The organism is Micromonospora sp. NBC_00330 (assembly GCF_036136635.1).
Classification (GTDB): domain Bacteria; phylum Actinomycetota; class Actinomycetes; order Mycobacteriales; family Micromonosporaceae; genus Micromonospora; species Micromonospora salmantinae.
Genome location: NZ_CP108012.1, coordinates 5,891,968 through 6,007,310, shown reverse-complemented (window position 1 = coordinate 6,007,310; position 115,343 = coordinate 5,891,968). Strand labels below are relative to the sequence as shown.

Here is a 115,343-nt window from a genome sequence, read left to right as displayed (position 1 = left end):
GATCGACGTGGCTGAGCTGCGCGGGTTCGGTCACGGTCGTGAGCCTATCGGTGCGGTACGACGGCGGTCGGAAGGAGCGGCGTCACGCTGGCCACCGCACCGGGTGCTGACGGCGCAACGGCCCCGACGCCGCTCCTCCCTCACCAGCCCGCCGCCGAGGTCGCTGGGGGACCCGGCAGCGGGCGCGTGTCGACGACCCGGTTCTGCCCACTGGCAGAACCTCCCCCGTTCGTCGATACGGCCGGTAGGTTACCGGGCCTGCCGATAAGAAATCGATAAGCGCCGTTCAGGCTGGTCAGCGCTCTGCGACCACTGTCGCGCCAGTCAACTCGGCGAGACGACGTTCGGCCTCGAAGCGCTCCGGCACGCCCATCCGTCGGAAAATCGCCAACGCGCGCTCCCAGTGCCGCCGCGCCTCGGCCGGGTCGACGCGGGCGAAGTGTTCGGCGAGCCCGGCCAACGCTCGACCCTGCTCGTGGGGGTGCGCGATCCGGGTGGCCAACCGCAACGCCTCCTGGTGCACCTCGGACGCCTCGCCACCCCGCCCCTGCGCCAGCAAGGTACGGCCGAGTTCGTTGAGCGCAGCGGCCTCGACGTGTCGCTCCCCCGAACCGATCGACAGCTTCCGAGCCAACTCGTGCTCCTGCTGGGCCTCCACCAGACGACCCAGACCGCGATAGGCGATCCCGAGGTCGTTGCGCACCTCGGCCTCGGCATACCGGTGGCCGGTGCGATCGCGCAGCGCCAAGGAGGCCAGGAGAATGCGGATCGCCTGCGGAAGGTCGCCCATGCGGACCCGTACGGCGCCGATGTGGCTGAGGGCGTTGAGTGTGTGGAAGACGTCGGAGTTCGTCCGGGCCCAGGCCAGGTGCAGGCGGTGTATCCGCAGCGCCTCCTCGTAGCGACCCAATGAGGTAAGTGCCATGCCGAGGTTCGGCAGCGCCATCGGCACCTTGGTTTTGCCGTATCCCTTGTAGTCACGCAGGCGCTCAAGACCGACCCTCACCGCTTCAGTCAGGTTGCCGCTCCAGTAGTAGACAGCAGCGAGATTGGCGCGGTATCGCGCGGTTCTGAGCACGTCCCGCGAGTCTTCGGAGAGGGCGACAGCGCGGGTCAGATGATGCAGTGCTTCCCGATTGTTGCCAGTCCGGATATATCCGGAAGCAAGGTAGTTGTTCATCAGTGCCGCTGCACCGACGTCCCCGGATGCGTCCGCTGCGGTCAGCGCGTGCCGGTGGGTCGTGATGATGTCCTCGAAATATCCGCGGATGTAACAGAATCGCCAGAGGGCACGGGCCAGCCGCCACGAGTGCTCGTGGAAGCCCTCATCGAGTGCTGCCCTCACCATCGTTACCAGGTCCGTCCGCTCCGCTTCCAACCAGTCAGCGGTGGGCTCCCCGATCGCGTCGACCAACTCAGGTCGCCCGAACGGGAGATGTGTGACGCGAAATTCCAGGTCGTTGGGCTCCAGCGTCTTGGCGACCTTCAACGCCACCGCCAGAGTGAAGTCGAACAGGTGAGCCAACCCAGCCTTTCGGTCACTCGCGGAGTCGGTACGCGAACACAGCTCGATGGAGTACTGCCGCATGAGGTCGTGCAGTCGATATCGCGTCGAGTCCAGGTCCTCGACCAGGTTCCGGTCGACGAGGTCGTCGAGCGCCGCGCGAGCTTCCGCGATCGTCAGACCAGTCAGTGCGGCGACTGCTGGCGGGCCGAATCGGCTGCCGGGATACAGGCCCAGGAATCGGAAGACACGCTTGGTCGAACTCGGAAGCGGCTCATAGGAAGCGGCGAAAGCTCCGGTGACAGTGCTCTCTTCCTGGGCCAGGTGGTGCAGCACCGCAGCGTCGCCAGCCATCTGCTCGGCAAGGTCCGCCAACCGCCAGCCGCGCCGGTGCGCTAGCCGCGCACCGGCCAGCCGGATCGCCAGTGGGAGATACCCGCACCGACGCACCACCTCGGCGGCCGCCTCCGACTCGGCCTCCACCCTGTCCCGACCGATGCTCAGGCTGAGGAGATCCAGGCTCTCCTGCGGGTTCAGGAGCGGCAGCGTCTGCGAGGGCCCGACATCCGGGTGGGACAGACGCTGCCTCGAGGTAACCAGCACGACGGTGGTCGGCTCGGCCGGAAGCAGAGGCATGATCTGCTCGCTGCTCGCCGCGTTGTCGAGCACCACCACTGACCTCCGGCGGGCCAGTTCCTGTCGCCACAACTCCACCCTGTCGTCGAACTCCACCGGTACACGGCCAGCCGGAACGCCCAACTGTCGAAGCAGGGTGACCAGAGCACTCGCCGGCTCCACCCGGCCCTTTTCGCCGTGCCCGCACAGGTCGATGAACAGCGCGGCGTCCGGGTATCGATCGGCCAACCGGCGGGCCAGGTGCACGGCGAGGGTCGTCTTACCGCTACCCGCCATGCCGTCGATGATGTGCACGGCTGGCACCCTCTCCTCGACCCGCCGGGTCTCCGCCAGCAGCCGCGACACCATATCCTCCCTGCCGACGAAGTCGGTGACCGCTCGGGGGAGGTGATCCACCGGATCGTGCCGGGGTGCTGCTCTTTCGGGAACCGGGACACCGCCCGGGGAAGCTGCCTCCGAAACACGGCGGGCGCTCGGGCCAGCCGGGCGGGGTGCGGCGCGCTTCGCCGTTCGCTGGGATGGCACCGCCGAAACGATCGTGCGGTGGAGAGCCTGGAGGTCGGAACCCGGGAGGACGCCGAGTTCGGCCATCAGCTTCGTCCGAACCTCGTCGTACACGACGAGCGCTCCCGCATGGTCACCTCGCTCATGCAGCGCTCGAGTGAGGAGGGCGTACGCCGGTTCCCGAAGAGGATGACGGGCGACGGCCTCCCGCAACAGGGGGATCGCGAGGTCGCTCCGCCCCACTCTGAGCTGCGCGTCGGCGAAGAGTTCCACGGCCAGCAGACGCTCCTCCTCGGCGGCCACCACGCGTGCGCCGAGCACGGGCCCAAGCGACATGCCAGCGAGCATCGGCCCCCGCCAGCGCGCCACGGCCGATGCCAATCGTGCCAAGGCCCGGCCCACGTGGCCGGTTATCAGGGCTTCCCGGCCGGCAGCGAACTCCATCTCGAAGCGAAACACGTCGATAGCTTCCGGCTCCAGGGTGAGCTGGTAGCCGCTTTGCTGTCTGACGATGACGCCCTGACCAGAGTCGAAAGTCTCGAAGGTTCGGCGCAGGTTGGCGGCGTAGGTCCGTACGTTCGCCACCGCGGAGCGCGGCGGGCCGTCTGGCCACAGCTCGTCGACCAGGTCGTTGACGGTCACCAGTTGCCCGGGTTGGACCGCGAGCATCGCGAAGACGGCCTGCTGTTTAGGCGTACCCAGGTGCAGCTTGCGACCGAGCAGGTGCACCGAGAGGCCGCCCAGAAGTTGAATCTCCACCCGTCCCCCTGCCCCAGCGGGGTATTCAGCCGATCACGCCCCGAAGCTTACGGGCACCGGATGTGACGCCCGGTGCCAATCAAGCCGCCGCTGTGAAGGCTCCTGCGACCGGCCAGTGCGACTGGCCCGACGAGTGCAATGCGAACATTGCAAGAACCATCTGTTGCCTCAGCGTTCTCAACTCCTACCGCATCACGGAAAGAAGGAGCGAAAGCCGCAGTCGACGAAGGGGACTCCTGCCAGAAGCTGGCGGGTGGTCGACCGAATCGGCGGATGAGTTGCGGCACCAAACCACCCACACTGAGGGCGCGGTCTAATCAGTCGCCACGGCTCGCGACATTCCGCGACGGACCGGATGCAACAGGCGAGCATCCCAGCGCTCTCCGCACCGGAACGCAAACAGAATGTCACTTATGTGCACAGGATTAACTAATGTTGAGGATAACGACATTTATCATCCCTAACTAGGGCCAACCCCATTTAAGCTCCATTCGTAGAGAGTCGGCTCCAACGGAGTCCGACAAGCTCACGAAGGAGAGGGTGGGTGAAATGCGCGGAAACGAGTGGGGCTGACATCGGTGCAGGACTTCTGCATCGCCCGGCGATATGGTTGCGAGCACGACAGGCGAGGTAATCCAGGAGTTGCGTGGCCTCTTCACAACGACGCGATGACGGGACCGATCGACGGCTACGGCTGATCGTCGGTCTCCTCGTCGTTGCTGCCACGATCGTTGCGCTCGCCTCCCTCAGACTGACCTTCCCTGCCGCCGAGGCTCCGACACCCGACGCAGCAACGCTGGTAACGCTGACCGCGATGATCGCCTTGGGTGCGTTCGTCAAGACGCGCGTACGTGTCCGGTCCACGGTGCACCTGATCAGTTGGAGCGAGGCCGCCATCGTCATTGCGGCTGCCATTGCTCCCGTTCCATGGGTGGTGCTCTGCACCTGCATCGGGATCACCATCGCCTCGGCCCGCCTACCACCGATGAAGCTGGCCTTCGGCGTCGGCAAGAACATCCTCGTCGCGGCCGGAGCAGGCATTGCCTTCGCACTGCTCGGTTGGACCTGGCCCGCCATGCAGGCCCCGCAGTTGGTGGGGATCCTGTCGGTGGCGTACCTCCTCGCCGCCTTCCTCGACGAGGTGCTGGCGATCCCCGTGATCGCGCTCGCCTCCGGCACCAAAATCTCAACTCAGTTCCGCAGCAACCTGGATCTTCGCCTGGCTGGCTACGCGGTCCGGTTCGTCGTGGCGGCTCTGACCCTGCTCACCCTCCAGGCGGACCCCCGGCTCCTGCTCGCCGTCCCACCCCTGGTCCTGAGCCTGCACCTGGCCTACTCCGCACGCATTCGAGGCCGCACCGAGCAGCAGGCGTGGCAGCGGCTCGCCCGCACCACCGACGCGCTCAACGTGGTCGACCTGGACAACGTCCTCACCACCGCCGTAACCCAGGCCGCCGAGTTGTTCTCCGCCGACGAGGTCGAGATCGAGCTGCACGACGGCGGCCGCACCGTACGCGGCGGCACCGGCGGCATCACCTTCGACGGCCCGACCGGCACGCCCACCGACGTGGACGGCACTATCGTCCCCGCGCCGCTGGAAGGCCACGACCGGACGGTCGACGTCGGCATGCTTCGACTGCGCTTCCGCGGCCCGGTGCAGCTCTCCGAACGGGAGCAGTACACCCTGCGGACCTTCGCCTCCGCGCTCTGCACCGCCGTCCGCAACGCCCAGGCGTACGCCGAACTGGCCCGGGTCGCCGACGAGCACGCGTACGCGGCCTCGCACGACGCGCTGACCGGCCTGGCCAACCGCCGGCACCTCCTCGACGAGGGCACCGAACAGTTGAGCACCCGCCATGCCGACGGGGTGACCGCGCTGGTGCTGATCGACCTCAACCATTTCAAGGAGGTCAACGACACGCTCGGGCACGCCGCCGGCGACCAGGTGCTGGTGCAGGTGGCCGACCGCTTGCGGGGTGCGGCCCAGCCGAGCGACCTGGTGGCCCGCCTCGGCGGCGACGAGTTCGCCGTACTCATGCGCGGTCTGCCGGCCCCGGCGGTCGCCGCGCACCGGGCCGAGACCCTGCTCGCCGCCCTGCACGAGCCGTTCGAGTTGGATGGCATGCGAATCAGCGTCGAAGCCAGCGGCGGGATCTCCGGCGCCCCGTCCAACGGCGGCATGGCCGAGTTGCTGCGCTGCGCCGACGTGGCCATGTACCAGGCGAAGCGGGCCGGGCAGCGGATCGCCACGTACGCCCCGACCCGCGACACCGCCGACCTCGGTCGCCTCACCCTCGGCGGTGACCTACCGCGCGCGGTCGCCGACCACGAGTTCGTCGTCAACTTCCAACCGATCGTCGACCTGGGCACCGGCGAGGTGACCAGCGCTGAGGCGCTGGCCCGCTGGCACCACCCCACCCACGGCCTGATCGATCCGCTGCGGTTCCTGGAGGCGGTGGAACGGTCCGGCCTGCTACCGGCCTTCGCCGAAGCGATCCTCGACCAGGCGCTGATCGCGGCGGTGAGCTGGCGCGACGCCGGCTTCGACGTACCGGTCGCGGTCAACGTGTCCCCGCGCAGCCTGCTCGACGCGCGGTTCCCGGGCTCGGTGCTGGCCCGACTCCGCGCTCACGACCTACCACCGGACCGGCTGGTCCTGGAGTTGACCGAGACGCTGACCCTCAGCCAACTCGACGTGGTCGACCGCGTGCTCAGCCGGCTCCGCGACGAGGGGGTCCGGTTGGCGTTGGACGACTTCGGCACCGGCTACTCGTCACTCTCGCTGCTCTCCCGAATCCCGGTTCACGAGCTGAAGATCGACCGGAGCTTCGTGACGACGATGGAGAGTTCGGCGGAGGCCGCCGCCGTCATCCGCTCCACCCTCGACCTGGGTCGCAGCCTCGACCTGGACGTGGTGGCCGAGGGCGTGGAGAGCGAGCCGCAGCGGCGGGCCCTCTGGGAGTTGGGCTGCGTCGCCGGCCAGGGGCATCTGTTCGCCCGGCCGATGCCGTCCGGCACCCTGCTCGCGGCGATGCAGCGCGGCTCGGGCGGCCGACCGGGCGCCCTCGCCGCGCCGCTGCACGACACCGGGGCGGTGATCCGGTTGAGCCAGAACCGCCGCCAGGCGGGCCGCTCCAAGCCCGACCGCCTGCCACACCTGCCCGCCTGAGCAGGCATCGCCCCGCTGCGCGGCAGCCCGGTCTGCCAGACTGTCGCGCGTGATCGTCGACGACCCGACCGCCGACCGCAGTCGCTGGCACTGGCGCACGCTCGACAACGCCGCCGGCGGACTCGCCCTCGACCTGGGCCTCTACGCCGTGTCGGCCACCTTCGCCGCGATCACCGCGGTCACGTCCACCCTGCTGCCGCACCGCGCCTGGGGCGCTGTCGCCGCCGTCGGCTACCTGCTCGCAACGCTGACGGTGATCGTCCAACTTCTGCTGCGTCGACGCTCTCCAACCTCCCGGCTGACCGGTCTGCCAGCCCGCTGGGCGGTCACCGGTCTCGCCTGGGCCACCACCACACTGCTGCCCCTGGCCTGGCAGAGCATCGACCGGGCCGGTGGGCGCACCGACCGGGCCCAGGAGGAGGTGCTGGTCGTGGAGCAGGCCGGCAGCCGCCTCCTGGAACACGGCACGCCCTACCTCGGACCCGACGCCATCGCCGCCCTGCCACCGGGCGAGCAACTGATGGGCTACACCCCGTACCAGCCCGGCATGGCGATGTTCGGCCTGCCCAGGGCACTGCTCGACACCTGGTGGACCGACTCCCGGGTCTGGTTCGCGGTGGGCACCGCGCTGGCGCTCGCCCTGGCCGTGGCCGCCCTGCGCAGAACACCGGCCACCACCGGCGAACCGACCACCGCCGCGACCCACCGACGGGACGCCGCCCTGCTGCGCGGCGTGCAGGCCGCCACCGTACTGCCGATCTGCGCCCTCACCCTCGCCACCGGCGGCGACGACCTACCCGTACTCGCGCTCTGCCTGCTGGCCCTCGCGTTCGCCGCCGCCGACCGACCCGGCCGGGCCGGCCTCGCGGTCGGACTCGCCGGCGCGCTGAAGCTGTTCGCCTGGCCGGTCGCCCTGGTCCTGATCGTCTGGGGCCTTACCCGACGCGCCGGCACCCGAGTCGCCGTCGGCGCGATCGGACTGCCCATCGCCGCACTACTGCCGGCGCTGCTGGTGGACCGCGACGCCCTCACCGAGAACGTGCTGCGCTTCCCCCTCGGCCACGGGCTGGTCACCAGCCCCGCGCAGTCCCCGTTCCCCGGCTACCTGATCGCCAACGCGCTACCCGCCGGCCGGCTGATCGCCGCCGGGCTGCTGGTCGCCGCCGGCGTGGCCATCGCCGTCCGGCTCGCCCGCCGCCCGCCCCGCACCGCCGTCGCCACCGCGCTCATCTGCGGGTACGGGCTGCTCGCCGCCATCGCCCTGATGCCCTCGACCCGCTTCGGCTACCTGCTGTACCCGCTGGCCCTGCTGACCTGGGCTCCCGCCCTGCACCGCCCGGGCGACACACCGACCGCCGCGGTTGCCGATGAGCGGTCCGGTCGGACCACTTCGGCCTAACTTCCGAGCGGAACGGCGCATCAGGGCGTAAACCTGAAGGCATGACGACGTACCGCGACCGGGCCGACGCCGGCCGGGTGCTCTCCGAACGGCTCACCGCACTCATCGGCGAACCGGACGTCGTCGTCCTGGGCCTCGTCCGTGGCGGCGTGCCGGTCGCCCGGGTCGTCGCCGAACGCCTCGGCGCACCACTGGACGTACTGGTCGTCCGCAAGCTCGGCATGCCGTGGGCCCGGGAGGTCGCCTTCGGCGCACTCGGGCCGGGCGGTGTCCAGGTGCTCAACGACGCGGTGGCCAGCCGACTCAGCAGCGACGACATCGCCGAGGTCCGCCATCGGGAGCAGGCCGAACTGGAGCGCCGGGCACGGCTCTACCGGGGCGACCGCCCACAGCTGGACCTCACCGGGCGGACGGCCGTGATCGTCGACGACGGCCTCGCCACCGGCGCAACCGCCCGCGTCGCCGTCGAGGTCGTCCGCCAACTCGGAGCACACCGCGTCGTGGTCGCGGTCCCGGTCGGCGCGCAGGAGGCGTACGAACTGCTCGCCGCCGAGGCCGACCAGGTCATCTGCGCGCAACGCCCGGCCGACTTCGGCGCGGTCAGCGTCTACTACGACGATTTCCACGAAGTGTCCGACGAAGAAGTCACCGAGGCGCTCACAGCAACTGCATAGAAACACCGGGTACCGTCGGGCGATGAGTAGCCTCACCTGTCCCAAGTGTCACGGAGAAATGCGCCAGTACGAGCGCAGCGGCGTCGTCATCGACCAGTGCGGGGAGTGCCGAGGCATCTTCCTGGACCGCGGTGAGCTGGAGAAGCTGTTCGAGGCCGAGGCCAACTGGAGCCGCCAACAGACCGGCGGCGCGCCGGGGCAGCCCGCGCAGCAGCCGGCCGGCTACCCGCCCCCGCCGCCCCCGCCGCACCAGCCCGGTTACGGCGCCGTCCCGCCGCCGCCCCCGCCCGCCCACGGCTACCCGCCGCAGCCGGCCTACGGCCACCAGCAGCAACAGCACCACGGCTACCACGGCCACTACCGGCAGAAGAAGCGCAAGGGCTTCCTCGACGACATGTTCGGCTGATCCCAGGGCCGACCTTCCGCCCGGGTCGATCCACGCGTCGGCCCGGGCACACCACCCGGGCCAATGATCGTTGGCGGGGGCGATGCTTCATGCGAGGCTGAATCGCATGACCGCGATCCGACCGGACGAGGCGCTGGCCCAGGCGTACGACGGCATCACCGCGGTGGTCGCCCGCCTCGACGACGCCGGTCTGCAACGAGCCACCCGCTGCCGGGGCTGGCTCGTCGCCGACCTGCTCCTGCACGTGCTCGGCGACGCCCAGCGGGCACTCGTCGCCCTGGCCAGCCCCGTCGACGGCCCCGCCGACGTCGACGACGTGAGCTACTGGCGTGACTTTCCCGGCGGCGACGACGGGGCCGCCCGGCACGCCTGGTGGGTCCGCCGATCGGCTGCCGCCTTCGACCGCCCGACCGGGATCGTCGAGCTCTGGCGGGACACCGCGCCGGCGGCGGTCCGCGCCGCCACGTCAGCCGACCCCGAGGGGTACGTGACCACCCAGGGACACGTGCTGCGCGTACCGGATTTCCTCTCCACCCTGACCACCGAGGCGGCCGTCCACCACCTGGACCTGACGCTGGAACTGCCCGACGCGCCGCCGCCCGGCCCACTGGCGGTACGCGTCGCGGTAGCCACCATGGACGGCCTGCTCAGCGACGACACCGTTCGACCCAGCGCGTGGGACGACCACGACTTCCTGCTGAAGGCCACCGGACGCGTCCCGCTGACCGACCGGGACCGGCTGGAACTGGGTGAGTCGGCGGGCTGGTTCCCACTGCTCGGCTGACCAACGACGGGTTGCCGCGTCGGTCAGCCGATGGCCATGTCGACGAAGCGGGAAAGGTGGAGTTGCGCCGCGACGGTCACGGTGTCGGTGGGTCCATTCCGATGCTTGGCAACAATAAAATCCGCCTCCCCGGCCCGCGGCGACTCCTTGTCGTAGTAGTCGTCGCGGTGCAGAAGGATGACAACGTCGGCGTCCTGCTCGATTGAGCCAGACTCACGTAGGTCGGACAGCTGGGGTCGCTTGTCGGTGCGCTGCTCGGGGCCACGGTTCAGCTGACTGACCGCGATCACCGGGCACTCGACCTCCTTGGCCAACAGCTTGAGGCCACGGGACAGGTCCGCGACCTCCTGCTGACGACTCTCGGTGCGCTTCGGCGAGGTCATCAGCTGGAGATAGTCGACCACGATCATCTTGAGATCGTGCCGCTGCTTGAGTCGCCGAGCCTTGGCCCGGATCTCCATCAGGTTCATGCTCGGCGTGTCGTCGACGAAGAGCGGCGCCTCGCTGATCTCACCCATGCACCGGGCCAGCTTGGTCCAGTCGTCGTCGGAGAGCTGCCCGCTGCGCAGCACGTGCAGCGGCACCCGCGCCTCGGCGGAGAGCAGCCGCATGACGATCTCGACCTTGCTCATTTCCAGCGAGAAGATGGCTGCCGCCTGGTTGGCGCGAATAGCAGCATTTCGGGCAAAGTCCATGCTGGCCGTGCTGTTGTGGGTAGGGATCATCGCCCGACTGGCCAGGTACAGGTGTTCGTCGTTATCGACTGTCACGCACCGCACCGGAACGCTGGGGACCGGCCGAACGTCGACGATGAACCGCGAGGTCGTCCGAACGTCGGAGGTGGTGCGGCGGCGTTCGGCGTGGGCATCCTGCTTGCGCCCGAGCCGGAAGATGACATCCGGGGTGGAGAAGTTCAGCGTGTACGCGATCGACGAGTCACGGGTGCGGCCGCGCACCGGCTTCGCGTTGACAGTGCAGCGGTAGCCGAGGCTGACGATGAGTTCGCGTACGTCATCAGCCAGCCGCTTCGAGGTCGACGTGTACTGCAAGTTGCCGGAGGGGGCGACGGTCCCATCGGTGTCCATCAGCCCAGCGAGCAACGCCCTGCGCTGAGGCTCCGAGGCGCGCAGGTAGACGGCCGGGATGTGCTTGTTTCCCGCTACCCCGACCTGACGCAAGAGCCCAAGGAATGAACCGTTCCGGTGACGGCAATCGGCACACTTCCTGGTTGCCGGATTCTCACGCAACGCCCTGGTGGAAACGCCACAGTCCACGCAGACACCGTTCCCCGGAGCAGCGGACGCGGGCGGCAGCAAAATCGTGTAGACCATCGGCCCGCTGGGCCTTACGACGAAGCCGTCCGCCTCGACGTGCGCGACCATCTCAGGATCTGCCGTGGTGAAGCGGCTGGCGTCGCTGTGCCCGTCACCGAGCCATGTTCCCAAGGTGTAGGGCGGGACCAGCAGCTCACGGTCCGGGAGTTGGATGGGAGCGCAGTTGCGTACGGCATGGTTGAGCCGCCGCTGGGCGGTGTCAGTGCGTAGCGTGGCCGCGATCTGGGCGGTGGTGACAACGCCGTCGTGGTCGGCCCGGCTGCCGGCATTGACCTCCCGCTCGGCTCGTCGGAGAAGCGTGCCCAGAAGCGGACCGGCCGGATAGCCCGGTGCGGTCCAGTTCTGTGGCTTGCCGTTGCGGACGATGGGACGGCTGATCCGACCAACCGAACCGACCTCACGGGCGACGGTGTGCAGGACATGCCGGAACTCCGGCCCAACCTGCTCGATCGTGTCGAAGAGCGTGATCGGTTGGTTCCCCAGGGAGCTCAGCCGCTCATGTGCCGCACGCACGTTGGCCAGCGACGATTCAGGCCAGTGCCGCCTCTGCCGCGCCGGTTCCTGCCGCCGGATCGCCCGCGTGGTCGTCTTCCACAGGTGCTCAGCGTCCGCCACTATGACGGTGCCGTCCGAGAACTCGACCTCGTAGCAGGGACGGTCGTGCATCACGTCGAAGGCGTGTGTGACAGTGGTCGGAGAGCCGTCCGCAGCCAGTAGCTGATCGCCCGCCTTGACCTCGCCCATCGTGGTCCAGCCATCCGGGGTCGGCAGTGGGGTGTCGAGCGCGAGCGCCTTGCCCAAACCCGGCCTTCCGGCCACGATGATCAACTGTCCGGCGTGCAGGCCGTTGAGCAGTCGGTCCAGGTCGCTGAAGCCGGTCGGCACGCCGGTCATCATGCCGCCGGTCGCCCCCACCGCCTCGATCTCGTCCAGCGTCGGCTGCAACATGTCGGCCAGGATCGCGAAGTCCTCGCTGACCCGCCGTTCGGTGACGTCGTACACGGCCTGCTGGGCGAGGTCGACGACGTCGTCCACGTCGCGGCTGCCGCCGCTGGCGGTGCCGTAGCCCAGCTGCACGATCTTCGTGCCGGCCTCGACCAGTCGGCGTAGCACCGCCCGCTCGCTGACGATGCGGGCGTAGTACGCGGCGTTGGCGGCGGTGGGCACGCTGGCGATGAGTGTGTGCAGGTACGGCGCGCCACCGATGCGTACCAGATCTCCGGAGTCGGCGAGCGCCGCCGCGACGGTGATCGAGTCGGCCGGCTCACCCCGGCCGTAGATGTCGAGGATGATGTCGAAGATGGTGGCGTGCACCGGCCGGTAGAAGTCGTTGGTCTTGAGGATCTCGACGACGTCGGCGATGGCGTCCTTGGAGAGCAGCATGCCGCCGAGGACGCACTGCTCGGCCGCGACGTCCTGCGGGGGGGTCTTGTCGAACTGGCCATCCCGCTGTGCGGGTGACTGGCCTCCGCCGGAGCGTGGCTCTGCCCGCATGTCGTCGGTGACCGACACGGGTCCCCCCTCCACTGCGCCGGATCCAACCCCAGCTCTACCGCTGGGGTACGACAACTTCCGTCCGACCGGGCCGGTCGATCGGGGGCCATCGCCGGCGGTCGAGGGCCAACCATACGGACCCCGAGGTCAGAGACTCAACAACGCCGGTGGACGAGCCTCGGGACAACCTGTGGATCCCGGTGGACAGCATGTGCGCAGCGTGTGCACAGCCTGTGGATAACCATTGGGGAATTCTCGGCCATAAGTCGTTGACCTGCGAAGACATGCTCCCCAGCCTGTGGAGGAGAATATTTCGGTCGGGCCTGTGACACGATCGTCCCGTACTATCTCCAGCGAACGGCTACACCTGGACAGCGGATTCCGCTTTCGGTTCAGAAGGGTCACACTCCGGCCGTGAATTACCGGGACTGGGGACGCGGCGATGGCAGCCCGCGCGAGCGCCAGCCAACCGCCTCGTGGGGTGAGCGCGCGGCGTCGGTTCCGGTTGATCCGTACGACGAGGACGGGCGCTACCGCACCTCCAGTCGGCGGCGTGCGTTGGACCGCGGCCAGGACGAGCCTGTCGACGCCTACCTGCCCCGGTGGGCGCTGGAGTCAGGGGTCCGGCACGCGGACGGCGGTGGTCGCCACGCGGCACCGGACGACGACGAGGACGAGCCCGAGCGACCGATCTCCGGGGCAGGCCGACGGTCCGCCGAGTCGTCGGGTGGGCGGCGGCGGGGCAGTGAGCCGCGTCGACGGGAGCAGGCCGCGATCGGCCCGGCGCCAGACTCGGACCACACCCGAGAGTGGACGCTCGACCGGCCCCAGGACCAGGGGTACGCCGGCCGCCGACGGGCCGACGCCGGGGAGGACGGTCCGGTCTCCGGCGCTGTCTCGGACCGGCGTCCCCGCCGCGCGCCAGTTGGCCGTCCGCAGGTGATCTGGTCGGGCGGGGAGCCGGAGTCCACCCCGAGCGAGCAGGTGCCCGACCAGGAGCCGAGCCGTCCCAGCCGGCGTAGTCGCCGTGCGGCGGAGGAGTCCTGGTCCCGTCCGGCGGCCGACCCATGGGTTCGCGGATCCGAGCGGGCGGCGGAACCCGAACCGTCGTACCCGCCTGCGGTGGACCCGTGGGACGCCTCGGGTGTGCACGCGTGGCCGCCGACGGCCGGCGCGGACAGCGGGGATCTGAGCGGGCAGTGGTCGGCGGTGGAGAGCGTCGGTGGCTGGGAACGATCGGACCGCACCGGCCAGTGGGAGCGGTCCGCGATCGAGGACGACCAGTGGGACCGTACGCTGGCGCCGCGCTCCGATCGCCCGGTGGCGGCCGAGGGGTGGCCGAGCCGGGAAGACGGGTTCTGGTCGGGCACTCGGTTGGCCGATGACGACCCGCGTTGGATGGATCCGACGACGTCGGCGCCCCGGTCTCCGGTGGTGGGATACACCGCCCCACGGCCGCGCAGCGCTCCTGCGCAGCGTGCGGGCGCGGCGCGTGCGGGTACGCCACGGCGTCGGGCGGACCGGCCGGCGGTGGGGACGGCGTCGGTGCGTCGGCGGGTCGAGTCGGCGGCCACTGGTGCCTGGGCGCGGCGCCTGGAGGACGACCTGCTGGACCCGGATCCGGGTGGGTCCGTCCGGCCTCTGCTGTACACGGCGGCCTGTTACCTGGTGCCGGCGATGCTGATCTTCGTTTGGCTGTTGACGTTGGACAGCCAGGCACCGGCTGGTTGTGTGACCGACATCAGCGGGGGTGGGTGTGAGTCAGCCCGGTCCCGCGCGCTGGAGTCACTTCTGGCCGGTTCGCCGCGCTTCGGTTTGGCTTTGGCGAGCAGCCTGGTGGTGGCGGCGCTGCTGCGGCGGGTGGGTACGACGTGGCGCTCGGCGACCATCGCGGTTGCCGCCGCGGTGGTGGGCGGCGGCCTCTCCACGGTGCTGATCAGCGCGGTGACGGGCCAGCCCATCGGGTGACCCGTCGCCGCGGCGGGGCGGGCTCGGGCGGGCGTCGGGTCGGGGCCTGCGCTGGGCGGGGAGGCAGGTCGGGGCTCCCGCTGGGCGACAGGTCGGAGCACACCGGCGGCGACCGTGCAGTGCCGGGTTGGACGACGTACGCACGAGGGCCCGCACCGATCGCTCGGTGCGGGCCCTCGTGGTGGTGTTGCGGACGTCAGCCCTGAACGACGTTCAGGTTGAACGACGCGGTCACCTCAGGGTGCAGCTTGATCTTCACCGGGTAGGCGCCGATCGACTTGATGTGACCGGGCACCTCCAGCCGGCGACGATCGAGGACCGGGCCGCTGGCGGCCTTGACGGCGTCGACGATCTCGGCCGGGGTGACCGAGCCGAAGAGCCGTCCACCGTCGCCGGCGCGGACCTTCAGGTTGACCTTGAGACCCTCGAGCTGAGCCTTGACCTCGTTGGCGTGGTCGAGGTCGCGGATCTCGCGGGCCCCACGGGCCCGCTTGATGACCGTGACCTGCTTTTCCGCGCCCTTGGTCCAGACGATCGCGAAGCCCTGCGGCAGCAGGTAGTTACGGCCGTAGCCGTTCTTGACCTCGACGATGTCGCCCGGGGCACCGAGGCCGGACACTTCCTGAGTCAGGATGATCTTCATATCGGTGCCTCCTCTCAGCGGGTGGTGGCCGTGTATGGCAGGAGCGCCATCTCACGGGCGTTCTTGACCGCACGGGCGATCTGCCGCTGCTGCTGCGAGGTCACGCCGGTCACCCGACGAGCGCGGATCTTGCCGCGATCGGAGATGAACTTGCGCAGCAGCGCGGTGTCCTTGTAATCGATGTAGGCGATCCCGTCCTTGTCGAGCGGGTTCACCTTCTTCTTGGGCTTGCGCAGTGCCGCAGCCTTGGCCGTTGCACGTGCTCCTGGTTTGCGATCGCGAGCGCTAGGCGCCATTAGAACGGTGGCTCCTCGTCAAAATTGGCGCCCGAACCGGCACGCGCGGGAGAAGGAGCAGCCGAAGCCCAGGGGTCGTCGAAGTTGCCTCCGCCGCCACCCTGGTTGCCACCGCCACCGCCGCCACCGAAGCCGCCGCCGCCACCGCCGGAGCGGGACATCTTCTGCACCTTCGCCGTGGCGTAGCGCAGCGACGGGCCGATCTCGTCGACCTCGAGCTCGATGACAGTGCGCTTCTCACCCTCGCGGGTCTCGTACGACCGCTGACGCAGCCGGCCCGACACGATCACCCGAGCGCCACGCTGCAGCGACTCGGCGACGTGCTCGGCGGCCTGGCGCCACACGGTGCATGCGAGGAACAGCGGCTCGCCGTCCTTCCATTCGTTCGACGCCTTGTCCATGAAACGGGGCGTCGAAGCGACTCGGAACTTGGCGACCGCAGCCCCGGAGGGGGTGAACCGCAACTCGGGGTCATCGGTCAGATTGCCGATGACCGTGATGGTGGTGTCTCCTGCCATGACCATCTCCTCGCGCACTCAGCGTCTCGCCGTACAGGCTCGCAGAGCCGTACGACAGAGTCGCGGAGGCTGATCCGGACGAACCGGGGTTGGATGCTCTAGCGCATTTCCGGTCGGATGACCTTGGTGCGCAGCACGGACTCGTTGAGCCGGAGCTGACGGTCCAGCTCGGCCACCGCAGCAGGCGTGGCCTGCAGGTCGATGACGGCGTAGATGCCTTCGGCCTTTTTGTTGATCTCGTACGCGAGGCGCCGACGGCCCCACACGTCGGTCTTCTCAACCGAGCCACCCGCGGTCCGAATCACGTTCAGGTACGTGTCGAGCGACGGTGCGACGGTGCGCTCCTCGAGGCTGGAGTCGAGGATGACCATTAGTTCGTAGTGACGCAAGACGTGCTCACCTCCTGTGGGCTAAGCGGCCACGGTCCTTCCGTGGCAGGAGGTCTTGTGTCGCTGCCCGCACGCGCCGAGGGAACCCGGCCGGACGCGGACAACCTGACCAGGATACCCGGTCCCAACGATCATGCCCGGGGTGGTCGGCTCCGGACCCGGACGAGCCGACGGGGGCCCACCGTCCGACCGTCAATCGGTCGGTGGTGGGCCCCCGTCTACGAGGCCGCGGGGCGTCCGGTCCGCATTCCTTGGGTGGGACCTGGGGAGGAACGACCACACCGATGAGGTTGGACCGAAGACGCCCCGCGGAGCTTTATCGTGTTGTTATCTGACGATACAACAGCACTCGTACCTTGTCGGGGGGAAAAGCACAATTTTCCGAGATTCGTCGCCGGTCGGTACCCGTTGTGCGATGGGGTCGCCCCCGCTGCGCCGGGCCGCGCCGCGGGGGTGACCTCGCTGTGGCCGTCGACCGCCGGTCGCCGTGTGCGACGCTCGCGCCGCTGGCGGCACCGGGATGCTGATCGCCGGTTCAAACCCATCAACGATCGTCGGTCCCTCCGGTGACGCGACACCGCCCCGGCCGTCGCCCCGCCGGTCGGGGGCGCGACGTAGGCTCGCTCGCATGCGTATCGGAGCCCACGTCGACTCGACCGACCCGCTGGCGGAGGCGGCCGCCCGGTCCGCCGAGACCGTGCAGTTCTTCCTCGCCGACCCACAGGGTTGGAAGGCGCCCAAGCCTCGCGAAGATGCCGAGCGGCTGCGCGCCGCCGAGGTCGACCTCTACGTGCACGCGCCCTACGTCATCAACGTGGCCACGCTCAACAACCGCATCCGGATCCCGAGCCGCAAGCTGCTGCTCGGGCACGCCAACGCGGCCGCCGCCATCGGCGCCAAGGGCCTGATCGTTCACGGTGGGCACGTCAACGCGGGCGACGACCTGGCCGTCGGCTTCGACAACTGGCGCAAGACCTTCGCGTACGCGGCGGACTCCGGCGGCTTCGGCGTACCGGTCCTGATCGAGAACACCGCCGGCGGCGACAACGCCTGCGCCCGACGGCTGGACGCGCTCGCCCGACTCTGGGACGCCATCGGTGACTACGAGGTCGGCTTCTGCCTGGACACCTGCCACGCGTACGCGGGCGGCGAGGAGCTGCTCGGCCTGGTCGACAGGGTCAAGGCGATCACCGGGCGGATCGACCTGGTGCACGCCAACAACTCCAAGGGCGCGTTCAACTCCGGCCAGGATCGTCACGACAACCTGGGCGGCGGGACGATCGACCCGGAGTTGGTGGTGGCGGTGATCCGGGCGGCCGGCGCGCCGGTGGTCGTCGAGACACCGGGAGGTGCGACCGGCCAGGCCGCCGACATCGACTTTCTGCGGGAGCAGCTCGGAGCGGAGACCCCGGCGGCATGACGAGCGGACAGCCCGGGACCGGCAACGCCCGGCCCACCCCCACCGGCGCGGCCGCCGAGAGTCGACAGGCCACCACGGCCGCGGCCGGCGCCCCCATCCAGCAGAACGCCGCGGCCAAGCAGGGCACCACGACGAAGCAGGATCCCGTCGAGGGTGGCACCGCAGCCAGCGCCAGCACTGCCAAGGGCATCGATGCATCAAAGAGCAGCGAACCGGCCAAGGCCAGCGACCCGGTGGATGGCACGACCAAGGCCAGCGGCGCGACCAAGGCCAGCACACCGGCCAAAGCCAGCACACCGGCCAAGGCCAGCGAACCGACCAAGGACGGTGAACCGGGCAAGGACGGTGAACCGGGCAAGGACGGCGAACCGGGCAAGGACGGCGAACCGGGCAAGGACGCGAAGGCGGACGGCGCCGACGGTCCGGACAAGGCCGACAGCGAGGCGAAGCCGGTCGGCCCGGAGCGATGGGAGGCGTTCGCCTCCGCGCCGGAGCCACGGCCCTCCATCTTCAGTCGGGCGGGCCGGGCGGTCGGTCGCTTCCTGATCCACGAGTGGACCCTGGCCGCCCTCGGCGCGTTGGCACTGGCCGTGTTGATGACCTGGCCGACGCTGCGCTATCCGCGCTACACCCTTCCGCAGGACTACTGGGACCCGAGCCTGCAAGCCTGGCAGATGGCCTGGTCCGGGCACATCCTGCTGGCCGAGCCGGCGCGGCTGTGGCAGTCCAACACGTTCTTCCCCGAGCTGTGGAGTTTCGCGTTCTCCGACACGCTGCTCGGGTACGCCCCGGCCGGGATGCTCGGCAGCGGTCCCGAGGACGCCGTGCTGCGCTACAACATCATGTTCGTACTGGCGCACGCGCTCGCCACGCTCGGGGCGTACGCGCTGGCCCGGCAGCTCGGGGCCGGCCGGATCGGTGCGGCCGTCGCGGGCGTGAGCTACACCTACGCACCGTGGCTGCTGGCCCAGGCCGGGCACCTGCACGTCCTCTCCAACGGGGGCATTCCGCTGGCGCTGGCGATGTTGGCGCGCGGGCACGGGTGGTCCCTCCGGCACGGCTACCGGCCGGAGCGCCGGCATGACGGTTGGGTCTACGCGGGTTGGCTGGTGGCGGCCTGGCAGCTCAGCCTCGGCTTCGGCATCGGGCTGCCGTTCGCGTACTTCCTGGCCGGTGCGGTGCTGGTCGCTGCCGTCCTGTTCTTCGCGCGGCGACTGCGTACCGGGCAGGCGGTTCCGTTCGGTCGCCGGTTGTTCGCCGCCGACGTGCTCGGCGGGGTGTTGTTCGCCGGTGTCGGTCTGCTGATGGCGTTCCCGTTCTTCAAGGTGACCGAGTTGCACCCGTACGCCGAGCGCACCATCGGCGACATCAGCCTCTTCTCGCCGCCGGCGTCGGGCTTCGTGACGGCGCCCGGGGAGTCGCGGATCTGGGGTGGGCTGCACGAAGGTGCCCGGGCAGCGCTGCCGTGGCACCCGGAGATGACCCTGCTGCCGGGCTTCGTGCTCTACGCGCTCGCCGCGGGCGGGTTGTTCTTCTCGGTGTGGCGGCTGCGGCACCGACTGCTGCTGCTCGCCGGGGTGCTGGTGACGATGGCCTTCGCCATGGGCACCCGTTTCTTCGACGGCACCTTCACCTACGTGCCGCTCTTCGAGCACCTGCCGGGCTGGAGCGGGCTGCGTACCCCCGGGCGGTTGATGCTCTGGACCACGTTGTTGCTCGGCGTGCTCGCGGCGGGCGCGGTCACCGCCCTCACCGACCGGGTCCGCGAGTTGACCGCGCAGCGGATCCCGTCGTGGCCGGGGCCGTGGCTGCGGATGGCCACCCTGCTGCCGTTGCTGCTGGTCACCGTCGAGGGCCTGAACACCACCCCACACCCGGTGGTGCCGACCCAACCGGCGGCGATGCGTTCGGCGGAGGGTCCGATGCTGGTGCTGCCCAGCAATCAGAGCCTGGATCAGCACGTGATGCTCTGGTCGACCAGCGGGTTCCCCGACGTGGTCAACGGCGGTAGCGGCTTCACGCCGCGCCAGCTCGACGACGTCCGTCGGGTGAGCCAGTCGTTCCCGGACCAGACGAGCATCGACTACCTGCGCACGCTCGGTGTCCGCACTGTGGTGCTGCTGCGCGGTCAGGTGGCCGGCACCCCGTGGGAGATCAACATCGACGCGCCGGTCGAGTCGCTCGGCATCAGCCGGCAGGAGGTCGGCGACGCTGTCGTCTATCGCCTCTGAAGCTTTCGGGCGGGCTTTCGGGGGAGCCCGCCCGGCTCCGGGCGGTCAGGCTTGATCCCTGCGCCGGGCGGGCTCCCCCGAAAACCCTGACCTGGTCCGGGCCGCGTTCGGCCTACGGGTCAGGTGGTGATGGGTTCCACGGAGGGTTCGCTTCTCGCGGGGCGGCGCCAGCGGTCTATCCAGGGGGCGTCTGGTGCGCCGTCGAGAACGCCGCCGTCCGGGTCGTCCGGGTAGGTGGCCCGCACCGCGTCCTGCTCGGGGTGCAGGATCTCCTTGACGACGAAGACGCAGAGCACCACCACAGTGGCCAGTCGCAGTGTCGAGGCCAGCACGAACACCCCCTCCGGGAAGACCGGACGGCTGGTTGCCGCGCCGAGTAGTTCCCCGTAGAAGGCGACGAAGTAGCAGACCTCGGCGATCTGCCAGGCCAGGAACGCACCCCACTTCGGTCGGGCCAGCACCACCAGCGGGAGCAGCCAGAGGACGAACTGCTGCGACCAGACCTTGCTGAAGATGAGGAACGCGGCGACCACCAGGAAGGCGAGCTGACCCAGCCGCGGTCGGCGCGGCGCCCGCAGCGCCAGCACGGCGACGCCGAGGCAGGCCAGCCCGAACAGCGCGTACGAGACGGTGTTGAGGGTCGGGATGTTGGCGTTGAGCCACTCGAACGGGCCGAGGTTGGCGGGGTCGTTGCCGACCTTGCCGTCCAGGTAGCGCCCGATGTACCAGAGCGTGCCCCAGTCGATCGGTCGGGTGGTGTTCAGTTCGAAGAACCGGTCCCAGTTCTCCGGGTACGCGCGGGCGGCCGGCAGGTTGACCAGCACCACTGCCGCGATCGCCGTCCCGATGGCGACGAGCGCGGCACGAACCCGGTCGGCCCGTAGAGCCAGGATGAGGATCGGCCCAAGCAGGAAGAGTGGCCAGAGTTTCGCCGCGCCGGCCAACCCGAGCAGCACTCCGGCCACCGCCGGTCGTTTTCGGGCCCAGGCCAGCAGGCCGAAGGCGGCCAGCCCGATGGCGAGCAGGTCCCAGTTGACGGTGGCGGTGAGCACCAGCGCCGGGGCGAGTGCGAACATCGCCGCGTCCCAGGGGCGTCGGCGGCGCAAGGCCAGGATCACCGCCACCGTGGCCACCGCGAGCGCGCCAAGCACCAGCGCGTTGAGGTTGTAGAACCACTGGCCCTGGTTGATGCTCGGGTCGCCGTCACCGATGGCGTGCACCGGCAGACCCAGCGCCCCCATGAAGTAGCCGGTCAGCACCGGGTACTCGACCGGGTGGTCGCGGTAGGGCACCTTGCCCTCGTTGAGTCCTTCGGCGTAGTAGAGGGCGAGGACGTCGGTGTAGCAGAACCGGGTGTACTGGACGTTGTTCTGCCAGGCGCCGTCCTGGCAGGGCGATTTCTGCACCCAGTGCAGCGCGAGCGTGAGGCACACCATCGCCAGCACGATCCGCACGGCGGTCCAGAAGCGACGCTCCCGACCGGCCGGCCGGTCCACCGCTGTCGCGTGGTCGCCGAGCGGTCCGCCGATGACGCTGGAGATGCCGCGGACGAACCCGTCGGATCGTGACGGGTGATCGGTGGTTCCGGCGTCGTCGATGCCGGGCGTCGACTGGGTGCTCATGAAGAGGCATCCTGCCGTACGGCAGGGGTGCCCGTCGCGTCCCGGCGCGGAGTTCCGGGTACGAAAACGCCGCCGCCGGCCGGGACAGGTCGTCCGGCCGGCGGCGGCGTCGTGTGCTGGTGCGGGTCAGTCCCGGTTGGGTGGCAGGCTGGGCAACTGCCCGCCGCCGCCACCACCTGTGCCGCCGCCGCCCGGGTTGCCGCCGGGGTTACCCCCAGGGTTGCCACCGGGGTTACCGCCGGGGTTGCCCCCAGGGTTGCCGCCGCCGGGGTTGTTGCCCCCGGGGTTGCAGAGCAGATCGATCAGCGGGTTACAGGGAGGGCCCTGGCCACCGGGGTTGGTCGGCGGTGGCGGCGGCGGCTCCTTGCCGTTGCCCTTCGTGACGTCACCCTCGCCGGTGACGCTGGGCAGGGGGATCTCCTCCTGGCCCTTGAGGGCGGTGTTCATGTACTTCTCCCAGATCGGGCCGGGGAGCGTCGAACCGCCGATGTCCTTACCGCTGGCGAGCTTGATCTGCGGCTTCCTCGGATCCCGGCTGCCCACCCACACCGCTGTGGCGTTCTGCGGGGTGTAGCCGACCGTCCAGGCGTGGGAGTTGTCCTTGTTGTCGTACTCCCAGGTGCCGGTCTTGGCGGCGGCCTGGCGGCCGTCTTCCAGCGAGATGTTGTTGGGGCGGGGGATCTGCTTCAGAACGCCGGTGACCTCGTCGGTGATCTTCTTGGGGATCCGCTGCTCCGGCTTGATGCGCTCGCTGCCAACGACCTTCCACTTGCCGGTGTCCTTGTCCTGCTGTTCGATCTTCACCACGAAGTGAGCCTTGATGTACTTGCCGTCGTTGGCGAACGTGGCCATGGCGTTGGCGTGATCGAACACGGTGATCGGGTACTTGCCGAAACCGGTGTAGTTGTCGAACGGTTTCGGGCCCTTCTTCGACAGGTCGAAGGCCTGCGGCGGGTCGACGCCCCACATGGTGGTCACGCCGGCCTTCCGGGCCATGTCGACGACCTTGTCGGCGCCGATCGTGTCGGCGACCCAGTAGAAGGGAACGTTGTACGACTGGACCGTCGACTCTTCGAGCGTGCAGTACTTGCCGCACTTGAGGTTGGTGCGGTTGGCGTTACCGATCGTGTCCCGGGAGCCCTCGGGCTTGTACGGCGTGGGGTCCCAGTGCGACTTGACGGAGATGCCGGCCTCGATCGCGGCGGCCAGGGTGTACACCTTCATCGACGAGCCCGGCTGGTGCCCACCGGTCAGGTCGCCGTTCTTGTCGATGTTCTTGCCGGCGTAGTCGAAGTCGGCGCCGCTGTCACCGCCGTAGTAGGCGAGCACACGGCCCTTCTTCGGGTCGATAGACACCACCGCAGCCATCAGGTTCTTCGGCTGGTCGTTGAGCTCGGAGCCCTTCTTGGACTGCATCGCGGTGTTCTCCGCGGCGGCCTGGAGCTTCGGGTCGATGGTGGTGGTGATCCGGTAGCCGCCGTCCCGCAGCGCGTCGACGCAGCTCGTCTTGCCCTCCGCACCGCTGTCGGAGCAGAGGCCCATCTCGTCCATCTCTTGCCGGACGTAGTTGATGACGTTGCCGCGCGGGCTGTCGACACCGAAGCCGACGCCGTCCTTCTTTGGCGGCAGCACCTTGGGGTACTCGGTGGGCGCCGCGGGGTGGTTGGGGGAGTCCAGCCAGCCCTCCTTCTTCATGCCGCCGATCACGTAGTCCCACCGCGACCTGGCGTCGGTCGGGTTGACCGCCGGGTCGAACCCCTGGTGGGTGTCGCTCGCCACCGGTTGCTTGATCAGCGCGGCCAGAACCGCACCCTGCGCGACGGTGAGCTTGTTTGCCGGCACGGCGAAGTAGGTCTGCGCCGCCGCCTCGATGCCGTACGCGCCGCGACCGAAGTAGATGACGTTCAGGTAGTGCTGCATGATCGTCGGCTTGTCGTACTTGTCGTTCAGCTTGGAGGCGAGGATCGCCTCCTTCACCTTCCGACCGTACGTGTCGTCCTTGAGGTTCTCGAACGCGTTGCGGGCGTACTGCTGGGTGATCGTCGAGGCGCCCTGCTTGTCGCCGTTGGAGACGTTGTTCCAGGCGGCCCGGACGATGCCCTTGTAGTCGACGCCGGAGTGCCGGTAGAAGTTCCGGTCCTCCGCCGCGGCGACCGCGTCCTGCACGTGCTGCGGGATCTGCTGGATGGTCACGAAGGTGCGGTTCTCGCTGCCCAGCTTGGCGAGCTGAGTCTTGCCGTCCTTGGCGTACACGGTGGTGGACAGCGGCAGCGGCATCTCGTTCGGCATGACCACGTTTGTCGAGTAGTAAGTGAACCCGACCACGCCGATGCCGGCGAGCATGATGAAGACGGCGAACCCGGCGATCAGCAGGTTCATCCGCTTGCGCTTCTTGGCCCGTGCCGCGCCCGAGTCACCCGCACCACGGCCGCCCCGACCGGGGCCCCCCGGACCGCCCGGCCCACCGGGACTCCCAGGGCCGCCCGGCCCACCGGAGACCGGTGAGACGCTCGCCCGAGCCACCGCCGCACGACCACCGACCGATGCGGAGCCGACACTGGCCCGACCCGCCGAGGCGGTGCCGACCGAGGCCGCACCGACGGCGGCGGCACCGACCGCGGCCCGACCCGCCGGTGCCGGGGAGACGGGCACCGAGGCCCGACCGGCGCCGGCGCGGCCAGCGGCCACACCCGGTGCCGGCGACACCGGCACCGAGGCCCGACCGGACCGGCCGTTCGCTGCCGAACCCACCGAGGCGGACCCGGCGGCCGCGCTGCCACGCGGCGGCACCGAGGCGGCGCCGACCGTGGCGCGACCACCGGCAGCCCGCGGCGTCACCGAGGCCCGGCCTGGGGCTGCCGCGCCTCGGTCCGAGGCTGACCAGCCGCTCCCGCCGGAATCACCGCCGGGTCGGCGGTACGCGTCGTCCGCGCCCGGCCCGGGGTCACCGTCTGGACCCGAGTGCTGGGTCCGGCCGCGCGCAGAACTGGGATCGCCGTACGAGTTCATTCCTCACACCCTGCCGGTCGCGGTGGGGCGCGGCTGCGCCGCCACCGGGTTGCCGTGAGTTGCTTCACCCGGGGCACCGGCACGGGGGTGCCGGCCGACCGGGGTCATTGCCGTATCAATCGGGCCAATCGGGCCAACAAGCGGTCGACCGTCCCGGGATTCGTCTGCGGCCCCGGGGCCGGTCCAACCAGCTGAGATCACCGTTGCGCCTCTCGCCTCCGCCGACCGGCGCCTCCGGCGCCCGTCGCGTCCTGCTCGCTGATGCCGTCGTTGTCGCCGGTCAGACCGTCCCGGCCGAGCAGGTACTGCTCGACCAGATGGTTCCAGTCACAACCGAGGCACACCTCCACCACGAAGACCTGGAACTCACGCAGCGTCATCGCCAGCACTGGCAACTCGGTCAGTGTCCGAGCCTGGCCGGCGGACTGCTTGAGTTCGTCACCGTAAATGTAGTGGACCAGGGTCAGGTTTTCGCTCCGGCAGATCGGGCAGCGCCGGTCGGTCGGCTCACCGTGGAACCGAGCGGCGTTCTTCAGGTACGGCGACGCGTCGCAGACGTCGTACGTGCCGACTCGTCCGGCCAGGAGCTCACGCAGCACTGCTCGCTTCTGAAGCGAGTAGTCGACGACCTGGCGCTGCGTACGCATGCGGAGAAGGGTACGCGGTCCGGCTCGACCAGGCGACCACGCTCACAATCCGTGACGACAGCATCTCGGAACGGGGGTTTGCCCTGGCCCGCACGACCCGCTAACGTGCGATGTATCGGTCCGATACATCGCGGCGGTTACCACCTCACGCCGGAGGGTAAAGAGAGGGTGGCCAGTGCTTGAGTTCGCCATCCTCGGCCTCCTGCAGGAGTCTCCGATGCACGGCTATGAGCTACGCAAGGAGCTGACCGCCAAACTCGGCGCGATCCGGGCGGCGATCAGCTACGGCTCGCTCTATCCCACGCTACGCAGGCTCCAGGCGGCGGGATGGATCACCGAGGCTGCTGAGACACCCGCCACTGCCGAGGAGGTTCCCGCGCTGACCAGCCGACGAGGTCGGGTGGTCTACAAAATCACCGCGGAAGGCAAGGAACGCTTCGCCCAGCTGATCGCACAGGCCGGGCCCGAGACGTACGACGACACGGGCTTCGGGGTGCACTTCGCGTTCTTCGCCCGGACCGACCAGGCGACCCGACTGCGCATTCTGGAGGGTCGCCGCCGCAAGATCGAGGAGCGTCGCGAAGGGCTTCGTGACGTGCTGGGCCGGGCGGCCGAGCGCCTCGACGCTTACACGCTGGAACTGCAGCGCCACGGCCTTGATGCCTGTGAGCGCGAGGTCCGCTGGCTGGAGGAGCTCATCGCCAACGAGCGCTCCGGCCGAGCCCCGACGGTCCCGAACATCGGGACAGCCGGCGGCCGACGAGAAGACAACAGCCCGCCTCCGCCTGGAGAGACCAGGAATGAGCGGCCGTGACAGAAAAGAAGGAGGCAGACGCTATGGGCTCCGTCCGCGTCGCCATCGTCGGTGTGGGTAACTGCGCCTCGTCCCTGGTTCAGGGCGTCGAGTACTACCGGAACGCCAACCCGAACGACCGCGTCCCGGGTCTCATGCACGTCGCCTTCGGCGACTACCACGTCAACGCCGTGGAGTTCGTCGCGGCATTCGACGTGGACGCCAAGAAGGTGGGCATGGACCTCGCGGAGGCGATCGTCGCCAGCGAGAACAACACCATCAAGCTCTGCGACGTGCCGCCGACCGGCGTCAGCGTGCAGCGCGGTCCGACCTTCGACGGTCTGGGCCAGTACTACCGCGAGATCGTCGAGGAGTCGGACGCCACCCCGGTCGACGTGGCGCAGGCGCTGCGCGACGCGCAGGTCGACGTGGTCGTCTGCTACCTGCCGGTCGGCTCCGAGCAGGCCGCCAAGTTCTACGCCCAGGCCGCGATCGACGCCGGCTGCGCGTTCGTCAACGCCCTGCCGGTCTTCATCGCCTCCGACCCCGAGTGGGCCAAGAAGTTCGAGGACGCGGGCCTGCCGATCGTCGGTGACGACATCAAGAGCCAGGTCGGCGCCACCATCGTGCACCGTGCCCTCGCGAAGCTCTTCGAGGACCGCGGCGTCGAGCTGCTGCGCACGTACCAGCTCAACTTCGGCGGCAACATGGACTTCATGAACATGCTGGAGCGCAAGCGGCTGGTCTCGAAGAAGATCTCGAAGACCCAGTCGGTCACCTCGCAGATCCCGCACGAGATGAGCAAGAGCGACGTGCACATCGGCCCGTCGGACCACGTGCCGTGGCTGGACGACCGCAAGTGGGCGTACATCCGCCTGGAGGGCCGCTCGTTCGGCGACACCCCCCTCAACGCCGAGCTCAAGCTCGAGGTGTGGGACTCTCCGAACTCGGCCGGCGTCATCATCGACGCGGTCCGGGCCGCGAAGATCGCCCTGGACCGGAAGATCGGCGGCCCGATCCTGTCGGCCTCGTCGTACTTCATGAAGTCCCCGCCGGTGCAGTACGCCGACCACGACGCCCACCAGGCCGTCGAGGAGTTCATCGCCGGTGAGGTCACGCGCTGACGCGCTGAATCATCAAGCACGTGGAAGGGCCGGGTCCGTGCGGACCCGGCCCTTCCACGTTGGGTCGGTTCCCCCCGGGGTACGAGAGCCGTCCCGTGATCACCGCCACCGTTTCCGGGGCCACTGGCGTCAGCGAGGCTATCGATAATCGAGACATGGCCCTCCGCACCGGCACGACAGCGACAGCCCCGCACCCGGCCCGGCCTCCTCGGCCGCGCATCGTCGCGCTGGCCTGCCTACTGCTGGCCCTGGCCGCCGTCGCGCAACTGGCCGCACTGCCACTCCGCTACTGGCACCAGGACTTCTTCCACACGGCCGCCAGGTCCTTCGAGCCAACGGACGGGGTGGCCTTCGCCGCCCTGGGCAGCACCGCCGACCTGGCGGCCGACCTGTTGACGGCGGTGCTGGCGATCGGGCTCCTCACGCTGGCCGCAGCAAACGTCGTGGGCGTGAACGGCGCGCGGATCGCCTCCTGGGCCTCGGCGCCCGTCCTCGCCTGCTGCGCCACCGTCGGGGCGGTCCGGTCGCCGCGGCCGCTCTATTCCATCTACTCCGCCGAGAACCTGGACCAGATCACCGCGATGGCACGGGACGACATGCCGAACTGGCTGGAGCCCCTGCTGCTCACGCTGGGCCTGGGCGTGCCGGTGGCGATACTCGTGGCGCTGATCCTGCTGGCCCTACCACCGGCCAACGCCTTCTTCCAGCGGCGGACCCCGGTCGATCCGCCGTGGCCCGTCCGGACCTGACCCGCCGCCAGACCGGGAGGGTCGTACAGCGCCGGGTCATAGGCCCGCCGGGGGCGCGGGGCGGCTCAGGACCAGGCGCGTCGCAGCGCGACCCCAGCCTCCAACTCCAACAACGTGACCTTGCGGGGCAGGCCCCCACCAAAGCCGACCAGCTTGCCACCCGCCCCGACGATCCGGTGACACGGCACGATCACCGGGACCGGGTTGCGGTTGCAGGCCACTCCCACCGCCCGTGCCGCCCCGGGATCCCCGACCAGGCGCGCCACCTCGCCATACGTCAGCGTCTCCCCGTACGGGATCCGCGTCATCTCCCGCCACACGGCGCGCTCGAAGTCAGAGCCGCGCGGCGCCGACACCGGGACGGTGAACGCGGTCAGTTCACCGGCGAAGTACGCCCGCAGCTCGTCGACGGCCTGCCGGGACAGCGCCTGGTCAGGCTCCTCGGTGGCCGTGTCGACCCGGCCGAAGTGTGCCCCGCAGACGCTCGTGCCGTCGGTGGCCACGGAAAACTCACCGATCGGTGCGTCGAGCACAGTCCAGCGCATCCACCCATTCTCCCCGATGCTCCTTCTGTTCCACCGGGCTGCTCACCCGGTCCGGTCGCCGGCCCACGAGCGCTCGGAGTGCCGCCCGCCGCGCTCGACGTGCCCGCACGGGCGGTGCCCGCCGGAGCCGCCCGGTAAGGGCGACGCCGACGGGCACCGAGGGCCAGGCCGCGAAGGCCGATCAGACCGGGTTGAAGAAGAAGCGCTCCCCAGCCGTGAGACCGAAGTCGTCGAGCTCGCCGTTGAAGGTCTTGTTCGGGATGAGCTGGCTGGTGCCGGCGCTGCCCGCGCTGACGGCCTGTCCGTCGATCACCGCCCGCAGCCAGATCGATCCGTCGCCCCGGTACCAGCGGAAGTCGAAGACCTCCCAGTACGAGGCGGTGGGACCTGACGCCACCAGCGGCTTGCTGCCCGCACCCTCGGCGCTGACGTACTTGCCGTTGGCCAGCGAGCGGAGCGCGAAGTAGCCGAAGTCGATGTCGACCATCTCGAACTTCTCCCAGGTGCTGACCGAGGCGGCCAGCGGGATGAGCGGCTTCGCGCCCGCACCGTCGGCGGAGACGTACTTGCCGCTGGCGGCCGACCTGATGCTGACGATCGGGTTCGGCGCCTCGACGTCGAACTTCTCCCAGGTGCTCGCGCTCGGCCGGCTGGCGATCAACGCACCACCGGTGTTCGGTGCGGTCACGAATTTGCCGTTGATGGTGGCCTTCAGACTCACCGTTCCATCCGAGTTGTCGATCAGCTGGAACTTCTCCCAGGGGCCGATCGACGACCTGTCGGCGATCAGCGGCTTGCTGCCCGCGCCGTCAGCCGAGACGAACTTCCCGTTGACCTTCGCCCGTAGCGCGACCAGACCGCCACCGGCGTCGACGATGTCGACCTTCTCCCACCCGCCGAGCGCCGGGCCGTTGTTGACCAGCGGCTTGCTGCCGGCACCGTCGGCCGAGACGAACTTGCCGTTGGACCGTGCCCGCAACCCGTGCGAGTCACGCACCGGCGAGACGGCAGCCGCAACGTTCAGCAGCCGGTCCGTACCGCCCCACGGGTTGTGCACGGCACCGGCGATGCCCCTGGTGACGATGGTGTCCCGGACCTGCGCCGGGCTCCAGGTCGGATTGGCCTGGAGCAGCAGCGCCGCGGCCCCCGCGACGTGCGGGCTGGCCATCGACGTGCCGTTGAAGGACACGGAGCCGTTGCCGGTGCCGGCCGCGGCCGAGACGATGCTCATGCCCGGCGCGTAGATGTCGATGCAGCTGCCGTAGTTGGTCCACCAGGACCGGTAGTCGACCATGTCGGTCGCACCCACTGTGATCGCTGCCGACACGTTCGCCGGGGTGTAGGAGCAGGCGTCGTCATAGTCGTTGCCGGCGGCGATCGCGTAGGTCAGGCCGTTGGCGACGGAGTTGTTGATGGCGTTGGCGACGGCCTGAAGGGTGCCGGTGTCGAAGGTACCGAGGCTCATGTTGACCACGGACGGACCGGTCTTGTGCGTGGTGGTCCAGTCGATCGCGGCGATGATGTCGTCCGTACGGGCGTTGTCGTCGCACCCGAAGACCCGCAGCGCGACGAGCTTGACCTCCTTGGCCACCCCGAACCGGGTGCCGCCGATGGTGCCCGCCACGTGGGTGCCGTGCCCGTCGCAGTCCTGGGCGACGTCGTCCCGGTCGACGAAGTCGTACCCGGAGACCGCCCGGCCACCGAAGTCCTCGTGGGCCACGTCGATGCCGGTGTCGATCACGAAGGCGGTGACACCGGCGCCCGTGTTCGGGTAGGAGTACGACCCGTTCAACTTCGGCGAGACCTGATCGACACGATCAAGGCCCCACGAGGGTGGCGAGGTCTGCGTCCCAGTCTTCGACAGGGTTCGCACCGGCTCCACGTAGGCCACGTCCGGGTTGGTTGCCAGCCGGGCCGCCTGCTGACTGGTCATGGTGACGGAGTAGCCGTTCAGCGCCTTCTCGAAGACCTGACGGACCGTGCCGCCGTTGCTCTTCGTCAACGCCGAGGCGGCGGCCCTGCGCTGCCCTGGAGTGGCCTTCTTGTCCAGGACAACGATGTAGCTGTTCGGCACGACGGCACTGGGCTTGGCCTGGGGACGCTTGGCATGCGTGTCCGCGGCCTCCTGGCTGGGCCCCGCCGAGGAGGGGGCGGATGGTTTGGCCAGCGCGGCGCCACCGGTGCCGGCGCTGACGATGAGGGTTACGGAGGCGAGAGCAAGGCCCGCCACCGCCGAACGGCGGATGACGCCACGACGTTTCACAGATGGAACTCCCCGTGTTTCGTTGACCATCCCCCGCGGATGGTCAGACATTCGCCGCCAGTGTCGCATCGACGTGCACGACTGCCGACCGGCTTCTCGCCATCGTGGACGATCGCCGGCCGGGCGCACCTCGGCTTTTCGGTCGACACGCACCCGTGTCGTCGTCGCATCGCCGACAGGACAACGGGCACCAATACGTTGCGGGACGTCGATACCGTGCTGGTCGTGGCAACGGGGACGCTCATCTTTCTGATCATCGGCGGGGCGGGCGTCGGTGTGCTCGCGCTCGCGCTGCTCGGCACCGAGCTGCTCCAGTTCGGGCACGCCGACGTGGACGGGCCGATCTCGGTCGAGACTGTCGCCGGCTTCGCCGGCGCTTTCGGGTTCGGCGCGGCCATCGTCAACGAGCTGCTTGGAGCGCGTACACCTGGCATGGTCGTCGGGGCGGTGGCCGGCGGCGTGCTCGCAGCCGTGCCCACCGGGTGGTTGGCGTCCCGGCTGAGTCGGGCGGCGCGGAACATGCGCACCGACCCCACCCCCACCCGCGACGACCTGGTCGGCGCGCTCGGCCTGGTCGTCACCCCGGTGCCGGCCAACGGGTACGGCGAGGTCCGCGTTCGCCTCGCCGGCCAACCGGTCAAGCTCAGCGCCCGCGCGGACCAGCCGATCCCGATCGGCGCCCAGGTCTTCGTCGTGCAGGCGCTCAGTGAGACCAGCGTGCACGTAGAAACCTACTGATCTCCCCCTCATAGACGGGACTCCTCATATGGCCCTACTCATCGCCGTCGGTGGCGCGGTCCTCCTCGCCCTCGTCCTGGTGCTCTTCGTGCTCTCCCGGATCAAGGTGGCCGGGCCGAACGAGGCGTTCATCGTCACCGGTCGCAAGGGCCGCACCACCCAGACCGCCGACGGCGGGCGGTCCACCGACAACTCCGGCCAGAAGGTCGTGCTGGGCGCCTCGGTCTTCGTGCTGCCGGTGGTGCAGAAGCTCCAGTCGCTCGACCTGTCCAGCCGGCGGATCGACGTCGGCATCCGGGGCGCCGTCAGCAAGCAGGGCATCCGCGCCGACCTGCACGGCGTGGCGATCGTCAAGGTCGGTGGCACCGAGGACGCGATCCGGGCCGCAGCCCAACGGTTCCTGCACCAGCAGGACGAGATCGACAACTTCACCCGGGAGGTGCTGGCCGGGGCGCTGCGTTCGATCGTCGGCCGGCTCACCGTCGAGGAGGTCATCCGGGACCGGGCGGCGTTCGCCAGCGCGGTCGCCGAGGAGGCCGAGCACTCGATGACCAACCAGGGTCTGGTGTTGGACACCTTCCAGCTCCAGGACATCCTCGCCGAAGGCTCCTACCTTCAGGATCTGGGCCGACCCGAGGCCGCCCGGGTGCTCAAGGACGCGGCGATCGCCGAGGCCCGGGCCCGGCAGCAGGCCGAGCAGGAGCGGCTGCTCGCCGAGGAGGCCATCGCCGAGGCGAACCGCAACCTGGCCCTCAAGCAGGCCGGCATCCAGGCCGAGATCGACGCGGCGAAGGCGAAGTCCGCGGCGGCCGGACCGCTCGCCCAGGCCGAACGGGACCAGGCGATCCTCTCCGAACAGCAGAAGGTGGCCGAACGCAACGCCGAACTCAAGCAGCGCCAACTCGACACCGAGGTTCGCAAGCCGGCCGACGCGGCCCGGTACAAGGTGGAGCAGGAGGCCGAGGCGTCCCGAGCAGCGGCGGTGCTGCACGCCGACGCGCAGCGCCAGTCCGTCATCGCCGCCGCGCAGGCCTCCGCCGAGCAGGCCCGCCTCACCGGTGAGGGTGAGCGGGCCCGACGGGCCGCGCTCGCCGAGGCCAACGCCATCGAGGGTGCCAAGGAAGGTGAGGCCGAGCAGCGGCGACGCTCCGCCATCGCCGAGGCCGTGGAGCGGGAAGGCCGGGCCGAGGCCGCGGCCATCCTCGCCAAGGGTGAGGCCGAGGCCGACGCGATGGCGCGCAAGGCCGAGGCGTTCGCCGCGTACGGAGAGGCGGCCGTGCTGGACCTGCTGGTCAAGGTGCTGCCGCAGGTTGTCGAGGCGGCCAGCGCGCCGATCGGGGCGATCGACAAGATGACAGTCATCTCCACCGACGGCGCGTCGTCGCTCACGAAGTCGGTGGCCGGCAACGTGGCCCAGGGCCTCCAGCTCGGCAGCGATCTCACCGGGATCGACCTGCCCGGCCTGCTGGCGCGGCTCGGTGCCGGACGGACCGACGCCACCGCGCCGTCCACCGGGGTCGACACTGTGGACGGCAGCACCGTCTCGCGCTGAGCGCGAAAGACCGGCCGACAGTCAGGGCTACACCGGATTACCCACCAAAGGCCGGCGCCCGCCGGCACCGCCTCCCGAGGGAGGGTGCCGGCGGGCGCCGGTGGTGATTCAGTGGCTGACTCAGGCGAGGCCGATGACGAAGCGCTCGCCCGCCGAGAGGCCGAAGTCCGGGCTCCAGAAGTCGAAGTCCTTGTTCGGGATCAGCTGGCTGGTGCCGGCGCTGCCGGCGCTGACCGCCTGCCCGTCGGCGTTCGCGTAGATCCAGCCCGACCCGTCGGTGGTCCCGACGCCCCGGTGCCAGAAGGTGAAGGCCTCCCAGGCATCGATTCCGGTGGCCGAGGCAAGCATCGGCTTCGATCCGGCACCGGTCGCCGAGACCCACTTGCCGTTGGCCAACGAACGCAGGCCGAAGTAGCCGTTGTAGTCCAGGTCGAACAGCTCGAACTTCTCCCAGGTGCTGACCGTCGCGGCCACCGGGACCAGCGGCTTGCTGCCGGCACCGTCAGCGGAGACGTACTTGCCGCTGGCGGCCGACTTGAAGCTGACGATCAGGTTCGTCTCGAGGTCGAACTTCTCCCAGGTGCTGGCGTTCGCCGCGCTGGCAATCAGCGGGCCACCGTTGCTGGGCGCACTGACGTACTTGTTGTTGACAGTGGCCTTCAAGCTCACCGTGCCGTCGATGTTGTGAACCAGCTGGAACCTCTCCCAGGTGCTCACCGACGCGGCAGCGGCGATCAGTGGCTTGCTGCCGGCACCGTTGGCGCTGACGTACTTACCGTTGACGTTCGCCCGCAGCGCGACCAAGCCGCTGCCGGCGTCGACGATGTCGAGCTTCTCCCAGCCGCCCAGCACTGGGCCGGCGGCGGCCAGCGGCTTGCTGCCCGCACCGTCAGCCGAGACGAAATAGCCGTTGGAACGCGCCAGCAGGCCGTGCGAGGTGCGCGCGGGAGAGAGTGCCGACGCGACGTTGAGCAGACGGTCCACCCCGCCCTGCGGGTTCAGCACAGCGCCAGCGAGCCCCCGGGTCACGATCGTGTTGCGCACCTGCGACGGGGACCACGTCGGGTTCGACTGAAGCAGCAGCGCAGCGGCTCCGGCCACGTGCGGCGCCGCCATCGAGGTCCCGCTGAAGGCCACCGACCCGTCGGTGGTCCCGCTTGCCGCCGAGACGATGTCCACGCCCGGAGCGAAGACGTCGACGCACGGGCCGTAGTTCGAATCGAAGTACTCGGTCGAGGCCCGACGGTCGAACCTGTCGGTGGCTCCGACGGTGATCGCCGCCGACACCCTGGCCGGGGTGTAGTAGCAGGCATCGTCCGCGTCGTTACCGGCGGCCACCGCGTAGGTGAGACCGGTGGCGATGGAGTTGCTGACCGCGTTGGAGAGCGCCGGGTAGTCCGGGTCCTCCGGCCCGCCGAGGCTCATGTTGACCACGGCAGGCTTCTGCGCATTGGCGGTCACCCAGTCGATCCCGGCCAGGACCTGCTCGGTGGTGCCAGAGCCATCGCAGTCGAGGACCCGGACGGCGACCAAGTTGACGGCCTTGGCCACGCCGTACTTCGTGCCGCCGACGGTGCCCGCCACGTGCGTGCCGTGACCGTTGCAGTCCTGCGCCACATTGTCCTGGTCGATCGCGTCGTAGCCGTTCGAGGCACGGCCACCGAAGTCGCTGTGGTTGATGTCGATGCCGGTGTCCACGATGTACGCCTTCACCCCGGCACCGGTGGTGGGGTAGGTGTAGCTGCCATTCGGCTTGGGCGAAACCTGGTCAATCCGGTCCAGGCCCCAGGAGGGGGGCGCGCTCTGCGTTCCGCTCTTGTGGAAGCGGATCACCGGCTCCACGGATGCGACATCCGGGTCGGCAGCCAGCCGGCCGGCCTGCTTCGCGGTCATGGCGGCGGAGTAGCCGTTGACGGCGTTGCTGTACGTCCGACGGACGCTGCCGCCGTTCTCCTTGGCCAGAGCCGAAGCGGCGGCCTTGATCTTGGCCGGGGTGGTCTTCTTGGCCTTGAGGACCACGATGTAGCGGTCCGGTACGACCTCGGCGGGCTTGGCCTTGGCCAACCGGCCGTCCTGCTTCGGGGCCGTCAACTTGCTTGCGGGCTTCGGCGCCAGCGGAGCGGACGGTTCGGCCATGGCGGCCCCACCGGTAGCGGCGCTGACGATGATGGTTGCGGAGGCGAGAGCAAGGCTCGCCACCGCCGAGCGGCGTATCACGCCACGGCGTTTCACTAGGTGGTCTCCCCGTTTGGTCGTCGCCCGTCCAATCCGGACGGCCGGACGGGCGGTGGGGTCGGCGGCGGTGTCGATGCACCGGTAGCCGACGGACGCCCAGACATCATGGACGACGATGAAAGCGCTGCACCTCAGCCATTCGGTCGATCCGCTCGCGTTTCGTCGTCGACCGGACAGCCGTGCATCGCCGCCTGCCACGTCAGCAGTGGCGGCTGCCGCCACCCGACGGCGGGTCGCGCTACACGACCAGCCTTGACGTTGAGCGCGTCAGCCGAGGATGCCCTCGGCGCGGGCCCAGCGCAGCAGCTCCGCCTCGGCGGCGTCGCGGTCCAGCGGGCCGTGCTCGAGGCGTTGCTCCTTGAGGTGCTTCCAGGCCCGCCCGACCACCGGCCCCGGCGGCACCCCGAGCAGCTCCATGATCGCGTTGCCGTCCAGGTCGGGTCGAACCCGCGCCAGGTCCTCCTCGGCCGCGATCCGGGCGATCCGATCCTCCAGCGCGTCGTAGTCGGCCGCGAGCTGGGCGGCCTTACGCCGGTTGCGGGTCGTGCAGTCGGAGCGGGTCAGCTTGTGCAGGCGGGGCAGCAGGTCACCGGCGTCGGCGACGTAGCGGCGCACCGCCGAGTCGGTCCACTCGCCCCGCCCGTACCCGTAGAAGCGCAGGTGCAGCGCGACCAGCGCGGTCACCTGCGCGGTGACGTCCTTCGGGTAGCGCATCGCCTTCATCCGGGCCTTGGTCAGCCGGGCGCCGACCACCTCGTGGTGGTGGAAGCTGACCCGGCCGTCGGACCCGACCGCCTTCGTCGCCGGCTTGCCCACGTCGTGCAGGAGGGCGGCCATCCGCAGGATGAAGTCGCAGCCCTCCTCCTCGTAGGAGACCGCGTTCTCGACGACCGTCAACGTGTGCTCGTAGACGTCCTTGTGCTGGGCGTGCTCGTCGATCTCCAGCTTCAGCCCGGTCAGCTCCGGCAGGAACCGCTCGGCCAGCCCGGTGTCGACCAGCAGCCGCAGTCCGGTGATCGGATCGGCGCCGCAGAGCAGCTTGGTGAACTCGTCGCGGATCCGCTCGGCGGTGATCCGGTCCAGGTCGGCGGCCATCTCGGTCATCGCCAGGTGCACGTCGGGGTGGACGGCAAAGCGCAGCTGGGCGGCGAACCGGGCGGCCCGCAGCATCCGCAGCGGGTCGTCGCCGAACGACTCACCCGGCGTGCTCGGGGTACGGATCACCTTGGCCGAGAGATCGTCCAGCCCACCGTGCGGGTCGGTGAACCGGTGGTCCGGCAGGCCGACCGCCATCGCGTTGATCGTGAAGTCGCGCCGCTTCAGGTCCTCGTCGAGGCTGGTGCCGTACACCACCACCGGGTTACGACTGACCTGGTCGTACGACTCCGCGCGGAAGGTGGTGATCTCCAGTCGGAGGCCGTCGCGCTGAGCGCCGATGGTGCCGAACTCGCGACCGGTCTCCCAGATCGACTCGGCCCAGCCCTTGATGATCCGCAGGGTCTCGTCGGGGTGCGCGTCGGTGCAGAAGTCGAGGTCATCCCCGAGTCGACCGAGCAGGGCATCCCGCACCGAACCGCCCACCAGGTGCAACTCGTGACCGGCGCGGACGAAGCGGCGGCCCAACTCGTCGGCGACCGGGGACACCCGGAGCAGTTCGGCGACGGCGTTGCGCTGCGCGGCGGTGAGTTCGCGGCGGTCGGCGGCGTGAGGAGCGGAGGCTTCGGACATGGGATCACCAGCTTATCGGGCCGGGGTGTGATCCGATCCGCCGGGCGCGGGTAACGGGTGGGGGTTGACTATGGTCTGTGGCGTGCGGGTCGGTGTCCGACTCGACGTACCCCTGGGAGGCTGGAGATGAGCGGCGGGCTCTACCGCAGCGCCAACGCCGCGAACGATGGCGGCCCAGGCGCCCGTCCCGGGGACGGCGCCACCTTCATCTCCGCCGAGCCGCTGAACCAGCCGGCCATGGAGTCGACCGCGCCGCCGCAGGAGCAGGTGGGCGAGGCGAGCGCGGCGACCAACAGCGCGGTGATGGCGATCGGCAGCCTGGTCAGCCGGGGTACCGGCTTCCTGCGCACGTTGGCGTTGACCGCCGCGTTGGGTGGGGCGCTGGTGGGTGACGCGTACACCACCGCGCAGATCCTGCCCGGAATGGTCTATGAGTTCCTGCTCGGCGGCATCCTCACCAGCGTGTTGATCCCGGTGCTGGTTCGTCGGCGCAGGGTCGACACCGACGGCGGACAGGCGTACGCCCAGCGGCTGTTGACCCTCGCGGTGCTGACCCTGGCGGGGGCGGCCCTGCTGGCCGTGCTGTCAGCCGGCCTGCTGACCAAGCTCTACGCCGGCGAAAACACCGGCGAAGACTTCCGGGGCCTGGTCAAGGCGTTGTCGTACCTGATGTTGCCGATGATCTTCTTCACCGGTCTCAGCGCGCTGATCAGCGCGGTGCTCAACACCCGGGGGCACTTCGCCGCGCCGATGTGGGCGCCGATCCTCAACAACATCGTGGTGATCGCCACCGCGGGCCTGTACATCGCGATCTTCGGCGCGAAGATCGTCAAGCCGGAGGACATGACCACTGGCCGGATTCTGCTGATCGGTGGCGGCACCCTGCTCGGCGTCGCGATCCAGGCCGCCGGCCTCCTACCGGCGTTGCGCAAGGTCGGCTTCCGGTGGAAGTTCCGGTTCGACTTCCGCACCCTCGGGCTACGGGAGCTCGGGCGTCTCGGCGGCTGGATGTTCTGCTACGTCGCGGTGAGCCAGGTCGGCCTGATCGTGCTGTTCAATCTGCTGAACCGGGCAGGCAAGGAGAACGCTGCCGGCCCGCTGATCTACAACAACGTGTTCCTGCTGCTGATGATGGCGCACGGCATCATCGCCGTATCGATCATCACTGCACTGATGCCCCGGATGAGCGCAGCCGCCGCCGACGGCCGTTACTCCGACGTCGCCGCCGACCTTTCCCGGGGCACGCGCACCGTCTCGGCGGTGCTCGCCCCGATCGCGGTCTGCTACGCGGTACTGGCGACTCCGCTGGCCGTGACGCTGTTCCGCTACGGCGCGTTCACCGACGAGAACGCGGCGGACACCTCGCTGGTGCTGCTCCTGGCGGCGCTGGCACTGGTGCCGTTCGCGATCAGCCAGCTCTTCACCTTCGCCTTCTACGCCCTGCCGGACACCCGCACACCGGCCCTGATCAACATCCCGGTGGTCGCCCTGCGGATCGGTGTGCAGGTGGTGCTCTACGTCGCCTTCGCCGCCCACTTCGCTGCGGCCGGGATGATGATCGGCAACGCCGTGTCCTACCTGGCTGCCGCCTTCGCCTCCGCGTGGCTGCTGCGGCCCCGGATAGGCCGGATCGGGATGGGCGCCATCCTGCGCACGCTCGGCCGAGTGGCGGTCGCCGCGTTGGGGGCCGCCCTGGTCGGCCTCCTCGTCGTGAGTCTTCTGCCTGGCGGCGACAGGCCAAGTTGGATGCAGGCAGTCGTGCAGCTCGTGATCGGCGGCGTGGTGATCGGCGGGACCTACCTGGGTCTGGCCATGCTGCTGCGGATCGGGGAGATCACCGAGGTGGTCGGGATGGTTCGCCGGCGTCTCGGTCGCTGAACGTCCGCATCCGATTACAACAAGTTGACACTCATACGGAATGTGACTACGGATCACCAGGCTGGGGATGCGCCTGTGGATAACTCCGCGATTCGCCGGTCAACCGCCGCTTCGGCCTGTGGATAACCAACCGTACGGCTGAGGGTGGCGACCCGATCGGTGGGAACGTACGAGGCAGCGCGAGCGCCACGCCAGCCCAGCCCCGGCGTCGGTCACTTGCGGTGAAGCCGTAGATTAGCTAGTACATGTGCCAGCAACGTGGCTGACAACGGTCGTAACCGGACGACCTCTTCGACTGCCGGAAACCCCGCCAGGTACGGCGGGAAGATGACATGTCGGAGAGACGGGCAACCCGGGTAAGGTCGCTCTCGACGGGTACGGCAGGGGCCGACGCTGGGCGTCGACACCGGTCGGCCGGTTCCTTCAACGGCAGAGCGGGAAGCCACATGCCCAGCAGTTCGGGTTCATCGATCGACACGATCACCGAGGGAGGACGGGTGACCCAGGTCGGCGAGGGTCAGGAGGCGGACGAAAGCGCTCCTCCGGTCATGACCTTCGGTGCTCCCACGGCCGGTGAAGTCCTCGCCGAGCGGTACGAACTGGTTGAGCACATCAACAACGACAGCGCGGGTCGGCTGGTCTGGCGCGGGGTCGATGTCATCCTGCGCCGTCCCGTTGCCGTGGTGCTGCGTTACCCGGGTGGCGACTCCGCCACCGAGATGCTTCAGGCCGCCGTCGCGGCCAGCCGGGTCATCCACCCCAACCTGGTCGGCGTCTACGACGCGATCGACGAGGCCGACCGGGCGTACGTGGTGCGCGAGTGGGTCGACGGGCAGTCCCTGCGGGACCTGGCGACCGACGGCCCCCTGGACCCGGCTCGGGCCACCGCTATCGGCAACGCCGTCGCGAGCGCGCTCGCCGCGGTGCACGCCACCGGCATGGTGCACGGCAACGTCCACCCCGGCACCGTCATGATCAGCGATGAGGGCCGGGTGGTCCTGGCCGACGCCCGCACCGACGGCGCCGACAGCCAGGAGAACGACATCCGGGCGGTCGGCGGTGTCCTCTACTTTGCGCTGACCGGCTCCTGGCCGCACGCCGAGGCACCACTGCACGGCGCCACCGCCGGCCACGGCCGCGCCGCCATCCCGGACGCTGTTCGGGACGCCGGGGGTGCCATCGCGGCACCGCGCCAGGTTCGGGCGGGCGTTCCGGCGTACCTGGACGACCTGACCATGGACCTGCTCGACGCCGAGATCGCGCCGCCGTCCTCCGACGTGCTCGCCGCCGAGTTGGCGCGACTGGACGTGCCGGCCGAGGACGAGCACTACCTCGACAACAGCGGGCCGCTGCGGTTCGCCGCCGAAACCGGGGAAGAGCCGTCGCCGCTGGCCGCGGCCGGGGGTCGCAAGGTCGCCGTCGGCATCGCTGGTCTGTTGGCCGTCGCCCTGGTCGGTCTGCTGATCGGGATCATCGCGTTGGGCGGCGACGACAAGGACCCGCAGTCCAACCCGGTCGCCGCGCCGACCTCCAGTGCCCCGGCCGGCGACGCCACCCCGGCCGCCGCGACGGCCCGCAAGCTGACAGTGAAGAACGTCCGGATCATCGACCCGGACAGCAAGGACCGCAGTGAGGTCGACGGCGCCGAGAAGGTCATCGACGGTGACGAGGACAAGGGCTGGGAGACCGAGACCTACCGGGACCGGCCCAACTTCGGCAACCTGAAGAAGGGCATGGGCGTCTGGATCGACCTCGGCCAGCCGCACACCGTCAAGTCGGTGCAGGCAGTGCTGTCGGCCACCAACGCGTCCGCCCAGTTGTTCGCCGGCACTACCAACCCGGAGTCCAGCTCCAGCGGTGACAAGCAGTTGGTCGCGAGCTACAAGACCGCCATCGGCCAGCCGTTCGAGGACCACGACGGCACCACAATGACGTTCAACGGCTTCGACGCCGACCGGAAATACCAGTACCTGCTGTTCTGGATCACCGAGTTGGCTCCGGCCGAGGGTGGGTTCAAGCTGGGGGTGCAGGAGATTACGGTCCAGGGTTCGTGAGCCGGGCACCACGATCCGGGCATCGCACGCACTGGACGCGGTGATGGACGAGCGCGCCGCAGCAAGAGACCTGGAGCTGCTGCGCGCGCACGTCGCCGGAGACCGGGACGCCTTCACCGAACTGTTCCACCGGCACCGGGACCGGTTGTGGGCGGTGGCCCTGCGGACGCTCGGCGACCGCGAGGACGCAGCCGACGCACTCCAGGACGCCCTGCTGTCGGCGCATCGGGCGGCGGCCCGCTTCCGTGGCGACTCCGCCGTCACCACCTGGCTGCACCGGATCGTGGTCAACGCCTGCCTGGACCGGATCCGACGCCGGCAGGCGCACCCCACAGTGCCACTGCCGGACGGTAACCGGACCGACGACGGATCGGGCACCGGTGGGCTCGAGCCGGCGGCGCCGGTAGCGGACCACGACACGGTGCTGGTGGTCCGCGAGGCGCTCGCCGCGCTGCCCCTTGAGCAACGCGCCGCGCTCGTGCTGGTCGACGTGCAGGGCTATCCGGTCGCCGAGGTCGCCCGCATCCTCGGTGTCGCCGAGGGCACTGTGAAGAGCCGATGTGCCCGGGGCCGGGCGCGGCTGGCAGTGCTGCTCGGGCATCTCCGCCCCGCCGCCGTCACGACGCCGTCGGCCCGACCGGACCCCACCGCCCCGATCAGGGGCGTGCCCGGCGTCACGCCGGGGAACCCTGGCGCGGTGGAGGGCGTCGGATCGGGGTCAGGTCGATACCGGCGGGACGCCAACCAGGAGGACACGTGACGACCGAGGGGTTCCGGGAGGTCGACATCGACCTCCTCGCTGACTACCTCGGCGGGGCGTTGGACGGCACCCCGCAGCAGGACGAGGTCGCCCAACTGGTCTCCGCGGACCCGTCCTGGGCCGAGGCGTACGCGCTGCTGGGCCCCGCCGTGACCGAGGTCCGGACGGACCTGACCCGCTGGGCCGAGCCGTCCCCGGAGATGCCGTCGGCGATCACCGACCGCCTCCTGGCCGCGTTGGCCTCCGCGGAGCCGACGACCGACACCTCGACCGAGGAGGCACCCGCCGGCGCGCCCAGCGTCGATCGGGACGGCGACGCGGCGACGCCGTTGGTCGTACCGGCGCAGGGCGGGGCCGGTCGCCGGCCTCCCCTCCCCACGCCCGGCGGGTCGAAGCGCTGGGCGTCCACCGGCCCGGGCCGCCGCCAGCGCGGCTGGGCCCGCCGTGGCGCACCCGTGGCCGCCGCCGCGATCGCCGTCATCGCCGTCGCGCTGGGCCTCAACCAGCTCTCGATGCGGGCGTCGGACGACTCCGGTGGCACCAACGCCATGAACCACCCGGCCAGCGCGCCGGAGGGCGTCGCGGGGGCCGGGACGGCCCGCACCACCGGGCCGGCACTGCGCAGTGGTACGAACTACACCCCGCAGACCCTCGGCAACGCCAACGGCACGGACGCGCCACGCACACCGACCGCCAGCCGGGCGACCGGCAACACTCCGAGCGACCAGCCGAAGGTGGATGCCGAGGGCGGTCGCCGTCCCTCTCCCGACGGGTCGGACCAGCTGGCCCGGCTGACCGACGAGGCCGCGCTGACAAGCTGTCTGGCCAGCGTCGCGACGGAACACGGATCGGCCCCACTGGTGGTCGAGGTGATCGACTACGCGCGGTTCCAGGGCGATCAGGCGCTGGTCATCCACTTCACCGACGCGACCGGCGCCCGGTGGGCCTGGGTGAGTGGCCCGGAGTGCGGAGTGCCCGGGTCCGGCTCGGACAGCCGGTATTCGGCGCGGGTAGGGTGAATCCACGGTCAATGGCACGATGACCCCCCACGTGACCTGACCCACCGGATGCCCGGCTCGGGAATCCCCGGTTCGTACGATGACGTTCTGGAAGTCAGCTGCCGGCCCCACCCAGGCGTCGGCGACTCGGATCAGCATCGGTGCTCGCGCCGACGCCGAACACACACAACTCGGGAGACGGCAGTGGACGAGGTCCGCAACCTGATCATCATCGGCTCCGGGCCGGCCGGCTACACAGCGGCGGTCTACGCCGCACGTGCCAACCTGAAGCCGCTGATCATTGAGGGCGTGCAGTCCGGTGGCGCGCTGATGACCACGACCGAGGTGGAGAACTTCCCCGGCTTCGCCGACGGCATCCTCGGCCCGGAGCTGATGGACAACATGCGCAAGCAGGCCGAGCGGTTCGGTGCCGAGTTCCTCACCGACGACGTGACCCGGGTCGAGCTGGTGGACACCGGCGACGCCGGATCCGGCGCGGTGAGCACCGTCTGGGTCGGCGAGACCGCCTACCGGGCGCGATCCATCATTCTCTCCACCGGTTCGGCCTGGCGGCCGCTGGGCGTGCCCGGCGAGCAGGAGTTCCTCGGCCACGGCGTCTCCTCCTGCGCCACCTGCGACGGCTTCTTCTTCCGCAATCAGCACATCGTGGTCGTCGGCGGCGGCGACTCGGCGATGGAGGAGGCCAGCTTCCTCACCCGTTTCGCCGAATCGGTCACCATCATCCACCGCCGCGACTCGTTCCGGGCCAGCAAGATCATGGCTGAGCGGGCATTGAGCAACGAGAAGATCAAGGTCGAGTGGAACAGCGCCGTCGAGGAGATCCTGGGCGACGACGGCAAGGTCACCGGCGTACGGGTCCGCAACGTGCACACCGGTGACACCAAGGTGATGGACGTGACAGGCGTCTTCGTGGCCATCGGTCACGACCCCCGCAGCGAGCTCTTCCGTGGTCAGGTCGAGATGGACGACGAGGGCTACGTGAAGGTCCACGCCCCGAGCACCCGCACCAACATCCCCGGCGTCTTCGCCGCCGGTGACCTGGTCGACCACACCTACCGTCAGGCGATCACCGCGGCCGGCACCGGCTGTGCCGCCGCGCTCGACGCCGAGCGGTTCATCGCGACGCTCAGCTGAAGCAAGGAAACACATCCCTGAGGAGGGGCATAGTGGGAACAACCAAGGCGGTCACCGACAAGAGCTTCGTCGCTGACGTGCTGCAGGCCGACAAGCCGGTGCTGGTGGACTTCTGGGCGGAGTGGTGCGGGCCGTGCCGCAAGGTGTCGCCGCTGCTCGAGGAGATCGCCCGGGAGATGGGTGACCAGGTCACCATCGTCAAGCTCAACATCGACGAGAACCCGGAGACCGCTCGGGCCTACCGGGTGATGTCGGTGCCGACGCTCACCGTCTTCAAGAACGGCCAGCCGGTGCAGTCGATCGCCGGTGCCAAGCCGAAGGGCGAGCTGGTCCGGCTCATCGAATCGGCCCTCTGACCAGCAGAAACATCAACCGAACCCCGTACCCGCTCGCCGGGTGCGGGGTTCGGTGTCTTCTCGGCCGTACCGCCGACGGATTTCTCGGCCCCAGCCACCTCGCCGCCCCGAAACGCATAGCCTCAAGCCTGGGCCGCCCGGCCAGCCAGCGTCGTGCAGAGGGGGTCGTGCGTGCGTCCGATCCGACCCGGTGACCGGGGACCCGCGGTCACGGAGATCCGTACCATCCTGACCGGCCTCGAACTGCTCGCCGCCGCCGGCCCGCAAACCGACGAGTTCGACCTCGACACCGAGCGGGCGGTGCGCGCGTTCCAGCAGTCGCGGGGGCTCAGTGTGGACGGCCGAGTCGGCGCGGAGACCTGGCGCGCCCTGGATGCCGCCCGTTGGCGGCTCGGCGCCCGCACCCTCTACCACGCGGTCCCCGAGCCCCTCACCGGCGAGGATGTCCGGTCGCTCCAGGAGCGACTGCTGGAGATGGGGTACGACGTGGGCCGCGCGGACGCGATCTACGGTGTCCGGACGTCGCGGGCGGTAGCCCAGTTCCAGCGTGAGGTCGGGCTCACCCCGGACGGCTCCTGCGGCCCACACACGATGAACGCGCTCCGCCGGATCGGCCGCAAGGTGGTCGGTGGCCGCCCGCAGTGGCTCCGCGAATCCGACGCGATCCGGCAGTCCGGGCCGGCGCTGGTCGGCAAGACCGTCGTCATCGACCCGGGGCACGGCGGCACCGACCCCGGGATGGTGGTGCCCGACGGCTCGCTGCGCTGGACCGAAGCGGACCTGGTGCACGACCTGGCGAGCCGACTGGAAGGGCGACTCGCCGCCACCGGGGTGCGGGTGCAGCTCACCCGGGGCCCGTCGCCCGACAGTTGCCTACCGGACGCCGACCGGGCCCTGCTCGCCAACTCGCTCGGCGCCGACGTCTTCATCTCGCTGCACCTCGACGGCCACGCCAACCCGGACGCGGAGGGCGTCGCGACCTACCACTACGGCACCGACAACGGGGTGACCTCGGCGACCGGCGAACGCCTGGCCGGGCTGGTGCAGCGGGAGATCGTCGCCCGCACCGGGCTGCGGGACTGCCGTACCCACGCCAAGACGTGGGAATTGCTGCGACTGACGCGGATGCCCGCCGTCCGGGTCGAGGTCGGCTACCTCACCTCGCCGACGGACCGCGCCCACCTCGTCGACCCCCGGTTCCGGGACCGGGTGGTGGAGGCGATCGTGGCCGCGGTGCAGCGGATGTACTACCCGATCGAACGAGACGTCCCGACCGGATCGCTCGACGTCAGCGAGCTGCGTGCCGTGGTGGCCGCCGGCACTGTGGTGGACTGATTCGCCGCCGGGCGTCAGCCGTTGGTGGAGCGGGTGGCCGGGGCCGGACGGACCGGCCGGAGCAGGGTCTCCGGGCTCATCGACCCGAGCAGCTTCTCCAGCGCGTACTCGACGTCGGACTTCCAGCTCAGCGCCGTACGCAACTCAAGGCGCAACCGAGGGAAGCGCGGATGCGGACGTACGGTCTTGAAGCCCACGGAGAGGAAGAAGTCGACAGGGGCCACGCAACCGCCGGCGGGGTCGTCCGCGTCGCCGAACTTGGCGTCGCCGAACGCCTCGATCGCCTTGATCCCACGCTTGGTCAGATCCCGGGCGACACCCTGCACCAGCATCCGGCCCAACCCGCCGCCGGAGAACGCGGCGACCACGTTGGCGGTCATCAACAGTGCCGCGTCCGCGGAGACCGGTGAGGTCGGGAACGCCATCGACCGGGGCACGTAGGCGGGCGGGGCGTACATCACGAAGCCGGCCGGCATGCCGTCGACGTACGCGAGTTTGCCGCAGGAGCCCCACTCCAGCAGCGTCTGGGAGACCCACGCCTCTTTCTCCAGGCCCGGATCGCCGGCGGCGCAGGCCCGGTCGGCGGAGACCGGATCGAGCTCCCAGTAGACGCACTGCCGGCACGGGCGCGGGAGGTCTTCCAACGTGTCGAGGGTCAGGCTGACCAGACGTCGCGACATATGGAGCATCCCCACAATAGGCTCGGTGGTGAGACCGGCATGGAACGACAGCGCCGCCTTCCTGCCCCCGACGAGCGATCGTACGCCGCCGATCGGCGATACGGGAGGGGACGCGCGAATGCCCACCGCAACGGGGACGCCGAGGACGGTCCGCCATGTGGTCGATCTGCTGCGGCACGGCGGCGGCACGAGACCGGCGGACTAGGATCGACAATCGGTGTGTCCGCCGCCATGGTCAGCGGTGTGCGGGGTACCCGGGGCGGGAGCCACTCGAGCAGCGATCGAGGTGAGGTCATGACCGGCACGACACTCGACGACTACACCGACCGGTACGCCCGGCGGGTACGCGGGATGACCGCCTCCGAGATCCGAGCACTGTTCGCGGTGGCCAGTCGTCCGGAGGTCGTCTCGCTCGCCGGTGGCGCACCGTACATCGCCGCCCTTCCACTGGACGCGGTCGGCGAGATGCTCGGTCGGCTCGGCTCCGAGCACGGCGTGACCACCCTCCAGTACGGCATTGGTCAAGGCACCCTCGAGCTGCGCGAGCGGATCTGCGAGGTGATGTCGCTCTCCGGGATCGACGCCGCGTGCGGTGCCTCCCCGGAGGACGTCGTGGTCACCGTGGGCGGGCAGCAGGCACTGGACCTGGTGGCCCGGCTCTTCCTCGACCCGGGCGACGTGGTCCTTGCCGAGGGGCCGACGTACGTCGGTGCGCTCGGCGTATTTCAGGCCGCCCAGGCGCAGGTCGTCCACGTACCGATGGATGCGGACGGGCTGATCCCGGAGGCACTGGAGACGGCCATCGCCGACCTGGCCCGCGCGGGCCAGCGGGTCAAGTTCCTCTACACGATCCCCACCTACCAGAACCCGACCGGCGTGACGCTCAGCGAGGAGCGCCGGGAACGGGTGCTCGACATCTGCGAGCGCGCCGGCCTGCTCGTCGTCGAGGACGACCCGTACGGCCAACTGGGGTTCGAGGGCGAGGCCCCGGCCCCCCTGCGGGCCCGCCGCCGCGACGGCGTCTTCTACCTCAGCACCTTCTCCAAGACTTTCGCCCCCGGGCTGCGGGTCGGCTGGATCCTGGCGCCGCACGCGGTCCGCGACAAGCTGGTCATCGCCAGCGAGGCGCAGATCCTCTGCCCCAGCGGTTTCGCCCAGGCCGCGGTGGCCACCTACCTGAGCACGATGCCCTGGCGGCAGCAGCTCAAGGTCTACCGCGAGGTCTACCGGGAACGCCGCGACGCCCTGCTCGACGCGATGGCCGACCTGATGCCCGAGGGCACCAGCTGGACCACCCCGGCCGGTGGTCTCTTCGTGTGGGCCAGCCTGCCCGACGGGCTCGACTCGAAGGCCATGATGCCGCGAGCGGTCGCCGCCCGGGTCGCCTACGTTCCCGGCACCGGCTTCTACGCCGACGGCACCGGCACCGACGCCATGCGGCTCAACTTCAGCTTTCCGCCACCGGAGCGGATCCGCGAGGGCGTCCGACGGCTGGCCGGTGTGATGGAGCAGGAAATCGCGATGCGCCGGGTCTTCGGTGCCGTGGGTGGTGCCGCCGGTCGACGCGGCCGGGCCGGCTCCGACGTGCCCGGGCCCGACTTGGCATGATGCCGGCATGGCTACGACCGCCGAGCGTCTCCTCGTGACCGATTCCGCCCTCTCGGCCGACCTGCGCGTCGTGGTGCTCGCGGGTGGGCTCTCCTACGAACGGGACGTCTCGCTGCGCTCCGGTCGTCGCGTGCTCGACGCGCTGCGCGCCGTCGGGGTGGAGGCAGAGCTGCGAGACGCGGACGTGGCGCTGCTGCCGGCGCTCGCGGCCGACCCGCCGGACGCGGTGGTGATCGCACTGCACGGCGCGACCGGCGAGGACGGCTCACTGCGCGGGGTGCTGGACCTGTGCGACGTGCCGTACGTCGGCTGCGACGCTCGGGCCTCCCGGGTCGCCTGGGACAAGCCCTCGGCCAAGGCGGTGCTCCGCGAGGCCGGCATCCCCACCCCCGACTGGGTGGCGCTCCCGCACGATCGTTTCTCCGAACTCGGCGCGGTCGCCGTCCTGGATCGGATCGTCGACCGTCTGGGCGTACCCCTGATGGTGAAGCCGGCGCAGGGCGGGTCCGGGCTGGGCGGGGCCGTGGTCCGGGACGCCGCCGCGCTGCCCGCAGCGATGGTCGGCTGCTTCGCGTACTACTCCACCGCGCTCGTGGAGCGGTACGTGCCGGGGATGGATGTGGCGGTCTCCGTCGTCGACCTCGGCGACGGCCCGCGGGCGCTGCCGCCGGTGGAGATCGTGCCGCGCAACGGCGTGTACGACTACGCCGCCCGCTACACCGCAGGGCGGACCACCTGGCACGCTCCTGCCCGGCTGGACCCGGAGGTGGCTGCCACGGTCGCTGATGTGGCCCTCGCCGCGCACACCGCACTCGGTCTACGGGATCTCTCCCGCGTCGACGTGATCGTGGACGCGGACGGCCAGCCGCACGTGCTGGAGGTCAACGTCTCGCCCGGGATGACGGAGACGTCACTGCTTCCGCTCGCCGTGCAGGCGGCCGAGCTGGACTTCGGCCGACTCCTCGGCACCCTGGTCGCCCGAGCAGCCGCCCGCCTCACCAAGCACTGACCCACCCGCCAACCCGTCGGACCGGGGCACCGCCCATGAGGTTGGCCTCTCGCGGGTCAACCTCATGGCCGGTTGCAGATCAGTGGGTCGCGCGTACGTCGGGTGTGTCGCTGCCGTTGGTGCGCGTGGCCGCGCGCGGAGTGCCGGCGCCCTTCTCGGGGCCGGTCTTGCTGACCGCCTCACCGGAGGCGCCCCCGGTGGCCGGGTCGGACGCGGCCGCGTTGGCGGAACCAGCCCCGTCGGCGCTTCCGCTCGCCGGGCCGCCGTGGGGCCCGCCGGTGGGCTTCTCCGCCGAGCCGACGACGTGAGGTCGGTCGGTGGGCGCCTCCGCCAGGCCGACGTGGAGTCCGTCGGTGGCCGTCGTGGCAGTGCCGCCGGATGCGGCGCTGCCCGGTGCTGCGGCGGTGGAGTCCTGGGTGCCGGAGGCCGGGATGCCGGGCAGATTGGTGGCGGATGCCGCCCGAGCGGGTTCAGCCGGCGGACCGCTGACAGTGGCCGACCGGGCGGGTTCAGCCGTGCGGTCGGTGACGGTGGTCGTCGTCGAGCCGGCACCGGCGTCCGAGTCCACGACCGGGTCGGCGCGGGGACCACTGTCGGCGTCGGTCGGATCGGGAGCGGAGTCGAGCGCCGGTTCCGGGATCTCCTCTGCCGCCTCGATGACCGAGACGGCCTCCGTCCCGGCTGCTGCCGCTGAGGCAGCCTCCGCTGCGGCAGCGGCATCCGCGGCAGCGGACTGGGCCAGCAGACTGGACGGTGCCTGCCACTGGATGCGGGGCGGCTCGGCGAGCGGGCGGCCACCGAACTCGGCGAGCCAGGCCGCGACGAGCGCCAGATTTTCCCGCCACTGCGCCTCGGAGATCGGCGGCAGGATCGAATCCCACAGGGACAGGAACGTGCCCCGCAGTTGAAGCCGGCCGTACGGACGGGCGAGGAACCACATGTGCAGATGAGCCGAGCCGTCGCCCCAGCGATTGACGTGCACCCGTGCCACGCCGTCGAGCGACCGGATGGCCCGCTCCAGACGTACGGTCATCACCCCCAACTCGGCGGCCAGTAGGTTCGGCAGATCGCCGAGGTCGAGGTGCGTGCGCGATTCCAGGATGAGCACCATGGGCAGGCCGGTGGGCCGGTCCATGGCGCGGACCCGCCACCGCTCGCCCACCCAGATGTAGGCGTCGTCGGGTGCGTTGCAGGCGGTGCATTCCCGGAGACCCTCGCCCTTCCGGGGCGGTTCGACCGGGACCGGATCATCGAGTTGCTTCACGTGGAGGTCACCCTCGAAGGGAAATGACGGCCACTGGGTGAAGTCCGGGACTGAGGGAGGGTTGTCGTGCACGACGCTGACCCTAACCGAGTCTGGCACCGCTGTCCCTACCTGTTCGAGCGGTCCCGGGCCACCGGATCGGTGCCCACCGCCGAACGGGTGCGCGTGGTCGCGCGGGCACCGAGAGGCGATATCCACAGGCTGCCGAGATCCTGAACACAGGCCGTCATCCACAGGCTCACACCCGCTCCCACGCGCTGTTTCACGTGAAACGGGGGGTGCCTGTGGACAACGGGTGTGGATAACTTTTTGGCCGGTCGGTCGTTGTCCGCGAACCGCCAAATCGGCGGGTTCGATGGCCACTGGAGACGGAATTGGACGGGTGCGCTCCAATCGGCACCGCATGCCGCCGCCGGCGCGGTGCCCAGCCGCCGACGACCGCCCGCTCGCTCGCTTGCCAGGCGTCGGCGGTGAGGGCTTGGCTCGTGCTCGCGGGCCCTCGCGTGCACACCTCGGCCCGGAAGCCCGGACGCCCGGATGCTCTGGACACCGGGGCGGGGAGATCCAACCGCAGCACCGACGTCGAGATCTGAGACGGGGAGGCGACTCCGCTCGACCGTCCCACCCCAGGGCTTCGATCGGTGCTAGTTAGCCGGCGTCTCGGTTTCACGTGAAACCGCGGTGCCTGCGAACCGCTGTCTCGGTTTCACGTGAAACCGCGCGCCCGAGGCCTGGGCGATCCGGGTGGTCCGGGGCCGGGCTCGCACTGGCCTACCGCTCGTACAACCAGTTCATGCGGCCCAGCGGCCCAGCGGCCGGGCGGCCCAGCGGCCGGGCGGCCCAGCGGCCGGGCGGCCCAGCGGCCGGGCGGCCCAGCGGCCGGGCGGCCCAGCGGCCGGGCGGCCCAGCGGCCGGGCGGCCCAGCGGCCGGGCGGCCCAGCGGCCGGGCGGCCCAGCGGCCGGGCGGCCCAGCGGCCGGGCGGCCCAGCGGCCGGGCGGCCCAGCGGCCGGGCGGCCGGGCGGCCTGGCGGCCTGGCGGCCTGGCGGCCTGGCGGCCGGGCGGTCCGGCAGCGGTGGAGCGACGGGACTCCCCACCACGGTCGCTGCGAGGCTGCTTCGGCAGACTGACAGCAGTCGAGAGCCGCGGCCCAGCTACGGATGACCTCGGAGACGTCGTTTCGCGCCACTGAGCGGCTCGCTGGCGCTTTGATCGGCGCATGGGGTGGTTGTGGGTCGAGTGGACCATCCCGGAGCCTTCTGCGACGCCTGTAGAGGTTTCACTCGCCACGCACTCACCTCAGCGGCCGCCGCTAGTCGTTACCCCGCCCGCCGCTGGCCGCTGCGTCCGCTCCGCCACTAGCCGCTCACGACGCCAGGCTCGTCCCCATCGCCGCGCCCGTCGCCACCCCCGTCGTGGCGCCCCCCGCCCGCCGCCCGCAACGCCCGTCACCGCGTCCACCGCCACGCCCGCAGCCCGGAGGGGCCGCGAGCCACGGGCCCCAGGCCGCGAGCCGCGAGCCGCGAGCCGCGAGCCGATGGTGCTTTCGAACGTGCGAAGTCAGCACGACCGACCAACCACATCCGCCCACCACTCCCGCCAGACTTCTCCTGCAGCCAGAGCGGAACGCCGGGCTGGCTGGGCGAGCCGCGAGGATGACGAGGGCCCATGGGTCGGCCAAGCTCGGAATCAGGGCCACCGTCCGTTTCACGTGAAACCGCGCCGACCCCGGGATGCGGAACGGCCGCGCCCCCGGTGGGGTGGCGCGGCCGTAGGCGAGCGGGCGGGGTCAGTCCTCCCCGCTCTCCTCCTGTTGCACTCCGATGATCCCGACGATCCGCTCAAGGTCGTCGACCGTAGCGAACTCGATCGTGATCTTGCCCTTGCTCCGGCCGATGTCCACCTTCACGCGGGTGTCGAACCGGTCCGACAGCCGATCGGCGAGATCGGTCAGGGCCGGCGCGTGCGCCTTGGGTCGCCGCTTCGCGGCCTGGCCCTTCGCCGGTCCGTCGTTGAGTGCCAAGGCCACGATCTCCTCGGTCGCCCGAACCGACAGCCCCTCTGCCACGATCCGCAGGGCCAGCTGTTCCTGGGCCTCCGCCTCGTCGAGACTCAGCAGGGCGCGGGCGTGCCCCGCCGACAGGATGCCGGCGGCAACCCGGCGCTGCACCTGTGCGGGCAGGTTCAGCAGTCGGATCGTGTTGGAGATCTGCGGGCGACTCCGGCCGATCCGGCGGGCCAACTCCTCGTGGGTGGCCCCGAACTCCTCCAGCAGTTGCTGGTAGGCGGCGGCCTCTTCCAGGGGGTTCAGGTTCGCCCGGTGGATGTTCTCGAGCAGGGCGTCGCGGAGCATCGCGTCGTCACGGGTGTCCCGGACGATCGCCGGGATGCTCTCCCGCCCCACCGCCTGGGCGGCCCGCCAGCGCCGCTCGCCCATCACCAGTTCGTACTTCTCGTCGTCGAGCTGCCGAACGACGATGGGCTGGAGGAAGCCGACCTCCTGGATCGAGGTCTTCAGCTCCTCCAGCGCCTCCTCATCGAAGACCTGGCGGGGCTGCTTCGGGTTGGGCATGATCGCGTCGACCGGGATCTCGGCGAATCGAGCACCGGGCACCGGGCTCAGCACGGGCTCCGGCTCGTGGACAGGCGCTCCGGCCGGAACCGTGGCGACGGCGACGGTGCCCGCGTCGTCCAGGTGCTCGTTCTCCGGCTCGGCCGTCGCGGTGCCAGCGGCACCCGGCGCCGGCCCGGTCGGGATCAGCGCCCCCAGGCCCCTACCCAGACCGCCCCGAGGACGGTTCTTCATGCCACGCCTCCCAGCGACTCGTCCGCACTACGCATTCCGGCCCACCGGCTCCTTGACGCCCCGCTCGGCGATCTCCTGGGCCGCCTCGAAGTAACTCGTGGCGCCCCGCGAACCGGGATCGTAGGTCATCACCGACTGGCCGTAGCTCGGAGCCTCGGATACCCGGACGTTGCGGGGGATGACCGCCTGGAGAACCTTGTCGCCGAAGTGGTTCCGGACGTCCTGCTCGACGGCGTCGGCCAACCGGGTGCGACGGTCGTACATGGTCAGCAGGATGGTGGAGACGTCGAGCTTCGGGTTGAGGTGCTGGCGTACCAGGTTGATGTTGTTGATCAGCTGGTTGAGCCCTTCCAGCGCGTAGTACTCGCACTGGATCGGGATCAGCACCTCCTGCGCGGCAACCAGAGCGTTGACAGTGAGCAGGCCGAGCGAGGGCGGGCAGTCGATGAAGACGTAGTCGAACTCGCCCGGGTAGGCGGCGATCGCCCGGTCCAGGCGCGACTCCCGGGCCACCACCGACACCAGCTCGATCTCCGCACCGGCCAGGTCGATGGTCGCGGGTACGCACCAGAGGTTGGGGATGCCCTCGACGGCCTGTGCCACCTCGGCCAGCGGCATGCTGTTGATCAGACAGTCGTACACGTCGGGGATTCCGGTGTGGTGTGGGACGTTGAGCCCGGTCGAGGCGTTGCCCTGCGGGTCGAGGTCGACCACGAGCACCCGGTTGCCGTGCAGGGCGAGCGCCACCGCAAGGTTGACGGTGGTGGTGGTCTTACCCACGCCACCCTTCTGGTTGGCGACGCACATGACCCGGGTCCGGTCCGGCCGAGGCATGGTCACCTCGCCACTGGGATTCAGGATCTGCACGGCGCGCATCGCCTCCATAGCCAACGGTGGGTCATCCTCTTCGCGCGTCGGGGTTTCACGTGAAACGTACGTGGGATCGGCCGCCACGGCGGCCAACGACTCGGTCGATGCGACCGGTGCGTCGGCGGCCACCGGCGCGGCGTCCCGAACGGCCGCCGCAGTGGGTTGGTGTGGGACGGCCGGCTCGAAGCGAACCGCCGCGGCGGTGTTGCGGCGACCTGAGGTCGACCGCACCTCGGCGGCGTTGACCGGTCGACTCGACGCCTCCGGCGCCCGACGACCAGTCGCCGGCTCCGGAATTGCCGAGCCCTCCGCCCGCCCGGCGCCCGACGCCGGGTCGAGCGCTGCCGGCGGATCGCCCTCGGTAGGTCCGGTCGATGGCCCGGTCGCGCCGGGCGACCAGCTCGGGTAGTCGGTTTCACGTGAAACGGGATCGCTGGTCGACCCGGTCACGCGTGGATCGTCGTACCTGCCGTCGTCATGCACCTGTCATCCCTGCCCGCTTCGGATGGTCGGTCCGCGCCCCGGTCAACTTGGCCGCATCCTCGCCCGCAACCCGGAGCGTACGGCCCGCGGGAGCGGTCGGAGACCCGCGACGTCCGTCACCCGCTCCACACTATCGACGCGCGGTCAGCCTACGGCGGACGGGCGCGGCCGGTCCACGTCGGGTTCTCATCCCCTTGTCCATCCGTACCGGTACAACGAGGCAACCCACCGGCCGGAAGCCCGATGGCGCGAAGTGTCAACCTCGGCGGGAGCGTCCACCGCGGGCGCGCTTCTTGGCCGCCGGGCGGGCCTGGCCCACCATCCGCTCGCGCACGATCTCCACGACAGTGGTGGGCGGGTCGATCACCCCGACGCCGCAGAGCTGCACGGCCGGCTCCCCGCCGCCGAGTCGCGCCACCACATCGGCGTACTCCTCGATCTCAGCGGCGGCGGACGAGCCCTTGAGCGCCAGCAGCCGACCACCGCGAACCGCCAGGGGAAGGCTCCAGCCCGCGAGCCGATCCAGGGGCGCGACCGCGCGCGCGGTCACCACGTCTCCGCTGATCGGCTCCCGGCCGCTCGACCCGCTGGCCGCCTCGTCGGCCCGGCCACGGAACACCCGCACCGACTTGGCCAGACCGAGTCGCTCGACGACCTCGATCAGGAACGACGTCCGCCGGGCCAACGGCTCGATCAGGGTGACAGTGAGGTCGGGGCGGGCGATGGCCAGGACGAGACCCGGCAGACCGGCGCCGGAGCCGACGTCGAGCACAGTCGCGCCGGACGGGATCCGCTCCGCGACCGCAGCGCAGTTGAGCAGGTGCCGATCCCAGATCCGGGGTGCCTCCCGGGGGCCGATCAGGCCACGGACCACCCCGTCGGTGGCCAGCAGTTCGGCGTACGCGGCGGCCAGGTCGAGACGGTCACCGAAGAGGGTCAGCGCGGCCGGGGCCAGCTCGGGCGGCAACGCCGCGTCGGCCGGTGACGGGGCGGTGTCACGCCCGGTCGATTCGGCGTCGGTGTCGGCGGTGGCGGGGGGGACAGCGGACGGCCCGGGCGGCGTGCCGCCCGGGCCGGACACGGCATCGGCCGTGATGTCGTCGTGGGTCACCCGGTCAGTCCGCCGGCCGTACGACGATGCGCCGGTTCGGCTCCACACCCTCGGACTCGCTCGCCACGCCGGACATGGCGTTGACGACGTCGTGCACGCACTTGCGCTCGAACGCGGACATCGCCTCCAGGCGGACCGGCTCGCCGTACTCCTTGACCTTCTCGACGGCGTTCTTGGCGACCGCGGCGAGTTCCTTACGGCGGTTCGCCCGGTAGCCACCGACGTCGAGCAGCAGACGGCTCGGCGTACCGGTCTGCCGGAAGACGGCAAGGCGGGTCAGTTCCTGGAGAGCCTCCAGGGTGGCCCCGCGCTGACCCACCAGATTCTGCAGCCGCTCGCCGACCACCTCGACCATCGGACGGCCGGCGGCGACCAGCTCGTCGATGTCGCCGTCGTAGTCGAGGATGTCGAGCAGGCCCTCGACGTAGTCGGCGGCGATCTCGCTCTGCCGGAACAGGTCGCCCTCGCCCACAGCCTTCTTCACCCGGGTGCCAGCGGCGGTGTCGGTGTCGTCGTCCGCCTCGGTGTCATCGGCTTCGGTGTCGTCGCCGTCCACCGCGAGCGTGGCGGTCTCCTCCTCGTCCAGGGACTGCTCGGCGCGGGGGATGCTGGTCTCGGTCACGGTCTCATCTCCGTACTCGCTCGGCCGGACCGTCGGGTCCGACTGGTTTCCCGGGGCCGGCTGGAGGTCGCCGGTGCCCACGGGCACGTCTGTACGGGCAGTGTCGCCCGTGGCCGCGCGGTGCGCGGTCGGTTCCGCCCCGGCGCCGGCCGTACGGCGGCTGCGCGGTGCGGAACGGGCCGCCGCCGGTGATCCGGCGGCGGCCCTCGAGGTCAGCCCTGCCGCTTGGCGGGGCGGCTCTTCTTCGGGTTGTTCGCCGGCTTGGCGCCCGGCTTCGGCCCGGCAACCTTGGGCGCGGTCGCCTTGACCGGCGCCGGCGGGGCGGCCTTGCCGCGACCGAACAGGCCACCGGACTTGGCGGGCTGCACCGGGTTGCGGCTGGCGGCGGGCGCGACGGCCTTCTTGGCGGTCACCGGCGGCGGGAACTTCCGCAGCACCCACTGCTGCTGGCCAAGGGTGAAGAGGTTGTTGGTGACCCAGTAGATGATGACGCCGATCGGGAAGATCGCGCCGGAGATCAGCAGCGACGCGGGGATGCCGTAGAGCATCAGTCGCTGGATCATCCGCTGCTGCGGGTCCTCGGCCCAGCCGGTCTTGAGGATCATCTGACGGCTGGTCAGGTAGGTGGTGGCGATCATGACCAGGACCAGGACACCAGCAATGATCTTCACGGTGCTGCCGTTGGCGCCGAGGCTGGCAAGCTCGTCGGCAGTGGAGCCGAACTTGCCGGCGATCGGGGCGGTGAAGAGCTTCGCCTGCGAGGCGCTCTGGAACTGGTCGACGGTCCAGCCGTAGAGCGTCTTGTTCTGCTTGTCCGGGTCGAGCCGGCGCAACACGTGGAAGAGGCCCAGGAAGACCGGGATCTGAAGGAACATCGGAAGGCAACCCATCAGCGGGTTCGCCTTCTCCTTCTTGTACAGCTCCATCATTTCTTTCTGGAGCGTCTCCCGGTCACCCTTGTGCTTCTCCTGAAGCTCCTTGACCTTGGGCTGGAGCGCCTGCATCGCCCGCTGCGACTTGATCTGCTTGACGAAGACGGGGAACAGGATCACCCGGACGGTGACCACCAGGAAGATGATGGAGAGGATCCAGGCGAAGTTGGTGCCGATCACCGCGCCGACGGGCACCCCGATGGCGTCCCAGGCAGAGTGCCAGGTCAGCAGGATCCACGAAATCGCGTAGTAGATCCAGTCGAGACTCAGACTCAATTCGGGGCTCCAGTCACATCAGCACGACGGCGGCCGCCCGGCTCCGGCACCGGGTCATGTCCACCAGGGTGAAAGGGGTGGCAGCGCAACAACCGCCGGGCCGCCAGCACGGCTCCCCGGAGCGCGCCATGCCGAACGACCGCCTCCTGGGCGTACGCACTGCACGACGGGTAGAACCGACAGCGAGCCGGCAGTGCCGGACTTATCCACCGACGGTACGCGATGATGGGCGCGATCAGCACCTTGGCACCGGTTGTCGACGGCCGTGGGCTGCTCTGCCCGGTGCCGCTCATCGGGACCGCCGTTCGCGCGGCGACCGGGCGACCGCGATGGCGGCGTCCAGGTCGGTGGCGAGCCGAGGGTACGACGCCTGCGCCGCGGCGGGGAGCGCCCGGACGACGAGAGTGCTGCCGGCGGGCAGGTCGGTCAACCGTTCCCGGACCAGCGCCCGCAGTCGGCGCCGGACCCGGTTGCGGACCACGGCGTTGCCGACCGCCTTGGACACGACGAAGCCGGCACGGGACGGCACGGACGACTGGTCCGCACTGTTGTCCCGTACCGGCTCCGGCAAGGTCGGTGTGCTGGGGTCGACGGTCGCCGGCACGGTCAGGTGGACCACGACGGCGCCACGTCCGGCACGTCGGCCACCGCGAACCGCTGCGGCGAAGTCAGTGCTGCGCCGCAGTCGCTGTGCGGCGGCCAGCACGACTGCCCACGTCCCCTGGACCGGCCCGGTCGGCTCAGGCCGACAGGGTGGTGCGACCCTTGGCGCGACGGCTCGACAGGATGGCACGGCCGGCACGGGTGCGCATGCGCAGCCGGAAGCCGTGGGTCTTCGCGCGCCGGCGGTTGTTCGGCTGGTAGGTGCGCTTGCTCACGTCAGGCTCTCCGTTTTCGTACGCGCCCCGCGCGACGGGATCGCCGGGGTCGTGTGGTGGTCCAGGCCACCTCGACGGTGGCCCACGATCGGTGCTGTCCGACGGAGCGGGGCCTCGGCGTTGCGGGGATGCGACCGCGGACAGCAAGCACCCATCACCCTAGCAGAGGGCGAGAAAGCAACCGTTCCAGCCTACGCAGGGGGGCAATGACCGTCAAACACCCCGAGCAGGGGACAACGGGACGCGCCCGAGGCCGAAGGGCGGTTTTCGCTGATGCCGACAAGGGCGCCGCCGCGCCGCCGGTTGATGGCGCAGGGACAACGCTGTTACCGTGCCCGATTGCGGTGAGCGTCGGAAGCTCCGGTCGTCGCGCAGGCAAGACCGGACACGGCAGTGAATCGTTCGGCACGGTGAACCCGCTTCAGCGCCCGTTCAGGCAGGGGCAGGTCCCACCCGCGTCCGGCGGCGGCCACGATCGGTCGGTACACAGGCTGTGGATAACTTGTGGATGACCACCGGTCGACCGTCCGGGTGGGTGTTGTTCCACCCGCGAACGCGGCGGGCCCGGGACGGCCGGCTGGCAGACAGCGGCGGCCGGGAGCAGAAGCGAGGGGGTGGCACGACGGTGGCCGGTACGACCGACCTTGCCGCAGTGTGGTTAGCGGCGACCGACGAGCTCGCCGACGAGATCATCTCCGCCCAGCAGCGTGCCTATCTCCGACTGACCCGGCTGCGAGCGATCGTCGAGGACACCGCACTGCTCTCCGTTCCGGACGCGTTCACCCGCGACGTGATCGAGTCACGACTGCGCCCGGCGATCACCGAGGCGCTCACCCGCCGGCTGGGCCGACCGATCCAGGTCGCGGTCACCGTTCGGGTGGCCGAGGACGCCACCGGCCGACCGGCGGGCACCGTCTACCGCAGCGCCCCGGAGACCGGGCAGCTCGACATCGACGGCCCGGGCATGACGCCGTTCGACGACCAGGGCGCTCGGCCGTCGGCCGACGCGATGATCCCTGAGCAGTCGGCCGCGCCGCGTACCCCCGATCCGGGTCCGCCACCCGCACCGGCGGGTCCGCCCCTCGCGCCGCCCGTCGACGGGCATCGCGCGGGGTTGATCCCGGCCAGCAGGGACGGGCAGGAGGCGTTGTTCAGCGCCGCCTTCGCGGAGCCCCTGCGGCCCTCCCGGCCGGGTCCGGACCGGCGCGGCTACGACGAACAGGCCGCCCGCCTGGATCCGTCGGGCCCCGACACCCGGCCCTACGAGCCCCGCTACCGGGACGACTCGGCGTCACCGCGCGACCAGCACGTGATCCGCTCGCTGCCGCGGGACAGCGGAACGGACAGCGGTCCGGGTCGTAGCGCGGTGGACCATCGGACCGGTGGCCGAGACGACCGTCGGTTGCCCGGTGCCGACACCGGTGGCAACCGGCTCAACCCGAAGTACATGTTTGAGACGTTCGTCATCGGCTCGTCCAACCGCTTCGCCCACGCGGCGAGCGTGGCGGTGGCGGAGTCACCGGCCAAGGCGTACAACCCGCTGTTCATCTACGGGCACTCCGGGTTGGGCAAGACGCACCTGTTGCACGCCATCGGGCACTACGCCACGACGCTCGGCAACGCCCGCTCGGTCCGGTACGTCTCGACCGAGGAGTTCACCAACGACTTCATCAACTCGCTCCGGGACGACAAGACCAGCGCGTTCCAGCGGCGCTACCGCGACGTCGACATCCTGTTGATCGACGACATCCAGTTCCTGGAGAACCGCGAGCGCACCCAGGAGGAGTTCTTCCACACCTTCAACACGCTGCACAACGCCAACAAGCAGATCGTGATCACCTCTGACCGGTCGCCGCGCCAGCTCGCGACCCTCGAGGACCGGATGCGAACCCGGTTCGAGTGGGGGCTGCTGGCCGACATCCAGCCGCCGGATCTGGAGACCCGGATCGCGATCCTGCAGAAGAAGGCTGCGCAGGAGCGGATGTACGCCCCGCCGGACGTGTTGGAGTTCATCGCCTCCCGGGTGTCGAACTCGATCCGGGAGTTGGAGGGCGCGCTGATCCGGGTGACCGCGTTCGCCAGCCTGACCCGATCGACGGTCGAGCTGTCGTTGGCCGAGGAGGTGCTTCGGGACTTCATGCCCGACGGCGCCGGTCCGGAGATCAACGCTGACCAGATCATGGCCTCGACCGCTGACTACTTCGGGGTGAGCCTGGAGGACCTGCGCGGCCAGTCCAGGTCCCGCGTGCTGGTGAACGCCCGCCAGGTGGCCATGTACCTGTGTCGGGAGTTGACCGAGCTGTCGCTGCCCCGGATCGGGCAGGCGTTCGGTGGCCGGGACCACACCACTGTGATGCACGCCGACCGCAAGATTCGTCAGCAGATGGCGGAGCGCCGCTCGCTGTACAACCAGATCGCCGAGCTGACCAACCGCATCAAACAGAACAGCTGAGGCGTACGACCGCCCTCGCGGCGGCACGCAGCCGCAGGACACGCCCGACCGGATCTCCGGTCGGGCGTTCTTTTTTGGTCCGTCAGCTGGACTCTCGACATGGTGGAGACCACAGGATCGAGGCCGTGACCGCCTCGATCCCCACTCGTTGTCCACAGCTCGTTGTCCACCGTCGGTGGATAACTACGATCCGTCCTCCGCCAGTTACCCACAGGCTGTGGAGAAACCCTGTGTACGAGGCTGTGGACGCCTGGGGACGACCGTCAGGTTATCCACCGATCATCATCAACCTGTGTACGAGCTGTTGAAGGTTCTGGGGATGACGGCAATGGTGATCTTCCCCGCGATCCACAGGCTTGGGGAGAAAGTCGGTGGATTACCGGTGGACAACCGGTGGACAACGGTGGACAACCGGCCGTCGTCGGCGGGCTGTGGACACACGAGCCGGTTGTACCCCCGGTTCTCCACAGCTAAATCACCGGTGGATAACCTGTCTGACCTGCGCAGACCTCGGTTTTCCACAGTTTGCACAGGTGCGATGAAGACGATGAGTTATCTCTTCTAAGAGAACAAAAACCAATCATCACCGTTGGGCTTTCTGTGGATCGGGCCGAACGCTGTCGGATCAGCCGGTCAGCATCGACACGATCCATGGGGTCGGGCGCACAGCCGATGTCCCCGCGCCCTAAGGTGCGATGGGTACCCGCACGGTCGGGCGGGACGGTAGGCAGCGGTCGGCATGAGAGAGTTGTCGCTGACGTCGACGCGGAGGCATTGATGAAGTTCCGAGTGGAGCGCGACGCGCTCGCCGAGGCTGTGGCGTGGACCGCGAAGAGCCTGCCCAACCGGCCATCCGTACCGGTGCTCGCCGGGGTGATGCTCCGCGTCACCGACGGCAACCTGCGGGTCTCCGGGTTCGACTACGAGGTCTCCAGCCAGGTGACCGTCGAGGTGCAGGGCGACGCCGACGGCGCCGCGCTCGTCTCCGGCCGCCTGCTCGCCGAGATCACCAAGGCGTTGCCGGCCAAGCCGGTCGACATCGCCGCGGTCGGCGCACATCTCGAGCTGGTCTGTGGCAGCGCCCGGTTCACGCTGCCCACCATGCCGGTGGAGGATTACCCCGCGCTGCCCGAGATGCCGCAGAGCGCCGGCACCGTCGACGCCGCAGCGTTCGCCACCGCTGTGGCCCAGGTGGCCATCGCCGCCGGTCGGGACGAGACGCTGCCGATGATGACCGGTGTCCGCGTCGAGCTGTCGGGCACCACCCTGTCGATGCTCGCCACCGACCGCTACCGGTTGGCGCTGCGCGAGATCCAGTGGCGGCCGGACGACCCCGAGGTGAGCATCAACGCCCTGGTGCCCGCCCGCACCCTGAACGACACCGCCAAGGCCCTCGGCCCGCTGGGCGGCGAGGTCACCCTCGCCCTCGCCCAGGGCGCTGCGGGCGAGGGAATGGTCGGCCTCGCCGGCGGCACCCGACGTACCACCAGCCGGCTGCTCGACGGCGCCAACTACCCGCCGGTGCGGTCGCTCTTCCCGGCCACGCACAACGCCGCGGCCCGGGTGCCGGTCAGCACGCTGATCGAGGTGGTCAAGCGGGTCGCGCTGGTCGCCGAACGGACCACCCCGGTGCTGCTCAGCTTCAGCGCCGACGGCCTCGTGGTCGAGGCCGGCGGCTCCGAGGAGGCACGGGCCAGCGAGGCGATGGAGGCCACCTTCACCGGTGAACCGCTGACCATCGGCTTCAACCCGCAGTACCTCATCGACGGTCTGGCAAACCTGGGCGCTCAGACGGCCGTGCTCTCGTTCGTCGACGCCTTCAAGCCCGCGGTGATCTCTCCCGCCGGCGAGGATGGCGAGGTCATTCCGGGGTACCGGTACCTCATCATGCCGATCCGCGTCTCGCGCTGATCGCGCCCAGCAACACCCAGATCCACGGAGGTAGAAACACATGCAGCTCGGCCTAGTAGGACTCGGCCGTATGGGCGGCAACATGCGGGAGCGGTTGCGTTCGGCCGGGCACGAGGTGGTCGGCTTCGACCACAACGCGCAGATCAGCGACGTCACGACCATCGCCGGCCTGGCAGAGAAGCTTGAGTCGCCGCGCGCGGTCTGGGTCATGGTGCCCGCCGGTGTCACCGACGCCACGATCGACGAGCTCGCCGAGGTGCTCGGCGAGGGCGACATCATCATCGACGGCGGCAACTCGCGCTTCAGCGACGACGCCCCCCGTGCGGAGCGGCTCAACCAGCGGGGTATCGGCTACATGGACGTCGGGGTCTCCGGTGGCGTCTGGGGCCGGCAGAACGGCTACGGGCTGATGGTCGGCGGCGCCCAGGAGCACGTGGACCGCCTGATGCCGATCTTCAACGCGCTCAAGCCGGAGGGTGAGTTCGGCTTCGTGCACGCCGGCCCCGTCGGTGCCGGGCACTACTCGAAGATGGTGCACAACGGCATCGAGTACGGCCTGATGCACGCCTACGCCGAGGGCTACGAGCTGATGGCCGCCTCGGAGCTGGTGACCAACGTGCCGGGCGTCATCAAGTCCTGGCGCGAGGGCACCGTCGTCCGTTCCTGGCTGCTCGACCTGCTCGACCGGGCGCTCGACGAGGACCCGGAGCTGGCCGACCTGAGCGGCTACACGGAGGACACCGGCGAGGGCCGGTGGACTGTCGACGAGGCGGTCCGGCTGGCGGTGCCGCTGAACGTCATCACCGCTTCGCTGTTCGCCCGGTTCGCCTCGCGGCAGGACGACTCGCCCGCCATGAAGGCCGTCTCCGCGCTGCGTCAGCAGTTCGGTGGCCACGCCGTCCACAAGCGCTGAGCGGTATCCACAACCTGTGTACGTTCACCGGCTGGAACTGGTCGACTTCCGCTCGTACGAGCGGGTGGCCGTCGACCTCCAGCCGGGAGCGAACGTCCTGATCGGCGCCAACGGTGTCGGCAAGACCAACCTCGTCGAGGCGTTGGGCTACGTGGCGACCCTGGACTCGCACCGGGTCGCCACCGACGCGCCTCTGGTCCGGATGGGCGCCACGTCCGCGGTGATCCGCTGCGCGGTGGTGCACGACGGCCGCGAGCTCCTGGTCGAGCTGGAGATCGTGCCCGGCAAGGCCAACCGGGCCCGGCTGGGTCGTTCCCCGGCGCGGCGGGCCCGGGACGTGCTCGGGGCGCTCCGGCTGGTGCTCTTCGCCCCGGAGGATCTTGAGCTGGTCCGCGGCGATCCGTCCGAGCGCCGCCGCTACCTGGACGACCTGCTGGTCAACCGGCAGCCCCGGTTCGCTGGCGTACGGGCCGACTACGAGCGGGTCGTCAAGCAGCGCAACGCCCTGCTGCGCACCGCGTACCTGGCCCGCAAGACCGGTGGCTCCAGGGGTGGCGACCTCGGCACCCTCGCGGTCTGGGACACCCACCTGGCCCAGCACGGGGCGGAGCTGCTCGCCGGCCGCCTGGAGCTGGTGGCCGCGCTCACACCGCACGTGGCCAAGGCGTACGACGCGGTGGCCGCCGGTCGGGGTGCGGCGAGCATCACCTACCGGCCCTCGATCGAGCTGGCCGAGCCGACCACCGATCGGGCCGCGCTGGCCGAGGCGCTGACGGCGGCCCTGGCCGCGTCCCGTTCCGCCGAGATCGAGCGGGGCACCACCCTGGTCGGCCCACACCGCGACGAGTTGGCACTGAGCCTCGGCCCACTGCCCGCCAAGGGGTACGCCAGCCACGGCGAGTCGTGGTCGTTCGCCCTCGCGTTGCGGCTGGCCGGGTACGACCTGTTGCGCGCCGACGGCATCGAGCCGGTGCTGGTGCTCGACGACGTCTTCGCGGAGTTGGACACCGGTCGCCGGGAGCGGTTGGCCGAGCTGGTCGGCGGGGCGAGCCAGCTGCTGGTCACCTGCGCGGTGGACGATGACGTGCCGGCCGCCCTCCGCGGCATCCGCTACCAGGTCGGCGAAGGGACGGTACGCCGTGTCGGATAAGCCAGGCACCGATCGGCCAGCGGCGGGCGATGCCCCGGCTGCGCGTACTCCTAAGGCTGCGGAGGGATCGGCGGGCGGTGAGCCGGCGGCGGCCGCCAGCGGGCCGGAGCTGGCCCGGGCGGTGCTCGACGCCGCGCTGTCCCGACGGCAGGCGGCGGCGCGCGCCCGGCGTACGCCCGGTGGCGGCGGCGACGCTGCCGGCGGCTCGGGGCGGCGGTTGCGCGGCTACTCCGGCCCCGGCCCCGATCCGCGCGATCCGCAGCCGCTCAGCGCCGTGCTGAACCGGCTGGTGAAGGCGCGCGGCTGGCAGCAGCCGGCGGCCGAGGCCACGGTGTTCGGCGCCTGGGAGCGGGTCGTCGGCGCGGAGGTCGCGCAGAACAGTCGCCCGGTGAAGTTGGAGAACGGCGAGCTGACAGTGGAGGCGCGTTCGACCGCCTGGGCCACCCAGCTGCGGCTGCTCGCCGGCTCGCTGCTCAAGCAGATCGCCAGCGAGGTCGGGCACAACGTGGTGCGCAAGCTGCACATCCACGGCCCGGCCGCGCCCTCCTGGGGCAAGGGCCCCCGCCGGGTACGTGGCCGGGGTCCGCGCGACACGTACGGCTGAGTCGGCCGTTCAGCCGCGCCGGTCGGCCTCGCGGGCTGCCCGCTTGCGTTCCCGCTGCTCCCGGGTGAAGCGCTTGCGCTCGGCCAGGTCACGTTTCCATGCCTCGCGGGCCTCGGCCGAGCCGCCCTGCACCGCGCCCTGCACACCCTCGGCCGGGCCGGCGAGGTGCCGGAAGGCCCAACGCATCAGTCGGCCGCCCTCGCCCGGGGTCCTGGTGATCGCGCCGTCCTCGCTCATCTGCCGCCCTCTTCCCCGCGTCGCCTCGCCGGTTCTCGCCCGTCGCACGAGCAGACCTTTGGGGCACCAATGGTTGGTGTACCAATGATCGGTACGATAGTCACAGTGCGGAGAGAGGGCAACCGATGAGCGAACGACCGGACGGCGTCGACCCGCTGGCCCTGGAGCAGCAGGTCTGCTTCGCCCTCTCGGTCGCCGCGCGCAGCGTGGTGGCCGTCTACCGGCCGCTGCTGGAGCCGATGGGGCTGACCCATCCGCAGTACCTGGTGATGTTGGCGCTCTGGCAGCACGCGCCGTTGTCCGGTCGCGACCTCAGTCGCCTGCTCCAGCTCGACCCGGGCACGCTGTCACCCCTGCTCAAGCGGCTGGAGGCGGCCGGCTACCTGCGCCGGGAGCGCGACCCGAGCGACGAGCGCAGCCTCGCTGTCACCCTCACCGCCAGCGGTGCCGCGCTGCGGAGCCAGGCCGAGCTGATCCCGGCCGCGATCGTGCAGCGGCTCGGGTTGCCCGTCGAGGACCTGCAACACCTGCACGCGGTGCTCACGCAGCTGATCTCGGCCGCCAACCGACCGGCCGCCCCGGAGACTGACGCGGCGGCTCAGGCGTCGGCGTAGGGCTCAGGCGTCGGCGTAGACGGCGAATCCGCGCTCGGCGCAGCGCCGGTAGAACGCCGCCAGCACGCCCAGCTCGGCGCAGGTGAAGTTCCACTGCGGCGGGTCACCGCTCTCGTCGCGCAGCGCGTCGAGCCGGCTCTCCAGCCAGCGCAGCTGCTGCTCGGCCAACCGACCGTCGCCGAGCAGCGAGCGCAGCACTGTGCTCACCGACTCGAAGGTGACCGCCTCGCCGGTCGCGCGGTGCGTGGCCACGAACCGTTCGATGCCGCTCGCGATCCAGGAGCAGCCGTCCGGGTCGATCACCGGGTCCTCGTCCTCGGCGGCGGCGTCTGTGGCGTACAACACACCTTCGAGGCCGAGAAGCAGATCCACCAACTCGGTGTACGCGGTCGCCCGGATGGTGCCGGTCTTCGCGATCAGCTCGGCCAGCGCCGCGGTCGGCGCGGAGATGCGCGGCAGGTCGACGATCTCGCCGAAGTCGACGAACTCGGCCGGCGCGACCGGATCGTAGAAGCGGCCGGTACGCGGCCAGTGCACCGCGACGTTGTCCAGCCCCATCTGTCACCTCTTAAAGAGCACGTGTCGGGTCGATCGGGTCGATCGTCCCGGTTCCAACCGGTAAAGATCAAGGCTGGTTCCGGGGCGCCGCAAACGTACGGCACTGACGCTTTGGCCGCGACCCCCGACCCGCCCGACCGCGGGTCAACCCGTTCCGGGGCGGCGCGTGCGATGGGGGCCTGGCGTGTGGGGGGAGTCGTGGGCGGCGGGGTTCTGCCGGCTATGGACTTCTCAGCCGCCTCGCTGAGGGTGCCGAGTGGTGGTTCTGTCCCCCGCGCACAGTAGGATTGACAGCGAGACGAAGACCCGGTGCGGGAGTGGGACGGGGCCGGTGGCCCCAGATTCATTCTCCACGTCGGGTCGAGCCGATCGCGATCCGCGGGCAACCGCGGCGACCGGCGCGTTCGACCCGCTGTCCGGAGTTCTCCGGTGCCGGTCCGCGCGCCGACGTCGCGTCCTGTCCGCCGAACCCGCGCCCGACGCGCCCTACCGGCGCGGCTGACGCGAGAAAGTGGCCGAGGGTGGCAGCGCAGGACAAGCAGGAGTACGGCGCAGAGTCGATCACCGTTCTCGAGGGGCTGGAGGCCGTTCGCAAGCGGCCCGGTATGTACATCGGGTCCACCGGCGAGCGCGGTCTGCACCACCTCGTCTGGGAGGTCGTCGACAACGCGGTCGACGAGGCGCTGGCCGGATACTGCGACACCATCGACGTGGTGCTGCTCGCCGACGGCGGCGTCCGGGTCACCGACAACGGCCGTGGGTTCCCCGTCGACCTTCACCCGAAGCTCAAGAAGCCCGGTGTCGAGGTCGCGTTGACCATCCTGCACGCGGGTGGCAAGTTCGACGGCAAGGCGTACGCGGTCTCCGGCGGCCTGCACGGCGTCGGTGTCTCCGTCGTGAACGCGCTCTCCACCAAGATGTTCGTCGAGATCCACAAGTCCGGCAACGTGTGGCGGCAGCACTACACCAACTCCAAGCCGAGCCCGCTGGAGAAGGGCGAGACCACCGACCGCACCGGCTCGGCGGTCTCCTTCTGGCCCGACCCTGACGTCTTCGAGACCGTCGACTTCGACTTCCAGACCATCTACCGGCGCCTGCAGGAGATGGCCTTCCTCAACCGCGCCCTGCGCATCCACCTGCTCGACGAGCGGGTGGCCGAGGAGGAGGACGGCCGGCAGCGCGAGGTCACCTTCTACTACGAGGGCGGCATCGCGGACTTCGTCCGGCACCTCAACGCCTCGAAGAGCCCGATCCACAAGACAGTGGTCGAGTTCGAGGCCGAAGAGGAGGGCATGTCCCTCGAGATCGCCATGCAGTGGAACGAGTCGTACGGCGAGTCGGTCTACACCTTCGCCAACACGATCAACACCCACGAGGGCGGCACCCACGAGGAGGGCTTCCGGTCCGCGCTGACCAGCGTGGTCAACCGGTACGGCACCGACAAGAAGCTGCTCAAGGGCGACGAGAAGCTCTCCGGCGAGGACATCCGCGAAGGGCTCGCGGCGATCATCTCGGTCAAGCTGGCCAACCCGCAGTTCGAGGGTCAGACCAAGACCAAGCTGGGCAACACCCCGGTGAAGAGCTTCGTGCAGCGGGTCTGCAACGACCGGCTGGTCGACTGGTTCGACCGCAACCCGGCCGAGGCCAAGATGATCATCACGAAGGCGTCCCAGGCGGCCCGCGCCCGGATCGCCGCCCAGCAGGCGCGCAAGCTGGCCCGCCGCAAGTCGCTGCTGGAGTCCGGCTCGATGCCGGGCAAGCTGGCCGACTGCCAGTCGACCGACCCCCGCGAGTCCGAGGTGTTCATCGTCGAGGGTGACTCGGCTGGCGGCTCGGCCAAGCAGGGTCGCGACCCACGGACCCAGGCGATCCTGCCGATCCGCGGCAAGATCCTCAACGTGGAGAAGGCCCGGATCGACCGGGTGCTGAAGAACAACGAGGTCCAGGCGCTGATCACCGCGCTGGGCACCGGCATCCACGACGACTTCGACATGGAGAAGCTGCGGTACCACAAGGTGGTGCTGATGGCCGACGCGGACGTCGACGGCCAGCACATCCAGACGCTGCTGCTCACCCTGCTGTTCCGCTTCATGCGTCCGCTGGTGGAGATGGGGCACGTCTACCTGGCCGCCCCGCCGCTCTACAAGATCAAGTGGAACAAGAAGGGCGACGACGCCCAGTACGCGTACTCCGACCGTGAGCGGGACGGTCTGATCGTGCTGCGCCAGCAGAAGAAGCCGAACGCCAAGCCGGACGACATTCAGCGCTTCAAGGGCCTCGGCGAGATGAACTACCCCGAGCTGTGGGAAACCACGATGAACCCGGCGACGCGTACCCTGCGTCAGGTCACTCTCGACGACGCGGCGACCGCCGACGAGTTGTTCAGTGTGCTGATGGGTGAGGACGTCGAGGCGCGCCGGTCGTTCATTCAGCGCAACGCCAAGGACGTGCGGTTCCTGGACATCTGACGGACTGCGCCGGATCGGTCGGGCACTGCCCGGCCGATCCGGCGGTCCACAGAGTTATCCACAGCTTGGCCGGTATCCACAGCCGTTATCCACAGCACGAAAACGACTCTGAGTCTGATAAGGGTATACAGTGACCGATTCTCCCGAGTCCACACCGAACGAGCCCGAGGTTCCCGCCGAGGCCATCGCCGCGGTGGTCGCGCACGACCGGATCGAACCGGTCGGGCTCGAGGTGGAGATGCAGCGCTCCTACCTCGACTACGCGATGAGCGTCATCGTCGGTCGCGCGCTGCCGGACGTCCGGGACGGCCTCAAGCCCGTCCACCGCAAGATCCTCTACGCGATGTTCGACTCCGGCTACCGTCCCGACCGCGGCTACGTGAAGTGCTCCCGCGTCGTCGGTGACGTGATGGGCCAGTTCCACCCGCACGGCGACTCGTCGATCTACGACGCGCTGGTCCGGATGGCGCAGCCCTGGTCGCTGCGATACCCGCTGGTCGACGGCAACGGCAACTTCGGCTCGCCGGGTAACGACCCGGCCGCCGCCATGCGATACACCGAGTGCAAGCTCGACCCCCTCGCCATGGAGATGCTGCGGGACATCGACGAGGACACCGTCGAACTGCAGAACAACTACGACGGTCGGGCCAAGGAGCCCACGATCCTGCCGTCGCGGATCCCCAACCTGCTGCTGAACGGCTCCGAGGGCATCGCGGTCGGCATGGCCACCAAGATCCCGCCGCACAACCTGCGGGAAATCGGCGCGGCGGTGCAGTGGTGCCTGGAGCACCCGGAGGAGGACGAGGAGGCCACCCTCGAGGCCCTGCTCGGCATCGTCAAGGGCCCGGACTTCCCGACCCACGGCCTGATCGTCGGCACGACCGCAATTCAGGACGCGTACCGCACGGGTCGTGGCTCGATCCGGATGCGCGCCGTGGTGGAGGTCGAGGAGGACAAGCGGGGCCGGCCATGCCTGGTCGTCAGCGAGCTGCCCTACCAGGTCAACCCGGACAACCTCGCGGAGCGGATCGCCGAGCTGATCAAGGAGGGCAAGCTCGCCGGGATCGCCGACATCCGCGACGAGTCCTCCGGGCGTACCGGCATGCGGATCGTGCTGGTGCTCAAGCGCGACGCCGTCGCGAAGGTCGTGTTGAACAACCTCTACAAGCACACCCAGCTTCAGGAGACCTTCGGCGCCAACATGCTGGCCCTGGTCGACGGGGTGCCGCGCACGCTCAACCTGGCGCAGTTCATCCGCTACTACGTCGAGCACCAGATCGACGTGATCCGCCGGCGGACCGCGTTCCGGCTGCGCAAGGCCGAGGAGCGGGCGCACATCCTGCGCGGTCTGGGCAAGGCCTTGGACGCGTTGGACGAGGTCATCGCGCTGATCCGGCGCTCTCCGACGGTGGACGACGCCCGGCAGGGCCTGATCCGGCTGCTGGAGATCGACGAGATCCAGGCGACCGCGATCCTCGACATGCAGCTGCGCCGGCTCGCCGCCCTGGAGCGGCAGCGGATCGTGGACGACCTGGCCAAGCTCGAGATCGAGATCGCCGATCTCAAGGACATCCTCGCCAAGCCGGAGCGCCAGCGGAGAATCATCTCGGAGGAGCTTGGCGAGATCGTCACCAAGTGGGGCGACGACCGCCGGACGCAGATCATCCCGTTCGACGGCGAGGTCTCGATGGAGGACCTCATCGCCCGCGAGGACGTGGTCGTCACGATCACCCGCACCGGGTACGCCAAGCGGACCAAGGTCGATCTGTACCGCTCGCAGCGGCGCGGCGGTAAGGGCGTCAGTGGCGCCACGCTGCGGCAGGACGACATCGTCAGCCACTTCTTCGTCTGCTCGACCCACGACTGGATCTTGTTCCTCACGAACAAGGGCCGCGTCTACCGGGCCAAGGCGTACGAGTTGCCGGAGGCCAGTAGGGTAGCCAAGGGCCAACACGTGGCCAATCTGCTCGCCTTCCTACCCGACGAGCAGATCGCGCAGATCATTGAGATCCCGAACTACCAGGTAGCCCCCTATCTGGTACTGGCCACGAAGAACGGCCTGGTGAAGAAGACGCGGCTCGAGGAGTTCGACTCCAACCGTTCCGGCGGCATCATCGCGATCAACCTGCGCGATGAGGACGAGCTGGTCGGTGCTGCGCTGGTTGCGCCGGAGAACGACCTGCTGCTGGTCTCGAAGAAGGCACAGGCGATCCGGTTCAACGCCTCGGACGAGGCGTTGCGGCCGATGGGCCGGGCCACCTCGGGTGTGATCGGCATGCGCTTCACGGACGACGACGTCCTGCTCGCCATGGAAGTCGTGCGGGAAGGTTTGGACGTTCTGGTGGCCACGAACGGGGGATACGCGAAGCGAACCCCGATCGAGGAATACCCGGTGCAGGGCCGGGGAGGTAAGGGCGTGTTGACTGCAAAGATCACCGAACGGCGCGGTGGTCTGGTTGGCGCGGTGGTGATCGATCCGGACGACGAGCTGTTCGCGATCACCAGCAACGGTGGTGTCATTCGGACTCCGGTGAAGCCTGTACGGCGTACGCGTGACCGGAACACAATGGGGGTCAAGCTGATGGACCTCCCGGACGGCGTGACTATCGTGGCGATTGCTCGCAATGCCGACGAGCCTGACGAACAGGACTAGTTGAATGACGGAGACACAGGCGAAGTCGGGGAACACGGGGACCTCGGCCAAACCGGTCGACGAGGAGGCCGCCAAGAGCGGCACACCAGCGACCGGCCGCGCGGCCGTGGGCCGGGCGACGGTCCCCGCCGACGCGCCTGCCCCGAAGTTCACCAGGGCTCCAGGCATGACACCCCCGCCTGAGCAGCCGGGCGAAGATGGCGAGTCCGGCGACAAGACCGAGACGTCCAGCGCTGAGGCGCCGACGTCGACCGCCGCCAATCCTCCGGGTCCGGCGGCGGCACCCTCGGCACGTCCGGCGACCACCCAGCCGATCGGTCTCCGGTCCGGTCAGGCGGCGTCAACCGGGTCCACAGGCACCCAGCCGCGGATCACACCCGGGATGACCCAGCCGCAGCCGGACGCGGCGCGTACGGCTGCCGCTGCCGGCCGCCCGGCCAGCGGCGGTGGCCTGCCACCGGGGATCGGCAACGCGTCCGCCGTCGGCGCAGCCCGCGTCGGTGACGCGGTGCGTGCGGCGCGTACGTCGGTCAGTTCGGCCGCCTCCCGCGGACCGCGTCGGGCCCGGCTGAACCTCAAGCGGATCGACCCGTGGTCCGTGATGAAGTTCGCATTCGCGGTGTCGGTGGTGCTCTTCATCGTCGTGGTGGTCGCCACCTCGGTGCTCTACCTGGCGCTGGACGCGATGGGTGTGTTCCAGAGCGTCAACGAGAGCCTGAGTGATCTGGTCAACGCCGGCGGTGGGCAGAGCACCAGCGGCTTCCAGATCACCGCCAAGGGCGTGATTCTCAGCTCGGCGCTGATCGGCCTGGTCAACGTGGTGCTCTTCACCGCGCTGGCCACCCTTGGCGCGTTCGTCTACAACGTCTGCGCCGACCTGGTCGGCGGGATCGAGCTGACCCTCGCCGAGCGGGACTGAGTGACCGGGACGCCGGGGCACCGCGGAAAGCGGTCGCTCCGGCGTCCCGTACTCGGGTAGGTTTTGCAGGCGGCGACGGGCCTGGCTCGCAAGCTGGGACCCCGATTTGGGGCCGGCGGAGCGGATGGGTTAATCTTGCTCGTCGCAACGCGGGGCTATAGCTCAGTCGGTTAGAGCGCAGAGCTGATAACTCTGAGGTCGATGGTTCGATTCCATCTAGCCCCACCGCATGTCGTCCGACGGTAGTCGAGCGCGAGGGGTCGCCCCATGTTCAAGAAGCTGCTGATTCTGGCTGGCGTCGTCGGTGTGGCCGCCGTCGTGTTCAACAAGATCAAGGCGTCGAACGATGAGCGTGCCCTGTGGCACGAGGCGACCACCGCGCCCGACCTGCGCTGACGCTCGGCCAGGCGACGAGCGATCGTCGCCAAGGCCATCCACGGGGCCCTAGCTCAACTGGCAGAGCACTGCCTTTGCAAGGCAGGGGTTAGGGGTTCGAGTCCCCTGGGCTCCACCAGCACTTTCCCCGGTTGACCTCGGTCCGAGTGCAGCCGAGCGGCGGTCATGCCGCCCCTCCTCGCTCAGTACACGATCGAGATGCTGAGGCAGCCTGAGGAGCCCGCGCCCGTAGAAGTGGCAGTAGGTGTTGACCGCTGACCGCCTGGGAATCAAGGCGGCCAACAAGCGGGCCGCGCCGGCCTACTGGCGATCTTCGCCGGGCATGGGCTGGGCCGGCCGGCGCGCTGACGGAATCACCAGGAGCAGAGCGCTGAGGCGAGACGATCGCCGTCGCGGCTGCTCCCCGTCGAGGTTTGGGGGATCGGCGGCCGCGCAGCGGAGCTGCTTCGCCCCCCGGACTTTCGTGGGCACTGCCCGCGGTTCGATGACGACGACGAGAACCAGGCGGCGTGATCCATCCCCCGGATGCTCGATCCTCTACGCCACCCGCCCGGCGTCAAGGGCGCTACGCGTCGGCACGCGATGGCCTACGACCACCCTTGACCCCGAGGAAGCGATGGCGATGCTGCAAAGGTCGGCCCGGCTCGCCGTCAGCAGGAAGTCAGCCAGACACTCAGAATGACGCGGTAGGCCATCCTCCCTCCATCGACCCAGGCAGCCGAGCAGACCACCGCCTGACCCGCCAGCGTCCGTACGAGCCGGCACGGTCCGCTTGAGGTGGTGGGCCCAGGGGCGCACAAGCCATTCAACCCCAGCAGCGGACGGGTCTCGGGGAAGCAACTGTGGCCGAGAACAGGCGAACAGGCGTGCTGCTTCTGGACATTGCTGCGCAGCAGGCGCACTCGCTGCCGACGATGTCTAGAACAGAGCTAGACCTAGTTCCTACCCAACCAGCTTCACGGCACCATATGCCTACAGACACCGTTCAGCTTACAAATCCCCAGCTCAGCGCCACCGACGAACGATTGCGCAGAGGTGGTTACCGATGGCAGGCGCTGACAAGTTCCGTAACCTCTGCTAGGTTATGGCAATTGAACGCGGTGCGCTGCGGCCAACGCTGCTAGAGGCGCATTCTGTACGGATCGGGGGATCCCTTGAGAAAGCATGCACTTGGTCGTACTCTGCTCACTGTGGGCGCAATAAGCGTCGCAGTCGTGTTGCCTGCCGCACCTGCTTCGGCGGCGCAAGTAAATTGCGTTATTTCGAGCGCGGTCAGCTGCTCCACCGGCTATGCCCCGAACACTACGTCCAAGATCGGCATGGCGGTGTATCCGGTGAGTTCCGGAACGATCACCTGTCGGGCCTACGACAGTGGTGGCACCCAGCGCGCGGCGCTTTCGAACTCCACCAGGAGCAGTGCCATCCTTCAGGACTTCAATGTTCCTAGAGGCCGCTATTTCATGGTGTGCGTCCGACCGTCCGGCACCAGCGGAGGCAGCGGAATTCTCTCCGACACCGGCATTTTCTCTTAGAAATCCATAAGGTTAACGCCTGACGCCGGGTGGCTGACAACATTTGCCAGCCGCCCGGCGTTTTGGGCGCTTCAACGGATCAGCAAAGCACACCCTGGGGGCGTCTGCCTTAGGTGGTGGATGTGCCAGCAGATCGTTGGCAACGGCACCGACAATTGTCGGTATTCGTCGTCGGTCAGCAACTGTCAATCAATGGCACCTGTCGCCAATTCGCTGACCGGCGGCGAATCGGGTACTCCGGCGACCTGTGCCGCCAGGTCGGGGTGTGTCAAGGTATCGGCGCGAGCGTTATGACTCTGAGGTATACCGCTTCTTGTCATCTGGCCGCCGGAACCGGCAGTGCGGTCGAGCGGGCTGAGTGAGCGGGACGGTTGTAGCCGCGCGACGATCATTCGGGCGGGTTCAGGGGTCGGAGCGCGCCATCCGGACGGCGACGCCGTCGAGGATCAGCTCCAGCCCGAGTGTGAAGTCCGCGTCGGCGATCGCCTCGTCGGGGGTGTCGGACGGTGGCGCCTCGAACAGCGTCGAGGAGAACAGCCGGGCTGTCTCGGGGAAGCGGTCGGGGTTGACGAGTCGCGCCAGCGCCCGGCCGTAGTCGCGTTCGGCGTCCGCCTGGCCCTGGCCGTCGGCCCTGCCCTCGGCGAGTTCGCTGTACTGCCGTACCGACTGGACCACGTAGCCGCTGATCAGTGACATCGTGCCGATCTTGTGCGCCCAGTCGAGATGGGTGCCGGACATGATCGCCAGCGCGGCCTCCATCCAGGCGATCTGGTGCGGCCCCGAGGGCGGTCCGGCGACGGGCACGCGCGTCAACCACGGTCGACGCTGAAGCACCGCGCGGTGCGCGAAGGCCCAACGGCGCAGCCCTTCCCGCCAGTCGGGGGCGGCGATGTTCGGCGGCGGGCCCAGTGCGGCGTCGGCCATGAGGGTGAGCAGTTCGTCCTTGGAGCCGACGTGCCGGTAGAGCGACATGCTCGTGAAGCCGAGGCTCTTGGCGACCTTTGGCAGCGTCACGCCGTCGAGCCCGTCCCGGTCGGCGATCTCCACCGCCGCGGCGACGACCACGTTGACGTCGAGGGACGCGGGCCGTCCGAGACGCGACGACTCTGACATCCCCCACAGCCGGCGCAGCGGCGCCGGAACGAAATCGTCGCTGGTCATGGGCTCCCACGTTCGCCCCGGAAGGTTACGTCCACATCATGACAGACGCCATTAGTATATAGCTGATACTTTATCTCTGAAACTAAAGCCGAGTTACGGGGAGACGTCCATGAGCATTGACACCGCACCGCGGACTTCGAGAGGGCCGGTACTGCGCGCCGAGCGTGCCCTCGCGCCGGACCTGGCCCGGGGAGCGATGCTGCTGATCATCGCGCTGGCCAACGTCGCCGGAGTCGTCTTCGCCGGAGAGCCCGGCCTCGACGCCACACCGGAAGGCGTCGACCGCGGCCTCAACTTCCTGCTCTTCGAACTCGTCCATGCCCGCGGCTATCCGGTCTTCGCCGTGATGTTCGGCTACGGGCTCGTCCAGCTCGCCCGCCGCCAGGACGCCTCCGGCGCCACCCCGAAGCAGGTCCGCTCCGTGCTGTTGCGCCGCAACCTCTGGCTCGTCGTGTTCGGGTTCGCGCACGCCGCGTTGCTGTACTACGGCGACTTCCTCGGCGCGTACGGGATCGTCGGGATCGCGATGACAGTGTTGCTGCTGCGCCGCGGCGACAAGTTCCACCGCGTCGTGCTCGTGCTCTGGGCGCTGTCGGCCGTCGAGGTGCTGGCCATCGGTGCCATGGTGGTGAGCGGCATGCTCGGAGGGTCGGGCGGGTCGGCGCCGCTGCCGTCGGGACACGTCGACTCCCTCGCCGCGCCCGGTTACGGCGCGGCCATGCTGGATCGCCTCGGCGAGTGGCCGGTGCACACGCTGACCGTCCTGCCCTTCATCATGATCGCCTGGCTGGGTATGTGGGCCGCCCGCCGCCGGATCCTCGAAGAGCCGGCTCGGCACCGGGCCCTGCTCACCTGGACCGCAGCGCTCGGCCTCGGCGTCGCCGTCGCCGGAGGCCTCCCGGCAGCCCTGGTCAGTGCCGGATGGCTGCACGTCGACGAGTCGGCCGCCAGCCTGATGATGCTGCTGCACGGGGCGAGCGGCATGTTCGCCGGACCGGGCTACGTGGCCGTCTTCGGCCTGATCGCCCTGCGGGCCAGCCGATCCGGCACCGTCGTCGGCGCTCTCTCCGCCCTCGGTCAGCGTTCCCTGTCGGGATACCTGTTCCAGTCGGTGGCCTGGCTCGTTCTCCTGGCGCCCTTCACGCTCGCCCTCGACGACCGGTTCGGCAGCCCCACGGTGACCGGTCTGCTCATCGCGGTGGCCGTCTGGCTGGCCACCGTCCTGATCGCCCGTCAGCTCGACAAGCGCAAGCAGCCCGGCCCCGCCGAGATCGTCCTGCGCCGCCTGACCTACGGGCCACGGGCGTGATCGCTGCCGCATGAAGCCGCCTCGGTGCCGGTGGGTCCGTAGACCCATCAGCACCGAGGAATCGGCTTTCCACCCGGCACCGAGCTCGCCATGATTCATGGGTGGACGAACAGCCGGAACCCGTCATCCTGCACCTGTACTGCCGTGTCGACGTGCTGGTCACCGATCCGGCCGCCGTGACCGGTCACGCGGTCGCCGATCTGCGATCCGCCGGGATCGACTGGTCCACTGAGGAGGACGACCTCGACACGGCCGCTGAGGAGTTGCGGGGCGAGGTGACCGCCTCGTTGGCCAGCCTCGCGGACATCAGCCGACTCGTCGACGACATCCCGGGCGTCGAGTTCCGGGGCGGCCGCTGCTGGGCCGAGTCGGGCCCGGTACGGGAGGCCTTTCCGGCACGCTAGGGCCTGGCCGGTCAGTCGGCGGAACCACCGTCCGCCGCAGCCTCGGCACCGGATCCGGTCCGGTTGGGGCGGGCCTCCGGGAGGCGTTCCACCAGCTTGGTGAGCGCGCCGTTGGCGAAGGTCGCGCCGAGCGCCGACCCGGCCCCGATGGTCCACCCCACCGGGCCGAGCGGGGTGCAGCCGAAGAACTGGCTCACCCCCGGGGTCTGCACCACCACGACCAGGACGCCGAGTGACGCCGCCGTGGAGGCCAGCACTGCCGGGCTGGTGCCGCCGGCCAGGATGGTCTGCCCGAGTTGGGTGCCGACCAGGGAGACCAGGGCGACAGTGCCGGCCCGCTGACGGCGTCCGGTGTAGCGGGCCAACGTCCAGCCTGCTGTCGCGCCCAGCGTGGTGGCTGCCGCCCGCAGCCCGATCTCCCTGGTGAGGCTCTCGCCGAGCGCCGTGTCCGGGCCCTCCCGCAGCAGCGCGTCGGTGCGGTCCGACGCGGGTGGCCGGACCGCGATGGCCAGCGCCGGCGCCAGGTCGGTGAGCAGGTTGACCAGCAGAAGTTGTCGTCCGGTGAGCGCGGAGCGGCCGGTCGCCGCAGCGGTGAGCACACTGAACGCGATCTCGCCGAGGTTGCCGCCGACCAGGATGCTGAGCGCGTGCCGCACCGACGACCACATGGCCCGCCCTTCGATCAGGGTGGCGATGATGGTTTCCAGCTGGTCGTCGGTGACCACCAGGTCGGCTGCGGCGCGGGCGGCCGGGGTGCCCCGTTGGCCGAGGGCGATGCCGACGTCGGCCAGCCGGATCGCCGGGGCGTCGTTGGCGCCGTCGCCGGTCATCGCCACGGTGCGCCCGCACTTCTGCAACGCCTGGATGATCCGCACCTTGTGGGCCGGGGTGCAGCGGGCCACCACGTCGGTGTTGGCCAACCGCTCGGCGAGCGCGTCGTCGTCCAACTGGTCGAGTTCAGCGGCGGTGACCACCCGCTGTTCGTCGTGTTCACTGATGGTGGCGGCGATCGCCTCGGCGGTGGCCGGGTGATCACCAGTGATCATGATGGTGTGCACGCCGGCCTGCCGGATCCGGCGTACCGCCGGGGCTGCGCTCTCCCGGACACCGTCAGCGAGGGCCAGGAAACCCACGAAGGTCAGCCCTCGAACGTCGGAGTCGGTCACCTTCGGGTCGTTCACCGGGCATTCCGCGACGGCCAGGATCCGGTTTCCCGCACCGGCCCGGTCGGCGAGCATCCGCTCCAGCTCCGCGCGGCCGGCGTCGTCCAGCGGCTCCTGACGACCGTCCATGCGTCGCGACGAACAGCGCGGCAGCACCGTCTCCGGAGCACCCTTGACGCTCAACAACAGGTGACCGTCGGTCTGTCCGATGCTCGCGTGGTAGCCGCGGGACGGCTCGAACGGCAGCCCTCCGGCGGCCCGCCACCCGGCGGCACCGGTCTGCTCCACCACCCCGGCCTCCCCGGCGCCCCGACGGACCGCCCGGTCGGTCTGCAACGCCAACTCCTCCGGATTTTTCGCGGCGGGCGTGGCCCGCAACGCCGCCGCCAGCGTCATCCGGAGCCGGTCGTCCAACCGGTCCAGCGGGGCATACCGGTCGCCGACGCTGTCGCCGACCCCGGCCAGCAGCAGCTTGCCCTCGGTGAGGGTGCCGGTCTTGTCGAAGCAGAGCACGTCCACCCGACCCAGCGCCTCGATGGTGCGCGGGTTGCGGACCAACGCGCCGTGCTCGGCCAGCCGCCGGGCCGCGGCCAGCTGCGCCGCGCTGACCAGGAACGGCAGCCCCTCCGGCACCGACGCCACGGCGAGGTTCGCGGCGGTCGCCGCCGTTTCGGCAAGGGGTACGCCTCGAAGCAGGCCCGCGCCGGCCACCGCCACCGCGGAACCGGCCGCCAACGGGATGGCAGCGCTGGTCAACGCGCCGAGCCGAGCCTCCACCCCACTGGTGGGGGGTGCCTGCCGCACCAACGCCAGACTGCGCCCGGCCTCGGTGTCGTTGCCCGTCGCCACCACCACTGCGGTGCCGTGCCCGGCGGCGACAGTGGTGCCCTCGTAGAGCATCGAGTGTCGGTCGGCGATGGCGGCGGCGACCACCGGTCGGTTGGACTTGGCGACCGGCAGCGACTCACCGGTCAGCGACGACTCGTCGGCCTCCAGGCCCACCGACTCGAGCACCCGGCAGTCGGCGGGCACCGAGTCGCCCGGTTCGAGGGCGATGACGTCCCCGAGGACCAGGTCTTCGGCGGCGAGGACCTGCTCGGCACCGTCCCGGCGGACCCGGGCGGTCACCGCCGAGCGCGACAGCAGCTCCGCCAGCGACCTCTCGGTGTTGCGCTCGTGCACCGCCCCGATGAGGGCGGACCCACCGACCACGCTGCCCACCAGCGCGGCGTCGACCAGTGAGCCGAACGATGCGGAGAGCACCGCCCCGGCGGCCAGCACCGGCGTGAGCGGGTTGGACAACTCGTCCACGAAGGCACGCAGCAGCCCACCGCTTCCGGGTGCGGCGCCGCCGTTGTCACCGGAACCGTGGCGTCGGCGCTGCGCCTCGGCGTTGGCCAGGCCGTCCGGGGTGGAGCGCAGGTGGTCGAGCACGGTGCCGACCGGCATCAGGTGCCAGGCGGTTGCCACGGGCGCCGGGGTGTCCGACTGGTCGTGCAACCGGCGGGCCTGCCAGACCCCGTTGGCGAAGGCCAGCCCGGCCGCGCCGTTGACCGCGACGAGCGCCCGGTGCGGCAGCTGGGTCGGTGGGGCAGTGAAGGCGCCCAACGCCCCGAGACCGGTGCCGGCCATGGCCAGTCGGATGTTCTGCTGGGCCGTGCGCCGGGCCACCCCGGTCGCCTCGATCACCAGCGCCACCACCCGCAGGTCGGCACCGACCAGCAGGTGCGCGCCCCACGGCGGCAGCTCCTCCGGAGCGGCGAACCCGAGACCGCAGTCGGACGCGCCGAGTGCCTTCCGGTCCGCGGAAACCAGCATCACCACGGCGCCGTCGCGCTGCAACGCGCGTACCGACTCGGTCAACTGGTCCCCGCCGGGGAGCATCGTGTCGGCGAAGCCGTACCGCTGCTCGTCGCCGCCGGCAACAACCAGCCGCAGGCCGGCATGTCGGGCGGCGGAGGGCAGGCCGTCGACGCCCGGCGCGGGTTCCGGCTCGACCCGCAACAGGGCGGCGAGCCGGTCGCCGTGGGCGAGGCCGAGGAGTTGGCCGCCAGCGGAGCGCAGCCGGGCCGCGTCCGGGATGTCGCCCGGGTCGTTCGCGGGCATCCGGTCCAGCGGCCCGAGCCGCCAGCCGTCCGCCGTACGGGAAGCGGCCGGGTCGTCCGGGTCGAACAACGCGAAGGCCCGCTCGGCCACCTGGTCGACGTCCGCGTCGGACGCCGGCGCCAGATCGGCCAGGACACCCCGGTCCGAGCCGAGCACGGCGGCGTCGAGCACCAGCGTGTCGATCCGGTCCAGTTCGCGCAGCACACTCCGGTCCATCGCGATCACACCACGCCGGGCCAGCATCCGGCCTAGCTGAGCCGCGTACCCCTCGCGGCCGCTGCCCGGCGCCTTCGGTAGCGCGGACAGGCCCAGCGCGGTGGCCCGCTTCGGCCCGGCGAACGGCATCGCCGCCGCGCCGGCGGCCGTACCGGCGGCGAGCATGCGGTTGATGTACCGCTCGACCGGGCCGTCCGGCTTCGGCCGCGGACGTTCGATCACCGGCCAGCGGGCCGTGGCCCGTTCGGCGTCGCCGGTCAGCCGTGGCTCGGCCTTCTCCCAGGCGGAGAGTTGGGCCCGATCCTCACCCCACTGCACCACCCGTTGGGCGCCGTCCAGGACGATGCCCGTCCAGCGGCCGGTCAATCCCTGCACCACCGCCTCGGCCAGCGGAAACAGGATGTCGGCGCGCGGGTCCGAGCGCAGCCGTCTGCCGATGAACTCGTGCAGCTTCGGCTGAAGATCCACTGCCGAGAGCAGGCCGGCCACCTCACCGGGCAGCGGCGCGAACGGCAGGATCCGGGTGGCCGCCGAGATGGTCAAGCCCAGTGCGTCCGAGGCGAGCGCGCCGAGGGTGCGCGGGGTGCGCGGCCCCTCCTCCGGTGGGTGCGGCGGTGGGATCTCCGGGTCGGGTTCGTGGTCGCAGGTCCGCTCGACGCGGTCGATGGTGGCGATCAGGTCGCGCAACGTCGGCTCGGGGGTCTGGATGGCGACCACCACCCGGCCGGAGGGTGCGTTGACCCGGGCCCAGGCCACCCCGGGCATCTGCTCCAGCGCGCCCTCCACCTGACGGGCCAGCCGGTTGCCACCGTCCTGGCAGACACCGTGCACCTCGATGTGGTGCCGGCCCGGCCGGGACCAGACCCGACGCCGCGTCAGCCCGGCCGTCCGGGCCAGCCGGACCGCGGCCGAGCTGACCGACCGGGACGCCTCGCCGACCAGATGCGGCACGCCGAAGGACGGCAGGATGCGGCCGGCAGCGCGACCCGCCGCCGTCATCGAGGCGTACGGCTGGACGGGCGCCGGCCCGGCTCCCTGTTGCCGCTCGTCCTGACCTTGGCCATGTCGTCCTCCCACCGCACTCACGTCCGGCGGCCTGGCTTCCCGACCTGCCATCCGTTATGCCCCCTGAGTGGCGGAATTTTCCGCCGTCGCTGGCGCATGGACGGGATGGGCTGTGGAACCCGACGACCATCACCGGACATGGGGAGGCCGGCATGAGCACGCTGACGCGACATCTCAACGGTTCACGGGAGAACGTCACGATGTACAACCGGCGGGTGCAACTGCCGATGGTGGGTGAGGTGGCGGTGCCGCCACCGGACAAGGTCGTCTACTACGCCGGGCTCGGGGTGCTCGCCGCGCTACATGTCATCGAGTGGCCGATCGCCGTGGTGATCACCGCCGGTCACCTGCTGGCAGACCAGCATTTTTCCGGACTGGTGCGGGGTGTCGGGGAGGCGCTGCAGGACGCCTGACGAGAGCCGGGTCACCGGACGGTTGACATGAATCAGGGTTGAAGTCGCATGCTCGGTCGATGCCGAGCACCGCCGTCACCGCCACACCCGCCGCACCGGGACTCTTCGCACCCCGGCTGCGCGCGATGACGGTGGGCAGCGTCGCGCTGATCTCACTCCTCGCGTTCGAGGCGTTGGCGGTCGGTACGGCGATGCCGACCGTCGCGCGCAGCCTGGACGGGCTGGCGCTCTAAGGGATCGCGTTCGGTGGCCCGTTCGCCACCGGTGTGCTGGCCATGGTGGTCTCCGGCATCTGGTGCGACGCGCGCGGTCCGAAGGGGCCGATGTGGCACGGCGTCGCCTGGTTCGTGGTCGGGTTGCTGATCGCCGGGACCGCCCCCGTGATGAGCGCGCTGGTCGTCGGGCGGGTCGTGCAGGGTTTCGGCTCCGGGCTGCTCTCGGTGGCGCTCTACGTGATCGTCGGGCAGGCGTACCCGCAGGACCTGCACCGGCGGATCTTCGCGGCGTTCGCGGCGGCGTGGGTCGTACCGTCGCTGGTCGGGCCGGCGGTTGCCGGCCTGATCGTGCAGCACCTGGGCTGGCGGTGGGTCTTCCTGGCGGTGCCGGCGGTGGCGGTGCCGGCGGGGCTGCTGATCCATCCCGGCCTGCGGTCCCTGGGTCGGAGTGCGGCGACGAGCCCGCCGACGGGTGCGGCGGCACGGATCGGTTGGGCGTGCGGGGCCGCGGTGAGTGCCGCACTGCTGCACATCGGGGGGCAGCAGCGCGGCGCCACGGCCCTGGTGCTTGTCGCGTTCGCCGTGGTCGGCCTGCTGGTCTGTGCCCCGCGCCTGCTGCCGGCCGGGTTCCTTCGGGCAGCACGAGGGTTGCCCACCGTCGTGGGACTGCGTGGCCTGGCGTCGGCGGCCTTCGTCGGCGCCGAGGTGGTCATCCCGTTGATGCTCTCCCGGGAACGAGGTCTCTCGCCGACCGCGGCCGGGCTGGTCCTCACTGTCGGCGCGCTGGCCTGGTCGGCGGGCTCCTGGTTGCAGGGCCGGATCCCGGTGCCCGCGTCGCGGGCCAGCCTGCCGCGCGCCGGGTTGAGCTGCATCACCGTCGGCATCGCCACTGTGGCGCTGGCCGTCCGGCCCGAGCTGCCGGTGGCCGTCGCCGTGGCCGGTTGGGCGATCGCCGGTCTGGGCATGGGGTTGCTCTATCCGCCGTTGTCGGTGCTCACCCTGGAGTTGTCCGCGCCGGGTGAGCAGGGCCGCAACAGCTCGTCACTGCAACTGAGCGACTCCCTCTTCGCGGCGACGGTGCTCGCGCTGACCGGGGCCGTGTTGGCGGCGGGAAGCGCGCCGGGCCCGGCCAGCTACACGACGACGCTCGTGGTGACCGCTGGGCTGGCGCTGCTCGGGGCGCTGCTGGCCGGCCGGGTCGTGGTGGACGGGGGTGTGCGACAGGCCGGGTGATCCGCCGATTCCGCCGCGTCCCGCCCGTTCGTGCCGGAAGGATGGCGGGCGATGAACTTCCTGACCGTCCTGCCGCTCGCCGTGGTCATGGTCGCCGGGACGCAGTTGGTGGTGGCGGTCTTCCTGGCCTCGTCGGATCGGCCCCGGGCGGCGTCGCTGGGCTTCCTCGCCGGCGCAGGGCTGGTGGTTGCCGCCGGGGTGACGGTGGCCTGGCTGTTGGCCAAGCTGGTGGGTGGGGTGGCCGCCGACGCCAGCGCCGTCGCCGGGAAGGTCGATCGCGGCCCCGCCATCGACCTGGTGGTGCTGGCTCTGCTGGTGTGCCTGGCCGTGCTGATCTGGGTCCGAAGGGACCGCTCCGGACCGCCGCGCTGGCTGGGGAGCATCGAGCATGCCGGTCCGCCGCAGGCGCTGCGGCTGGGTGCGCTGCTCTTCGTGGCGACGCCGACCGACGACCTGACCATGGCCACCGTCGGGGCGAGCGTGGCCCGACATGATCTGCCGTGGTGGCACCTGGTGCCGTTCGTGCTGCTCACAGTGCTCCTGCTCGCGCTGCCGCTGCTGGCGTTGCTGCTGTTGGGGAGCCGGGCCTCGCGGGTGCTGACCCGGATGCGGGAGTGGGCCGAGGGGCACGCCTGGATCGTCAACGAGATCGTGATCGCGTTCTTCGCGCTGCTCACCGTGGTGGACCTGATCCGGTCAGGGTGAGCCGCCGCCCAACCCCGTCACGGGATGCCGCGCCGTTTCGTCAAGGTCAGGTCAAGCGAGTGGGAGGACGAGATGAGGGTTCTGGTCACCGGGGCGTCCGGCAATCTGGGCCGTGCGGTGTTGGGCCGGCTGCGCGACGACGGGATCAGCGTCCGGGCCACCAGCCGCCGGCCGCCCGCCAGCTCGGACGTGGAGTGGGTGGTGACCGACCTGGCCACCGGGGACGGGCTGACCGAGGCGGTGACCGGGGTGGACGCCGTGCTGCACCTGGTGTCGGCGCCTCGGGGGCGGCAGACCTACCAGGTGGACGTGTTGGGCACCCGCCGACTGGTGGTGGCCGCCGGCACGGCCGGTGTCCGGCACATCGTCTACATCTCGATCGTCGGGGTTGATCGGGTGCCGATCCCGTACTACCGCCACAAACTCGCCGCCGAGCAGGTGATCGCGGCCGGTCCGGTGCCGTGGTCGGTGTTGCGGGCCACCCAGTTCCCCCAGTTCCTGGACGACATGCTGACCGCCAGCGCGCGGCTGGGCCCGGTGATCGGGGACCGGGCGGTGCTCGCCCAACCGGTCGACCCCGGCGAGGTGGCGGCGCGGCTGGCGGCCCGACTGGTCGCCGGCCCGTTGGGCGGCATCGAGGAGCTGGGCGGGCCGCAGGTGCTCCGCTTCGACGAGGCCGCTCGGGCGTGGCGTGCGGCCCGAGGCTCGCGACGGCCGTTGCTGCCGGTGCGGATTCCCGGCCGGCTCGGTCGCGAGCTGCGGGCCGGTGGTCTGGCCACCGAGGCGCTGCCCCGGGGCGTGCGTACCTGGGCCGACCACCTGGCTGACACGTACGGGGGAACCGACCGGAAATGAGAGCAACAACGGTTCACGTTCGTCTTACCGTGACGCCATGTTCGCTGTCGTCACCACTGTGATCCTCTACGTCTTCGGCTTCGTCTTCCTCTACGGCGTGATCCGGCTGGGTGTCCGGCACGCGTTCGAGGATCTGGAGCTGCAACGGGCCAAGGCCCAGCGCGAGGAGGAGTTGGCGGCTGCCCGCGACCGCTCCTTCATGCGCGACAACGCCTTCCTCGCGGGCAGTTGAGCGCCGGATCGATCCGGCCCGGGCCGGTGGCGTCGCCGGGGGGCCGGGGAGCCGCTGGGCGGTTCAGCGTCGCGGATGCGAGGATCGCACCCGTGATGGGAACGCTGAAGACCGAACCGGCCCGCGCCCGCCTGGATCTGCTCGCCCCGCCGGTCGCGGAAGCCATCGCGCAGTGGCCGGCCGACGCGCCGGTGGACGTCAACGACGTGCTGGTCGCGCCGATCGACGCCGACCTCGCCGACACCGCGGCGTTCTGCGCGGCGTACGAGGTGGGGTTGGACGTGTCGGCCAACTGTGTCGTGGTGGCGGGCAAGCGCGAGGGCGTGGTGCGCTACGCGGCCTGCATCGTCCTGGCCACCACTCGCGTCGACGTGAATGGCGTGGCCCGCCGGGCGCTGGACGTCCGCAAGGCGAGCTTCGCCCCGATGGCCGACGCTGTCGAGTTGACCGGCATGGAGTACGGCGGCATCACCCCGATCGGGCTGCCGGCGCAGTGGCCGATCCTGGTGGACGCGCGGGTCATTGCCACACCGCACGTGATCGTCGGGTCCGGCGTACGGCACAGCAAGATTGCGCTGCCGGGGCCGGCGTTGGGCGCGCTGCCGGGTGCCCAGGTGGTGGAAGGGCTGGCCAGGCCGGTCTGGCCAGGCACCGGCATCGATGTTGTTGCACGTGAAACATCGTGATCATCGATGTCGGACACCCGGCCGTCGGTGACTCAGTGTGAGTGCGCTGCGGACTCGCGCTGCTCGACCTCGGCGAACGCGGCGAGCAGCGTCTGCACGTCCTGCGCACCGGAGACCGCGTACTTCCCGGCCAGCACGAAGGTCGGCACGCTGGTGATGCCCAGATCCCGGGCGGCGGCCAGGTCGGCGGCGACGTCGGCCACGCGCTCGTCGGAGTCGAGGAACCGGCGCGCGTCGGTCGCGTCGAGGCCGATCTCACCGGCCACTGTGGCCAGCGCCTCCCGCGAGCCGACGTCCACCCCGTGGTTGAAGTGCGCCTGGTAGAGCGCCTCCACCATCTCGGCCGCCCTGCCCTGGTCGGTCGCCCAGGAGACCAGCCGGTGCGCGTCGAAGGTGTTGGCGATCACCGCGCGGTCGTAGTCGAGCCGCAGCCCGTCGGCCGCCGCGACCTGGGTCACGTGGTCGACCATCTGCCGGGCGCGCTCCGGGCCGCCGAACTTGCCGGCCAGCGCCTGCACCAGTGGCAGGGGCTGCGACACCGGCGACGGGTCGAGCTGGAACGGCCGGTAGCGGACCGTCACCTCGCCCTCGTAGCTGGCGAGGGCCTCATCCAGGCGGCGCTTGCCGATGTAGCACCACGGGCAGATGACGTCCGCGTAGATCTCGATCTCCATGATCGGTGGCAACCTCGCGGTCAGCCGAGTTGTTCCCGGATCTGCCGCTTGAGGCGGCCCAGGATCGCCGTGCCGCCACGGATCCGCAGCGGGCTGATCGCCTGCGCCAGCCCCATCCGCTGATAGAGGTCGTCCGGCACGGCCAGCACCTGCTCGGCACTCGCCCCCGCCAGCCCTTCGGCGAGGATCCCGGCGAACGCCCGGGTGGTGGGCGCCTCCGGCGGGCAGTCGAACAGCGTCTCCACGGTGCCTTCCGGTGTCACCCGGGCGCGCAGGAAGAACGCCGTCTGACACTCGGGCACCTGTTCCATGCCCTCGCGCTCCGCGGCGCCCTCCGGCAGCGCCGGGATCACGTCCGCGTACTCCAGGAGCATCTCCAGCACCAGGTCGCGCGGCGCGGCGGCGAACTCGTCGACGATCTCGGCCAGTCGGGCCGGCATGTCAGCCATGCGTCGAGGCTACCGCCGTCGTGTCGGGGCCCCGGTCACACGGTGGGCGACTGCTCGCTGATCTCGCTGAGCGCGCTGGTGGGGTCGAGCTGCATGGCCAGGTCGCCGAGCGAGACGATCCCCACCAGCTTGCGGTCACTGTCACAGACCAGCACCCGTCGGATGCCCCGATCCCGCATGAGCGCCGCCGCCTCACCCGCAGTGCAGTGCTGCTCGATCATGACGACCTCGCGGGTGACGATCGAGCCGATGGTGGTGGCCGCAGGGGAGCTGTTCTCCGCCACGGCCCGCACCACGATGTCCCGGTCGGTGAGCATGCCGGCGAGGCTGGCGCCGTCGGTGACCACCACATCACCGATGTCGGCCTCCTTCATCACCCTGGCCGCCTCGTCCAGGGTGGTCTCGGCCGGCAGGTACACGACCTGCTTGGTCATCACGTCACTGACCCGGTAACCGGTCATGAGAGCCTCCGAAGACGTTTCCACCCGATCAGACAGCACTACCCAGTGACGCGGCAGCTACACCAGGCTCGCACGAACCTGGCGTACCTCGTGGACGAGTCGATCCACCAGACCGTCCAGCGGCAGCTCGATGCGCCCGTCGCCGGCCCGTTCGCGCAGCTCGACGTACCCCTCGGCGAGCCGGCGGCCGACCACGACGGCCCGGGGGATGCCGATCAGCTCGGCGTCGGTGAACTTGACCCCGGCCGATACGTGCGTGCGGTCGTCGACAAGCACCCGCAGTCCGGCAGCGGCGAGACGCCCGCCGAGCTCCAGCGCCGCGTCGAGCTGCGGGCCCTTGCCCGCAACCACCAGGTGTACGTCACACGGCGCGACCGCCGCCGGCCAGACCAGTCCCCGGTCGTCGTGGTGCTGCTCGGCCACTGCCGCCACCGCCCGGGAAACCCCGATGCCGTAGCAGCCCATCGTCGGCCGGACCGGCTTGCCGGCCGGCCCGAGCACGTCGACAGCGAAGGCGTCGGTGAAGCGGCGGCCGAGCTGGAAGATGTGCCCGATCTCGATGCCCCGCCGGATGGTCAGCTCGCCCGCCTCGCACCCCGGGCAGGGGTCGCCGGCGCGGACGTCGGCCGCCTCGATGGTGCCGTCGGGGGTGAAGTCCCGCCCGCACACCACGTCTGTCGCGTGTCGGCCCGGCTCGTTCGCCCCGGTCAGCCAGGCCGAACCGGCCACCACCCGAGGGTCGACCAGGTAGCGGATGCCCAGCTTGTCGAGCAGTTGCGGTCCGATGTAGCCACGAACCAGCTCCGGATGCTCGGCCCACTCCTCGAAGACTGTCACCTGTGCCGGGTGCAGCGCGGCACCGACCCGCTTCAGGTCGACCTCCCGGTCACCGGGCAGCCCGACGACCAGGAGTTCGGCCCGGTCGGCACCCGGCTGACGAACTGACAACACGACGTTCTTCAGGGTGTCGGCGGCGGTCCAGCCGACCCGACCGCCCAACCGGCGCGCGTTCGCCAACTCCACCAGGCTGGCGATTGTCGGAGTCTCCGGAGTGTCGTGCACCTCGACGGCCGGCTGCGCACTCGGGTCACCGGCGCTCGGCACCCGGGTGGCCACCGCCTCGGTGTTCGCCGCGAAGTCGCAGGAGGTGCAGCCCACGAAGGTGTCCTCGCCGACCGGCGTCGCCGCCAGGAACTCCTCCGACGCGGAGCCGCCCATCGCGCCGGACATCGCCTGCACCACCGTGTAGTCCAGCCCCAACCGGTCGAAGATCCGCCGGTACGCGGCGCGATGCCGCCCGTACGCCTCCCGCAGCCCCGCCTCGTCCAGGTCGAAGGAGTACGCGTCTTTCATCAGGAACTCCCGGCCGCGCAGCAACCCGGCCCGAGGCCGTGCCTCGTCGCGGAACTTCGTCTGCACCTGGAACAGCGTCACCGGGAAGTCCCGGTACGAGGTGAACAGGTCCTTGACCAGCAGCGCCGCCATCTCCTCGTGGGTGGGCGCCAACAGGTGCTCGGCACCGCGCCGGTCGGCGAGGGTGAAGATGTCGTCGCCGTACTCCGTCCACCGACCACTCGTGCGATACGGCTCAGCGGGCAGGAGCGCCGGGAAGTGCACCTCCTGGTCGCCGATCGCTACCAGCTCGGCGCGTACGACCTCGGTGATCCGATCCAGCACCAGCTTGCCCAGCGGCAGCCAGGTGTAGCCGCCCGGTGCGGCACGACGGATGTAGCCGGCGCGCAGCAGCAGCCGATGGCTCGGCACCTCCGCGTCGGCCGGATCCTCGCGCAGGGTCCGCAGCAACAAAGTCGACATGCGTAGCAGCATCCGCGCAGCCTACGGCCGGTGCGGCAGGATGAGCGATCCATTTCGATCCGAGCCGGGCCCGACACCGGCAACCATCGGCGCCGTCGCTGGCGTCTGCAAGGACACCAAGCCCTCGTACCCCGACCTGAAGGATTGGCCCGTGTGGACCCTCTGCTGAGTGAGTTCGACTCGTTCGTCCGTACCCGCACACCGGCGTTACTGCGCTCGGCCTACCTGCTCACCGGTGACCAGCACCTGGCCGAGGACCTCGTCCAGTCGGCCCTGGCCCGGACCCACCGCTCCTGGAACAGCCTGCACCACAGCGGCAACGCCGAGGCGTACACCCGCAAGACCATGTACCACCTACAGGTGTCCTGGTGGCGTCGGCGCCGGGTACCCGAGTCGATGCCGGGCGACCTGCCCGAGCCACGCGGAGGCGACTCGGCCCCGGACCACGCCCACCAGACCAGTCTGCGGCTCACCCTGCGGGCGGCACTGGCGAAGCTCTCCCCGAAGCAACGTGCCGTGCTGGTGCTGCGGTTCTTCGAGGACCGCACCGAGGCGGAGGCGGCGGACCTGCTCGGCGTCACGATCGGCACTGTGAAGAGCCAGACGGCCAAGTCACTGGCCAGGCTGCGCACCGTTGCGCCCGAACTCGCCGAGCTGTACGTCCTGGAAGGGAGTACCCGATGAACGACCAGCGCCTCCGGCTCGATTTGACCGCCCTGGCCGACGAGGTCACCTCGGTCGACTTGCGGGACCGGACCCTGCGTACGTCCCGCCGGCTCGGTATCCAACGGGCGGTGGCCACGTCGGCAGCCGCGCTGGTGCTGATCGCCGCGGCGGCCGGCACCGCCTTCGCCATCCGACCGGACCAGTCCCCGGCCCCGTTGCCCGCCGACACCCCGTCGGTCACCGCGACGCCGACGCCGACTCCCACCCCGACGCCGTCCACCAGCGCCGGCGACACGCCCGGCGCCCCACCGAGCGGCGGAACGGGCACGAACACCCCGTCCGTGCAGTTCGGCAAGCTCTTCTACGGCCCCGCCAGCGTGTCCCGGGTAACGACCGCGAACCTGCGGTCCTGGCGCCCGGGCGACAGTACGGCGCGGCTGCTAGCGCTGCCCGACATCGCGTTCAAGGGCAACATGAGCGTCTCGTCGGACGGCCACCGGGTGGCGTGGGTGGACAGCAATAGCGACCTCGTCGTCGCCGACGCCGACGGCTCCGGCAAGGAAAAGATCCGCTCGAATGTCAGTGCGTATTGCGTCGGTGCGGCCTGGTCGCCGGACCGACGGCAGTTGCTGTTCCGCGAGTTGGTAGAACCGCTCGAAACCGCTCGGTTGGGCATGCTGGACATGCGCTCGGCGGAGAAGGCCGTTCGCTGGTGGACCACTGAATTCGAAGATTTCGAGGCTTGTAACGCCGTCTGGTCGGCGGACGGTAAGACCATCGCCATGACCATCGACTATGGGGTCACGCTCTACGGTGCGGACGGCACGAAGAAGCGAGTCGTCCCCGGCTTCTCCCGGGACGGATGGCAAACCGACGACGTCGTCAGTCTCTCGCCGGATGGCTCGCTGGTCGCGCTGCTGCGGCACAAGCCGGATGGGGATGCCGGCGACGTGGCTCGCGATCTGCGGGTCAACGTGGTGCTGGACACCCGTACGGGCAAGCAGGTCTCGTTGCCGTTGGGTGGGCGCACCCTGGAACAGGTCTACTTCCAGTCGGACGGTTCGATGGTCGTGCGGGTCAAGGCCGGCAGCGGGTACGCCGTGCTGCTCGTGGACGAGGACGGCAGGAAGGTCTCCGAGACCGCCGAGCCGGCGAGTCTGAAGGACATGCAGATCCTGGCCGTCGTCGACTGACCGATCGGCGCGAGATGGGCGGGTCACCCTCGGGTGGCCCGCCCTTTCTGCGTCTGCGCACCGCCGGCCAGTCGGTGTTGATCACGGTCGGTGAACTGCGAAAAAGGTTGCCGGTGCGAGCGGATCCGACTGTCAGGTAGTAGCGCGCCACGGCGGCAACTCGCTACGGCCGGGCGCTCGTCTTGGGTGGTGTCAGGCACGGTAGGCCTCCACAAAGGATGGAAACGATGAACCTCGGCCCGTTCACCCACACCACCCGTCCCGCCTCGGCCCGTCGTTCCGGCGCGCTCGCCGGTACGGCCGCCCTGCTGCTCCTGACGTTCGGTGCCAATGCCTGCGGCACCGCCGACCCGAAGGCCGCAGCGCCCGCTCCGACCGAATCGGCCACCGCCACCGCCACCGCCGCTCCCGCAAACGGCGACACCTCGGCCGCCGGCACGGGCGGCGCCGGCGCCCCACCCAGCGGCGGGTCCAGCACGAACACCCCGTCCGTGCAGATCGGCAACCTTTTCTACGGCCCCGCCAGGAAGCCCGTCGGTGAGAACGGGAATCTGCGGTCATGGCGTCCGGGTGAGAACCCGGTGCGGCTCATGGTGCTGCCGCATACAGCGGCGACCCTCAACGTGAACGTGTCGCCGGATGGCCGCCGGGTGGCCTGGGCGGGCGAGGGTGCCGACGACAGCGGCAACCTCTACATCGCCAACGTCGACGGGTCGAACAAGCAGAAGATGCGCTCGGAGGTGGATCCGTACTGCGTCACTCCCGCCTGGTCCCCTGACGGGCGGCAGTTGCTGTTCCGCGTGGATTTGCCAGGCGGTGGTCATGGCCGGTTCGGGTTATTGGATACGCGCTCCGAGAAGAGGACGGTGCGCTGGTGGCGCACCGAACCTTCGGCCTGCCATGCCGTCTGGTCGGCGGACGGTAAGACCATCGCCATGACCACCGATGTCGGGGTCACGGTCGATGCCGGGGTCGTGCTCTACGGCACGGACGGCACGAAGAAGCGAGCCATCCCCGGCTTCTCCCTCGACGGTTGGCACAGCAACGACATCGCTAGTCTCTCCCCGGACGGCTCCCGGATCGCCCTGCTGCGAATGAAGCTCGGTGAGGACGACGGCAACCTCGCGCGTGATCTGCGGGCCAACGTGGTGTTGGACACCCGTACGGGCAAGCAGGTCTCGTTGCCGTTGGGTGGGCGCACCCTGCACCAGGTCTACTTCCAGTCCGACGGTTCGATGGTCGTGCGGGTCCAGTCCGGTAGCCGATATGCGGTGCTGTTGGTGGACGAGGACGGCAGGAAGGTCTCCGAGACCGCCGAGCCGGCGAGTCTGAAGGACGAGCAGATCCTGGCCGTCGTCGACTGACGATCGGCGCGAGAAAGGGCGGGTCACCCTCGGGTGACCCACCCTTTCCGCGTCTGCGAACCGTCGACGGCCCAGTGTTGATCACGGTCGGTGAACTGCGGAAAAGGTTGCCGGTGCGAGCGGATCCGACTGTCAGGTAGTAGCGCGCCACGGCGGCAACTCGCCACGGCCGGGCGCTCGTCTTGGGTGGTGTCAGGCACGGTAGGCCTCCACAAAGGATCGAAACGATGAACCTCGGCCCGTTCACCCACACCACCCGTCCCGCCTCGGCCCGTCGTTCCGGCGCGCTCGCCGGTACGGCGGCCCTGCTGCTCCTGGCGTTTGGTGCCGCTGCCTGCGGCACCGCCGACCGGAAGGCCGCGCCCGCTCCGGCCGAATCGGCCACCGCCACCGCCGCTCCCTCGGCCGGCGACACCTCGGCCGCCGGCACTGGCGGCTCCGTCCCGGATGCGGCCCCGGCTGTCGCGCCGGCCCGCCCGGCGGTCGGCTCGACGCAGTGGCCGCAGCTCACCTGGTACACCGCCGAGGAGTCCGGCCAGAAGCAGAACGACCCGGCCCGGATCTGGCGGCGTACCCCTGGTGGGAGCTGGCAGTTGGTGCGTTCGGGCCGCCCCGAGAACAGCAAGAACATCAATGGCCCGCTCGCCGTCTCGCCGGACGGCCGACGGGCGGCCTGGATGGAAGGGTCCGCCCGCCGGCTGGTGATCAGCGCGTTCGACGGCACGAAGCGGCACGTCATCCCGACCCAGGGTCAGCAGACCTGCGCGCCGAGCTGGCTCGACTCCGGGCGGGTGCTGTACGGCCTGGGGCGGGAGAAGGAGCTGACGCTCATCGCGGTCAACGCCGACGGGACCGGGCAGAAGGTGCTCGCCACCCACTACCCGAAGTGCCCGACGGTGTCCGGCGGATGGATCGCCCAGGTCGGCGCGCAGACCGTGGCGATCGGGGACGAGCGAGGCGTCCGACGTGCGATCAGCCCGCGCCTCCCCGCCGGCCTCGTCATTGGTGGGGTGGCGGCGATCTCCGGCGACGGCCGGACGCTGGTGATCAGCGCCCACACGACCAGCCCCGGGGGATGTGGGTGCAGCGAGCGGTTCCGCAACTACCGGCTCGACGCGGTCAGCGGGGCCGTCACCGAGCTGGCGCCGTTGGACCCGGCCTGGAAGCAGCCGACCGGGCACGGCCAAGCCATCGACGGGCTCGTCCTGGCCGACGGCGGTCTGGTGGTGCAGGTCAACGCGGGAACGCCGTCCGACGGCGCGCCGGCGTACCGGCTGGTCCGGTACGCCGCCAGTGGCCGGGTGCTGGCCACCGCGTCGGTGCCCGCCGGCCAGCCGTGGGGTGGTCTGCTGGGCTGAGCTCCCGGTGCAGCGTCACCGGGTACGAGGGACCGGCCACTCACGGGGGTGGCCGGTCCCGCCCGTCGTGCGCGCAATGACCTCCGACACGTAGTGGATTCGGGGCGGTGCCGGGCGTTCCTGCGGTGACAGACTGGTCGCCGCAGGCAACGGGTGGCGTGAGGGAGGCGCGGGTGCGCTGGCGCAGTTTTGTCGCGGTCGGGGACAGCTTCACCGAGGGTATGGACGACGCGTACCCGGACGGCACCTTCCGGGGCTGGGCGGACCTGGTGGCGACCCGGCTCGCCGCCGACGCGGGGCCCGACTTCCGGTACGCGAACCTGGCCATCCGGGGCCGGCTCTTCCCCAGCGTGGTCGCCGAGCAGGTGCCCTCCGCCGTGGCGATGAAGCCCGACCTGATCAGTTTCGCGGCCGGTGGCAACGACGTGCTGCGGCGCACCTTCGACCCGGACACGCTTGTCGCCCGCTTCGACGAGGTGGTCCGGCAACTGCGCTCGGGTGGCGCGGACGTACTCCTCTTCCGGTTCGCGGACGTGATGGCCCGACTGCCCGGCCAACGCCTCGTCGCCCCCCGGGTGCAGCTGCTCAACCAGGCTGTCGGCGAGACCGCCGAGCGGCACGGCGCCATCATGGTCGACCTGTACGCCGACGACACGTTCCTCAACCCCATGCTCTGGAGCACCGACCGGCTGCACCTCTCCCCGGCCGGGCATCGCCGGGTCGCCGGGCAGGTGTTGAACGCCCTCGGGGTTGGTTGTGACGAGGAGTGGCTGATGGTTCCGCCGCACCCGGCGCCGTCGCCGTGGCTGGCCGCCCGCGCTTCTGACCTGCGGTGGGCCGGTCAGTACCTCGCCCCCTGGGTGAAGCGGCGGTTGACCGGTCGGTCGTCCGGTGACACGGTGACGGCGAAGCGCCCGCAACTCGGCCCGCTCGTCGACTGAGCATGCTCACTCTGCACACGGCGGCCCTGCTGCGCCGCGACCGGGACGGCGAGTCGGTGCCCGACCACGCCGTGCTGGTCAGTGGCGACCGGATCGAGGCCGTCGGCCCGCTGGCGGAGCTGAGTTCGGCGTACGCCAACGCCCGGGTTCGCCGCTGGCCCGGCACGCTGGGGCCGGGTCTGCTGCACGACCGGCCGCTGCCGCCCGCGCCGACCCCGCGTGAGCGGGTGCACGCGCTGCTGCGTACCGGGGTGACAGCGGTGCTGGCGGAACACCTGGCCGACCCGGCGCTGCGGGCCGCCGCCGAGCGTGGCGACCTGCTGGTGCTGGCCACCGCCGTGGCGCCGACGCTGCGCCCGGACGGGCGGGCCGACCTCGCGGTGCACGGCGTCGACGGCACCTGCCTGGTGACAGTCGTCGCCGGTCGGATCGCCCACCGTCGCGCCTGAACAGGTCGATCTGTCTCCACTGTGGATAGCAGCGATCGAATCGGGGTCGCCCGATGTCCGCCGTCCTCGATAGCATCCGCTGCCCCCGCTGTTCGGAAGGCGGGGACATCGGGGAAAGGTGGATGAGGGATGACCCTCATACCTGGCACGACGACATCCGCAAGACCCGTCCGGGCACTGCTGGCCATGGGGCTTTCCGTTGCGGTCGCCGCCGGAGCGCTCACGCTCACGGCCGCGCCGGCCGCAGCGGACGAGGCGCTCTCCGTCGGCGACAACCAGCCGCCGGGTGTGCCGACCGAGCTGCAAACCTCCGGCGAGCCGTGCGCGACGGCCGAGCCGTACCAGTTGTGGCAGAACGACGACCTGGCGCTCTCCGCCGTCCTGCACGACCCGGACGTCGACGAGAACGGTGTCACCGACCGGTTGACCGCGACGTTCGCGCTCTGGCCGGTCGACGAGCCGACGGCTCGGATCGAGCGATTCGGGTACAACGGTCGGGAAGGCGATCGGGAGAGCGGCCTCTTCGAACGGGAAACGCTCACCCACGACCGGTTGTACGCGTGGCAGGTCCGGGCGGCGGACAGCGAGGCGACCGGCGAGTGGAGTGGCCTCTGCTACCTCCGGACCGACTTCCAGGGCCCGGAGGTAGCGCCGGTCGTCACCTCCACCGACTTCCCCGTCGAGGGCTGGCACCCGGCGCTGCCGGGTCGGTTCACCTTCGACGCGGCGGCGACACCGGACGCGGTCGGCTTCCGGTATGAGCTGCTCGGCGAGGACGGCGTCCACGCGGTGTCGGCCGACCAGCCCGGCGGCTCGGTCACTGTCACGCTCCGCCCGGATGCGGGGCCCAACACTCTCGTGGTGTGGAGCCTGGACGCGGCCGGGAACAGGTCGCCCGAGGCGCGGTACGAATTCCGGGCCAGCGACGTCGCGCCGATCATCACCGGCAGACTCACCGAGATCGGCGTGCCGACCACGTTCACAGTGCAGCCGCAGATGACGGGTGTGGTCCGCTACCGGTTCCACCTGGACGGCGACCCCGAGCAGACGGTGGAGGCGGCGGCCGACGGCACCGCCACGCTGACCGTCACCGCGACCCGGGGCGGCAACCGGACGCTCTCCGTGACCAGCGTGACCGCCGATGGTGTGACCGCCACCACGACGAGCACCTTCGCGCTGTCCACCGCGCCGAAGATCGCCGCGACTGTCTATCGGCAGGGCGCCACCAGTGGGGCGCCGGGTGTGCCGGGTGTCTTCACCTTCACCCCACGTCAGCCTGACGTGGTCAGCTACCGCTACAGCTTCAACACGGCGACCAGCACCGTGGCCGCGGCGGCCGACGGCACCGCGTCGGTGACCTGGACGCCGACCAAGGCCGGGCTGACCATGCTCACCGTCTGGAGCATCGACCGGAACGGCACCCAGTCGGGTTCGACGTCCTTCATCTTCTTCGTCGGCAATCCCCCGCCGAGCAACCCGGTGCAGGCCGGCGACCAGTAACCCGTCGACCGGCCGGCCCACCATCCCGTGCGGGTGGTGGGCCGGTCCCGTTACAGCGGTCGCGGCTGGCGATCCGGCGTACCTTGGGGATCATGTCTGTGCCGAACGATCCCGATCCCCGCCTCCAGTCGTACGCCGACCCGCAGCGGCTGGTCACCACCGAGTGGCTGGCCGAGCATCTGGGCGATGAGGGCCTCGTCGTCGTCGAGTCCGACGAGGACGTGCTGCTCTACGAATCCGGTCACATTCCCGGTGCGGTCAAGGTCGACTGGCACCTGGACCTGAACGATCAGGTGACCCGGGACTACCTGGACGCCAAGAGCTTCGCCGAGATGTGTGCCGCGAAGGGCATCGGCCGGGGCGACACCGTCGTCTTCTACGGCGACAACTTCAACTGGTGGGCCGCGTACGCCCTCTGGGTCTTCACGCTCTTCGGCCACGCCGACGTGCGGCTGCTCGACGGCGGCCGGCAGAAGTGGATCGCCGAGGGACGCGAGGTGACCCGCGACAAGCCGGCTCGCCCGCGCGCCGACTATCCGGTGCCGCTGCGCGACGACGCGCCGCTGCGGGCCTTCCGTGAGCAGGTCATGGCGCACGTCGCCTCCGGCCGGCCACTTGTCGACGTCCGGTCGCCGGGTGAGTACACCGGCGAGATGCTGCACATGCCGGACTACCCGCAGGAGGGTGCGCTGCGCGGTGGACACATCCCTGGCGCGCTCAGCAAGCCGTGGAAGTCCGCCGCCAACGAGGACGGCACGTTCAAGTCGGCCGACGAGCTGAAGGCGATCTACGCCGACCAACTCGGGCTGAGCCCGGACGACGACGTGATCGCGTACTGCCGCATCGGCGAGCGGTCCAGCCACACCTGGTTCGTGCTGCGGCACCTGTTGGGCTACCCGCAGGTGCGCAACTACGACGGCTCGTGGACCGAGTGGGGCAACCTGGTCCGGGCGCCAGTCGTCAAGGGCGACCAGCCCGGCGGCCTGGCCGTCTGACCAGATCGTCGTGTGATCGACTCGGGTTCCCTGATGTCGGGCCGTCCCGCTCGCCGGGACACCGCGATGTCTATGAACCCGAGTCGATCACGTCGAGATGACGCGACAGTTGTCAGCTGGCGAGTGCGAACACGCCGCGCAGGTCGCGGACGATGCCGGTGATCTCGCCGGTCTCCGGGTGCCAGCGCGCCAGGGCGGCCGGTTCCAGTCGCAGCAGCACCGCGCCCTTGTTGTCCCAGCCCAGCACCTCGCAGCAGCCCTTGCTGCGATCCCGGCCCAGGTCGAGCAGGTGGAGCACGGCCCCGGTCCGCGCGTCCAGCACGGCCGCTCCCTCGGCGCCACTGATCTCGCTGCTGGTGATCCAGGCTGCCCGGGCCAATCGCTCGCCGTGCAGCCAGCCCCGGCCGTAGAACTCGTTGACCTGGTAGGGCGACGGCAGCGCCGAGCCGTTGACCGGCTGTTCGGAGCGGAGTTCGCCCTCCCGGGCGGTCCGACTGCGTAGCTTCAGGCCGGCCCCCTCGCCGTACATGTCGATCAACGGGGCCTCACGGCCGGCGGCCGGGTCGGGTGCGATCAATTCCCAGGTCGACACGTCGATCGTGCTGGCCGCCCCGGTGACCCGGTCCACCGCGTACGTCCGGTCGTCGCCCCCGACCAGCACCCGGTCGTGTGCCCACACCACCAGCTCCAGGTAGCCGTCGAGCGGTATCCGGCGGACGGCCGCCGTGGTGAGGTCGATCATGATCAGCTCTTTGGTCTGCGCGAACGCCGCCGACCGGCCGTCCGGCGACAACACTCCCGGCTTCAGGGCCGCTGCCTCGTTGCCGCCCGCGTCCCGGGTCGGTGCCAACGTCACCACGTCGAGGCTGCGCACCACGCCGTCGTCGCCGAGCACCCGAACCGGGCCGTCCTCGCCACCCTCCTCGGTCAGCGGCTGGAACAACGCCAGTGCCCGCTGGACCGGTCGCTCGGAGAGCGGCACCGTCGCCGGGTCGCCGAGCTTGGCCAACGGATCGGGTGGGAAGGTCAGCTCGGCGGGCGGTTTCTGCACCGGACCCGCGTGGGAGGGGTCGACGGTCGGGGTCACCGTCGGGCCGACCGGAGGGGCCGGCGCCGGGTCGGCGGGCGGTCGCAGCGCCGCAACCGTGCCACCACCGACCAGCACCACGGCCAGGGCGACCACCGCGACGGCCCGGCGGGTACGGCGGGTACGCCGAGCCCGCTCCCATCCGGCGGCGGCCGGCTGGCTGGGGAGCACGTCCTCGACGCTGACGGTCAGCAGGCGGCGCAGTTCCTGCTCGTTCACGGGTTCACCTCCAGGCCGCCGGCCAGATCGGCCGAGCCTCGGCTCGGTCGGGCATCGCGGGCGAGTTCCGGGGCGACCTCGCGGAGTCGGCGCAGCGCCGCATGGCACTGGCTCTTCACGGTGCCGACTGTCACCCCGAGCGCCTCGGCGGTGGCGACCTCGGTCAGGTCCTCGTAGTAGCGCAACACCAGCACGGCCCGCTGCCGCGGTGGCAGCAGGCCCAGCGCGTCGTGCATCGTCAGCCGTAACGCGCCGTCACGGTCGTGGGCCACCTGGTCCGGCGGCGCGGCGCTGAGCCATTCCCGCCGTCGGCGACGCCACCACGACACCGAGTCGCGGTAGAGGATGGCGCGCACGTACGCGGAGGGGTCGCCGTCGCGGACCGAGGACCAGCGCAGCGCCAGCTTGAGCAGCGCGTCCTGGAGGAGGTCCTCGGCCTGATGCTTGTTGCCGCAGATCAGGTAGGCCGCGCGGAGCAGCCGGTGCTGGTGGTTCTCCACGAAGGCGAGGTAGCCGTCGCGTCCGTCGTCCCTCGTCGGCGCCATCCGCCCCCCTCCCCGGCCGTCGCGCTGTACGCGTCACCTGGCAGACGCACGGGAGGTGGGAAAAGGTTGGGTCAGCTCGGTGGCGTTCCGGTCAGATAGCGCTGGAGGGTCGGCGCGATCCAGGCGACCAGCTCGTCCGGCGTGGCGTCCACCATGGGTGACAGGCGGACGATGTATCGGGTGAAGGCGAGGCCGAGGACCTGACTGGCCACCAGGCCGGCGCGTCGGGCGGTCAGCGCCGGGTCGCTGTTGAACGTGGCCACCGCTGCGGTGAGCTGGTCGGCGAAGATGCCGCGCATGCGTTCGGCCGCGCCGGGGTTGGTGCTGGCGGCCCGCAGCAGCGCCACCAGGGTCTCGTCGCCCTCCCAGCGGGCGAGGAAGTGCCGGACCAACACCTCACCGAGTCGAGCGGGCGACACCGAGGTCAGGTCGGGCAGGCGCAGGTCGAACTCGGCCGCCGCCGCGAAGAGCCCCTCCTTGCTGCCGTAGTAGCGCATCACCATCGACGGGTCGATCTGGGCGTCGGCGGCGATGGCCCGGATCGTGGCGCGCTCGTAGCCGTCCGCCGCGAACCGTTCCCGGGCCGCTCGCAGGATCGCCGCCCGGGTGGCGTCGGAGCGGCGGGGCTGGGTCGACTGGACGGCGGGGGTCATGCCAACGACCGTAGGCCAACAAGTGTTGACACGCAATCGGGCGAGCCCTAGCGTTGCCAACACATGTTTGCCAACAAGTGTTGGCAACGGTCTTCTGGAGGTGGCCATGCTGCCCACGAGCACCGACGCCCTGGTGGTGGGCGCCGGCCCCACCGGTCTCGCCACCGCGTTGACGCTGGCCCGGCGCGGGGTCGAGGTGACAGTGCTGGACCGGATGGCCGCGCCGCCGACGACCTCCCGCGCCGCCGTCGTGCACGCGTACACCCTGGAGGTGCTGGACCGGATCGACGCGGCGGCGCCGCTGATCGCCCAGGCGGTGCGGACGCCGCGTTTCACGGTGCGCGACCGGGACCGGGTGCTGCTGTCGGTGCCGTTCCACGAGCTGCCGTCCCGCTTCCCCTACGCGCTGCTGGTCTCCCAGGCGGTCACCGAGGCCGTGCTCACCGAGAAGCTGGCCGAACTCGGTGTCCAGGTACGACGGCCGTGCCAGCTCACCGGGCTGAGCCGCGTCGGCGACGGCATGCTCGCGCAGGTCGACGACGAGGCGCTGCGGGCCCGGTTCGTGGTGGGTGCGGACGGCCTGCACAGCACGGTCCGGCAGTTGGCCGGCATCGGCTTCACCGGCGACAGCGACGAGGAGTCCTTCGTACTCGCCGACGTGCGGGTGCGCAGCGTGCTGCCCCGCGACGAGGCGGCGCTCTTCCTCGCCCGCCCCGGACCGCTGGTCTGGGCGCCACTCCCCGGCGGGGTGGTCCGGCTGGTCGCCGCCGTGGCGAGTGCCCCGGCCGAACCGGACGCGGCCTACCTCCAGGCGTTGCTCGACGAGCGCGGCCCGGCGCGACGACCCGACCGGGTGACCGAGGTGCTCTGGGGCTCCCGGTTCCGGGTGCACCACCGGATCGCCGACACCTTCCGAGCCGGGCCGGTGCTGCTGGCCGGCGACGCCGGGCACGTGCACAGCCCGGCCGGTGGGCAGGGCATGAACCTCGGCATCTGCGACGCGGTAGCGCTCGGCACCGCGGTGGCGGACGTGCTCGACGGGGGCCCGGAGACGCTGCTCGACGACTACACCGCCCGGCAACGGCCGATGGCCGAGGACGTGCTGAGCTTCGCCGCCGGGCTGACCAGGATGGCCGCTGTCTCGCCGGCTCGCCGGCCCGCCCGCGACGTGCTGCTCCGGCTGCTCGGTGCCGTCCCACCGGCCCGCCGACGCATTGCGCTGCGCCTGTCCGGGCTGTCGCACCGGGAGCGGACGCCGGGCTAGCCCGCGCGGCTCGACACAGCGGGCGCGGCCGGTCGCAGTGTCCGCCACGCGGCGACGGTGACCAGCGCGAACGTCGCCGCCGCAGCACCCGCTACCGGCGCCGTGCCGTACGCTGCGGCGGCCAAACCGGCGAACGCCGCCCCGAGCGGTGCGGTGAGCAGACCGACCATCCGCTGGGTCGCACCGACCCGGCCCAGCAGTTCGCTCGGCACCTGCCGCTGCCCGTACGACGCCCACAGGCTGTTCCACACCACTGTGCCGCCGGCGAAGACGGCAAGCGCGATCCCGCCCGACACCGGGTGCCGAGCCAGCGCGAAGCCGGTCAGCGCCACTGTCTCCACGGCCAGCACCGCACGCAGCGCCGGCACCGTGCCGAGCCCGGCGGCGAGCCGTCCCGCCCCGAGCGCCCCCGCCACGCCCCCGACGATGGCGGCGGCGGCGAACAGCCCGTACCCGGCCGGCGGCACCCGGAGCACGTCCAGCGCGTAGAGCACCAGCACCGCCATGATTCCGCTGATCGCCAGGTTGCTCGCGGCGGTGAGCAGCGTGACCCGCCACAGGGTCCGGTGCGCCCGCAGCCAACGCAGCCCCTCGACGATCTCGCTCCACACCGAGCCGTGCCGCCGCGCCGTCCCCGGGATGATGGCGGGAGGCGGGCTGAGGGCCAGCACGAGCACTGCGGCCGCCGCGAAGGTGACGGCGTCGAGGGCGAACGGAAGGGCCGGGGCGACGGCGAACAGGACACCCGCGGCGGGCGCCCCGAGGAAGCCACCGGCCACCGCCGACCCCGCCTGGAGCCGGCCGTTCGCCCGGGGCAGCGCGTCCGGCGGCACCAACGCGGGGAGCAGCGCGAACGACGCGGAGTCGAAGAGAGTGCCCAACGTGGCGAGCAGAAACGCCGCCACCAGCAGCACCAGCACGCTGACCCGGTTGAGCGCGACCACCACTGCCAGAGCCGCCACCACTGCCGCGCGTACCCCGTCGACCACTGCCATCGTCCGACGGCGGTCCCAGCGGTCCGCGTACACACCGCCGAGCAGGCCGAAGAGCAGCGGCGGCAACTGCCCGGCCACTGTCACCGCCGCGATGATCCGCGGATCACGGGTCACTGTCGCGGCCAGCAGGGCCAGTGCCGGGGTACGCAGCGCGTCCCCGAACCGGGACGAGACGGCTGCGGACCACAGGAGGCGGAAGTCCCGGCCCAGAGCGGAGGAAGTCATGCCGGCGACCGTGCCGGTTCGACCGGGTCGAGGGTCAAGCCGCCGGGCAAAGGGGACCGCGCCTGTCGGTGATCATCGGTACGGTGAGCGCCGGCATCGGGACCGGGGAGACAACAGGCGTGGATCACACTTTCCAGGTCGACCTACGTGGCGTGGTTGACCTGCTCAGTCATCACCTCTACGGCAGCCCGCGGGTCTACGTCCGCGAGCTGCTCCAGAACGCGGTGGACGCGATCACCGCCCGACGCAGGACCGAGCCGGACGCGCCGGCTCTGGTACGCATCGAACCCCCGGACAGCACCGGCGACGGCACCCTACGGGTGCATGACACCGGCATCGGCCTGACCGAGGCGCAGGTGCACGAGCTGCTGGCCACCATCGGCCGCAGCTCGAAGCGCGACGAGCTTGGTTTCTCCCGGCACGAGTTCCTCGGCCAGTTCGGCATCGGTCTGCTCTCCTGCTTCCTGGTGGCCGACGAGATCCAGGTGCTCACCCGGCACGGCGACAACCCCACGGTTCGCTGGACCGGGTACGCCGACGGCCGCTACGCGGTGACGGTGGCCCCGCCGGAGGCCGCTCGCGCCGAGCCGGGCACCACCGTCACGCTGGTCCCCCGCCGAGACGCGGACCAGTGGTTCACCACCGCGACAGTCACCGACCTGGCAAGGCTCTTCGGCGCGCTGCTGCCGGTCACCGTCCGCGTCGGCGACGTCGTCACCACCACCGGGGAGCCACCCTGGCCGACCACGCCGGGTGCGCCACTGGACCGCGCGGCGCTGATCCGGTACGCCCGGGAGACGCTCGGCGTGGACCCGTTCGACGTCCTGCCGCTGGCCGTGCCGGAGGCCGGGCTGACCGGTGTCGCCGTCATCCTGCCGACGCCGGTGAACCCGGCGGCCCGGGCCGGGCACCGCGTCTACCTCAAGCGGATGCTGCTCACCGAGAACGCCGACGGCCTGCTGCCGGAGTGGGCGTTCTTCGCACACTGCGTGGTGGACGCGACCGAGCTGCGCCCGACCGCCAGCCGGGAGGCCCTCTACGAGGACACCCTGCTGACGGCGACCAGGGAGGCGCTCGGCGACCAGGTGCGCGGCTGGTTGGTCCGGTTGGCCCGGCACGACCCGCACCGGCTGGCCGAGTTCCTCCAGGTACACCACCTCGGCGTGAAGGCCCTGGCGCTGCACGACGACGAGATGCTCCGGCTGGTCGACAGGTGGTGGCCCATGGACACCAACGTCGGCACGCTCACCCTCGCCGAGTTCCGGGAGCGCTACGGCGTGGTCCGCTACGCGGCGAGCCTGGACGAGTTCCGTCAGCTCGCCGCAGTCGCCGCGGCGCAGGACCTGGCGGTGGTCAACGCGGGCTACACGTACGACACCGAGCTGATCGAGCGGCTGCCGGTGGTGGACCGCTCGGTGCTGATCGAGCGGCTGGAGCCGAGCGACCTCACCACCCGGTTCGACGCGCTCGACCCGCAGGTGGAGTTGGCGCTGCGACAGTTCCTCGCGGCGGCGCAGCGGGCCGTCGAGCGTTCCGGCTGCGAGGTGGTCATCCGGGCGTACGACCCGGTCTCGCTGCCCGCGCTCTACCTGGTCAGCCGGTCGGCGGCGTTCAACGACCAGCTCGCCGCCAGCCGGGACCGGGCCGACGAGCTGTGGGGCGGAGTGCTCGACGCGCTCGCCGCCACCGCCCCGCCGGACCGTCCGCAGTTGGTGCTCAACCACCGCAACCCGCTGGTACGACGGGTGACCATGCTGGCCGACCCGGAGCTGGTCGGTCTGGCCATCGAGGCGCTCTACGGGCAGGCGCTGCTGCTCGGCCACCATCCGATCCGCGCCGCCGACGCGGCGTTGCTGAACGATTCCTTCCTCGGCCTGCTCGGCCGGGCTGTCCCGGGACGGGAGTGAGCATGAGCGACGAGGATCTGTGGCGGGTGCTGCGCGGCATCTCCGACATGCCGTACGGGGCGGGGCAGATCGCCGCGCTGGAGCAGCTGCTGCGCCGGGTGGACGCCTCCGACGATCGGCACCTTGCGTTCGTCACCCGGATGCAGGCCACCACCGGCTACATCTACGGCGGTGAGCCAGCCAAGTCCTTCGTGACCTTCTCCTGGTGCCTGTCCGAGTTCGACAGTGACCCGCAGCCGTACCACCAGCGTCACCTGCACAACCTGCTCTGGCACTTCAAATACATGATCAACGGCCTGCTGAACTTCCCGGAGGTGCCGCTCGACCGCACGTACGCCGTGCTGGACGACATGGAACGCCGCTACCGGGCCGGCGGGCACAGCCTTCAGGCAGTGCACAAGCACCGGTTCCGGGTCGCCGACCACGTGGGCGACGTCGAGGCAGCGGCGCACTGGTACCGGCTCTGGCAGACCACCCCGCGCGACGAACTCTCCGACTGCGCCGGCTGTGACCCCACGAGCCAGGTGGGCTACCTCGCCGACACGGGGCGGGACGTGGAGGCGGTGGAGCTGGCCGAGCCGGTGCTCGCCGGCCGGCTCAACTGCAACGAGCAGCCGCAGTCGATCCTCACCGCGCTGCTCCTGCCGTACCTGCGGACCGGGCGGGCCGAGGAGGCGCGGGACGCGCACCGGGAGGCGTACCGCCGGCTGCGCGGCAACCTCGCCAACCTGTGGGACATCGCGGACCATGTCGAGTTCTGCACGCTGACCGGCAACGAGGCGCGGGCGATCGAGCTGGTCGAGCGGCACCTGGACTGGCTGGACCGGCCGCCGTCGCCGGCCGCCGCCATGCACTTCGCGGCTGCGGCCGCCGCCGCACTGCGTCAGGCCGGTCCGTCGACCGTGTACCGCCGGGCCGCCGAGGGCCGGCCGGCCGCCGAGGTGTCGGCGGCGTCGTTGGCGGACGAGCTGGCCGAGACCGCTACCGGTCTGGCCGCCCGCTTCGACGCCCGTAACGGCACGAGCCACCAGTCGGAGTGGGTCGCCAGTCGGCTGGCCGTGCAGGCGAGCGGGGAGCATGTGCCCCTGTCCGCGAGTGTCCGCCGCCGCCCGGCCCGCCCGACCCGTCCGGTCGGGGAGGAGCCCAGCGCCCCGGTGTCGTCCACGGAGCGAGGCGAGCGAGTGCGAAGCGGTAAGGGCGAACGACCCGCCGTGACAGTGCCTGCCGACGCCGGCCCGGACGATCTGCTGGACCTCGCGGAGCAGAGCTGGGGCCGGCACGACTGGGCCACCTTCCGGGCGGCGCTGGCCACCTTCGACGACCGGTTCGGCTCCGCCGAGCTGCCCGCCCGCACGTCCGCGCACCGGCTGGCGCTGCGGGCGTCGGAGCGTGGCGACGAGAACGACATCGATGGTGCGATCAAGCTGAATCGGGCGGCGTTGGAGCTGTACCGGGAGGCGGACGACGAGGTGGCCGCCCAGGCGGTCGCCGGGCGGCTCGGCGTGTTGTTGACCCGGGCCGACGAGGACACCGAGGAAGGCCTGCTGCTGGTCCGGGAGGCGGCCGAGGTCCTGGACCGGCTCGGCGACGCCCAGCAGCGGGCGGCCGGACACGACCGGGTGGCGTTGGCGCTGCTGCACCGCGAGCGTTGGGCGGACGCACTCGCCGCGCTCGACCGGGTACCGGCCGACGCGGGCGGCGATCGGCACCTGGCGGCCCGGATCGCACTGCACCGGGGGCACCTGCTGGAGCAGTTGGACCGCGTCGACGAGGCCCACTCCGCCGTCGACGAGGCACGCCGGATCGGCCGGGAGTTGGGTGTCGGCGAGGTGGTCACGGCCGCCTGCCTGGCGTACGCCCGGCTCGTCGACGATCCGGCGGACGCCGTGGCCGCCTGCGACGAGGCGTTGGAGACGGCACCGGCGGACGCGGAGCTGCCGGTCCGGGTCGCCCGCGCCCGGGCGTTGCTGTCGGCCGGCCGGGCCCCGGACGCGGTTGACGACTTCGTCGAGGCGGTGACGCTGTGCGTGGAGCGGGGCGCCGAGGGGGACGCGTTCCTGCGGTGGGAGCTGGCGAACGCGTACCGGATGGTGGGCCGGCTCGCCGAGGCCGCCGAGGTCGCCGAGGAGGCCGTGCTCGGTCTGGATCGGCTGGGCGCCCAGGCGGAGGCCGACCGCTGCCGGCACCTGCTGGCCGGCGTGTACGCCGGACTTGGCGAGATCGATCCGGCGTTGGCCCTGTTGGAGCAGTTGGCCAGTAATCTGGACGGACCGGACAACCTTCCGCACCGGGCGCAGGTGCTGGAGGAGGCTGGCGGGATTCTCTACGACGCCGACCGGGACGCGGCGGCGGGCGAGCGGTTCGCCGCTGCGGCTGAGGCGTACCGGCTCGGTGACCTGCCCCTGGACGAGCTGCGTGCTCGCCGGCGGGAGACGTACGCCTGGTTCTGGGCCGACGACCGGGACGCGGCGTTGCACGCCGTCGAGGTGGTGGACGGGTTGGCGGCGAAGCTGGCCGGGCAGGCCGAACCGCCGGTGCTGTACGAGCTGGCGATGGCGGCCGAGGCCGGAGCGCGGGTGCTCACCGGCGAGGAGCGACTGGACGAGGCCCTGGGCCGGCTGACCGGGGTACCGGACCGGTTGCGCTCGATCGAGGCGTTCGGTGAGGCCGCCCAGGTGGAGGCCCTGATCGGTGAGTTGCTGCTGCGCCTGGAGCGGCCCGCCGAGGCGGAGCCGCTGCTGCGCCGCGTGCTCGGTGGGTTGCCGGCCGCCTCGCGGCAGGTCCGCCAGACGGCCTGGCTGCTGGCTCGGGCACTGGATCTGCTCGATCGACCCGCGGAAGCCGCCGCGCTGCGCGCGGAGCACGACCTGGACGAGGACGACTGACCTCGGTGGCCGCCCCTGGCCAGGTCAGGGGCGGCCCGGCCCGGAGCGGACGGAAGTGACCGGCAACCATCGCGGGCTCGTCGCGGTCTAGGCTTGCCCGGTGACGGTGGAGCAGCAGGCACGGGGTGCGGCGGGTGCGGGCCGGCGCAGGTCCCGCAAGGACGAGATCCTGGAGATCGCGGTAGGTCTGTTCGCGGCGCGCGGCTATCACGGCGTGTCGATGGACGACATCGGCGCGGCCGCCGGGGTCACCGGTCCGGCGCTCTACCACCACTTCGCCGGCAAGGAAGCGATGCTGGCCGCCGCGCTGATTCCGGTCAGTGAGGGGTTGTTGGCCGGTGGGCGGGAACGCGCCGCCGGGGGTTCGGACGACCCGCGCGGGGTGCTGGAGTCGCTGATCGACTTCCACGTCGAGTTCGCGCTGGCCAACCCGGCGGTGATCGCGTTGCACCTGCACGAGCTGGACCGCCTGCCCGAGGAGCCGCGGCGGCGGATTCGTCGCCTGCAACGGCTCTACGTCGAGGATTGGGTGACGGTGCTCACCGCGCTGCACCCGGGGATGCCCGACGGCGAGGCGCGGGTGCTCGCGCACTCCGCGTTCGGCCTGATGAACTCGACGCCGTTCCTCGGTGGTGAGGTGGATCGGCGACGCCGCGCCGAGTTGCTGCGCGGCGCGACCCTGGCCGCGCTGCTCGCCTGAGCCGACTCGTCAGAACCGTGCCGGTCATGATTCCCTGACATCGTCCCACCATCCGGACGCCGGGAGGAAACATGATCGAGTCACTGCTGGTCGCCAATCGGGGCGAGATCGCCCGCCGGATCATCCGGACCGCCAAGCGGCTCGGCATCCGCGTGATCGCTGTGCACTCGGAGGCCGACGCCGACCTGCCGTTCGTCGCGGAGGCGGACGAGGCGGTCCTCATCGGCCCACCGAACCCGGCGCTGAGCTACCGCAACACCGAGGCGATCCTCGCCGCCGCGAAGTCGACGGGCGCGCAGGCCATCCACCCCGGGTACGGCTTCCTGTCGGAGAACGCCGAGTTCGCCCGTACCGTCGAGGCGAGCGGCCTGATCTGGGTCGGACCCGACGCGGACGCGATCACCGCGATGGGCGACAAGATCAACGCTCGGAACCTGATGGCGGCGGCCGGTGTTCCGGTCGCACCGGGTACCACCGACCCGGCCGCCGACCTGGACGCTGCGGTGACGGCCGCGGCCGAGATCGGCTACCCGGTGATGGTCAAGGCGGCCGCCGGCGGTGGCGGCATGGGCATGGGCGTGGCGGTCGACGAGGCCGCGTTGCGCACGGAGTACGACAAGGTGCGCGCGTTCGCCGAGCGGATGTTCGGCGACGGTTCAGTGTTGATCGAGCGGTACTTTCCCCGGGTGCGGCACGTCGAGGTGCAGATCCTCGGCCTGGCCGACGGCCGGGTGGTGGCGCTCGGCGAGCGGGAGTGCTCGGTGCAGCGGCGCAACCAGAAGCTGGTCGAGGAGTCCCCGTCGCCGGCGGTCTCGCCGGAGCTGCGATCCCGGCTCCTGGCGGCGGCGGTGCGGGCCGGCGAGGCGGTCGGCTACCGCAACGCGGGCACTGTGGAGTGCCTGTTGGTCCCGCGTGAGCCCGACGCTGCTGGCACTGCTCCCGGCTCCGAGGACTTCTTCTTCCTGGAGATGAACACGCGGTTGCAGGTGGAGCACCCGGTGACCGAGTACGTCTACGGCATCGACCTGGTCGAGGAGCAGTTGCGGGTGGCCTCCGGGTTGGCGCCGACGTTCGACCCGGACGCGTTGACCCCGAGTGGGCACGCCATCGAGATGCGAATCAACGCGGAGGACCCGAAGCGTTTCCTGCCCGGCCCGGGTGTGATCAGGACGTGGGTGGAGCCGACGGGCGAGGGTGTCCGGGTGGACTCCGGCTACACCGAGGGAAACACCGTCACCCCGTTCTACGACAGCCTGCTGGCCAAGCTGATCGTCAGTGGGGCGACCCGCGACGAGGCGCTCGACCGAGCGAAGGCAGCCGTCGCGGCCTTCCAGATCGAGGGTCCGAAGAACAACGTCCCCTTCTTCGCCGAGCTGCTCACCAACGCCGAGTTCCTCTCCGGCGCCTACGACACCGGCATCGTCTCCCGCATGCGCTGACCCCCCGGTCCACCGCGGTGATCAAGAGGTTTGCGTCGGGATTCGCGCTGCGGATGACGCAAACCTCTTGATCAACAGCGGGGTGGCATGCTGGGAGGACCCCCTAAGCACTGCTTTCGTCACAGTGAGGTGACCCCTTATGGCGGACCTGCCAGATTCCGTCTCCATCCGCGAGGTTGGGCCGCGGGACGGGTTGCAGAACGAGGACCCGATCCCGACCGACGCCAAGGTGCGGCTGCTGGACGCCCTCTCCGGCACCGGCGTACGCCGAATCGAGGCGGTGTCGTTCGTGCACCCCAAGGCGATCCCGCAGATGGCCGACGCCGACGAGGTGTGGCAGCGGGCGGTGAAGGCCGACGGGGTGCGGTACTCCGCGCTGGTGCCGAACACCCGGGGCGCCCAGCGTGCCCTCGCCGCCGGATTCACCGAGATCGAGGTGGTGGTCTCGGCCAGCGACACCCACAACCGGCGCAACGTCAACCGGTCCACCGACGAGTCGCTGGACGACATCGCCGAGCTGATCGACCTGCTGCACGGTGCGTCGGCGCGGGTCGAGGTGATCGTGGCGACCAGCTTCGGCTGCCCGTACGAGGGGGACACCGACCCGCAGCGGGTGGCCGGGATCGTGGACCGGGTCGTCCGCGACGGCGCGGACCGGGTCGCGTTCGGCGACACCACCGGCATGGGCACCCCGCGTCGGGTCCGCGAGCTGCTGACCGCGGTACGCGACCGCAACGCCCACGTGCCGGTCCTGCTGCACTTCCACAACACCCGGGGTACGGCGCTGGCCAACCTGCTGACCGCGTTGGAGCTGGGGGTGACCGAGTTCGACGCCAGCGTCGGTGGCCTCGGTGGCTGCCCGTACGCGCCGGGAGCGAGCGGCAACCTGGCCACCGAGGAGGCCGTGCACATGCTGCACGACATGGGCATCGACACCGGCATCGACCTGCCGGCCCTGATCGAGGCGGCGGAGCTGGCCGAGGAGTTGCTCGGCAAGAAGTTGCCGTCCGGTGTGCTGCGGGCCGGCCCGCGTACCCGGCTGACGCCGCTGCCGAGCTGAGGACGCGACGAAGGGGCCGGCGCGCGCGCCGGCCCCTTCCACGTGCCAGGTCGATCAGCTCACCGAGGTGAGCGCGCTCGGCCAACTGTCGCGGAAGATGTCCGCGCTGCGGTCGCTGGCGCTGAACGTGCCGGCGAAGAGGTTGCTCACCCGGCTCGCCTCGGCGGAACTCGGGTAGGGGTTGGTGCAGCTGGTGCCGGCGCTGCCGCCGGACATCAGCAGCGCGCAGTTTCCGTTGTAGTTGTCCGGCAGACCGAGGATGTGCCCGATCTCGTGGGTCATGATCCGCAGCACGCTGTACTGGGCGGCCTGCTGGGTGTCGATGTAGACCCGGCCGTTGCCGAGGCTGGTCCGCTGGGCGTACGAGCCGCCGCCGGTGATCTGGTAGATGCGCAGGTTGGAGCCGCAGTTGGCGGAGAGCGTCAGGTTGCTGGTGGCGTTGTTCCAGATCGAGGCGGCCTGGTTGGCGACGCTGGCGTAGCTTCCCGCCTGGCTGGTGTTGTAGCAGATGGTCATGGCGGCGGACGCGGGCGACGGGTTGGCGACCGTGATGCCGAGGGTGGCGAGTGTCGTCGCGAGCAACGCGACGGCGAGCCGATTGAGTCGTGAGGTCATCGCTGACTCCGATCTGGAAGGAGGGGTGCCAGGAGCCTAGCGATATGTATTCACGTTTTTCAATGTCTTGCTCTCGGCTTCGCTGTCTGGTTCGCTCGTAGGTCGCCGACAACCGTGCCGATGCGCTAGCCTAACGATCGTTCAGGTCAGTATGGCGGAGGAGTCGGCGTGACGCTCGACGGTGAGGCACTGGAGCAGCTGCGCAAGCGGGCCCGGTCCGGCGGCGCGGACAAGTACCACGCGGCCAACGCGGCCAAGGGCAAGCTCTTCGCCCGTGAACGGGTCGCGCTCCTGGTCGACGAGGGCTCGTTCGTCGAAGACGGCCTCTACGCCAACACGATGGCCGAAGGACTGCCCGCGGACGGCGTGGTGACCGGCACCGCCACCATCGACGGCCGGCAGGTCTGCCTGATGGCCAACGACTCCACGGTCAAGGCCGGCAGCTGGGGCGCCCGCACCGTCGAGAAGATCATCAGGATCATCGAGCGGGCGTACGGCGCCGGCGTGCCGATGGTCTACCTGGTCGACTCCGCCGGCGCCCGGATCACCGACCAGGTCGATCTCTTCCCCGGCCGGCGTGGCGCCGGCAAGATCTTCTGGAACCAGGTCCGCGCCTCGGGCTCGATCCCGCAGGTCTGCGCGCTGTTCGGCCCGAGCGCCGCCGGTGGGGCGTACATCCCGGCGTTCTGCGACGTGGTCGCGCTGGTCGACGGCAACGCCAGCATGTACCTCGGCTCCGACCGGATGGTCGAGATGGTCACCGGCGAGAAGACCACCCTGGAGGCGATGGGCGGGGCGAAGGTGCACACCGCCGAATCCGGCGTGGGGCACTTCCTCTGCAAGACCGAGGCCGACGCGCTCGACGTCGTGAAGACCTACCTGTCGTACCTGCCGGCGAACTGGACGCAGGCGCCGCCGACCGCACCGGCGGTCGCCGCGCCCGCGAAGGCCGACCTGGCCGCCTTGGTGCCGGCCAGCGAGCGGCAGGCGTTCGACATGCGACGGTACGTCAAGGGCCTGCTCGACGAGGGTTCCTTCTTCGAGATCCAGGCCCTCTGGGCCAAGGAGTTGACCATCGGCTTCGGTCGCCTCGACGGTCAGGTCGTCGGCGTGATCGGCAACAACTCGATGTTCAAGGGCGGCGTGCTCTTCGTCGACTCGGCCGACAAGGCCACCCGGTTCGTGCAGCTCTGCGACGCGTTCAACGTGCCGCTGCTGTTCCTCAGCGACGTGCCCGGCTTCATGGTCGGCAGCGTGGTGGAGAAGCAGGGCATCATCCGGCACGGCGCCAAGATGATCACCGCGATCTCCGAGGCGACAGTTCCGAAGATCTGCGTGGTGGTCCGCAAGGCGTACGGCGCCGGTCTCTACGCGATGGCCGGCCCCGGGTTCGAGCCGGACGCCACCATCGCGCTGCCGACCGCGAAGATCGCCGTGATGGGCGCCGAGGCTGCCGTGAACGCGGTCTACGCCAACAAGATCGCCGCCATCGCGGACGAGGACGAGCGGGCGGCCTTCGTCGCCGCCAAGCGGGCCGAGTACGAGCAGGACATCGACGTCGTCCGGCTGGCCAGCGAGCTGGTGGTGGACGCCATCGTCGAGCCGCACGACCTGCGCACCGAGCTGGTCCGTCGATTCGCGGCGGCGCGTACCAAGGATCGGCACTTCTCCCGCCGCCGGCACGGCGTCACCCCGGTCTGATCATCGACTCAGGCCCGCACAGCGACCCGCCCCCGGTGTCACGAGCGCCGAGGCGGACCGTCCTTACAGGAGGATGAGATGGACTTCCGGCTCACCGACGAACAAGCGGCGCTGCGCGAGAGCGTGCGGGAATTCGCCCGCGAGGTGGTCGCCCCGGTCATCGCCGAGCACTACGAGCAGCACACCTTCCCGTACGAGGTGATCCGGCAGATGGGCAAGATGGGCCTGTTCGGTCTGCCCTTCGCCGAGGAGCACGGCGGCATGGGCGGCGACTACTTCGCGCTCTGCCTGGCCCTGGAGGAGTTGGCCCGGGTCGACTCCAGCGTGGCCATCACGTTGGAGGCGGCGGTCTCGCTGGGTGCGATGCCGATCTACCGCTTCGGCACCGAGGAGCAGAAGGCGACCTGGCTGCCCCGGCTGCTCAGCGGTGAGGCGCTGGCCGGCTTCGGTCTCACCGAGCCGGGCACCGGCTCGGACGCCGCCGGCACCCAGACCCGGGCGGTGCTGGACGGCGACGAGTGGGTGATCAACGGGTCGAAGGCGTTCATCACCAACTCGGGGACCGACATCACGGCCATGGTCACCGTCACGGCGGTGACCGGCACGAACCCGGACGGCTCCAAGGAGTTGTCGACGATCATCGTGCCGACCGGCACGCCCGGGTTCGCCGTCGCGCCGGGCTACTCCAAGGTGGGCTGGACCGCCTCGGACACCCACGAGCTGACCTTCGACGACTGCCGGGTGCCGGCCGCCAACCTGCTGGGCGCCCGGGGCCGGGGGTTCGCGCAGTTCCTGCGGATCCTCGACGAGGGCCGGATCGCCATCGCCGCGCTCGCCGTCGGCCTCGCGCAAGGCTGTGTCGACGAGTCGATCAAGTACGCGAAGGAGCGGCACGCCTTCGGCAAGCCGATCGGCGCCAACCAGGCCATCCAGTTCAAGATCGCCGACATGGAGCTGAAGGCACACACCGCTCGCCTGGCGTACTACGACGCCGCCGCACGGATGCTGGCCGGCGAGCCGTTCAAGCGGCAGGCCGCCATCGCCAAACTGCACGCCAGCACGATCGCTGTGGACAACGCCCGGGAGGCCACCCAGATCCACGGCGGGTACGGCTTCATAAACGAGTACCCGGTGGCCCGGTTCTGGCGGGACTCCAAGATCCTGGAGATCGGCGAGGGCACGAGTGAGGTGCAGCGCATGATCATCGCTCGGGATCTGGGCCTCTGAGTGGTCCAGCCGAACTGATCGGCCGGTCGTCCCGGACGGACTGTCCGTACGGCTGTCGGGTTTCGGCGAGCGGGCGTCAGTAGCCCGACGTTCGACTGCCGACGGTCGGACTCCATCCGTACTCTTCGTGCCCATGACTCCGGATCATGACTGGTCGCGGAGCCCGGCTGGGCGTGCCACTCTGCCGGAGCTGCTCCGCGGGCATCGACGCGCCGCCGGCCTTACCCAGGCCGAGCTGGCGACCCGGGCCGGGGTGGGTGTGCGTACGGTGCGTGACCTGGAGCGTGGCCGGTCGATCCGGCCACAACGCACCACTGTCGAGCTGCTCGCCGGGGCGCTGGCGCTGACCGGCGCCGGTCGGGCGGCGTTCCTGGCCGCGGCCCGCGGCGCCGGTGCCGAACCGGCCCCGCCGGACGCCACCTCGACGACGCTCGCTGTCGGCGGCAGCGCCACGTCGGCGACCGCACCCGCCGACCCGTCGGTCGCGCTCCCGCCGCCGGTAGCGTTGATCGGCAGGGAGCGCGACCTCACCGAGCTGGCTGGAATGCTGACCGCGGAGCGAGGCCCCCGGTTGGTGAGC

The 115,343-nt window shown here is 70.5% G+C and carries 96 protein-coding genes and 2 tRNA genes (2 of these 98 only partly in view); 61 read left to right on the top strand and 37 right to left on the bottom strand.

Going from position 1 to position 115,343, the window contains the following annotated elements; all coding sequences use genetic code 11:
- Together moaC and OG598_RS27290 are read right to left on the bottom strand one after the other, a co-directional pair.
- Positions 1 to 34, bottom strand: the beginning of a protein-coding gene (moaC, locus tag OG598_RS27295) for a cyclic pyranopterin monophosphate synthase MoaC (RefSeq protein WP_088987073.1). It extends 458 nt beyond the left edge of the window; the window shows 34 of its 492 coding nt (coding positions 1-34); it begins with the start codon at positions 32 to 34; its stop codon lies off the left edge, out of view.
- Positions 35 to 295: 261 nt separating this feature from the next.
- Positions 296 to 3,403, bottom strand: a complete 3,108-nt coding sequence (locus OG598_RS27290; RefSeq protein WP_328651662.1) for an AfsR/SARP family transcriptional regulator — start codon at positions 3,401 to 3,403, stop codon at positions 296 to 298.
- A gap of 646 nt (positions 3,404 to 4,049) precedes the next feature.
- On the opposite strand from OG598_RS27290, the gene OG598_RS27285 reads away from it, so the two are divergent.
- From OG598_RS27285 to OG598_RS27265, 5 genes are all read left to right on the top strand, one after another.
- Entirely contained in the window at positions 4,050 to 6,572 is a 2,523-nt protein-coding gene (locus OG598_RS27285; protein ID WP_328651661.1) for a putative bifunctional diguanylate cyclase/phosphodiesterase, read from the top strand.
- 49 nt (positions 6,573 to 6,621) lie between these two features.
- Entirely contained in the window at positions 6,622 to 7,971 is a 1,350-nt protein-coding gene (locus OG598_RS27280; protein WP_328651660.1) for a glycosyltransferase family 87 protein, read from the top strand.
- A gap of 41 nt (positions 7,972 to 8,012) precedes the next feature.
- On the top strand, positions 8,013 to 8,645 hold the full coding sequence (locus OG598_RS27275) for a phosphoribosyltransferase (protein WP_328651659.1): 633 nt from the start codon (positions 8,013 to 8,015) through the stop codon (positions 8,643 to 8,645).
- A 22-nt stretch (positions 8,646 to 8,667) separates the two neighbouring features.
- Positions 8,668 to 9,051 (top strand): TFIIB-type zinc ribbon-containing protein, encoded by a 384-nt coding sequence (locus tag OG598_RS27270; RefSeq protein ID WP_328651658.1) that lies wholly within the window; start codon positions 8,668 to 8,670, stop codon positions 9,049 to 9,051.
- Between the two features lie 106 nt (positions 9,052 to 9,157).
- On the top strand, positions 9,158 to 9,835 hold the full coding sequence (locus OG598_RS27265) for a maleylpyruvate isomerase N-terminal domain-containing protein (RefSeq protein ID WP_328651657.1): 678 nt from the start codon (positions 9,158 to 9,160) through the stop codon (positions 9,833 to 9,835).
- Between the two features lie 23 nt (positions 9,836 to 9,858).
- On the opposite strand, the gene dnaB is transcribed toward OG598_RS27265, so the two are convergent.
- Entirely contained in the window at positions 9,859 to 12,696 is a 2,838-nt protein-coding gene (dnaB, locus tag OG598_RS27260) for a replicative DNA helicase (protein WP_442931384.1), read from the bottom strand.
- A gap of 381 nt (positions 12,697 to 13,077) precedes the next feature.
- Between dnaB and OG598_RS27255 the strand changes: the two genes are divergently transcribed.
- Complete coding sequence (locus OG598_RS27255; protein WP_328651656.1) at positions 13,078 to 14,631, top strand: hypothetical protein; 1,554 nt, start codon at positions 13,078 to 13,080, stop codon at positions 14,629 to 14,631.
- Between the two features lie 196 nt (positions 14,632 to 14,827).
- On the opposite strand, the gene rplI is transcribed toward OG598_RS27255, so the two are convergent.
- From rplI to rpsF, 4 genes are all read right to left on the bottom strand, one after another.
- Positions 14,828 to 15,274, bottom strand: coding sequence for a 50S ribosomal protein L9 (gene rplI / locus OG598_RS27250; RefSeq protein ID WP_030487689.1), 447 nt, complete (start codon positions 15,272 to 15,274; stop codon positions 14,828 to 14,830).
- Between the two features lie 14 nt (positions 15,275 to 15,288).
- Entirely contained in the window at positions 15,289 to 15,570 is a 282-nt protein-coding gene (gene rpsR / locus OG598_RS27245; protein WP_051723758.1) for a 30S ribosomal protein S18, read from the bottom strand.
- On the bottom strand, positions 15,570 to 16,106 hold the full coding sequence (locus OG598_RS27240) for a single-stranded DNA-binding protein (RefSeq protein WP_181518404.1): 537 nt from the start codon (positions 16,104 to 16,106) through the stop codon (positions 15,570 to 15,572). The genes rpsR and OG598_RS27240 overlap by 1 nt, the downstream gene beginning before the upstream one ends.
- An 80-nt stretch (positions 16,107 to 16,186) precedes the next feature.
- Positions 16,187 to 16,477, bottom strand: coding sequence for a 30S ribosomal protein S6 (rpsF, locus tag OG598_RS27235; RefSeq protein WP_036391391.1), 291 nt, complete (start codon positions 16,475 to 16,477; stop codon positions 16,187 to 16,189).
- Positions 16,478 to 17,105: 628 nt separating this feature from the next.
- On the opposite strand from rpsF, the gene OG598_RS27230 reads away from it, so the two are divergent.
- Together OG598_RS27230 and OG598_RS27225 are read left to right on the top strand one after the other, a co-directional pair.
- Positions 17,106 to 17,897, top strand: coding sequence for a deoxyribonuclease IV (locus tag OG598_RS27230; RefSeq protein WP_328651655.1), 792 nt, complete (start codon positions 17,106 to 17,108; stop codon positions 17,895 to 17,897).
- The gene (locus tag OG598_RS27225; protein ID WP_328651654.1) at positions 17,894 to 20,128 is read left to right on the top strand and encodes a hypothetical protein; all 2,235 of its coding nucleotides are present in this window, start codon (positions 17,894 to 17,896) and stop codon (positions 20,126 to 20,128) included. The genes OG598_RS27230 and OG598_RS27225 overlap by 4 nt, the downstream gene beginning before the upstream one ends.
- 119 nt (positions 20,129 to 20,247) lie before the next feature.
- On the opposite strand, the gene OG598_RS27220 is transcribed toward OG598_RS27225, so the two are convergent.
- From OG598_RS27220 to OG598_RS27210, 3 genes are all read right to left on the bottom strand, one after another.
- Positions 20,248 to 21,750: a glycosyltransferase family 87 protein gene (locus OG598_RS27220; protein ID WP_328651653.1), complete on the bottom strand. Its 1,503-nt coding sequence runs from the start codon at positions 21,748 to 21,750 to the stop codon at positions 20,248 to 20,250.
- Positions 21,751 to 21,876: 126 nt separating this feature from the next.
- On the bottom strand, positions 21,877 to 24,759 hold the full coding sequence (locus tag OG598_RS27215) for a transglycosylase domain-containing protein (protein ID WP_328651652.1): 2,883 nt from the start codon (positions 24,757 to 24,759) through the stop codon (positions 21,877 to 21,879).
- 197 nt (positions 24,760 to 24,956) lie between these two features.
- Complete coding sequence (locus OG598_RS27210; protein ID WP_328651651.1) at positions 24,957 to 25,406, bottom strand: DUF5318 domain-containing protein; 450 nt, start codon at positions 25,404 to 25,406, stop codon at positions 24,957 to 24,959.
- Between the two features lie 175 nt (positions 25,407 to 25,581).
- On the opposite strand from OG598_RS27210, the gene OG598_RS27205 reads away from it, so the two are divergent.
- From OG598_RS27205 to OG598_RS27195, 3 genes are all read left to right on the top strand, one after another.
- On the top strand, positions 25,582 to 26,220 hold the full coding sequence (locus tag OG598_RS27205) for a PadR family transcriptional regulator (protein WP_030331823.1): 639 nt from the start codon (positions 25,582 to 25,584) through the stop codon (positions 26,218 to 26,220).
- Between the two features lie 23 nt (positions 26,221 to 26,243).
- On the top strand, positions 26,244 to 27,323 hold the full coding sequence (locus OG598_RS27200) for an inositol-3-phosphate synthase (RefSeq protein WP_091396616.1): 1,080 nt from the start codon (positions 26,244 to 26,246) through the stop codon (positions 27,321 to 27,323).
- A gap of 155 nt (positions 27,324 to 27,478) precedes the next feature.
- Positions 27,479 to 28,072: a hypothetical protein gene (locus OG598_RS27195; RefSeq protein WP_328651650.1), complete on the top strand. Its 594-nt coding sequence runs from the start codon at positions 27,479 to 27,481 to the stop codon at positions 28,070 to 28,072.
- Positions 28,073 to 28,137: 65 nt separating this feature from the next.
- On the opposite strand, the gene OG598_RS27190 is transcribed toward OG598_RS27195, so the two are convergent.
- Together OG598_RS27190 and OG598_RS27185 are read right to left on the bottom strand one after the other, a co-directional pair.
- Complete coding sequence (locus OG598_RS27190) at positions 28,138 to 28,617, bottom strand: methylated-DNA--[protein]-cysteine S-methyltransferase (RefSeq protein ID WP_328651649.1); 480 nt, start codon at positions 28,615 to 28,617, stop codon at positions 28,138 to 28,140.
- 181 nt (positions 28,618 to 28,798) lie between these two features.
- Positions 28,799 to 30,880, bottom strand: coding sequence for a S8 family serine peptidase (locus OG598_RS27185; RefSeq protein ID WP_328651648.1), 2,082 nt, complete (start codon positions 30,878 to 30,880; stop codon positions 28,799 to 28,801).
- A 216-nt stretch (positions 30,881 to 31,096) separates the two neighbouring features.
- Between OG598_RS27185 and OG598_RS27180 the strand changes: the two genes are divergently transcribed.
- Both OG598_RS27180 and OG598_RS27175 read left to right on the top strand, forming a co-directional pair.
- Entirely contained in the window at positions 31,097 to 31,618 is a 522-nt protein-coding gene (locus tag OG598_RS27180; protein WP_328655448.1) for a hypothetical protein, read from the top strand.
- A gap of 28 nt (positions 31,619 to 31,646) precedes the next feature.
- Positions 31,647 to 33,170 carry a flotillin family protein gene (locus tag OG598_RS27175; RefSeq protein ID WP_328651647.1) on the top strand — a complete coding sequence of 508 codons (1,524 nt, stop codon included), beginning with the start codon at positions 31,647 to 31,649 and terminating at the stop codon, positions 33,168 to 33,170.
- Positions 33,171 to 33,290: 120 nt separating this feature from the next.
- Here OG598_RS27175 and OG598_RS27170 read toward each other — a convergent pair whose 3' ends face one another.
- A complete protein-coding gene (locus OG598_RS27170) occupies positions 33,291 to 35,369 on the bottom strand; it encodes a S8 family serine peptidase (RefSeq protein WP_328651646.1) in 2,079 nt (692 codons plus the stop codon).
- A 303-nt stretch (positions 35,370 to 35,672) separates the two neighbouring features.
- Positions 35,673 to 37,133: a CCA tRNA nucleotidyltransferase gene (locus OG598_RS27165; RefSeq protein WP_328651645.1), complete on the bottom strand. Its 1,461-nt coding sequence runs from the start codon at positions 37,131 to 37,133 to the stop codon at positions 35,673 to 35,675.
- A gap of 126 nt (positions 37,134 to 37,259) precedes the next feature.
- Here OG598_RS27165 and murJ point away from each other — a divergent pair, with 126 nt between their 5' ends.
- From murJ to OG598_RS27130, 7 genes are all read left to right on the top strand, one after another.
- Positions 37,260 to 39,011 (top strand): murein biosynthesis integral membrane protein MurJ, encoded by a 1,752-nt coding sequence (gene murJ / locus OG598_RS27160; protein WP_328651644.1) that lies wholly within the window; start codon positions 37,260 to 37,262, stop codon positions 39,009 to 39,011.
- A 446-nt stretch (positions 39,012 to 39,457) separates the two neighbouring features.
- Complete coding sequence (locus OG598_RS27155) at positions 39,458 to 41,065, top strand: protein kinase family protein (protein ID WP_328651643.1); 1,608 nt, start codon at positions 39,458 to 39,460, stop codon at positions 41,063 to 41,065.
- Positions 41,066 to 41,108: 43 nt separating this feature from the next.
- On the top strand, positions 41,109 to 41,825 hold the full coding sequence (gene sigM, locus OG598_RS27150) for an RNA polymerase sigma factor SigM (RefSeq protein WP_328651642.1): 717 nt from the start codon (positions 41,109 to 41,111) through the stop codon (positions 41,823 to 41,825).
- A complete protein-coding gene (locus OG598_RS27145) occupies positions 41,822 to 42,844 on the top strand; it encodes a hypothetical protein (protein WP_328651641.1) in 1,023 nt (340 codons plus the stop codon). Before sigM ends, OG598_RS27145 begins: the two co-directional genes overlap by 4 nt.
- Positions 42,845 to 43,027: 183 nt before the next feature.
- Complete coding sequence (gene trxB / locus OG598_RS27140) at positions 43,028 to 43,978, top strand: thioredoxin-disulfide reductase (RefSeq protein WP_328651640.1); 951 nt, start codon at positions 43,028 to 43,030, stop codon at positions 43,976 to 43,978.
- 32 nt (positions 43,979 to 44,010) lie between these two features.
- Positions 44,011 to 44,334: a thioredoxin gene (gene trxA, locus OG598_RS27135; protein WP_030331849.1), complete on the top strand. Its 324-nt coding sequence runs from the start codon at positions 44,011 to 44,013 to the stop codon at positions 44,332 to 44,334.
- A gap of 171 nt (positions 44,335 to 44,505) precedes the next feature.
- The gene (locus OG598_RS27130; protein ID WP_328651639.1) at positions 44,506 to 45,669 is read left to right on the top strand and encodes an N-acetylmuramoyl-L-alanine amidase; all 1,164 of its coding nucleotides are present in this window, start codon (positions 44,506 to 44,508) and stop codon (positions 45,667 to 45,669) included.
- A gap of 14 nt (positions 45,670 to 45,683) precedes the next feature.
- Here the strand turns inward: OG598_RS27130 and OG598_RS27125 are convergent, their stop codons facing one another.
- On the bottom strand, positions 45,684 to 46,349 hold the full coding sequence (locus OG598_RS27125; protein ID WP_091396576.1) for a GNAT family N-acetyltransferase: 666 nt from the start codon (positions 46,347 to 46,349) through the stop codon (positions 45,684 to 45,686).
- Between the two features lie 294 nt (positions 46,350 to 46,643).
- Between OG598_RS27125 and OG598_RS27120 the strand changes: the two genes are divergently transcribed.
- Both OG598_RS27120 and OG598_RS27115 read left to right on the top strand, forming a co-directional pair.
- A complete protein-coding gene (locus OG598_RS27120; protein ID WP_091396573.1) occupies positions 46,644 to 47,957 on the top strand; it encodes an aminotransferase-like domain-containing protein in 1,314 nt (437 codons plus the stop codon).
- Positions 47,958 to 47,964: 7 nt separating this feature from the next.
- Positions 47,965 to 48,966, top strand: a complete 1,002-nt coding sequence (locus tag OG598_RS27115; RefSeq protein WP_328651638.1) for a D-alanine--D-alanine ligase family protein — start codon at positions 47,965 to 47,967, stop codon at positions 48,964 to 48,966.
- A 79-nt stretch (positions 48,967 to 49,045) separates the two neighbouring features.
- On the opposite strand, the gene OG598_RS27110 is transcribed toward OG598_RS27115, so the two are convergent.
- The 9 genes from OG598_RS27110 to rpmH all read right to left on the bottom strand — a co-directional run bounded on the left by OG598_RS27110 (position 49,046) and on the right by rpmH (position 58,206).
- On the bottom strand, positions 49,046 to 50,077 hold the full coding sequence (locus OG598_RS27110) for a hypothetical protein (protein WP_328655447.1): 1,032 nt from the start codon (positions 50,075 to 50,077) through the stop codon (positions 49,046 to 49,048).
- A gap of 1,940 nt (positions 50,078 to 52,017) precedes the next feature.
- Positions 52,018 to 53,034: a ParB/RepB/Spo0J family partition protein gene (locus OG598_RS27105; RefSeq protein WP_328651637.1), complete on the bottom strand. Its 1,017-nt coding sequence runs from the start codon at positions 53,032 to 53,034 to the stop codon at positions 52,018 to 52,020.
- 27 nt (positions 53,035 to 53,061) lie between these two features.
- Positions 53,062 to 54,033: a ParA family protein gene (locus tag OG598_RS27100; protein ID WP_442931535.1), complete on the bottom strand. Its 972-nt coding sequence runs from the start codon at positions 54,031 to 54,033 to the stop codon at positions 53,062 to 53,064.
- Positions 54,034 to 54,643: 610 nt separating this feature from the next.
- Positions 54,644 to 55,498, bottom strand: a complete 855-nt coding sequence (gene rsmG, locus OG598_RS27095; protein WP_328651635.1) for a 16S rRNA (guanine(527)-N(7))-methyltransferase RsmG — start codon at positions 55,496 to 55,498, stop codon at positions 54,644 to 54,646.
- A gap of 4 nt (positions 55,499 to 55,502) precedes the next feature.
- Positions 55,503 to 56,120: a Jag family protein gene (locus OG598_RS27090; RefSeq protein WP_091397533.1), complete on the bottom strand. Its 618-nt coding sequence runs from the start codon at positions 56,118 to 56,120 to the stop codon at positions 55,503 to 55,505.
- 212 nt (positions 56,121 to 56,332) lie between these two features.
- Positions 56,333 to 57,322 (bottom strand): membrane protein insertase YidC, encoded by a 990-nt coding sequence (gene yidC, locus OG598_RS27085; protein WP_328655446.1) that lies wholly within the window; start codon positions 57,320 to 57,322, stop codon positions 56,333 to 56,335.
- Positions 57,323 to 57,324: 2 nt separating this feature from the next.
- On the bottom strand, positions 57,325 to 57,621 hold the full coding sequence (gene yidD, locus OG598_RS27080; RefSeq protein ID WP_328651634.1) for a membrane protein insertion efficiency factor YidD: 297 nt from the start codon (positions 57,619 to 57,621) through the stop codon (positions 57,325 to 57,327).
- Entirely contained in the window at positions 57,618 to 58,034 is a 417-nt protein-coding gene (gene rnpA, locus OG598_RS27075; protein WP_328651633.1) for a ribonuclease P protein component, read from the bottom strand. Before rnpA ends, yidD begins: the two co-directional genes overlap by 4 nt.
- A 34-nt stretch (positions 58,035 to 58,068) precedes the next feature.
- On the bottom strand, positions 58,069 to 58,206 hold the full coding sequence (gene rpmH / locus OG598_RS27070; protein ID WP_007453904.1) for a 50S ribosomal protein L34: 138 nt from the start codon (positions 58,204 to 58,206) through the stop codon (positions 58,069 to 58,071).
- Between the two features lie 508 nt (positions 58,207 to 58,714).
- Between rpmH and dnaA the strand changes: the two genes are divergently transcribed.
- The 5 genes from dnaA (at position 58,715) to OG598_RS27045 (ending at position 65,236) form a co-directional block, all read left to right on the top strand.
- Positions 58,715 to 60,658, top strand: coding sequence for a chromosomal replication initiator protein DnaA (gene dnaA, locus OG598_RS27065; protein WP_442931383.1), 1,944 nt, complete (start codon positions 58,715 to 58,717; stop codon positions 60,656 to 60,658).
- 777 nt (positions 60,659 to 61,435) lie between these two features.
- Positions 61,436 to 62,569 (top strand): DNA polymerase III subunit beta, encoded by a 1,134-nt coding sequence (gene dnaN, locus OG598_RS27060; protein WP_328651632.1) that lies wholly within the window; start codon positions 61,436 to 61,438, stop codon positions 62,567 to 62,569.
- Between the two features lie 40 nt (positions 62,570 to 62,609).
- The gene (gnd, locus tag OG598_RS27055) at positions 62,610 to 63,482 is read left to right on the top strand and encodes a phosphogluconate dehydrogenase (NAD(+)-dependent, decarboxylating) (protein ID WP_091396544.1); all 873 of its coding nucleotides are present in this window, start codon (positions 62,610 to 62,612) and stop codon (positions 63,480 to 63,482) included.
- A gap of 16 nt (positions 63,483 to 63,498) precedes the next feature.
- Positions 63,499 to 64,632 carry a DNA replication/repair protein RecF gene (gene recF, locus OG598_RS27050; RefSeq protein WP_328651631.1) on the top strand — a complete coding sequence of 378 codons (1,134 nt, stop codon included), beginning with the start codon at positions 63,499 to 63,501 and terminating at the stop codon, positions 64,630 to 64,632.
- Positions 64,622 to 65,236, top strand: coding sequence for a DUF721 domain-containing protein (locus OG598_RS27045; RefSeq protein ID WP_328651630.1), 615 nt, complete (start codon positions 64,622 to 64,624; stop codon positions 65,234 to 65,236). The genes recF and OG598_RS27045 overlap by 11 nt, the downstream gene beginning before the upstream one ends.
- A gap of 9 nt (positions 65,237 to 65,245) precedes the next feature.
- On the opposite strand, the gene OG598_RS27040 is transcribed toward OG598_RS27045, so the two are convergent.
- Complete coding sequence (locus OG598_RS27040; protein WP_112726587.1) at positions 65,246 to 65,473, bottom strand: hypothetical protein; 228 nt, start codon at positions 65,471 to 65,473, stop codon at positions 65,246 to 65,248.
- A gap of 125 nt (positions 65,474 to 65,598) precedes the next feature.
- On the opposite strand from OG598_RS27040, the gene OG598_RS27035 reads away from it, so the two are divergent.
- Positions 65,599 to 66,087, top strand: a complete 489-nt coding sequence (locus tag OG598_RS27035; RefSeq protein WP_328651629.1) for a MarR family winged helix-turn-helix transcriptional regulator — start codon at positions 65,599 to 65,601, stop codon at positions 66,085 to 66,087.
- Between the two features lie 3 nt (positions 66,088 to 66,090).
- Here the strand turns inward: OG598_RS27035 and OG598_RS27030 are convergent, their stop codons facing one another.
- Entirely contained in the window at positions 66,091 to 66,645 is a 555-nt protein-coding gene (locus tag OG598_RS27030; RefSeq protein ID WP_328651628.1) for a hypothetical protein, read from the bottom strand.
- A 521-nt stretch (positions 66,646 to 67,166) separates the two neighbouring features.
- Here OG598_RS27030 and gyrB point away from each other — a divergent pair.
- From gyrB to OG598_RS26995, 7 genes are all read left to right on the top strand, one after another.
- Complete coding sequence (gene gyrB / locus OG598_RS27025) at positions 67,167 to 69,113, top strand: DNA topoisomerase (ATP-hydrolyzing) subunit B (RefSeq protein ID WP_328651627.1); 1,947 nt, start codon at positions 67,167 to 67,169, stop codon at positions 69,111 to 69,113.
- 130 nt (positions 69,114 to 69,243) lie between these two features.
- Positions 69,244 to 71,766 (top strand): DNA gyrase subunit A, encoded by a 2,523-nt coding sequence (gyrA, locus tag OG598_RS27020; RefSeq protein ID WP_328651626.1) that lies wholly within the window; start codon positions 69,244 to 69,246, stop codon positions 71,764 to 71,766.
- A gap of 4 nt (positions 71,767 to 71,770) precedes the next feature.
- On the top strand, positions 71,771 to 72,685 hold the full coding sequence (locus OG598_RS27015; RefSeq protein ID WP_328651625.1) for a DUF3566 domain-containing protein: 915 nt from the start codon (positions 71,771 to 71,773) through the stop codon (positions 72,683 to 72,685).
- A 151-nt stretch (positions 72,686 to 72,836) separates the two neighbouring features.
- Positions 72,837 to 72,910 (top strand) — tRNA-Ile (locus OG598_RS27010).
- A gap of 42 nt (positions 72,911 to 72,952) precedes the next feature.
- Entirely contained in the window at positions 72,953 to 73,081 is a 129-nt protein-coding gene (locus tag OG598_RS27005; protein WP_209444550.1) for a DLW-39 family protein, read from the top strand.
- Positions 73,082 to 73,123: 42 nt separating this feature from the next.
- Positions 73,124 to 73,199: transfer RNA gene (locus OG598_RS27000), tRNA-Ala, on the top strand.
- Positions 73,200 to 74,295: 1,096 nt separating this feature from the next.
- On the top strand, positions 74,296 to 74,613 hold the full coding sequence (locus OG598_RS26995; RefSeq protein ID WP_328651624.1) for a hypothetical protein: 318 nt from the start codon (positions 74,296 to 74,298) through the stop codon (positions 74,611 to 74,613).
- A gap of 402 nt (positions 74,614 to 75,015) precedes the next feature.
- Here OG598_RS26995 and OG598_RS26990 read toward each other — a convergent pair whose 3' ends face one another.
- Positions 75,016 to 75,774 carry a TetR/AcrR family transcriptional regulator gene (locus OG598_RS26990; RefSeq protein WP_328651623.1) on the bottom strand — a complete coding sequence of 253 codons (759 nt, stop codon included), beginning with the start codon at positions 75,772 to 75,774 and terminating at the stop codon, positions 75,016 to 75,018.
- Between the two features lie 109 nt (positions 75,775 to 75,883).
- Between OG598_RS26990 and OG598_RS26985 the strand changes: the two genes are divergently transcribed.
- Positions 75,884 to 77,083, top strand: coding sequence for a DUF418 domain-containing protein (locus tag OG598_RS26985; RefSeq protein ID WP_328651622.1), 1,200 nt, complete (start codon positions 75,884 to 75,886; stop codon positions 77,081 to 77,083).
- 101 nt (positions 77,084 to 77,184) lie between these two features.
- Positions 77,185 to 77,487 carry a hypothetical protein gene (locus tag OG598_RS26980; protein WP_328651621.1) on the top strand — a complete coding sequence of 101 codons (303 nt, stop codon included), beginning with the start codon at positions 77,185 to 77,187 and terminating at the stop codon, positions 77,485 to 77,487.
- A gap of 11 nt (positions 77,488 to 77,498) precedes the next feature.
- On the opposite strand, the gene OG598_RS26975 is transcribed toward OG598_RS26980, so the two are convergent.
- Positions 77,499 to 81,971: a cation-translocating P-type ATPase gene (locus OG598_RS26975; protein ID WP_328655444.1), complete on the bottom strand. Its 4,473-nt coding sequence runs from the start codon at positions 81,969 to 81,971 to the stop codon at positions 77,499 to 77,501.
- Positions 81,972 to 82,189: 218 nt separating this feature from the next.
- On the opposite strand from OG598_RS26975, the gene OG598_RS26970 reads away from it, so the two are divergent.
- From OG598_RS26970 to OG598_RS26940, 7 genes are all read left to right on the top strand, one after another.
- The gene (locus OG598_RS26970) at positions 82,190 to 82,450 is read left to right on the top strand and encodes a hypothetical protein (protein WP_442931382.1); all 261 of its coding nucleotides are present in this window, start codon (positions 82,190 to 82,192) and stop codon (positions 82,448 to 82,450) included.
- Between the two features lie 59 nt (positions 82,451 to 82,509).
- The gene (locus OG598_RS26965) at positions 82,510 to 82,683 is read left to right on the top strand and encodes a hypothetical protein (RefSeq protein ID WP_328651620.1); all 174 of its coding nucleotides are present in this window, start codon (positions 82,510 to 82,512) and stop codon (positions 82,681 to 82,683) included.
- 3 nt (positions 82,684 to 82,686) lie between these two features.
- The gene (locus OG598_RS26960; protein WP_328655443.1) at positions 82,687 to 83,898 is read left to right on the top strand and encodes an MFS transporter; all 1,212 of its coding nucleotides are present in this window, start codon (positions 82,687 to 82,689) and stop codon (positions 83,896 to 83,898) included.
- Positions 83,899 to 83,949: 51 nt separating this feature from the next.
- Positions 83,950 to 84,603 (top strand): GAP family protein, encoded by a 654-nt coding sequence (locus OG598_RS26955; RefSeq protein WP_328651619.1) that lies wholly within the window; start codon positions 83,950 to 83,952, stop codon positions 84,601 to 84,603.
- 72 nt (positions 84,604 to 84,675) lie between these two features.
- Entirely contained in the window at positions 84,676 to 85,458 is a 783-nt protein-coding gene (locus OG598_RS26950; protein WP_328651618.1) for an SDR family oxidoreductase, read from the top strand.
- Positions 85,459 to 85,495: 37 nt separating this feature from the next.
- Entirely contained in the window at positions 85,496 to 85,690 is a 195-nt protein-coding gene (locus tag OG598_RS26945; protein ID WP_030331904.1) for a hypothetical protein, read from the top strand.
- A 95-nt stretch (positions 85,691 to 85,785) separates the two neighbouring features.
- Positions 85,786 to 86,376, top strand: a complete 591-nt coding sequence (locus tag OG598_RS26940) for a YbaK/EbsC family protein (protein ID WP_328651617.1) — start codon at positions 85,786 to 85,788, stop codon at positions 86,374 to 86,376.
- A gap of 32 nt (positions 86,377 to 86,408) precedes the next feature.
- On the opposite strand, the gene OG598_RS26935 is transcribed toward OG598_RS26940, so the two are convergent.
- The 4 genes from OG598_RS26935 to OG598_RS26920 are packed head-to-tail and all read right to left on the bottom strand — an operon-like array spanning position 86,409 to position 89,787.
- Positions 86,409 to 87,050 carry a DsbA family oxidoreductase gene (locus OG598_RS26935; RefSeq protein ID WP_328651616.1) on the bottom strand — a complete coding sequence of 214 codons (642 nt, stop codon included), beginning with the start codon at positions 87,048 to 87,050 and terminating at the stop codon, positions 86,409 to 86,411.
- Positions 87,051 to 87,070: 20 nt separating this feature from the next.
- The gene (locus OG598_RS26930) at positions 87,071 to 87,499 is read right to left on the bottom strand and encodes a SufE family protein (protein ID WP_124858574.1); all 429 of its coding nucleotides are present in this window, start codon (positions 87,497 to 87,499) and stop codon (positions 87,071 to 87,073) included.
- Between the two features lie 35 nt (positions 87,500 to 87,534).
- Entirely contained in the window at positions 87,535 to 87,960 is a 426-nt protein-coding gene (locus tag OG598_RS26925) for a CBS domain-containing protein (protein ID WP_030487636.1), read from the bottom strand.
- A gap of 57 nt (positions 87,961 to 88,017) precedes the next feature.
- Positions 88,018 to 89,787: a proline--tRNA ligase gene (locus tag OG598_RS26920; RefSeq protein WP_328651615.1), complete on the bottom strand. Its 1,770-nt coding sequence runs from the start codon at positions 89,785 to 89,787 to the stop codon at positions 88,018 to 88,020.
- A 141-nt stretch (positions 89,788 to 89,928) separates the two neighbouring features.
- Between OG598_RS26920 and OG598_RS26915 the strand changes: the two genes are divergently transcribed.
- The 8 genes from OG598_RS26915 to OG598_RS26880 all read left to right on the top strand — a co-directional run bounded on the left by OG598_RS26915 (position 89,929) and on the right by OG598_RS26880 (position 98,241).
- Entirely contained in the window at positions 89,929 to 90,459 is a 531-nt protein-coding gene (locus tag OG598_RS26915; RefSeq protein WP_112726603.1) for a SigE family RNA polymerase sigma factor, read from the top strand.
- Complete coding sequence (locus OG598_RS26910) at positions 90,456 to 91,634, top strand: hypothetical protein (RefSeq protein WP_328651614.1); 1,179 nt, start codon at positions 90,456 to 90,458, stop codon at positions 91,632 to 91,634. Before OG598_RS26915 ends, OG598_RS26910 begins: the two co-directional genes overlap by 4 nt.
- A gap of 227 nt (positions 91,635 to 91,861) precedes the next feature.
- A complete protein-coding gene (locus OG598_RS26905) occupies positions 91,862 to 92,998 on the top strand; it encodes a TolB family protein (protein WP_328651613.1) in 1,137 nt (378 codons plus the stop codon).
- A gap of 227 nt (positions 92,999 to 93,225) precedes the next feature.
- On the top strand, positions 93,226 to 94,356 hold the full coding sequence (locus OG598_RS26900; protein WP_328651612.1) for a hypothetical protein: 1,131 nt from the start codon (positions 93,226 to 93,228) through the stop codon (positions 94,354 to 94,356).
- Between the two features lie 173 nt (positions 94,357 to 94,529).
- Positions 94,530 to 95,297, top strand: coding sequence for an SGNH/GDSL hydrolase family protein (locus OG598_RS26895; RefSeq protein WP_112583954.1), 768 nt, complete (start codon positions 94,530 to 94,532; stop codon positions 95,295 to 95,297).
- Positions 95,298 to 95,299: 2 nt separating this feature from the next.
- Positions 95,300 to 95,746, top strand: coding sequence for an imidazolonepropionase-like domain-containing protein (locus tag OG598_RS26890; protein WP_328651611.1), 447 nt, complete (start codon positions 95,300 to 95,302; stop codon positions 95,744 to 95,746).
- Between the two features lie 129 nt (positions 95,747 to 95,875).
- Positions 95,876 to 97,246 (top strand): hypothetical protein, encoded by a 1,371-nt coding sequence (locus OG598_RS26885; RefSeq protein ID WP_328651610.1) that lies wholly within the window; start codon positions 95,876 to 95,878, stop codon positions 97,244 to 97,246.
- Positions 97,247 to 97,338: 92 nt separating this feature from the next.
- Positions 97,339 to 98,241 (top strand): sulfurtransferase, encoded by a 903-nt coding sequence (locus tag OG598_RS26880; RefSeq protein ID WP_203121729.1) that lies wholly within the window; start codon positions 97,339 to 97,341, stop codon positions 98,239 to 98,241.
- A gap of 112 nt (positions 98,242 to 98,353) precedes the next feature.
- Here OG598_RS26880 and OG598_RS26875 read toward each other — a convergent pair whose 3' ends face one another.
- The 3 genes from OG598_RS26875 to OG598_RS26865 all read right to left on the bottom strand — a co-directional run bounded on the left by OG598_RS26875 (position 98,354) and on the right by OG598_RS26865 (position 100,745).
- Positions 98,354 to 99,547: a hypothetical protein gene (locus tag OG598_RS26875; protein WP_328651609.1), complete on the bottom strand. Its 1,194-nt coding sequence runs from the start codon at positions 99,545 to 99,547 to the stop codon at positions 98,354 to 98,356.
- Entirely contained in the window at positions 99,544 to 100,092 is a 549-nt protein-coding gene (locus tag OG598_RS26870) for a SigE family RNA polymerase sigma factor (protein WP_328651608.1), read from the bottom strand. Before OG598_RS26870 ends, OG598_RS26875 begins: the two co-directional genes overlap by 4 nt.
- 71 nt (positions 100,093 to 100,163) lie before the next feature.
- Positions 100,164 to 100,745: a TetR/AcrR family transcriptional regulator gene (locus OG598_RS26865; RefSeq protein WP_328651607.1), complete on the bottom strand. Its 582-nt coding sequence runs from the start codon at positions 100,743 to 100,745 to the stop codon at positions 100,164 to 100,166.
- Positions 100,746 to 100,851: 106 nt separating this feature from the next.
- Between OG598_RS26865 and OG598_RS26860 the strand changes: the two genes are divergently transcribed.
- Positions 100,852 to 102,009 (top strand): FAD-dependent oxidoreductase, encoded by a 1,158-nt coding sequence (locus OG598_RS26860; protein ID WP_328651606.1) that lies wholly within the window; start codon positions 100,852 to 100,854, stop codon positions 102,007 to 102,009.
- Here the strand turns inward: OG598_RS26860 and OG598_RS26855 are convergent.
- Positions 102,006 to 103,229 (bottom strand): MFS transporter, encoded by a 1,224-nt coding sequence (locus OG598_RS26855; protein WP_328651605.1) that lies wholly within the window; start codon positions 103,227 to 103,229, stop codon positions 102,006 to 102,008. The two genes, OG598_RS26860 and OG598_RS26855, sit on opposite strands and share 4 nt — an antisense overlap.
- Positions 103,230 to 103,348: 119 nt before the next feature.
- Between OG598_RS26855 and OG598_RS26850 the strand changes: the two genes are divergently transcribed.
- The 5 genes from OG598_RS26850 to OG598_RS26830 all read left to right on the top strand — a co-directional run bounded on the left by OG598_RS26850 (position 103,349) and on the right by OG598_RS26830 (position 111,220).
- On the top strand, positions 103,349 to 105,136 hold the full coding sequence (locus OG598_RS26850; protein ID WP_328651604.1) for an HSP90 family protein: 1,788 nt from the start codon (positions 103,349 to 103,351) through the stop codon (positions 105,134 to 105,136).
- Positions 105,137 to 105,138: 2 nt separating this feature from the next.
- Positions 105,139 to 108,021 (top strand): hypothetical protein, encoded by a 2,883-nt coding sequence (locus OG598_RS26845; RefSeq protein WP_328651603.1) that lies wholly within the window; start codon positions 105,139 to 105,141, stop codon positions 108,019 to 108,021.
- Between the two features lie 100 nt (positions 108,022 to 108,121).
- A complete protein-coding gene (locus tag OG598_RS26840) occupies positions 108,122 to 108,721 on the top strand; it encodes a TetR/AcrR family transcriptional regulator (RefSeq protein WP_328651602.1) in 600 nt (199 codons plus the stop codon).
- A gap of 71 nt (positions 108,722 to 108,792) precedes the next feature.
- Positions 108,793 to 110,160, top strand: coding sequence for an acetyl-CoA carboxylase biotin carboxylase subunit (locus tag OG598_RS26835; protein WP_328651601.1), 1,368 nt, complete (start codon positions 108,793 to 108,795; stop codon positions 110,158 to 110,160).
- A 139-nt stretch (positions 110,161 to 110,299) separates the two neighbouring features.
- A complete protein-coding gene (locus OG598_RS26830) occupies positions 110,300 to 111,220 on the top strand; it encodes a hydroxymethylglutaryl-CoA lyase (protein ID WP_328651600.1) in 921 nt (306 codons plus the stop codon).
- A 54-nt stretch (positions 111,221 to 111,274) separates the two neighbouring features.
- Here OG598_RS26830 and OG598_RS26825 read toward each other — a convergent pair whose 3' ends face one another.
- Positions 111,275 to 111,835: a snapalysin family zinc-dependent metalloprotease gene (locus OG598_RS26825; RefSeq protein WP_328651599.1), complete on the bottom strand. Its 561-nt coding sequence runs from the start codon at positions 111,833 to 111,835 to the stop codon at positions 111,275 to 111,277.
- Between the two features lie 168 nt (positions 111,836 to 112,003).
- Between OG598_RS26825 and OG598_RS26820 the strand changes: the two genes are divergently transcribed.
- From OG598_RS26820 to OG598_RS26810, 3 genes are all read left to right on the top strand, one after another.
- Positions 112,004 to 113,536 carry an acyl-CoA carboxylase subunit beta gene (locus OG598_RS26820; RefSeq protein ID WP_328651598.1) on the top strand — a complete coding sequence of 511 codons (1,533 nt, stop codon included), beginning with the start codon at positions 112,004 to 112,006 and terminating at the stop codon, positions 113,534 to 113,536.
- A gap of 78 nt (positions 113,537 to 113,614) precedes the next feature.
- Positions 113,615 to 114,763 (top strand): acyl-CoA dehydrogenase family protein, encoded by a 1,149-nt coding sequence (locus tag OG598_RS26815; RefSeq protein WP_328651597.1) that lies wholly within the window; start codon positions 113,615 to 113,617, stop codon positions 114,761 to 114,763.
- Positions 114,764 to 114,896: 133 nt separating this feature from the next.
- A protein-coding gene (locus OG598_RS26810; RefSeq protein ID WP_328651596.1) for an ATP-binding protein crosses the window boundary here: on the top strand, positions 114,897 to 115,343 show its beginning. It continues 2,208 nt past the right edge of the window; the window shows 447 of its 2,655 coding nt (coding positions 1-447); it begins with the start codon at positions 114,897 to 114,899; the stop codon falls past the right edge of the window.

What these genes read in the sequence shown, in the direction of transcription:
- OG598_RS26890 (WP_328651611.1), top strand. Translation starts at nt 95,300, where the DNA reads ATGCTCACTCTGCACACGGCGGCCCTGCTGCGCCGCGACCGGGACGGC.
- rplI (WP_030487689.1), bottom strand. Translation starts at nt 15,274, where the DNA reads ATGAAGATCATCCTGACTCAGGAAGTGTCCGGCCTCGGTGCCCCGGGC.
- gnd (WP_091396544.1), top strand. Translation starts at nt 62,610, where the DNA reads ATGCAGCTCGGCCTAGTAGGACTCGGCCGTATGGGCGGCAACATGCGG.
- yidD (WP_328651634.1), bottom strand. Translation starts at nt 57,621, where the DNA reads ATGAGCGGCACCGGGCAGAGCAGCCCACGGCCGTCGACAACCGGTGCC.
- OG598_RS26990 (WP_328651623.1), bottom strand. Translation starts at nt 75,774, where the DNA reads ATGACCAGCGACGATTTCGTTCCGGCGCCGCTGCGCCGGCTGTGGGGG.
- OG598_RS26945 (WP_030331904.1), top strand. Translation starts at nt 85,496, where the DNA reads ATGTTCGCTGTCGTCACCACTGTGATCCTCTACGTCTTCGGCTTCGTC.
- OG598_RS27200 (WP_091396616.1), top strand. Translation starts at nt 26,244, where the DNA reads ATGGGCTCCGTCCGCGTCGCCATCGTCGGTGTGGGTAACTGCGCCTCG.
- OG598_RS26870 (WP_328651608.1), bottom strand. Translation starts at nt 100,092, where the DNA reads ATGGCGCCGACGAGGGACGACGGACGCGACGGCTACCTCGCCTTCGTG.
- OG598_RS27215 (WP_328651652.1), bottom strand. Translation starts at nt 24,759, where the DNA reads ATGAACTCGTACGGCGATCCCAGTTCTGCGCGCGGCCGGACCCAGCAC.
- OG598_RS26975 (WP_328655444.1), bottom strand. Translation starts at nt 81,971, where the DNA reads ATGACGGCGGCGGGTCGCGCTGCCGGCCGCATCCTGCCGTCCTTCGGC.
- OG598_RS27005 (WP_209444550.1), top strand. Translation starts at nt 72,953, where the DNA reads ATGTTCAAGAAGCTGCTGATTCTGGCTGGCGTCGTCGGTGTGGCCGCC.
- OG598_RS26970 (WP_442931382.1), top strand. Translation starts at nt 82,190, where the DNA reads ATGAGCACGCTGACGCGACATCTCAACGGTTCACGGGAGAACGTCACG.
- OG598_RS26825 (WP_328651599.1), bottom strand. Translation starts at nt 111,835, where the DNA reads ATGACCTCACGACTCAATCGGCTCGCCGTCGCGTTGCTCGCGACGACA.
- OG598_RS26860 (WP_328651606.1), top strand. Translation starts at nt 100,852, where the DNA reads ATGCTGCCCACGAGCACCGACGCCCTGGTGGTGGGCGCCGGCCCCACC.
- OG598_RS27275 (WP_328651659.1), top strand. Translation starts at nt 8,013, where the DNA reads ATGACGACGTACCGCGACCGGGCCGACGCCGGCCGGGTGCTCTCCGAA.
- OG598_RS26865 (WP_328651607.1), bottom strand. Translation starts at nt 100,745, where the DNA reads ATGACCCCCGCCGTCCAGTCGACCCAGCCCCGCCGCTCCGACGCCACC.
- OG598_RS26955 (WP_328651619.1), top strand. Translation starts at nt 83,950, where the DNA reads ATGAACTTCCTGACCGTCCTGCCGCTCGCCGTGGTCATGGTCGCCGGG.
- murJ (WP_328651644.1), top strand. Translation starts at nt 37,260, where the DNA reads ATGAGCGGCGGGCTCTACCGCAGCGCCAACGCCGCGAACGATGGCGGC.
- dnaN (WP_328651632.1), top strand. Translation starts at nt 61,436, where the DNA reads ATGAAGTTCCGAGTGGAGCGCGACGCGCTCGCCGAGGCTGTGGCGTGG.
- dnaA (WP_442931383.1), top strand. Translation starts at nt 58,715, where the DNA reads ATGACCACCGGTCGACCGTCCGGGTGGGTGTTGTTCCACCCGCGAACG.
- OG598_RS26845 (WP_328651603.1), top strand. Translation starts at nt 105,139, where the DNA reads ATGAGCGACGAGGATCTGTGGCGGGTGCTGCGCGGCATCTCCGACATG.
- OG598_RS27030 (WP_328651628.1), bottom strand. Translation starts at nt 66,645, where the DNA reads ATGGGGCTGGACAACGTCGCGGTGCACTGGCCGCGTACCGGCCGCTTC.
- OG598_RS26855 (WP_328651605.1), bottom strand. Translation starts at nt 103,229, where the DNA reads ATGACTTCCTCCGCTCTGGGCCGGGACTTCCGCCTCCTGTGGTCCGCA.
- OG598_RS27165 (WP_328651645.1), bottom strand. Translation starts at nt 37,133, where the DNA reads ATGTCCGAAGCCTCCGCTCCTCACGCCGCCGACCGCCGCGAACTCACC.
- OG598_RS26835 (WP_328651601.1), top strand. Translation starts at nt 108,793, where the DNA reads ATGATCGAGTCACTGCTGGTCGCCAATCGGGGCGAGATCGCCCGCCGG.
- OG598_RS26830 (WP_328651600.1), top strand. Translation starts at nt 110,300, where the DNA reads ATGGCGGACCTGCCAGATTCCGTCTCCATCCGCGAGGTTGGGCCGCGG.
- OG598_RS27210 (WP_328651651.1), bottom strand. Translation starts at nt 25,406, where the DNA reads ATGCGTACGCAGCGCCAGGTCGTCGACTACTCGCTTCAGAAGCGAGCA.
- OG598_RS26905 (WP_328651613.1), top strand. Translation starts at nt 91,862, where the DNA reads ATGAACCTCGGCCCGTTCACCCACACCACCCGTCCCGCCTCGGCCCGT.
- OG598_RS27105 (WP_328651637.1), bottom strand. Translation starts at nt 53,034, where the DNA reads ATGAAGAACCGTCCTCGGGGCGGTCTGGGTAGGGGCCTGGGGGCGCTG.
- OG598_RS26910 (WP_328651614.1), top strand. Translation starts at nt 90,456, where the DNA reads ATGAACGACCAGCGCCTCCGGCTCGATTTGACCGCCCTGGCCGACGAG.
- OG598_RS27175 (WP_328651647.1), top strand. Translation starts at nt 31,647, where the DNA reads ATGGCCCTACTCATCGCCGTCGGTGGCGCGGTCCTCCTCGCCCTCGTC.
- OG598_RS27120 (WP_091396573.1), top strand. Translation starts at nt 46,644, where the DNA reads ATGACCGGCACGACACTCGACGACTACACCGACCGGTACGCCCGGCGG.
- OG598_RS27155 (WP_328651643.1), top strand. Translation starts at nt 39,458, where the DNA reads ATGCCCAGCAGTTCGGGTTCATCGATCGACACGATCACCGAGGGAGGA.
- OG598_RS26815 (WP_328651597.1), top strand. Translation starts at nt 113,615, where the DNA reads ATGGACTTCCGGCTCACCGACGAACAAGCGGCGCTGCGCGAGAGCGTG.
- OG598_RS27035 (WP_328651629.1), top strand. Translation starts at nt 65,599, where the DNA reads ATGAGCGAACGACCGGACGGCGTCGACCCGCTGGCCCTGGAGCAGCAG.
- OG598_RS27220 (WP_328651653.1), bottom strand. Translation starts at nt 21,750, where the DNA reads ATGAGCACCCAGTCGACGCCCGGCATCGACGACGCCGGAACCACCGAT.
- OG598_RS27230 (WP_328651655.1), top strand. Translation starts at nt 17,106, where the DNA reads ATGCGTATCGGAGCCCACGTCGACTCGACCGACCCGCTGGCGGAGGCG.
- OG598_RS26885 (WP_328651610.1), top strand. Translation starts at nt 95,876, where the DNA reads ATGACCCTCATACCTGGCACGACGACATCCGCAAGACCCGTCCGGGCA.
- OG598_RS27040 (WP_112726587.1), bottom strand. Translation starts at nt 65,473, where the DNA reads ATGAGCGAGGACGGCGCGATCACCAGGACCCCGGGCGAGGGCGGCCGA.
- OG598_RS27195 (WP_328651650.1), top strand. Translation starts at nt 27,479, where the DNA reads ATGGCCCTCCGCACCGGCACGACAGCGACAGCCCCGCACCCGGCCCGG.
- OG598_RS26950 (WP_328651618.1), top strand. Translation starts at nt 84,676, where the DNA reads ATGAGGGTTCTGGTCACCGGGGCGTCCGGCAATCTGGGCCGTGCGGTG.
- OG598_RS27225 (WP_328651654.1), top strand. Translation starts at nt 17,894, where the DNA reads ATGACGAGCGGACAGCCCGGGACCGGCAACGCCCGGCCCACCCCCACC.
- OG598_RS27115 (WP_328651638.1), top strand. Translation starts at nt 47,965, where the DNA reads ATGGCTACGACCGCCGAGCGTCTCCTCGTGACCGATTCCGCCCTCTCG.
- OG598_RS26940 (WP_328651617.1), top strand. Translation starts at nt 85,786, where the DNA reads ATGGGAACGCTGAAGACCGAACCGGCCCGCGCCCGCCTGGATCTGCTC.
- rpsR (WP_051723758.1), bottom strand. Translation starts at nt 15,570, where the DNA reads ATGGCGCCTAGCGCTCGCGATCGCAAACCAGGAGCACGTGCAACGGCC.
- OG598_RS27125 (WP_091396576.1), bottom strand. Translation starts at nt 46,349, where the DNA reads ATGTCGCGACGTCTGGTCAGCCTGACCCTCGACACGTTGGAAGACCTC.
- sigM (WP_328651642.1), top strand. Translation starts at nt 41,109, where the DNA reads ATGGACGAGCGCGCCGCAGCAAGAGACCTGGAGCTGCTGCGCGCGCAC.
- OG598_RS27190 (WP_328651649.1), bottom strand. Translation starts at nt 28,617, where the DNA reads ATGCGCTGGACTGTGCTCGACGCACCGATCGGTGAGTTTTCCGTGGCC.
- OG598_RS26900 (WP_328651612.1), top strand. Translation starts at nt 93,226, where the DNA reads ATGAACCTCGGCCCGTTCACCCACACCACCCGTCCCGCCTCGGCCCGT.
- OG598_RS27265 (WP_328651657.1), top strand. Translation starts at nt 9,158, where the DNA reads ATGACCGCGATCCGACCGGACGAGGCGCTGGCCCAGGCGTACGACGGC.
- OG598_RS26925 (WP_030487636.1), bottom strand. Translation starts at nt 87,960, where the DNA reads ATGACCGGTTACCGGGTCAGTGACGTGATGACCAAGCAGGTCGTGTAC.
- OG598_RS26880 (WP_203121729.1), top strand. Translation starts at nt 97,339, where the DNA reads ATGTCTGTGCCGAACGATCCCGATCCCCGCCTCCAGTCGTACGCCGAC.
- OG598_RS26920 (WP_328651615.1), bottom strand. Translation starts at nt 89,787, where the DNA reads ATGCTGCTACGCATGTCGACTTTGTTGCTGCGGACCCTGCGCGAGGAT.
- OG598_RS27110 (WP_328655447.1), bottom strand. Translation starts at nt 50,077, where the DNA reads ATGGTGCTCATCCTGGAATCGCGCACGCACCTCGACCTCGGCGATCTG.
- OG598_RS26985 (WP_328651622.1), top strand. Translation starts at nt 75,884, where the DNA reads ATGAGCATTGACACCGCACCGCGGACTTCGAGAGGGCCGGTACTGCGC.
- OG598_RS26965 (WP_328651620.1), top strand. Translation starts at nt 82,510, where the DNA reads ATGCCGAGCACCGCCGTCACCGCCACACCCGCCGCACCGGGACTCTTC.
- OG598_RS27270 (WP_328651658.1), top strand. Translation starts at nt 8,668, where the DNA reads ATGAGTAGCCTCACCTGTCCCAAGTGTCACGGAGAAATGCGCCAGTAC.
- OG598_RS26930 (WP_124858574.1), bottom strand. Translation starts at nt 87,499, where the DNA reads ATGGCTGACATGCCGGCCCGACTGGCCGAGATCGTCGACGAGTTCGCC.
- OG598_RS26935 (WP_328651616.1), bottom strand. Translation starts at nt 87,050, where the DNA reads ATGGAGATCGAGATCTACGCGGACGTCATCTGCCCGTGGTGCTACATC.
- OG598_RS27015 (WP_328651625.1), top strand. Translation starts at nt 71,771, where the DNA reads ATGACGGAGACACAGGCGAAGTCGGGGAACACGGGGACCTCGGCCAAA.